Origin of the sequence: Diaphorobacter caeni (assembly GCF_015354245.1) — a bacterium.
GTDB classification, from domain to species: Bacteria; Pseudomonadota; Gammaproteobacteria; order Burkholderiales; family Burkholderiaceae_C; genus Diaphorobacter_A; species Diaphorobacter_A caeni.
Window position 1 is genome coordinate 1 of sequence record NZ_JADKYZ010000002.1, and the last position, 114,787, is coordinate 114,787.

Here is a 114,787-nt window from a genome sequence, read left to right on the forward strand (position 1 = left end):
TGGTTTGCAGGCTTTGGCAAGCTGCGCATCCGGTTCGAGCGACGCCTTCAGACTCATGAAGCGCTACTGAAACTAGCTGCAGCGATTATCTGCGCGAGGTTTGTTGATCGGTTGTGTTAGCCGCTCTAAACACATGTGAAGTTAAACGCAACTCCGATTTCCAACTCCCGCAATAAGCGCAAAGAATCGGATTTCACCGACAGAAACGGATACGGACTTTCAGAAAAGCACCCCAGAACGACGTGAGCACTTGTAGATTGCGAGATGATTTCGCGAAAATACTCTTTGTGCGGAGCGATGGCATTCCAAAGCCAATCGAGATGCACATCGATATCAGCCTCGCCGTCCAATGGCGACGCCAATATCCATATGTCCTCTAACCAAGTGTTTTTGCCGAATCGTCGTTCGCCCTTACGATGGGCCTGCGTGGGACTCAGCCCAGTGATTCGCGCAATGCTGTCGTGATGCTGACCACACCCCACAATCCGCAAGGCAGCATCAAAGCGATAGAGTCTAGGTGTCCCAGCAAAAGCAGGATTGCGAACCACCTTCTCTCTGCGGCGGACGTAACGCTTGATACGACGTCGAACGGTAGAGGAGATACTGGCCATCAGCTTTCCCAGTTTTGTTTAAGTTCGTGAATCAACAATTCTGACAGCCATGCGTTTTTCGCAACATGTCTTTCCCAAGGAAAAAGGAAACTTGCTGCCAACCTTGTGGACACCAAGCATGGAGTTTGACAGATTTATCAAGTACTGCATCACGCACCCAGCCGCCGGGTTGCAGCTTCTTTCGGATATCAACCAGAAGCGGTCTTCAACTATTTCAGCGTATGCACCATTCCGCATTGTTTGGATCCGAAAAATGGATCATTTGCTGAATTTGCCAATCTGTTCATCAACTGACGTGTGATGCATCTTCTAGAGTGGGTTAGTCTGCTGTCGATTGACACCCACCATCAACTCTTCCCCCCAAACACCCGCCCCACCAACCCCACCGCATACCCCACATCCGGTGTCAGCCCAAACAGCACCCGATAAACAATCGGCGTGACCAGCATGTCGAGCAGCACCTCCACATCCGGCGCTGCTTCGCCACGGGCCTCGGCGCGCGCGGTGATCACGCCCAGCTGTTCGCGCACGATGTTCACGCAGGCGCATGGGATCTGCTCGTTGTGCGAGACGGCGGCCATGTCGTTGAGCATGGTGCGGCCCAGAGGAGAAGCGGACTCTTCCAGAAACTGCTCCGCCCAGGCCTCCAGATCACCGCGCAGGGTGCCGGTGTCGGCGGGTTGGACCGAGGGGCGGATGATTTCAATCGCGACGTCGGCGAGCAACTGCTGCACATCGCCCCACCGGCGGTAGAGCGTGGACGGTGTCACGCCCGCATGGGTGGCGATGAGGGGGAAGCTCAGGTCCTCGCGCGGCATGGTTTCGAGCAGGTCCTTCACGGTCTGGTAGACCGTGGCCTGGATGCGGGCGCTGCGGCCGCCGGGGCGGCTTTGGGATGGGACTTTTGCGGTCATGGTTATTAAAGCTAAAAAATTGCGTTAACGCGACTTCACCTCACAATTCGCTAACGCAAATTTTTCGCATTAATCCTACTCCAAGGCTGTTGACCATGTCATTGTCGCAACATTCCCCCAAGCCCCTCGCCCCCTGGCAAAGTCTCGCGATCCTGTCGTTCGCGCTGGGGACTTTTCTGGCCGCATCGAGCGCGCCGACGCCGCTGTACCGGCTCTATCAGCAGCTGTGGCATTTCTCGCCGGGCATGCTGACCTTCATCTTTGCGATCTATGCGTTCAGTCTGTTGCTGGCGCTGCTGACCACGGGCGCGCTGTCCGATCATCTCGGGCGCAAGCCGGTGATTTTTGCGGCGCTGGCGCTGGAGATTCTCTCGCTCGTCGTGTTCGCACGGGCCGCTGATGTGCAAGCGCTGGTGCTGGCGCGTGTGCTGCAGGGTTTTGCGACCGGCATGGCGAGTGCGGCCATCGGTGCGGCGCTGCTTGATCTGCACCGCGAGCGCGGCACGCTGATTGGAACGATGGCGCCGATGATCGGCATGGCCGCTGGCGCACTGGTGGCCGGGGAGCTTTCGCGCTGGTGGCCGCACGATCTGGGACGGGTGTTCTGGCTGCTGTCGGTGCTGCTGCTGGCCGTGGTGGCTGCGTTGATGGTGATGCCCGAGACGGGCACGCGCCGCGCCGGTGCATTGGCCGCGATGCGCCCCAAGGTGCGCGTGCCGCAGCATCTGCGCGAGGCGTTCTTGCGCGTGCTGCCGATGAGCGTGACGGTGTGGGCGCTGGGTGGTTTCTATCTGTCGCTCGGGCCAACGCTGATCCGCGCGGTCACAGGCTCTGACGTGGCCGCAAGCTTGGCGGTCTGCATCAACACGCTGAGCGCCGCCGCCGCGATCTGGACACTGCGCAGCCGCAGCCCGCGCGCCCTGCTGCAGATCGGCGGCGTGGCGCTGGTGCTGGGTGTCGCGTGCATGCTGGCGGGCACGCACTGGCACAGCCTGCTGCTGATCCTGCTGGCCTCGGTGATCGCGGGCTCGGGCTTTGGCGTGGGGTTTCAGGGCGTGCTGCGCAGCGTGATTCCCAAGGCCGAACCGCACGAACGCGGTGGGTTGATCTCCGCGATCTACATCACGAGCTATCTGGCATTCAGCGTGCCGGCCATTGCGGCGGGCATCGCTGCGGGTCAGTTCGGACTGCTGCCCACGACCTATGCGTATGGTGTTGGATTGATCTTGCTCGGAGCCATCGCGCTGATGGGCACGCGCGAGCGCGTGGCATCGAAGTCGGTATCCGCGCACATCGCTCAGGTCACGCGCCGCGGACGCTGAGCAACACCTGCGCCGACATGATCAGGCCGCCGCAGCCGCCTCCTCAAATGCCTCATCCAACCGCCTCACCCAACGCCCCTTATCCCCCACCGACGCGAAACTGGCGTAAATGCTGTTGAACGCCAGCTGGTAAGCATGCTGCGCCGTAAGCCCCGGCACTTCGGCAAAGAGGCGTGTGAAGTTGGTGTTCATGTAGCCGCCAAAATACGCCGGATCGTCCGAGTTCACCGTGGCGACGAGGCCTGCTTCGAGCAGTTGTTTGATGTTGTGATCGGCCAGCGTGGGGAACACGCAGAGCTTTTCGTTGGACAGCGGGCAGACAGTGAGCGCGATGCGGTCCTTGGCGAGGCGTTGCATGAGTTGCGGGTCGCGCACGGATTGCACGCCGTGGTCTATGCGTTCCACATGCAGCACGTCGAGCGCGCTCCAGATGTATTCCGGCGGGCCTTCCTCACCTGCGTGGGCGACGAGGTGCAGACCCTCTTCCCTTGCCATGGCGAAGACGCGGGCGAACTTTTCGGGCGGGTGGCCGACCTCGCTGCTGTCGAGGCCGACGCCGATGAACTTGTCCTTGTGCGGCAGCGCGGCCTTGAAAGTGGCGATGGCTGCGTCTTCGGACAGGTGCCGCAGAAAGCACAGGATCAGCGCGGCGGAGATGCCCTGCTCGCGCTCGGCGTCCACGCAGGCGCGGTGCAGGCCGTTGATCACCACGTCGATGGGCACGCCCCGGTCGGTGTGGGTCTGCGGGTCGAAGAACATCTCGGTGCGCACGACGTTGTCGGCCACGGCGCGGTCGAGATAGGCGCGCGCCATGTCGTAGAAATCCTGTTCCTTGAGCAGCACGCTCGCACCGGCGTAGTAGATGTCTAGAAAGCTCTGCAGATCGGTGAAGGCATAGGCTCGGCGCAGCGCTTCGACGCTGTCATAGGCGAGCTTGACGCCGTTGCGCTCGGCCAGCGCGAAGATCATTTCAGGCTCCAGCGAACCTTCGATGTGCATGTGCAGTTCGGCCTTGGGCATGGCCTGGAGCAGCGCGGGCAGGCGTGCGGGATCGATCGCGGGAACCTGGAACGACATGATCAGCAAACTCCAAAGGTGATGCCGCTGGCCTTGAGGTAACGGCGGTAGGCGGAGGACATGCGGTCCGCCGCCGAGTGCATTTCCGCACGCGGATCGAGCGGCAGCGCCTTGGGCAATTGTGACTCCAGAACCGGCTGGTCCTGCACAAAAATCGTGTGCTGGAAATCACGCAGTTGCGCGTCGGTCGATTCAAAGTCAGCCACGGCCAGGCGGAACCACACGCGCGACGTATCGGCCGTGAGCGGGCAGATGAACAGGCCAATGGCCTCGCGCCAGCCCTGCTTGGAGCTGCCCTCTTCCGGGATCTTGGTGAGCACCGCCGTGTAGGGAGCGGTTACCTCGTAGGTGTACTCGACCTCGGCGGCCTGCGTGGAATGCAGATTAGACTGCGGCTGCACGGCCTTGCAGCCCGTGGCGAGCACGCCGGTGGCGGTGTTCTCAACCTTGTAGGCCGCCATGGCCGTCGCGTCGCGGCTGCCGAGCCAGCCTTCGTGCACGAATCCAAAGTGCGACATGTCGAGGAAATTCTCGATGATGCGCGGCGCGCTCGCGGCCACGTCGTAAGGGCCGCAGTTCACCTTGCGCAGGTGTTCGTCTTCCTCGCCGACGAAGCGCGGCAGTTCGGTGGCCGACTCACCCTGTTCGAGCCGCACCCAGACGAGACCGTAGGCCTCCTGCACATCGAAGGCCTTCACGCGCTGCGTCGCGGGCGGAACGAAATCGGGCACGGCAGGCACCTTGATGCACTGACCGCCCGACGCGAACTGCCAGCCGTGATACGGACATTCGAGGTGGCCGTTCTCGACACGCCCCATCGACAGGCGCGCGCCGCGATGCGGGCAGCGGTCGACAAAGGCCTGCACGGCTCCTTCGTTGCTGCGCCAGAGAACAACGGGCTGGTCCAGCAGTTGCGCGGACAGCGGTGCGTCTTGCAGCACCTCATGTGATTGCGCGACGGGATGCCAGAGGGTGGTTTCGATCATGGGGAGGGCTACCTGAAATTCTTGTGTGCCAACAAAAAAGCCGCCCTGGGGCGGCTTTGGAGCGTGCTGGCGATCTTACGCCAAGTGGGCGCCCGCTCGCTCGATTCGTACCTTTTGGCCGAGTGCGGCGCTTGGCTGATCGAGAACCGGAAGGGCTCCACTCACAGCCGCCTCACACCATCACATACAGCTTGCGGACCTTCTCGCGAATGTCCCACACGCCGCGGGTGAACGGAGGGAAAAAAAGCGTGTCACCGGCCTTGAACTCGATGGTCGGTTCGTCGTCGGAATCGGGCATGAAGCTGCCCGAGCCTTCGAAGATGTACATCACCTCGCCCGTGTCCACCGCGCGGCGGAACTGGCCTTCCGAGCACTCCCAGAAACCGGTGTCGACGGCAGGACGATCGGTGATCGCCACGTCGAGGGTGCGCAACTGGCAGGCGGGCTCGCTCAGTGGGATCGCCACGGTGCCGCTGCTCACGAGGGACGCGAGGGCTCTGTCGTTGGAAATGACTTGAATGCTCAAAACAGGAACTCCTTTTTTTTCAAAATGTACTCAAGGCATGTTTGCGATTTCATCGCGAGGATTTGCAACGCAGGCAGACCGCCTCTGGCCGCGTCTGCAAGACCGTGTGGAGATCGCCAACATGCTCTTGTGCCTAGTCTAGCGCCCGCACCGAGTTGTTCAGCGAACGCGCACACGCCACCAGCGAGGGACCGAGGCGCTGCTCCGCTTCGGCCAGCGTCCAGCGGCTGGTGGGCGCGACGATATGCACCGCGGCCACCGGGCGGCCGTGGCTCCCGAGCACCGGCGCGCCGAGCGTCATGTCACCAAGGAAAAGCTCCTCGCGGTTGATCGCATAGCCGCGCTCGCGGGCTTCGCGCAGTTCGCGCATCAGCGCCTCTTCATCGGTGATGGTGAAGCGCGTGTGCGCCACGCGCTCGCTCTCACGGATGAGCGCGAGCGCTTCCTCGTCAGGCAAGGCGCTGAGCCACGCGCGCCCCGATGCGGTGCAGTACATGGGGATGCGGGAGCCGATCGGCATATGCACCGGCACGAACTGCGCGCTCACGAAGCGGGCAACGTAGACCATCTCGAGCCCATCGGCCTCGGTGAGACAGGCGGTTTCGGTGGTCGCATTGGTCAGCTCAGAGAGATAGGGGTTGGCCAGATCGATGATGGGATTGGCCGCCAGGTAGTTGAAGCCGATGCGCATGACGCGCGGCGTGAGCTGGTAGCGCCGCGTCTTGGGGTGCTTGCGCACGAAGCCCAGACTCTCGAGAGTGAACACCATCCGCTGCGCGGAGCTCTTGCTGATGCCGGCAGCCTCGGCCAGATCGGCCAGCGTCATGCTGCGCCGCTGCGCGCTGAAGGCGCACAGCACTGCCAGCCCCTTCTCCAGAGACTGGTTGAACAGCGGATTCACGTCTTCCTCGGACGCGGTCAGGGTCGCATTGGTCATGGGATGCGAGTGTATATCCACATCGAAAATATCGAATATCGATACATGAGAATCTAATAGTGGTTATTACCTATTCATAAATGAGTTCCAAAAATCGATGATTGCACGGTTCTTGCTCAGTTGTCCGAGCGGCAACTCCAAAGGCAAGTTCGCCCGGAAGTCCGCACCCGACTGGTGAATCGCCAATGGTTCATCACCTTCCCTTTCAGCTTGTCCAAGGAGTCTTCACATGCCATCCTTCATCCGTTCCACTCTGCGTCTCGCACTCGGGCTCTGCCTTGCCTCCACGTTCAGCTTCGCCAGCGCACAAGGCGCCGCACCCGCGAGCTACAACGTCGGCGCGACCGCCACCGGCATTCCATTCACCTTTCTGGACATCAAGAGCAACAGCATTCAGGGCATGATGGTCGATACCGCGCAGGCGGTGGCCAAGGCCGGTGGCTTTCAGGTCACGGTGCAGCAGACGGTTTTCTCCGCGCTGATTCCGTCGCTCACCTCGAACAAGATCGACATCATCTCGGCCGCGATGCTCAAGACCGCCGCACGCCAGCAGGTGGTGGAGTTCAGCGAGCCGGTCTATTCATATGGCGAAGGCCTGATGGTCAAGGCCGACGACAACCGCAACTACCCCACGCTCGATGAGCTCAAGGGCGAAGTCGTTGGTGCGCAGGTCGGCACCGTCTTCGTGGACATGCTCCAGAAGAAAGGCATCTTCAAGGAAGTGCGCACGTATGACTCCGTGGCCGACATGTCGCGCGATCTGGCGCTCGGCCGCATCAAGGCCGCCGTCGGCGACCAGCCCATCATGGTCTACCAGATCAGCCAGAAGGCCTTCCAGGGCGTGAAGATGGCCAACGGCTACCAGTCCACCAACGTGAGCGACGTCTGCCTCATCGTGCGCAAGGGCGACACCGAAACGCTGAACCGACTGAACAAGGCCATCGCCACCATCAAGTCCGATGGCACGCTGGCCCAGATCGTGAAGAAATGGGGCATCTGACGTCCGCTGACGACTGCGCCATTCCATGCAAGATTTCATACAACACGCACGCGACTTCCTGCCGATCCTGCTGCAGGGAGCGGTCGTCACGGTGCAGGTCACCGTGCTGTCGTTCCTGCTGTCCAGCGTGATCGGTCTGGTGCTCGCACTGGGCAAGCTCTCGCCGATCAAGGCGGTGTCGATGGTGTCCTCGGCCATCATCAACATCATCCGCGGGCTGCCCATCATCGTGCAGCTGTTCTACATCTACTTCGTGCTGCCGGACTTCGGCATCCAGCTCAGCGCCTTCCAGGCCGGCGTGATCGGTCTGGGCATCGCGTACTCGGCCTATCAGGCCGAGAACTTCCGCGCGGGCATCGAAGCCGTCGATCCCGGCCAGCGCGAAGCCGCGCTCGCCATGGGCATGCGCCCGGCCATGCTGATGCGCCGCGTGATCCTGCCGCAGGCGTTTCGCATCGCGCTGCCGCCCTACGGCAACACGCTGGTCATGATGCTCAAGGACTCGTCCCTGGTCTCCACCATCACCGTGGCCGAGATGACGCGCGCCGGTCAGCTGATCGCCTCCTCGACGTTCCAGAACATGACCGTCTACACGCTCGTGGCCCTGCTCTATCTGGCGATGAGCCTGCCGCTGGTGGGCATGCTGCGCCGTCTTGAAAAGCGATTTGGCGCGGGGAAGAGAAAGCCATGATCGAGATAAAACATCTGGAAAAATCCTACGGCGATCACCGCGTTCTGCATGACGTGAGTCTGAACGTGCAACGCGGCGAAGTGGTCTGCCTGATCGGGCCTTCGGGCTCGGGCAAGTCGACGGTGCTGCGCTGCATCAACGGCCTCGAGACCTATCAGGGCGGCGAGGTGCGCGCGTTCGGCGAATTGGTCAACAGCGCTGCCAGCAACATCCACCTGCTGCGCCGCCGCATGGGCATGGTGTTCCAGCGGTTCAATCTGTTCCCGCACCGCACGGTGCTCGAGAACGTGATGGAGGGGCCCTTGCAGGTTCTGCGCGAGCCCAAGGACAAGGTGCGCGAGGAGGCCATGGAACTGCTGCGCAAGGTGGGGCTCGGCGAGAAGTCGCACGCCATGCCGCCGCAGCTCTCGGGCGGTCAACAGCAGCGCGTGGCGATCGCCCGTGCGCTCGCGATGAAGCCGGAGGCCATGCTGTTCGACGAACCCACGTCCGCGCTCGACCCCGAACTGGTCGGCGATGTGCTCGAGGTGATGCGCCAGCTCGCCAACGAAGGCATGACGATGATCGTCGTGACCCACGAAATGGGCTTCGCCCGCGAAGTGGCCGACCGCGTGTGCTTTCTGCACAGCGGCAACATCGTCGAAGAAGGCCCGGCATCGCAGGTGCTCGGCGCGCCCACGCATGCACGCACGCAGGACTTTCTGCGCCGCGTGCTGCACGCCCCCATCGGGAAGGTGGCGACATGACAGCGGCGCCGATGACAGCGCACATTGCGCCGGACCGCTCCGTGCGGTCCGTGTCCTCGCATCCCACGGCCGATTCGCTTTGGGCCGCCACTGCGCCCGCAGCGCCCGACACGCCCGCACTGGCCGAGTCCATCAGCACCGACGTGCTGGTGATCGGCGCGGGCTACACCGGCCTGTCGACCGCGCTGCATCTGGCCGGCACGGGCGCGAGTGTCTGCGTGGTCGATGCGCACGCGCCGGGCTGGGGCGCCTCGGGCCGCAACGGCGGACAGGTCAACCCCACACTCAAATACGACCCCGACGAACTGGTCCGCATGTTCGGCGCAGAACAGGGCGAGACGCTGATCGAGACCGTCTCGGCATCGGGCGATCTGGTGTTCGACCTGATCGCCAGACACCGGATCGACTGCGCTCCGGTGCGTGCCGGGTGGCTCCAGGTGGGCTACACCGAAGAGGCCGTCGCAGGCATGCATGCGCGTGCGCGGCAATGGGAAAAGCGCGGCGTGGCGGTCGAAATGCTGGGCCGCGCCGAACTCGCCCAACGCATGGGCACCAACACCTTCGCCGGTGGCTGGCTTGATGGACGCGCCGGAGGCATCCAGCCTCTGGCCTACGCACGCGGCCTCGCACGCGCGGCACTGGCACAGGGCGTGCGCGTGCACGGGCAGACGCCGATCTCCGCTCTCGAGCGCCACGGAAGCCACTGGATCGCCACCACCGCCAATGGTCTGCAGATCAAGGCTCAGCAGGTCGTCATCGGCACCAACGGCTACACCGACGGCCTCTGGCCCGGTCTGGCGCGCACGGTGCTCGCGGCCAACAGCTTCATCGTGGCGACCAAGCCGCTGGGCTCCAAGGGCGCGGGCATTCTCGACAAAGGCGAGACCGGCTCCACCTCGCAGCGCCTGCTGCTGTACTTCCGCAAGGATGCCCAGGGCAGACTGCTGATGGGCGGACGCGGGCACTTCGCCGACCCGCAAGGCGCGCCTGATTTTGCGCATCTTGAGCGCTCGCTCGAACTGATGTTCCCGCAACTGGGCAAGGTGGAATATGAATACCGCTGGGCCGGCCGCATCGCCGTCACCCGCGACTTCATGCCGCACATCCACCAGCCCGCCCCCGGCATCACCATGGCCGTGGGCTACAACGGCCGCGGCATCGCGCTCGCGACCTGCATGGGCAAGCACGTGGCAGCGCTGCTCGATGGCAAGAGCGCGCAGTCCTGCCCGTTCCCAATCTCGACCATCCAGCCCATTCCGATGCATGGACTGCAGCGTTTCTACATCGCGGCGGGCGTGGCCTGGTACAGCCTGCTGGATCGCATGGGGAAGTGATCGATCTCGCACTCCTGAAAAACAAAAAGGCCGCTTGTGAAAGCGGCCTTTTTCATGGAGGGCAGTAAGAATTACTTGCCGCCTGGCACCTTGCCTTCCACGCCCTTGACGTAGAAGTTCACGCCCTTGAGGAACGCGTCATCGGCCACGGTGCCTGCAGCGACCAGGTCCTTGCCGTCCTGACCGGCGATCGGGCCCTTCCAGATGCTGAACGAGCCGTCGGCCAGACCCTTCTTCACTTCTTCGACCTTGGCCTTCACGTCGGCTGGAATGTCTTCAGCCATCGAGACCATGTCGATCGCGCCTTCCTTCACGCCCCACCACGATTGCTGGGTGGCCCACTTGCCCTCCAGTGCTTCCTTGGTGGTCTTGATGTAGTAGCCGGCGGGATTGAAGATGGCCGAGCCGAGGTGGGCCTTGGGGCCGTAGGCGGTCATGTCGGAATCCCAGCCGAAGGCGCGCTTGCCCTTTTCCTCGGCGGTCTTGAGCACGGCGGCGGAGTCGGTGTTCTGGAACAGGATGTCGGCACCGCCGTTGATCAGCGAGGTCGCGGCTTCGGTTTCCTTGGGTGGCGCGAACCACTCGTTCACCCACACGACCTTGGTCTTGATCTTGGGGTTCATCGACTGCGCGCCCAGCGTGAAGCTGTTGATGTTGCGCAGCACTTCAGGGATCGGCACCGAGCCCACCACGCCCAGCGTGTTCGACTTGGTCATCGCGCCCGCGATGATGCCCGCGAGGTAGGCGCCTTCGTACGTGCGGAAGTCATAGGTGGCGGAGTTCGGTCCGCTCTTGTAGCCGGTAGCGTGCTCCCACTTCACGTCGGGGAACTCGGGCGCCAGCTTCTGGATGACGTCCATGTAGCCAAACGTCGTGCCGAAGATCAGCTTGTTGCCCTGCGAGGCCATGTCGCGCAGCACGCGCTCGGCATCCGCGCCTTCGGGCACGCTCTCCACGAACGTGGTCTTGATCTTGTCGCCGAATTCCTTCTCCAGCGCCTTGCGGGCACCGTCGTGCGCGAAGGTGTAGCCACCGTCACCCACAGGGCCCACATAGGCGAACGCGATCTTCAGTGGCTCAGGTGCCGCAGGGGCCGGTGCGGCCGCAGCAGGCGCCGGAGCCGGTGCGGGCGCGGGAGCTTCTTCCTTCTTGCCACAGCCAACCATCGCGGCGGCCGCCACTGCGGACAGCGCAGCAACCTTGATCAAAGAGCGTTTTTGGAGATCCGTCATGTGAGATTCCTCTGTTGAATGAATAGTGGGAAAGCGCAAAAACCGACGAGCCAATCGATCAGGCAACCAACACCTGCGTCAGGCCAGCGTTCGAGGCGTGTTGCAAATATATGCACAAATCGGGCCAAGCTCACGAAATATGAAGGAATTTTGACCGCCTGTTGTTTACAAGCGAGCAAAAAGCCCTGCACCTTCCCCGCCCCCGCCAGCCGGAGCGAGCTCAGGAAGCGCAAAGAGCGAACACCCCACAACCCCAACGCCAAGACAGCCCCTCAGGCTAGGCGTCTCACGCGCAGACAGTACTCTCGTACGGCAAGCGTGAGCAACGACGCATGAGGGGCTGTATTGGCGCCCCCAAACGACCTGCCATCGAAGCCAGACAGGCTTCACAAACCACAAAAACAAAAACGAAAAAGGCCTTCATCCACCCTCCCCCGCAAGCAAGCCAACGGGAGAGGAAAAGAGAAAGGCCTTTCCAGGCAGAAAATTACTTCGCGCCTGGAACGGTCCCTTCAATACCGTTCACGTAGAAGTTGATGCCGCGAAGGAACGCATCATCACCCACGGTGCCGGAGGTGAGCACTTCCTTGCCCGTGTTGTCCTTGATCGGACCGGTCCACACGGCAAACGACCCATCCTTCAAGCCCGCGCGCGCCTTCTCGACCTTGTCCTTGATTTCCTGCGGCACGTCGTCGGCGATCTTCTTCAGGTCGATCGCGCCTTCCTTCACGCCCCACCAGAAATTGCCGGTCTGCCACTTGCCGGCCAGCTTGTCTTCCACAACCTTGGTGTAGTACGGAGCCCAGTCGATCACTGCAGAGCCCAGATGCGCCTTCGGTGCGAACGCGCTCATGTCGCCGTCCTTGCCGAATGCGCGCGCGCCGCGCTCTTCCGCGGTCTTGAGCACTGCGGGCGAGTTGGTGTTCTGGTACATCACGTCGACGCCGCCGTTGATCAGGCTGGTCGCGGCTTCGGATTCCTTGGGTGGCGCGAACCATTCGTTCACCCACACGACCTTGGCCTTGATGCTCGGGTCCACGCTCTGCGCGCCGAGCACGAAGCTGTTGATGTTGCGCACCACTTCCGGGATCGGCACCGAGGCGACCACACCCACGGTCTTGGTCTTGGTCATCGCGCCGGCGACGATGCCGGCGAGGTATGCGCCTTCAAACGTCTTGGTGTCGTACACCGCGACGTTGTCGGCCGTCTTGTAGCCGGTGGCGTGTTCGAAATTCACGTCCTTCAGATCGCCCGCAACCTTCTGCACGAACTCCTGGTAGCCGAAGCTGGTCGCGAAAACCAGCTTGTTGCCCTGACCCACCATGTCGCGCATCACGCGCTCGGCGTCGGCCGATTCGGGCACGCTCTCGACCATCGACGTCTCGATCTTGTCGCCGAACTTCTCCTGAATCGCCTTGCGGCCCAGCTCGTGCTGGAAGGTCCAGCCGCCGTCGCCGATGGGGCTCACGTACATGAAGCCGATCTTCAGCTTGTCGGCTGCAGGCGCTGGCGCCGCGGCCGGAGCCGGAGCTGGCGCGGGGGCCTCTTCCTTCTTGCCGCAGGCGGTCAGGGCGGCGACGGACACGGCCGACAGGCCGATCATCTTGATCAGAGCACGCTTGCTCACATTGCGCATGGGTGAATCCTTCATTTCAAAAATGGCTGACAACAAAAAACGGAACCGCGAGATGGGTTTGTAGTACTTGATTGTTCACTCACGACCCGGGATAGAAAGGCTTGCCGAGTGACGCGGGCATGTTCGCGCGGATCCAGGTGGGGTTTCGCGAGATCAGCACCAGCACCACGATGGTGGCCAGATACGGCAGCATCGACAGCACCTGGCTGGGCACCTGCACGCCCGTGGCCTGCAGATGGAACTGCAGCATGGTCACGCCGCCGAACAGATAGGCGCCCAGCAGCACGCGCGCGGGCCGCCATGTGGCGAACGTGGTGAGCGCCAAGGCGATCCAGCCGCGACCGGAGACCATGCCCTCGACCCACAGCGGCGTGTAGACCGTCGAAATGTAGGCACCCGCCAGACCGCACATCGCGCCGCCAAACATCACCGCCATCAGGCGGATGCGGCGCACCGGGTAACCCAGCGCGTGCGCCGAGCTCGGCGACTCGCCCACCGCGCGCAGCACCAGCCCGGCGCGGGTACGGTAGAGAAACCAGATCATCGCGAACACCAGCACGACGGTGATGTACACGAGCGGATGCAGCGTGAACAGCGCCTGGCCGACGACGGGCAGATCGGCAAGGCCGGGAATTGCGTACTTGGGCAGCTCGGGGAGGCGGGCCTGCACGTAGTTCAGGCCGATGAAGGCCGAGAAGCCCGTGCCGAACAGCGACAGCGCAAGCCCCGTCGCATACTGGTTGGTGTTCAGCCAGATCACCAGCAGGCCGAACACGCCCGCGAGCAAGGCGCCCACCAGCATGCCCGCACCAAAACCGACCCAGGTACTGCCGGTGTGCACCACCGTGGCGAAGCCCGCGATGGCGGCGCACAGCATCATGCCCTCGGCACCGAGATTGACGATGCCCGACTTCTCGTTGATCAGCAGGCCCAGCGCGGCAAGCGCCAGCACGGTGCCCGCGCTGAGCGTGGAGCCCAGCAGCAATGCATACGATTCCATCACTGGCCTCCCTTCACTGCGGCAGCAGGCGCTGCCTTGGAGCCGGACGAAACCCAGCGCACGCGATAGGCCACCAGCGTGTCGCACGCCAGCAGCGTGAACAGCAGCAGGCCCTGGAACACGCCGGTCAGCGACTTGGGCAGACCCAGTCGCGACTGGGCGAGTTCACCGCCGATATAGAACATGCTCATGAGAATCGCGGAAAAAATCATGCCGACCGGATGCAGTCGGCCCACAAAGGCCACGATGATCGCGGCAAAACCGTAGCCCGCAGGCACATAGGGCGTGAGCTGGCCGAGCGGCCCGGCCACCTCGAGCGCACCGGCCAGACCGGCCGTCGCACCCGAAATCAGCAGCGCCGTCCACAGCGCGCGGCGCGAGGAAAAGCCCGCATAGCGTGCTGCCGCCGGAGCGATGCCGCCGACCTGCAGCGCAAAGCCCGCACGCGTGCGGAACAGAAACACCCACAGCAGCGCCGCGCCCACCAGCGCGATGACCACGCCGATGTTCATGCGCAGTCCCTGCACGAGCTTGGGGATCTGCGTGACGCGCTCGAAGGCCTTGGTCTGCGGGAAGTTGTAGCCCATCGGGTCCTTCCACGGACCGTAGACCAGATAGCCGAGGAACAACGTGGCGACGTACACCAGCATCAGGCTGACCAGAATCTCGTTGGCGTTGAACCTGTCACGCAGCAGCGCGACGATGCCCGCCCACACCATGCCGCCAAGCATGCCGGCGATCAGGATCGCGGGCACGATCCACGGGCCGGTGGTCTTGTCGGCCAGCAGCGCGATGCCGCCTGCGGCCACCGCGCCAACGACGAACTGCCCTTCCGCGCCGATGTTCCATACATTGGAGCGAAAGCACACGGCCAGCCCCAGCGCGATCAGCAGCAGCGGCGTGGCCTTCATCGTGAGCTCGGCGAGCGCATAGCCCGACTTGATCGGCTCCCAGAAGAAGGCCTGCAGGCCGCGCACCGGGTCCTTGCCCAGCAGCGCGAACAGGCACACGCCGATCACCACGGTGATGGCAAGCGCCAGAATCGGCGAGCCGTAGGTCCAGTGTTTGGATGGCTGCGGACGTTGCTCAAGCTTGAACATGTTCGCCTCCCGCCTTGACGGCATTCGCGTCCCAGAGGCCGCTCATCCACTCGCCAATCAGTTGCACGGTCGCATCCTGACGGGCGATCGAGGGCGACAGCTGCCCCTTGGCCACCACATGCAGGCGGTCACAGATCTCAAACAATTCGTCCAACTCCTCGCTGAGCACCAGCACGGCGCAACCAGCGTCTCTCAATGCCAGGATCTCGCCGTGGATCTGCGCCGCAGCGCCCACGTCCACACCCCAGGTGGGCTGCGAGATGATCAGCAGACTGGGCTGCGCGTCGATCTCGCGGCCCACGATGAATTTCTGCAGGTTGCCGCCCGACAGCGACTGCGCCGCCGCCTGCGGCCCGCCCGCCTTCACGTTGAAGCGCGAGATGATGTCGCGCGCCTGCTGCTGCAGCACGCCCATGCGGATCCAGCCACCCTTGCCGAGCGCCGTCTTGCGGGTGAGCAGCAGGTTGTGCGCGAGGCTCATGCTCGGCACCGCGCCGCGTCCCAGGCGCTCTTCCGGCACAAAGTGCAGGCCCAGCGCGCGGCGCTTGCCCGGGCCCATGCGGCCCGCGTCCTTGCCCGAGACCTGCACCATGGCGGGCTCGGCGCGCGTGTCTTCGCCCGACAGTGCGTAGAGCAGCTCGCGCTGCCCGTTGCCGGACACGCCCGCGATGCCGACCACCTCGCCTTCGCGCACCTGAAAGTCAATGCCCTGCAGGTCGATGCCGAACTGGTCGAGCCGCGGCAGGCTGAGCCGCTGCACCTTGAGCACGACGGGGCCGACGTTGGGCTGGCGATGTTCGAGCTTGGGCGGCTCCGAGCCGATCATCATGCGCGAGAGCGAGGCATTGGTTTCCTGGGACGGATTGCACACGCCCGTCACCACCCCGCCGCGCAGCACCGTGCAGGCCGTGCACAGCGAGCGGATTTCATGCAGCTTGTGGCTGATGTAGAGAATCGAGCAGCCCTCGCTGGCCAGACGCCTGAGCACGATGAACAGCTTTTCGACGGCCTGCGGCGTGAGCACCGACGTGGGCTCGTCCAGGATCAGCACGCGTGGCTTGGTCAGCAGCGCGCGGATGATTTCGACGCGCTGCATCTCGCCCACGGAGAGCGTATGCACGGGACGGTGGGGGTCGACCTCGAGGCCGTACTCGCGCGCGGTAGCGTCCACCTGCTGGATGACCTCGGAAAGCGGAATGCTCTTGTCAAGGCCCAGCCAGACGTTCTCGGCCACGGTCAGCGTGTCGAACAGGCTGAAATGCTGGAACACCATGGCGATGCCGAGCGCCCGCGCCTCCTGCGGATTGCGGATCTGCACCGGCTTGCCGTCGACGACGATGCGGCCCTCGTCGGGCTTGACCGCGCCGTAGATGATCTTCATGAGCGTGGACTTGCCAGCGCCGTTCTCGCCCAAAATGGCGTGGACTTCTCCCGGAAGCACCGTCAGCGATACCCCATTATTCGCAACGACCGCAGGGTATCGCTTGGTAATACCCACCAGTTCCAGTCTTGGCACTGATGTGGGTGAAAAATTCTGTTCGGACAAAGTCATACAGCGAGATTGTCTCAAAGTTGTGAATGGTTATGCATCGAAACAGGCATTCCATGCACTGCCGACATGCACTGACTGCTACGAGTTTTTCCGCCGTTGCGCCTCATGACCTGCGCAGCGACAGCACCACCTCGCGAACGGTGTTGCGCAGCCAGATGGCCGCCGCCGAATGATGAGATCGGGAGTGCCATAGCTGGTAATAGTGAAGGGGTTGGAACGCGACCGGGCACGGCAGGATGGTGACCGGCAGCCGGCTCTCGAAGCGCTGACAGAACTGCCGGCCCGTGGTCAGCACCAGCAGACTGGTGGCGACGATGTCGGGAATCAGGCTGAAATGCGCGCAGCGCGCGGCGACGTTGCGGGTGAGACCGAGCTCGTCGAGCTGCAGATCGATCACGCCCTTGGCGCCGGGATAGGTGGGCGTGGGCGCGATGTGCTCGGCGCTCAGCCAGCCGTCGCGGTCCCAGCCCCGGCGCACCACCGGGTGGTCGTTCGAGACCATGCAGACCACCTCGTCAGAAAACAGGCGCCCCAGATGCAGCTCATCGGGGGGCTTGGGCCAATTGGCGATGACCAGATCGACGTCGCCCTGCGCGAGATGCGCCTGGTAATGCACATCCGCCGACAGCGGCAGCACCTCGATGGGGCACAGCGGCGCCTGGGCCTTGATGCGGGCGACGAGGCGCGGCAGGAACAGCGGGTCCAGATAATCATTGGCCATCACGCGGAAGGTGCGCGTGGCGGTGCGGGGATCGAAGCCGCGCGCATCGGAGAACAGCGCCTCGGCCGAGCGCAGGATGTTCGCGGCGGGGTCCACCATGCGCAGCGCCGTGTCGGTGGGCAGCATGCTCACGCCCGAGCGCACCAGCAGCGGATCGCCCGACAGATCGCGCAATCGCTTGAGTGCAGCCGAGACCGCTGGCTGGTGCATGCCCAGACGGATCGCTGCTTTGGAGACGCTTCGTTCAATCAGCACGGTATGAAGGACCCTGATGAGATGGAGGTCTATCTTGTCGAAAAGGTTTTGTTCTCTCATACGTGGAGCCGCATTCACGCCATACGCAATGGCTTATATTGAGGGTGTCGGAGCGGCGCGGGTGCGATGGCTCCGACACCCTGCAAGCAAGATGCGAGCCGCATGCACCCTGCGTTGTGCGCCAATGTGGGGACACGTTCCACTGGCATTCATAGTGTTGCAGACATTGGCGGTATATCGCCACTCATATATATACCGAGCCGTTCCGCAATTACCCTTATGGCATTGCCTACTCAAGCACGACAGATTCGCCCTTATGAGCTCTACCCGTCCCTTGCGTTTTGTCCGTCGCGGCCAGGTCGTGACATTGAATGGCGTAGCGCCCGATCGCACGCTGCTGGAAGTGCTGCGTGAAGACCTGGGCTGCTTGGGCACCAAGGAAGGCTGCGGCGAAGGCGACTGCGGTGCCTGCACCGTGGTGCTCGGCCGCGAACGCGAGGGTGCGGTGCACTACCAGTCGGTCAACAGCTGCATTCGCCTTGCGCACTCGGTTGACGGCATGGCGCTGTGGACGGTCGAGGACCTCGCCGCCGACCCGCTGATCCAGCCCTCTGAAAAATCCTCGAGCGACCTGCACCCGGCGCAGCAGGCCATGGTGAACTGCCACGGCTCGCAATGCGGCTTCTGCACGCCCGGCTTCGTGATGAGCATGTTCGGCATGTACCAGAACCACGTCTGCAAGGGCGAGACCATCACGCGCGAACTCGCGGCCGAAGAGCTGTCCGGCAACCTCTGCCGCTGCACCGGCTACCGCCCGATCTTCGATGCCGCCCAGAACATGGCCGAGCTGCCGCGCATGCAGGTCAACGAGCCGGAGCTGCTCAAGCAGCTTCACGCGCTGAACACGACCCACGCGACGAGCGACGCGGCCTATCTTGCGCCGGTCACGCTCAATGAACTGCTGCAGGCGCGCGCAGCGCACCCCGATGCGCTGGTGGCCGCCGGCACGACCGACGTGGGCCTGTGGATCACCAAGATGCACAAGCAGTACGCGCAGATTCTGGATGTGACCCGCGCCGAAGAGCTGCGCCGCATCACCTCCGACGCCAAGCAGATCCACATCGGCGCGGCCGTCTCGCTGACCGATGCGTTCGACGCGCTGGTGCAGCACTGGCCGCAGCTCAAGCGCTTCGCCACGCGCTTTGCGGGCATGCCGGTGCGCAACTCCGGCACGCTGGGCGGCAACGTCGCCAACGGCTCGCCGATCGGCGATTCCATGCCGCTGCTGATCGCTCTGGGCGCAAGCATCACTCTGGCCAGCGTGCGCGGGGAACGCAGTGTCGCGCTGGAAGATTTCTACACAGGCTACCGCAAGAATCTGCTCGCGCCCGACGAGCTGCTCACCGCCATCCACGTGCCGCTGCCGGTACCCAACCAACGGCTCGCGGCCTATAAGATTTCCAAGCGCTTTGATGACGACATCTCGGCGGTCTGCCTCGTCATTCAAATGCAGATCGACAACGGCGTGATCCGCCAGGCACGCATCGGCGCGGGCGGCGTGGCCGCCACCCCGGCGCGCGCGGTGCAGACCGAGACGCGGCTGAACGGACAGGTCTGGAGCGAGGCGTTGGCCACGCAGGCCGGCCAGTCGCTGCAGGCGGAGTTCAACCCCATCAGCGACATGCGCGCGAGCAGGGCCTACCGCCGCGAAATGCTCGGAGCCCTGTTCCAGCGCTTCTGGCTGGAGACATCGGGAGCCGCGACGCAGGGCTCCATTCACTCGCTTGCCACACTGCAACCGCTGGAGGTGCAGCCATGAACACACGCGCCAACGCATCCGAGCTCGACACCGCGCAACCCGCCGTCGGCTCGTCGCACTTTCATGAAAGCGCGCGCGCGCAAGTCGCGGGCGCGGTCAGCTACATCGACGACATCCCCGAGATCAAGGGCACGCTGTACGCCGCGCCGATTCTCTCGAACGTCGCGCATGGCACGCTCGACAGCGTGGACGCGAGCGCCGCACTGGCCATGCCGGGCGTGCGCGATGTCGTGCTGTCCAAGGACATCCCCGGCGACAAGATCCTCGCCGCGTTCGCGCACGACGAGCCGGTCTTCGCCATCGACACCGTGCAGTTCGTCGGTCAGGTGATCGGCCTCGTCATCGCCGAAACCGTGATGCAGGCACGCCGCGCCGCGCGCGCCGTCAAGCTGGAGATCACGCCGTTGCCAGCCATTCTGACCGTGGCCGATGCGCTCAACGCGCAGAACTACGTGCTGCCGCCAGTCCACGTGCGACGCGGCGATGCGGCTGCGGCGCTGGGCTCGGCCAAGCACCGGCTGCAAGGCAGTTTCGAGGTCGGCGGCCAGGAGCACTTCTATCTGGAAGGTCAGATCGCCTATGCGCTGCCGCTCGAACAAAAGCAGTGGTGGATCTACTCGAGCACCCAGCATCCGGGCGAAGTGCAGCACTGGGTGTCGCACGCGCTGGGGCTGGAGAACAATGCGGTGCGCGTCGAATGCCGCCGCATGGGCGGTGGCTTCGGCGGCAAGGAAACGCAGGCCGGCCACCTCGCCGTCTGGGCCGCCGTCGCCGCCAACAAGACCGGCAAGCCAGTGAAGCTGCGCCTCGACCGCGACGAGGATTTCATGGTCACCGGCAAACGCCACCCCTTCGCGTATGAGTACGACGTGAGCTTTGACGACACCGGCCGCATCACCGGACTCCAACTCCAGCTCGCGGCCAACTGCGGCTTCAGCGCCGACCTCTCCGGCCCCGTGGCCGACCGCGCGGTCTTCCACAGCGACAACGCCTACTTCCTCGAAGACGTGGACATCGCCTCGTTCCGCTGCAAGACGAACACGCAGAGCCACACCGCCTTCCGGGGCTTCGGCGGGCCGCAGGGCGTGATCGTGATCGAGTCCATCATGGGCGACATCGCACGCGCGCTGAACAAGGATGCGCTCGACGTGCGCATGCGCAACCTCTACGGCATCGACGAACGCAACGTCACCCACTACCAGATGAAGGTGGAAGACAACATCCTGCACGCGCTCCTGCCGCAGTTGGAAGCGACGTCCAACTACCGCAAGCGCCAGCAGGCCGTGGCCGACTGGAACGCGGGCAATGCGGTGATCAAGCGCGGACTGGCGATCACGCCGGTCAAGTTCGGCATCAGTTTCACCGCCACGCTGTTCAATCAGGCCGGTGCGCTCGTGCATGTCTACACCGACGGCAGCGTGCAGGTGAACCATGGCGGCACCGAAATGGGCCAGGGCCTGCACACCAAGGTCGCGCAGATCGTGGCCGACGAACTGGGCGTGCCGTTCGAGCGCGTGATCGTCACCGCAAGCGACACCAGCAAGATCCCCAATGCCAGCGCCACCGCGGCCTCGGCGGGCACCGACCTCAACGGCCGCGCCGCCCAGTTCGCCGCCCGCAACATCCGCGACAACCTGGCCTCCTACGTCTGCGGCCTCGACGCCGTCGGCGCGGGCGCGGTGCAATTCGCCGACGGCAAGATCATCACGCCCAAGCGCACGCGCGACTGGAACGATGTCGTCAAGGAAGCCTACGCCAACCGCATCCAACTGTGGAGCGACGGCTTCTACCGCACGCCCAAGATCCACTACGACAAGACCACCCTCACCGGCCGCCCGTTCTACTATTTCGCCTACGGCGCCGCCTGCACCGAGGTCGCCATCGACACCCTCACCGGCGAATCACGCGTACTCGCCGTGGACATCCTCCACGACGTGGGCCGCAGCATCAACCCCGCCATCGACAAGGGCCAGATCGAAGGCGGCTTCGTCCAGGGCATGGGCTGGCTCACCACCGAACAGCTCGTATGGAACGACAACGGCCTGCTCACGACGCACGCCCCCAGCACCTACAAGATCCCCGCGACGGGCGACATCCCGCAGCATCTCAAGGTCGATTTCTGGCACGAAGCCAACCGCGAAGACAACGTGGGCGGCAGCAAGGCCGTGGGCGAGCCGCCGTTCATGCTGGCGATCAGCGTGTATGAGGCGATGCGCGACGCCATTGCGGCGGCGCGCAAGGGTGTGGGTGTGGATGAGCAGGAGCCGGTGACGCTCTCAGCCCCCGCCACGGCGGAGAATGTGTTGCGGGCTCTCGGCAAGCTGAGCTGAGGGAGACGCTCAGGCCATCGACCAAGATTCGCACCTTCGTCGAAGGCACAGATCACCAACGGACAGTCGCCTATGGCAACAGCTTCAATCCCAGTTCTCTCAAGAAGGCGTTGTGCTTGTCCTTCGCCGCCGCAATCGCCTGTTCAATCTCCACCAACTCGCGATGAGTCGCATCAAGATCAATCTCCGCCTCGCTCACCACCGTGCTGATATAGCGCGAGATGTTCAGGTTGAAATCGTTCTTCTCGATCTCGGCCATCTCCACCTTGCGTGAGTAACGCGCCTCTTCCTCTCGGAACTGGTAGGTTTTGATGATCTTGGCGATGTGCTCGGGCTTGAGCTGGTTTTGGCGCTTGCCTTTTTCGAAGTGCTCGGCAGCGTTGATGAACAGCACATCATCCGGCTTCTTGCACTTCTTCAGCACCAGAATGCACACGGGAATACCGGTGGAATAGAACAGATTGGCGGGCAGCCCGATCACCGTGTCGATGTGCCCGTCCTTCAGCAGCTTGGTGCGGATGCGTTCTTCCGCCCCGCCGCGAAACAGCACGCCGTGCGGCAAGATGATCGCCATCACGCCCTGATCTTTCAGGTAGTGAAAACCGTGCAGCAGAAAAGCAAAGTCGGCTGCCGACTTGGGCGCGAGACCGTGGCTTTTGAAGCGCACGTCATCGGCCAGCGCATCCGTCGGCTCCCAGCGGTAGCTGAAAGGCGGGTTGGCGACGATGGCGTCAAAACTCGGCCTCTTGGCCGGGTTTTGCTCGCGCAGCATGTCCCACTCGTTGAGCAGCGTATCGCCATGGAAGATTTCGAACTCCGTGTCCTTCACCCCATGCAGCAGCATGTTCATGCGCGCGAGGTTGTAGGTGGTGATGTTCTTTTCCTGACCGAAGATCTTGCCAATCGCTCCACCCGCACCGGCCACCTTCTTGCGCACATTGAGCAGCAGCGAGCCGGAGCCGCAGGCAAAGTCCAGCACGCTATCAAGCCGCTTCTTGGTGCCGGTTTCCGGCTCGTGACTGTCCAGCGTAACGATGGCTGAAAGAACGTCCGAAATCTGCTGCGGCGTGTAGAACTCGCCGGCCTTCTTGCCAGAGCCAGCGGCAAACTGGCCGATCAGGTATTCGTAGGCATCGCCCAGCGCGTCCACATCGGTGGAAAACTCCAGCAGTCCTTCGGCAATTTTCTGGATGACGACGCAGAGTTTTGCATTCCGGTCGGTATACGTTTTACCAAGCTTTGGGGAGCTCAGGTCGATTTCGGAGAACAGGCCTTGAAAGGTGCTTTCAAACGACTCCGTCTCGATGTATTTGAAGCCTGCTTGCAGCGTGTTCAGCAGCTCATCGTTCTGAGTGCGCGCCAGATTGGCGATGCTGTTCCACAGGTGCGCGGGCTGGATGACGTAGTGCACCTTGCGACGCATCTGCTTTTCAAACGCGGGAATGTCATCCACATTGTTCGCATACCAGAGCGCCAGTGGCACCTTGCGGGCGTCGCCGTCTACATCGGGATAGTCCTTGCCCAACTCCTTCTTCGCCGCCGTCTCGTAATTGTCCGAGAGATAACGCAGAAAGAGGAAGGACAGCATGTAGTCGCGGAAGTCGTCCGCGTCCATGGCGCCGCGCAGTTGGTCGGCAATGCTCCAGAGCGTGTTGCCCAGTTGTTTTTGATTGGCTTCGGTCATTTCTTGGGGCGACGTTTGATTTTGGTTTCCAGCGCTTGAAGTTCGGCCTCGTCCTGCTGGTCAGCCGCGATAGCTTCCGCACGTTTACGGTCGCGGTCGAACTGGAGATACAACTCACCCGTGCGTGCTTCCATCTGTCCATTGCTGATGGAGCCTGTGTGCGTCAGCAGCGGAAAGCCGTTGGACGTGATGATCTGATCCACGTTCTGCTTCCAGAAGGCCATTTGCGTCTCTTGCTTGCGCTTGGCCCGCAGCTCGGCGGTTTCCAGGAAGATGACGACCAGCCGGTTCAGCGTGTCTATCTCGTCTTCGCTCAGGTAGTTCTTGGCCACAATGGCGTCCTCCTTGCGCACCTTGTTGCCCTTCCAAGCAAGCAGGCCAAAATGCGGATCGGCAGGATTTGCCCGCGCGGTGACGAGTTCAGCGGCGGTCTTTTCTGTCACGGCATAGATCAGCAAGTTCTGCACCGTGGCAAAAAAAAGTTGCGTTGCCTTTTCAGTTTTGTCGTAGTCGCTGGCGAGGGCAAAAAGGTCGCGCACCTTTTGATAAAAACGCTTCTCGGAAGCCCGGATGTCGCGGATGCGCTCCAGCATCTCGTCGAAGTAATCCGGGCGGCCATCCGGGTTCTTCAGACGCTCGTCGTCCATCACAAAGCCCTTGGTCAGGTACTCCTTCAGGACCGTGGAAGCCCAGCGGCGGAACTGCACGCCGCGCGGTGAACGCACGCGGTAGCCCACGGCCAGAATGGCATCCAAGTTGTAGAGCTGTGTCTGATATCGCTTGCCGTCAGCAGCAGTTGTCAAGGAATCCTTGACAACTGAATCCTCGCTCAACTCACCGTCTTCGAAGATGTTTTTCAGGTGCAGCGAAATGTTTTGCTTTGTGGCATCGAAGAGCTCCGCCATCTCCAATTGTGTCAGCCAGACAGTTTCTTCCAGCGCCCGCAGTTTGATCTGGCTGCGACCATCTTCGGTGGTGTAGAGAATCAGGTCGCTCATGCTTCGACCTCCTCCGTGGATGGGAAGAGCTGCTGCATCAAGCTTTTTTTGTGGGTCTTGAGGACTTCGAGTTTTTGGGCTTCGGCGGTGATTTGGGTGTCGAGGGTGCTTAGGCAGGAGGTGACCTTCCTCTGTTCTGCATCCTCTGACGGAAACGCGAACTGTATTTCTCGTACCAACCCTTGGCTGAGATTTTCTTGCCCGCCGCTATTGCTCATTTCCCGGATTTCTTCATATCGCCCCGCCATGTTTGCAAAGAGAAAATATGGATCTATGCCTTTTCGAGGAAGAATTGCGGCACATGCTTGGTTTGTTGCAGCCTCGATTCCTAGCAAAGCGACTTGACCGCGTGTTTTACCCTGGCCGTACATAGCCATCAATACTGTGCCTTTAGGAAAGAGCTTTGCTGAAGAGTTGGCTACCCCCTCCGAAGTAATAAACTCCTCTGCACTGGAAATCACTTGGAAATCCACCTGTGACGTTGTGATCCAGGGAATGTTTCCATTCCAGTAAGCCTTTTCGGTGCGGCTTGGAGTACCGTCAGAAGCCGTTTTAAATATATTGCCGATGGAGTCACTCACCCACTCCCCTGCGTTTTGGAATTCGGGAAAGCGGAGGCGCGGTTGCGTTTCACCTTCGCGCGGAAAAAGCTGCTGCATCAGCCCTTTTTTATGGGCCTTGAGCGCGTCCACTTTCCGCGCTTGCGCGGCGATCAGTTCGTCCGCCGAACTCAGGCACTCGGCGATTTTTTGCTGTTCAGCTTGTTCGGGAAGTCTGACCGATAGAGCTTTAATTATTTCAGCGTTGAGATTCTGAACCCCACTTCCCGCAGCGTTGTCCGCGAAGTATCGTTGGCTACTGGGAGCCGAGATCGAATAATAGAGAAAGTCTCTATTCACGTGCTTGGCAATGTCCGTGATGGCAATCCAGCCGTCATGAATACAAGTTTCAATCTGAAGAATATACGGCCGCCCGAAGCTCATCGAGTTTGAGAGAATCAAGTCTCCGGGTCTTACGAATCTAGTTTTGCTTAGTGCTTCACGGCGAACCTTTTCAGCGGTTCGAGTGACGTATTTGGCGTCTTTATCTACATCGCCAATCTTGAGCCAATTGAGTCCGCTCGCATCGGTGGTGAGAAACCCATCAATTGGGCGTGGAGAACCGCCACGAACAATTTCCGACAACTCGCTCATGCTAGATTTTTCCCAGCCATCTGCCCCCCGAAACTCCGGAAACCGCAGCTTCGGCACCATCACAGTCTTTGCCCCGCCCCTCGTCACGGCGGCTTTGTCCTTACGACTCATACGCACTCAATCCAGAAATTTCACGGCCACCTGCGCGCCTATCGAGAACGGGCCGTAGATCAGCCATCAACGCCAGTTCCGCTTCACCACGCGCTTTCCATCCAAGATCAAGCGGCTCCATCAGCTCACTTAGCAACTCGCCATCCAAAATCATGCGGTCAAGAATGCCGTCCACAAAGTTCTGAACAGCGTCTGCGGCCAAGCCATGCTTGGTGGCGATGGCGGCAAGCTCTTTGACGTTCTTCTCGGCCTTGAAGTGTGTGTAGCCGTCTCGGATGTCGGTCTCGGAGAGACCTTCGCCCGCCTTGAGCGTGTTGATGTACTCCGCAATATCGTCGCGCTCGCTCATGAACTTGGCATCGGCGCTGATCAGGCCGATCAGTTCCGCGCGCGTCATCTTGGCCTTGCCCGGCTCCTTGGCGGAGAACTTGGCGATGAGGCCCATGATGTAGTCGTAGTCGATCACGGAAGACGCGAAGAGCACGAACTCGAAGTCGAGCTGTTCCACTGGGTTTTCTGCGCCCGGGCCATCGCCATGCTTGCCACTGTCTTTGCCCTGTTGCTCCCGGAGCTTCTTGGCGGTTTCAAGATACTGGCCCTTGAAGCCGCGCAGGTTTTCATCGGGCAGTACCGTTTCGATGGCGGCTTTGTCTTCGCCGGTGAGATCGGTGTATTGATCGAGCTGAGTTTTGAGCCGTTGCACTTCCTTGAAATGGGTGACGAAAGCCGCGCGGGCCGCGTCGCCCTTCAGGTTGGCCACTTCTGAGGGCGAACAGGCCAGGCCCTGGGACTTCATGAACTCGTCCAGCTTTTGCACGGCGGCATCCAGCTTTTCGATGACCACCGGCGCTTTGTCCACAAGCCAGATTTTCCGCGCCTGCTCGCCAGTCTTCTCGCCGGAGAAAAGGGCGATGGCGGCATCAACCGAGTCTTGCTGCTGACGGAAGTCGAGGATGTTGCCGTAGGGTTTGGTGCCGTTGAGCACGCGGTTGGTGCGCGAGAAGGCCTGAATCAAGCCGTGGTACTTGAGGTTCTTGTCCACGTAAAGCGTGTTCAGGAACTTGGAGTCAAAGCCAGTGAGCAGCATGTCCACCACGATGGTGATGTCGATTTTCTGCGCAGCCGGGTAGTCGGCATTGGGCCACTGGTGGTCTTTGATGCGCTTTTGCACGTCCTGGTAGTACAGGTCGAACTCGCTCAAACGGTGGTTGGTGCCGTAGCGGGCGTTGTAGTCCGCGAGGATGGCCTTGAGCGCAGCTTTTTTGCCCTCGGGGTCTTCTTCGTTGTCTGCTTGCTCTTGTGGCAAATCCTCCTGGATCTGCCTCACATCCGGGTCGCCCTCGGCAGGCGGAGAAAAGACGCAGGCGATGTTCAACGGCTTGAAGTCGGGATCAGCAGCGTGCTTTTCCGCTTGCATCGTTTTGAACAGTGCGTGGTATTCGATGGCGTCGTTGATGGACGCTGTGGCGAGCACGGCGTTGAAGCGGCGTGCGCCAGTGGCGGCGTCGTGCTTATTGAGGATGGCTTCAATGACCGCCTTTTTGGCAATGGCCTCGCCGGGCTTGGGCGGGTTCTTGCCTTCGGGCTTGAAGTAGTCAACGTGAAAGCGCAGAACGTTCCCATCCTCGATGGCGTGGGTGATGGTGTAGGCGTGAAGCTGCTTTTCGAACAGGTCCGCCGTGGTGCGCATTGACGCTTGGGTGTCTTCGATTTTCTGCGAGCTGGCATTGGCGTCGAAGATGGGCGTGCCAGTGAATCCAAAGAGTTGAGCCTTCGGGAAGAACGCTTTGATGGCCTTGTGGTTATCACCAAACTGAGACCGGTGGCATTCATCAAAGATGAAGACGATGCGTTGGTCTTGCAGCGCTTCAAGCTGTTCTTTATACGTGGCCTGGCCGCTCTTGCTGCGCTGCTTGTTGCGCTTGCTGTTTTCATCGAGCGCGAGGCCGAGTTTCTGGATGGTGGTGACGATCACCTTGTCGGCGTAGTCCTCGGAAAGCAGCCGGCGCACTAGGGCGCCCGTGTTGGTGTTCTCTTCAACACAGCCTTCTTGAAACTTGTTGAACTCTTCGCGCGTCTGACGGTCAAGGTCTTTGCGGTCCACGACGAACACGCATTTGTGGATATGTTCGTTTTCCTTGAGCAGCGTGGAGGCTTTGAACGAGGTGAGCGTCTTGCCGCTGCCCGTGGTGTGCCAGATAAAGCCGTTGCCGTTGTTTTCGTCGATGCACGTGATGATGTGCTTCACGGCGTAGACCTGATAGGGCCGCATGATCATGAGCTTTTGCTCGCCCGCGAGCAGCACCATGTAGCGGCTGATGGTGCGCCCAAGGTCGCACTTTTTCAGGAAGTGCTCGGCGAACTCGTCGAGCTGAGTGATCTTGCGGTTGTCTTCGCCTGCAAACTCATAAATGGGCAGAAAGCGCTCGTCGGCATTGAAGGCAAAGTGGCGCGCGTTGTTGTTGGCGAAGTAGTAGGTGCGGTCGCGGTTGCTGACGATGAACAGCTGCATGAAGCACAACAGCGTCTTGGCGTAGCCGTTGCCTGCGTCCTGCTTGTATTCAACGATCTGCTCCATGGCTCGGCGCGGATTCACGCCGAGCGTTTTGAGCTCGATCTGCACGCAGGGCACGCCGTTGATGAGGATGAGAACGTCGTAGCGGTGGTGGCTGTTGTCGGTGTTGATGCGCAACTGGCGCACAACCTCGAAGTGGTTCTTGCACCAGTCCTTGATGTTCACCAGCGTGTAGTTCAGCGGTGTGCCGTCGTCGCGGGTGAAGGCATTGATGCCGCGCAGGGTCCTGGCAGCAGTGAACACATCAGGTGTGACGATTTCATCCAGAAGCCGGGCGAACTCAGAATCCGTCAACTTGACCCGGTTGAGAGCCTCGAACTTCTCGCGAAAATTCTGCTCCAGCGCGGCGCGATCACGGATGTCGTCGCGGAATTGGTACTTCAGGTTCTGAAGCTTGCCAATGAAGCCGTATTCGATGTGCTCTTCTTTGACGACGTGGCTCGGCGGAGCGGACTGCAGATCGCAGGTGTACTTGGATGAAGGCATGGGGACGTACGTTGGCGTGGAGCAGGAAGGCAATGTGGGCGGCGCGGGTAAGTATAGATTGTTACAGTTAACCCACGCCGAGCAGCGTCTGGAATGCATCAAATGTGTGCTAGCGCATACTTCAATACTGAACTTTGGGTTTATGGGCAACGGTGGGACTGGCGCTACAAGAGTGACAGCAATCACTGCCTATTTGGGCATAGACTGAAAAACCAAGTTGCCCGCGACGGTTTGCTTTCACCCCTCAAAATTCCGCACTCCAAGCCTACGCTCACGACAGCGCACCCCGCGCCCCTTCCCCGCAATCCGCGACAATCGCGGGCCTATGTCTTCAACGTCCTCTTCGTCTTCCGTTTCCCTTCGCATGGTGGTGATCCTTGGCCTGCTCTCGGCCATTGGTCCCTTTGCCATCGACATGTATCTCCCCGCGCTGCCTCAGATCGGCGCGAGTCTGAATGCGCCCGTGGGGGCGGTGCAGGCCAGCCTCACGGCTTTCTTCATCGCGCTGGGTGTGGGGCAACCGGTGTTCGGCTCGCTCTCTGACATGTGGGGGCGCAAGAAGCCGCTGTATCTGGGGCTGGTGATCTTCATCGTGGCAAGCGTCGGTTGCGCGCTGGCGCAGGACATCCACACGCTGGTCACGCTGCGCTTCGTGCAGGGGCTGGGCGCGGCGGCGGGCATGGTGGTGCCGCGTGCGGTGGTGCGCGATCTGCACACCGGGCACGAGGCGGCGCGCATGATGTCGCTGCTGATGCTGGTGTTCAGCGTCTCGCCGATCCTCGCGCCGCTTGCGGGCAGCGGCGTGATTGCGCTCGGCGGATGGCGGCTGGTGTTCTGGGCGGTCACGCTCGCGGCCGTGCTCGGGCTGGCCGCGATGGTGCACGGTCTGCCCGAAACCCGCAGCGAGGCCGCACGCCACGAGAGCAACATGGCCGACGTGTTCAAGGCCTATGCGTTTTTGCTGCGCGACTGGCATTACCTCGGCCTCGTGTTCATCGGTGCCACGGCGATGGCCGGCTTCTTTGTCTATCTTGCGGGCTCGCCGTTCGTGCTGATCAACCACTACGGACTTTCGGCCACGCAATACAGCCTCGCGTTCGCGTTCAATGCGATCGCCTTCATCGGCGCGGCGCAATTCACCGGCGCACTGGGCAAGCGCTACGGGCTGGTGGCCATCGTCAAGCTGGCGGCGTCCGCCTGCGGCGTGGTGATGAGCTGTCTGCTTGCCTACTACCTGCTGGGCGGCGACAACCTGTATGTGCTGATCGGTTTGTATTTCGTCTCGAGCGGGTTGATGGGGCTGGTGATTCCCACCACCTCGGTGCTGGCGCTGGACGACCATGGCGACATCGCCGGAACCGCATCGGCCTTGCTCGGCACGCTGCAGATGCTGACCGGCGCCATCGCTATGCAGATCGTGGGCCTGTTCTCCAACGGCAAGCCGCTGCCCATGGTGATCGGCATGGCGGCGGGCGCGCTCACCGGTGTGCTGCTCACATGGATCACTTTGAGCGGCAACCGCCACCGCACCGCTCACTGAAACTCGTCATGCGGCCGCCTTGTCCGCCACCTCCCGCACCATGATGCGGTTGCGGCCCGCGCGCTTGGCGTAGTAGCAGGCCATGTCGGCCGCGCGCAGCCAGGGCGTGACGTCGTCAAGATCAGGCGGAGCCACGACGATGCCGATGCTCACCGTTGTCATCGAGGTCTGGCCGTCGTAGGTGAACTGCCACTCCTCGATCGATGCGCGCACATGCTCGGCAATCAGCTCGGCCCGCTCGGCCGTGCAGTTGGGCAGCACCACGGCGAACTCGTCGCCGCCAAGACGCGCCACCCAGCCGACATGGCGCGCGAGCTCGTCGAGCAGGCTCGCGAACTGGCGCAGCAGCATGTCGCCCGCCTCATGGCCGAGCCGGTCGTTGACCAGCGTGAAGTGGTCGAGATCGAGATGCAGCAGCACCACGCCGCTGTCGGAATCCGCGCCACCGCCCTGCTCCGCCTTGCGGGCCAGCAACGCGCGGATGCGCTCGAGAAACGCGTTGCGGTTGGGCAGATTCGTCAGCAGATCATGGGAATGTGCCCACATGGGCTTGCGGCGTTCGTCGCGGGCGGAGGTGATGTCCTCCAGCACCCAGACCGCCGCCATCGCCGACTTGCGATCCATCGACATGCGCCCCACCACGCGCGCCCAGAGCTGACTTCCGTCCTTGCGGCGCAGCTCGAATTCACCTTCATAGCCGCCACGCGCCGCCGCACCTTCACGCATCTGCCGGGCCAGCTCGTCGAACTGCAGATCGTTGGCGAACAGTTGCCGCACGGATTGCCCCTCCAGCTCGACACGCGAATAGCCCAGCATCAGGCTCGCCTGCTGACTGAGCAGCTCGAGCACATCGTTGCGCGTGATGACGATGCCGATGGGTGCCTGCTCCAGAATGCCTTGCAGCTGCAAACGCGAGAACTCGGCCTGGTGGCCGTGGTGCTGCTGCTGGGCTTCGAGATGATCGAGCGCGTCGGTCAAAAGCCTGGATTCGGCAAAGCCCGACGGCGCATCGTCGCCGGTGTTCTCAGCCTGGAGAATGCCCTGTGCGCGCCGATGCAGTCGCGTCAGCGGCAGTGCCACCCAGGCCATGCCGAACAAGGCGATCAGCCCCACGAGCAACACACTGGCGGCGGCCAGCCACCAGGCGCGGCGCTGTGCGCCGTGCAGCGGAGCCATCAGCGCGCGCGAGTCGGTCACGCGCGCCACCCACCACTCCGGCATCGGCACGCCGGCCATGCTGACCAGATGATCGTTGACCGTCGTGGTCTCTCCGCGCCCCGTCGAAATCGGTTTGAGTTCCGCGCGCCACTGCGAGTAGACCTGCCCCACGCCGGGCTCCGTCTTGATGTTGCCCATCACGCGTTCAAGCTGTGGATGCGAGAGGATCACGCCATCCGAAGTGAACACGATCAGCCGCGAATCATCGCGTCCCGGCAGCGCCAGCGAATGCGGCAGCAGCCCTTGGGACTGCAGCCTCAGCACACCGCCGACGACGCCCAGTATCTTGCCCTCGTCGTTGACCAGCGGCAGCGTGAGCATGATGCGCGCAGCGCTCGGCCGGTCGCCGATCACGCCCGACACCAGCGGCTTGCCCTGCACCATGGTGCGCAGAAGAATGTCGCGCTCGTCCGTATCCACGCTGGAGGCGGCCTCCTGCTTGCCGTTCTGCAGGTTCAGAATCAGCCGCCCGTCGCTGCGCGCGATCTCCATCGCATCAAAAAAGCGCAGCGCCGGAAGCCCTTGCTGCAGCACCCATTCAAGCAGAGACGGCGACTGCAGCATCTGCGGCGTGATGCCATCGGCCAGCGTGCTCAGCACCTTCTGGCTCTGCTCGATCTTGCTGGCGAGCAGGCGCGCGACCAGTTCGACCTCATCAGTCTGCTGACGCACCAGGCGACCCGCGACCTCTTCGCCCGCCGCACGCGAAACCACCCAGGCCGTCACCGTGCCCGCAAGCGCCACGGCCAGCAACAGAATCAGCATCAGGCGTCGCACCAGCGGACCGGGCACCTGCCACGAAGACCACGGACCCGCGCCACGCTCGGCATGACCCACGGCATCGTGTCCGGTGATCGCGCTGCTGGTCATGACGAATCCCTTCGCGCTGACGCGCACGCTCGGGATGCAATAGCTGTGCTGAACATGTCGATTCGAAAGCCGCCCGGTAACCTGGCTTGCGCCAAAACGAAATCAATATACGGGGCACTCCGCAAGCATCCGTTGGGAAAACTACCTGATTCAGAGAAATCCCCTATGCACCATGGAGAGCCCGTCACAGGGCTTGCTCGTCGTGCTGAACGAGGGGGAATCACGCAAGAAAAATGCTTGGAAATCACCGAAGCGACGCATCGCATGCGCCGCCCACACGCGGCACCCGGCCTGCGCACAACAGGTCGCGATGCACGCCTACAGAACACGAGCGGTGCAAATGCCATTCCGGCCTGGTGCATGCGGGAAAGTACGCAGCGTTCAGGGTCTGCGCTTCAAGAACCAATCAGCTCTTGAAGCCCCATAGCAAAACACCGCCCATTCTTTCAAATGGTCGGTGGTTGGGGTGAACAGCGGAGGCGCGCCGTCTCAGCAGCGCGCCACGTTCTGCAGCGCCGTTGGCTGCGGCAGGCTCAGCACGTTGCCGGTTCCGGCGATGAGTCCGTGCTCACGCAGATGGCGCAGCACGCGCGAGAAGGTTTCGGGAGCGATGCCGAGTTGCGCGGCGATCAGGCGTTTTCTCTGCTGCAGCGTGACCTGCAGACTGCCGTCCTCGGCGGGCGAGGCGTTGCGCAGCAGCCATTGGGCGCAGCGCGCCTCGGCGTCCTGAGCCAGACGACTCACGGCCAGTTCGGTCTGCTGGACGTAGCCGGAGGCCATATCGCGAACCAGCGTCTGCGTCTCGCGCGAGAGTTCGGAGTAGGCCTTGTGGAATTCGGGAAGAGGAATGCGGCGCAGGCTGACCTGCGTGTCGGCGATGATGTCGACCGGATAGGTCTGATTCATAAGCACCGGTGCGGCATCAAGCCAGATCGGGCCCTCCACCATGCCGAGCTGGTGGCGCAGTTGGCCGGACTCCAGAAGTCCGAAAAGCACCCGTCCGCTGTCCAGATAGATCACGCTGTCTGGGCGCTGCGAGCGTTCACGCAGCACACGGCCAGCCTGGACGATTTCGGGCGAGGCAACAGAATGGGAAGATGACAGTGGAAGCATGGGTGCAACTGTGCAGTCCTCACTCACATCCCACATTGAGACAAGTCAAAAATAGCAAGGAACATCCCCGGATCACGCCCGCATTTTGGGGCTCGATGCGACCGGGGATCTGACCTCACCACGAGGAGGCCCTTGCTTGGGTGCTCTCGTCCGAGCGCTTTGATCGTGAGCCCCGCGCCCGGCCCACGCCCCAATAAGAAAGCACTTACTGTGCATTCTGAACAGGATTGGTGCGCTACAGCAACACTTTCTGCGAAAAATCAAGAAAAAGCTGGCGGCACGATGTTTGCTTTTCGACAATTTACCCGTCGACACAATTTCGTCATTTTTGGGGGAGTTCCGATGACGGGTTCCTCGACAACCGCCACGCCCACTTGGCGGCCCACTATTTCCAGCAGGAGAATTCATGAAAAAAAACATCCTGGCCTTTGCGGCCGCCGTCCTCTGCACCACGGGTGCATACGCGCAAAGCTCTGTCAAGCTGTCCGGTATCAGCGACATCTACGTCGGCTCCATGAAGATGGCCGGCGATGCTGACCGCACCAATGTCGTGAACAGCGGCGGCCTGACCACATCGTGGTTCGGTTTCACCGGCAGCGAAGATCTGGGTGGCGGACTCAAGGCCAACTTCCAGCTGACCTCGTTCCTGCAGACCGACACCGGCACCCAGGGCCGCTTCACGGGCGACACGTTCTTCTCGCGCGACGCCAACGTCAGCCTGTCCGGCGGCTTCGGCTCCGTGCTGCTGGGTCGCTGGATGGCCCCCAACTTCCTGCCGTCCGTGGTCGCCAACCCGCTGGGCGACTCGTTCGTTTTCGCTCCGCTGATCGTGCACATGAACGTGCCGCTGTTCAACGCCACCGGCTGGCAGTCCACGACTCCCGCCGACACCGGCTGGAGCAACCAGCTGGTCTACAGCACGCCCGACATCGGCGGCTTCAAGGCCAATCTGCAGTACCAGTTCGGCGAGCAGACCGGCGACAACAAGAGCAAGCGCAACGTCGGCGCGAACTTCTTCTACTTCGGTGGTCCTCTGACGCTGACCGGCTTCTACGAGCGCGCGCAGATCAGCAACCCCGGCTCCGGCACCTATCTGGGTACGACCAAGACCGCATGGATGCTCGGTGGCGCCTATGACCTGAAGATGGTCAAGCCTTACCTGTCGTACGGTCAGTCCGAAGCCGACAACACCGACATCACCGCCAAGACCCTGCAAGTGGGCGCATCCGTGCCGCTGGGCGCCGGCGCGCTGGTGGGCTCGTGGGCCAAGACCAAGCTGTCGGGCGCGGACATGAACCGCAAGACCCTGACCGTGGGCTACGACTACAACCTGTCCAAGCGCACCGATGTGTACGCCATGGTCATGAACGACAAGATCACGAACTACAACTCGGGCACGAGCTACGGCGTCGGCATTCGCCACCGCTTCTGATCGGGCTTGAGTCCTGACACGGTTGGTCGGCTATTGCGAGTGGCCGGCTGATCGAAAAGTTCTCCAAGACCTGCGCGCGCAAATCCTCCGGGGTTTGCGCGCGTTGTGCTTTTCAGAGCGTGTCTGCGATCTCAACCATCCGCGCTCACAACACCAGCAAGGCGCGGAAATCGTTGACGTTGGTGTTCGTCGGCCCGGTCACCAGCAGATCACCGATGGCGTCGAAATAGCCATAGGCATCGTTGCGGTCGAGCGCATCGGCCACCTTGCGGCCTGCGGCCTCGGCGCGCGCCAGCGTATCGGGGGTGACGAACGCGCCCGCGTTGTCCTCCACGCCGTCGATGCCGTCAGTGTCGGCCGCGAGTGCCCAGACATCGGCCTGCGCCTGCAGCGCCTGCGCGAGGCCAAGACAGAATTCACCCGCGCGTCCCCCCCGTCCTCTGGGCGTGCCGGCCGGTTGCGGGCGGATCGTCACCGTCGTCTCGCCACCGCTGAGAATCACGCAGGGCCGTGCGAACGGTTCGCCATGCTTGGCCGTAGCCCGCGCGAGCGCCGCGTGCACCCTCCCCACATCGCGCGATTCGCCCTCGATCTCGTCGCTCAGCACATGCACGGCCAGTCCCGCCGACCGCGCCGCGGCGGCGGCCACATCGAGTGACTGCTGCGGCGTGGCGATCAGGTGCACGGTGTGGCCCGCGAACACCGCGTCGCCGGGCTTGGGCGTTTCCAGTTCGCCGCGCTCCAACTGAGCGAGCACCGCTGGCGGCACCTCGATCCGGTAGCGCCCGAGAATCGCGAGCGCATCCGCGCAGGTCGTCGCGTCGGGCACCGTGGGGCCGCTCGCGATGATCGCCGGATCATCGCCGGGGACGTCGCTGATCGTGAGCGTCACCACCTGCGCAGGCGCGCAGGCCGCGGCGAGCCTCCCGCCCTTGATGCGCGAGAGATGCTTGCGCACGCAGTTCATCTCGGCAATGTTCGCGCCGCTCTCGAGCAGGGCCTTGTTGATGGACTGCTTGTCGGCCAGCGTGAGGCCGTCGGCCGGCAGGCTCAGCAGGGCCGAACCGCCCCCGGAAATCAGGCACAGGACAAGATCGTCGGCGCTCAGGCCCTTCACCAAATCCAGTATCCGGCCAGCCGCCGCCATGCCCGCCGCATCGGGCACCGGGTGCGCAGCTTCTACGATCTCGATGCGCTGCGCGAGACCTTCGGGGCGCTCGGGAATATGTCCATAGCGCGTGACCACCAGCCCCGACAGCGGCGCATCACTCGGCCACAGCGCCTCGACCGCCTGCGCCATGGCCGCGCCCGCCTTGCCCGCGCCGATCACCACCGTGCGGCCTTTCGGCGGCTTCGGCAGGTGCTCCTTCAGCGTGTGCAGCGGCTGTGCGCGCCGCACCGCAACGGCATAGAGCGACAGCAGAAAGCCGCGCGGATCGCGGCGAAAATCCGGCGCGCCCGCATCGGCGGTGGCGGCGACGGCATCAAGGGAGTGGGAGTCGGCGTGTGAGGGCATGCACAAATTGTACGGAGCGACGGCTCACCCACACGCCGGACCAGCCATGTCGCGCATCGCTTTCCGCAGCGCGCAACATGCCGGGTCAGTCTATGGCCACGATCAGGCCATCTTCTTCGACAGGTCCCACATCGCATCGACGAGCAGATCCACATCGGTCGCGTCGTGCCACAGATGGGTGGACACGCGCACGCCATAGTGCTCGGCCGCAGCGCCGATCACCGGGAAGTTGGAGTTGCGGATCACGAAGCCCTGCGGATACTCCGCCAACAGCCGCGCCACATAGCTCGACGACTTCTGGCTGTTCATCACATCCGCCTTGTTCTGGAACGGATTGAACGAGGTCAGCGCCGACAGCAGCTTGGGATCGTCCTTGGGCGAGTACAGCGCGTCCACGCCCCAGCGCTCGGCCACCTTCTCCTTCAGATAGGAGGCGAGCGTGATGTCGTAGGTCTCGATCTTCTTGCGCCCGATCTCGTCCCACATCTTGCAGGCCTGCACCAGAGACGCGAACATCGGCGTGTGCACGCTGCCGCAGCTGGTGATGGTCGCGGCGATGTCGAAGGTCGCCGTGCCGTTGGTCGTGCGCTCCAGCGACGAATACGAGCTCGTGTGGATCGGATACCACTTGGGCAGCGGCAGCGGGTTCGACGCGCGGATCTTGTTGCGCACGATGAGAATGCCGGTCGATCCCGGTCCGCACTGCCACTTGTGGCCCGCGCCGGACATGAAATCCATGCCCAGCTCGGCGTAGTTGTAGTCCATCATGCCCGGCAGATGCGCACCATCCACGATGCTGATGAGTCCGTGTGCCTTCACCACCGTCATGAGTTCTGCGATCGGCAGCATCGTGCCGGTCTTGTAGGTCGGAGAAGACCACATCATCGCCCGCACACGCTTGCCCTGGGCCTTGAGCGCGCGGATGCGCTCATCGAACAGACTCACGTAGGTGGCGGCGGTCTGGTTGTTGCCCACCGGCATGGCGATGCGCGAGACCTCGATGCCGTAGCGGTCGGTCGCGATCTTGAGCGGCGTGTCGCCGCCGCCATGCTCGTGGTTGGTCGTCACCACCACGTCCCCCGGCTCCCAGTCGATGCCCAGAATCGCGTGGCACATGCCCGACGAGGTGTTGGCCGAGAACGCCAGCTCGTCGGGATCGACGCCAAAGCCCGGCGCGGCTGCCTTGCGCAGATCCAGCAGGTTGGAGTAGCCGTTGAGGCAGTCCACGGCCTTGGCGCGGTTCTGCGAGGAAAAGGTGTCGAGCACCGTCGTCGGCATCGATCCCGCCGTGCCGATGTTCATGAAGGTCTTGCTCGGATTGAGCACGAACATGCCCTGCACGCCGCTCCAGAAACCTGCATCCTGCACGAGCTGCGCACGCAGCGCCTCGGAGGTCGATTGCGCGTTGCTGCTGCCGCAGGCGGCAAGCATGGGGCCGAGCGCCGTGGCACCTGCACCGTAGCTGAGCATGCGCAGAAAGTCGCGGCGCTTGGACGTCCAGCGACTGGTGTCGAGCGCCTGCGGCGCGCACTGCTCTTGGGCGTCGGGTTGAGTGATGGTCTGGTTCATGGGAGCCTCCGTGGATGGGTTCGATGACTGGACTGATGAACGCGGGAATCAGCGACGCCCGACGACCGCCGCGATCTCGATCTTCACGTCGCGCGGCAAGCGTGCGACCTCGACCGTGGCGCGCGCAGGTGCGGCGGCCTTGAAGTACTCGCCATAGACCTTGTTCATGGCGCCGAACTCGTTGAGGTCCTTCATGTAGACCGTGGTCGCGAGCACGTCCTCATACCCCAGTCCCTGGCTCTTGAGCTTGGCGCCGATGAAGTCGAGCACCGCCCGTGTCTGCTCCTCGATCGTCGTGCCCGCCACCGCGTTGCCCGCGGCATTGAGCGGCAACACGCCCGAGAAATAGATCGTGCTGCCGTGCGAGACCATCTGCGAATACGGCCCGATGGCCGGATAGATCTGGTTGGTGGACAGCACCTCGCGCTTGCCTCCCGGCGCCGCACATCCGGCCAGAACCAGGCCGAGGGCAAGGCCACCCAGAACGGTGGTGAAACGACGCATGTTTCTCTTCATCGTGCAACTCCTTCAAATCACCATCAAGGTCAAGAAAACATTTAAGAAAATCACTTTCACCAGCCGAATTCATTTCCGAATGTGTCTGATCGGCAGGCATCTTGCGTGAATGAATTCTAGAAACCCCGGGCACGATGCATATCGTCTTTTCTCCTTACGCAGTACTACGCAAACCAAAATACGCGTTACTGCGCAAAACAAATAAACACAGAATACATAATCCGCTTCATATTGCACCATCCACATGAAATCTCAGCATATTCACCATATTTGATAGCACCCACTCATTGCAGAACATAGACAATTCGAGATCCTCTCGTTTTCGAGACAGCCACATGCGCTGCGTTTCACAAGTGCCAAATCAACAACCGCATTGCTTTTCCATCAAATGGAATATCAAAACAGCTCATTTACACCTCGGGATATTCCACTTGACGGAGAGGCCGAAAATGCAATGATCCGTGCACTGACCCGATATACCGAATATCCATGCAGCTGCGTCTCAAAATGATATTGATGGCGACCGTTCCCTTGGGCGTGGCGCTGATCTGCATGGGAATCACCGCACGCCATCAAACCATGGCGCTGGCAAACGAGGAGCGCAAGCTCGTCGAAGCCGCCTATCTGCACAGCAAGGAAACCGAGCTGCGCCACTATGTCGAGCTCGCGCGCAGCACCATCGAACGGATTGCCGAATCCGGCGATCTGGGCGAGGCCGATCTGCAGGCCAAGGCCGTGCAGGTCGTGTCGCGCATGAAGTTCGGAGACAACGGCTATTTCTTTCTCTACGACCAGCAGGGCAAGCTGCTCGTGAACCCCGAACAGATGGCGGTCGCGAACGTCGATCTCTGCGACCCCGACACGCCCGCCGGTCAGACGCAGGCCACTCTTATCCTCGACCAGGCCAAGGCCGGCGGCGGTCTCGTGCGCTACGAGTGGCACAAGCCCTCGTCGCAGATTCTGGCGCCCAAGCTCGGCTATGTGCTGCAGGTGCCGGGCTGGAACTGGGTGATCGGCACGGGCCTGTATCTGGACGATGTGCAGGAGGCGCTCGCCCGCCTCGATGAGCACGCCAAGAACAACATCGCCGCCACCCAGAGGCGCATCTACCTGATCGCTGCGCTGTGCATGGTGCTGATCGCCGCGGCCGGTGTGCTGCTCAATCTGAAGGACCATCGCATTTCGAGCGACAAACTGCGGCGGCTCGCCCAGCGCGTGGTGCATTCGCAGGAAGAGGAACGCGCCCGCGTCGCGCGAGATCTGCACGACGGCGTGGTGCAGGTGCTGGTGTCGTCGAAATTTCTGCTCGAAACCGCACAGCTGCAACACCAATACAGTGCATCGCTCGATGGCAGCGCACCGGGAGGCAAGGCGCTGGACCAGGGCCTTGCGCGGCTCAACGACGCGCTCACCGAGATCCGCCGCGTCTCGCACGGTCTGCGCCCGGCGCTGCTCGATGATCTGGGCCTGCCTGCCGCGCTTGCCCTGCTCAGCGAGCAGATGACTCAGGGCGGCGCAAGCCGGGTGCATCTCGAGCCCTGCGGAGAAGTCCAGCCGATCCCCAACTCCCACGCGACGGCGCTGTATCGCGTTGCGCAGGAGGCCGTGAAGAACGCCTGCACCCATGCCGAAGCGCGCGACGTGCTGCTGAGCCTGCTCACCGGTCCACGCTCCATCACGCTCATCGTGCAGGACAACGGCAAGGGCTTCGACATCCAGCGCGTGCTCGCGGACGGCACCAGCGGCATTGGACTGCGCAACATGCGCGAGCGCATTGAGGCGCTCGACGGCCAGTTCTCGATAGCCGCCAGCCGCCTGGGCACGCGCATCGTCGCCACGCTCCCGCTGCGCGCCGATGCGGGCAGCGACGCGGCTCTGCCCCATTCCCGTTTCGACTCGAGCTACGCACCCGCATGAACACTTCTTCGCCCCATCATCCGAGCATCCGCGTGCTGCTGGTCGACGACCATCCGCTCGTGCGCGACGGCGTGCGCATGCGGCTTGAAGCCACGCCGCACATCCGCGTCGTCGCCGAAGCCGGCTGCGCCAACGAGGCACTGGCGCTCGCGGGCGAAGCGGCGCCCGACATCGTGATCACCGACATCCGCATGCCGGGCGCAAGCGGCATTCAGCTCACCGCAGCGTTCCGCGAACGCCATCCGCTGATCCGCGTGCTCGTGCTGTCCATGCATCAGGAAGAAGAATATGTGCGCCGCGCGATGATGCTGGGCGCAAGCGGCTATGTGCTCAAGGACGCACCCGCGCAGCAGCTTGTGCAGGCCATCGAACTCGTGCACGCGGGCCGCTCGTTCCTGAGCCCGGGCCTCGAGCAGTGGCTGCAGCCACCCGCCGACAACGCCAGCGCCCAGCGCACGAACCGCACGCTCACCCCGCGCGAAACCACGGTGCTGCAGCTGCTTGCCCAGGGCCGCTCCAACAAGGAAATCGCCGAGCTCATGGGTTCGTCCATCCGCACCGTGGAGACCCACCGCCTGCACCTGCGCCGCAAGCTGCGCATCGATGGCCGGGCCGCGCTCGTCAAGTACGCGGTCGACTACGCGGACCTGCAGCCGCAGGCGTGAGCGAAGGAGCGTTCGGGATTGCGTAGACTCGGGCAGAACAACCACGGATTCCACCGAACCACAGGAGACGGTTTTGCCCCATTTCGTAGACAACTCCCCGCCCGGCCATTGCATCTTCTGTCGCCTCATCGCGCGCGAGATACCCGCCGCCGTGGTGCATGAGGACGATCTCACCATCGCCTTCATGGACCTTGGACAGGTCAACCCCGGCCATGTGCTGGTCGCCACCAGGCGCCATGCCGACACGCTCTACGATCTGACCGATGACGAGGCCGCCGCCGTCATGCAGACCAGCCGCCGCATCGCGATGGCCGCGCAGAAAGCCTTTCCGTCCGCCGGACTCACGCTGCTGCAAGCCAACGGCGCCGAGGGCGGGCAGACCGTCAAGCACTTTCACATGCATGTCGTGCCGCGCCATGCGGACGACGGCATCGCGCTGAGCTGGCCGCGCAAGGAGCCCGGCGGTGCGGTGCTGGGCGAATATGCCGAGCGGCTGAAGTCGGCGCTCGCCGAAACCGCCGGCTGAACTTTTTCGGTCCGAAAAGAGTCTCACCCAGCGACCATGAAAAAGCGCTGGCTCCTTGCCTCCTCCGCCGTTGCCTCCTTGGCGCTCGCCACGGGGGCCGTCGCGCTCGACGCCAAGCAGCGCGAATGGATCTTTCAACCCAGCGACCGCGCCTGGGGTGGCGAGCGCGACATGAGCGGTCTCGAGGACATCTGGATTCCGCTCGACGCCTCCCTGCCCGGCAAGGAGAAGAAGCTGCATGCGCTGTGGATGCCAGCCGCTTCGCCGAAGGCCCCGGTGATGCTCTATCTGCACGGTGCGCGCTGGAACGTTTCGGGCTCGGTGCCTCGCATCCGGCGCATGCACAGCCTTGGCTTTTCGGTGCTTGCGGTGGACTACCGCGGCTTCGGGCAAAGCACCCGGGAGCTGCCTTCGGAAGCCTCCGCGCTCGAAGACGCCCGGGCCGCATGGCAGTGGCTGGCGGACAAAGCGCCGAAGAACGACCGCTACATCTTCGGCCACTCGCTCGGGGGCGCAATCGCCATCGACCTCGCCGCCACGGTACGCGATGAACGCGGCACGCTGGTCGAGGGCACGTTCACCAGCATTCCCGACGTGGTCAGCTCGTTCAAATGGGGATGGCTGCCGGTCTCGCCGCTGATCACCCAGCGCTTTGACAGCGTGCGCAAGGTCGCCAGCATCCAGTCGCCGCTGCTGGTGGTGCACGGCAGTGCCGACAAGCTGATTCCCGCCGACCTTGGCCGCAGGCTCTACGAGGCCGCGCCCGGCCCCAAGCGCTTTGTGCTGGTCGACGGAGGCACGCACCACAACACCAACGCTCTTGGGATGGAGCAGTACCGCGAAAGCCTGCGCGAGCTTTTCAACCTCAAGCTCTGAGATCGCAGACACGCGCTGAATCCCCCTTCGCCACCTCGCGCGGTCCGGTGTGAAGTCAGGATAATTGTCAATTCTTAAAGATTGACTATCGGTAAACAAATACAATTAGCCATTGCTTATAGTGGCATCGCGAATTCCCCATCTGAATTTCCGGGGGGCGCCGCGTCAGTGCGCTCCATTCGCCCATCCACCACAACAGACTTCGCGCCCACGTATTCAAGTCAACAGGCCATGCGTATACCAAGAGATCCGCTCTCAGAGCTGCCGCGCCAGTCCGGACCGGACTCCGTGGTCGACTCCGAACTCGGTACGCCGCCCGAGCGCTCCCGCTTCTACCTGTCGGTCACCGCCAAATTCTGGATCGCCGTGCTGCTGTCCATTCTCTGGGCATGGATGACGTGGGTCCTCGGGCGCAAATGGGTGCTCGAGATGGCGGATGTCTTCGGTGTCTCGACGGCCTATTTCCTGTTCATCGGCATCGCCGTCGTGCCAGGCTTCATGAACGCCTTTCTCGTCGCCAGCCTGCTGCTGGACAACCGCCCGCGCTTTCGCCGCGCCACCCGCTCCTGGCCCGGGGTGAGCATTCTGGTGGCGGCCTACAACGAGGAAACCAACATCGTGCAGACGGTGCTCAGCATCGCCAACCAGCACTACGCAGGGGCGCTGCAGGTCATCGTCGTCAACGACGGATCGACCGACGGCACCGTGGCCGCGGTGAGTCAGCTGCACTTTCCATGGCTCGAGGTGATGGACCTCAAGCAGAACGTCGGCAAAGCCAACGCCCTGACCAAGGCGCTCGAGCGCGTGCAGCATTCCATCACCATCACCATCGACGGCGACTCCTACCTGCACCGGCGCGCGCTGCAGAACCTGGTGCTGCGCTACATGAGCGATCCCCCCAACACCCGCGCCGTGGCCGGTGCCGTGCTGGTGCGCAACTCGCGCACCAACCTCGTCACCAAGGTGCAGGAATGGGACTACTTCCACGGCATCGCGGCCGTCAAGCGACTGCAGAGCATGTACCAGGGCACGCTGGTCGCGCAGGGTGCCTTCTCGGCCTACGACACCCAGACCCTGCGCGACGTCGGCGGCTGGCCGCACACCGTGGGCGAGGACATCGTGCTCACCTGGGCGATTCTCAAGGCCGGCTACCGCGTGGGGTTTGCGGAAAACGCCGTGCTGTTCACCAACGCGCCCACCACCTGGAAGCAGTTCATCCGCCAGCGTCAGCGCTGGTCGCGCGGACTCATGGAGGCCTTCAAGCTGCACTGGCAGATGCTGTTCAAGATGCGCCTGACCACGCTCTTCATCTGGTGGAATCTGCTGTTTCCCTATCTCGACGTGGTGTTCACGCTGGCGTTCGTTCCGGGCGTCATCCTCGCGCTGTTCGGCATCTTCTGGATCGCGGGACCGATGACGCTGGCCGTGCTGCCGCTTGCGTTTCTGGTGAACTGGCTGATGTATTCCATCCAGAAGAAAATGTTCGAGAAGCAAGGCCTGAAGGTGCGCAGCAACCGGCTCGGTCTTGTGATCTACGTGCTGTTCTACGGCCTGATCCTGCAGCCCGCCTGCGTTGTCGGCTACATCCAGGAATTCGTCACGCGCGGTAAAAGATGGGGGACCAAATGAGAGACGGACGACCGCCCGCACTCGCTGCAGGCCGACATATCAATCACGTGAACCACACGGCCCACGCCAACCGGCAAGGAACCTCCATGCGCATTCAACTCCACGTCAGCCTGTCGATGATCGCCGCCTGCTGCGCCCTGCTCACCGGCACCGCCACGCATGCAGCCGGCACGGACGCCGACGCCGCCACTGGCCAGCTGACGTCGAACCTGCTCGTGAGTCGCGACTCCGATCATTTCGACACGGACAAGCTGAACGTGGGCTATGTGTTTTCGAGCGGCTGGGGTCTCGGCTTCAACGTCTCGCATTTTTCGGCACCGGGCTGGTCGGCCAACGGCAAGGGGCTGTTCGCGCAATACCTGGAGCGCGGAAAGGACCGCACCATCGAGGCGCGCCTTGGAGCCACACAGACGGCCGGCCACACGCTCGCCACCGGCATGCTCGACTACATGCACCGCGTGAGCGACAAGACCTGGCTGGGCGTGAGCGCCGAGCGCGATGTCGTGGAGTCGATCCACGGCATCGAGCACGGCATGCACTACGACGCGCTCATGCTGGTGCTCGACCAGCAGTTCACCGACCGCTTCAACGTCGGTGCGGTGCTCGGCGCAACGCGCTTCTCCGACAACAACACGCGCCCCATCTTCCGCACCCGGTGGAACTACGAGCTCGTGGAAGGCAGCGGTCTCAATGTCTATCTGAAGACACGCAACTACCACAACAACCGCCCATACCAAGGCCATTATTTCGCGCCGGAGAATCTGGGCGAATACTCCGCCGGTCTGTCCTGGCGCACCGCATTTCCCGGCCCTATGGTGTTCTTCGCCAGCGCCGACGTCGGCCGCCAACGCATCGACAGCGACCACAACGGCATCTGGAGCGCGCGCATCGGCCTGCAGAACCACCACACCAGCAAGGCGATCTGGCAGGTCGCGCTGGAGACCAGCAACAACCGCGCGTCCTCGCTCGCCGGCGGCGTCGACCATTACCGCTACACCAGCCTGATCGTACGCCTCGTCTACCCCTTCTGATTTTCCGGAGAGCGCCTGCGCTGATGGACAATCGGCGCATGACCGATTTCTCTTCCCTGCCCTGCGTCGCCATCGCCGGGCCCACCGCATCCGGCAAAACCGCCGCCGCCCTGCAGCTGGCGGCCCGGCTCGCGCCGAAGTTGCCGGTGGAAATCATCAGCGTGGATTCGGCGCTGGTCTATCGCGGCATGGACATCGGCACCGCCAAGCCCACGCGCGATGAGCTCGCCCAGGTGCCGCACCATCTGATCGACATCCTCGATCCGCTCGAGGCCTACAGCGCCGCCGAATTCGTGAACGACACGAATCGCCTGATCGCGGAGATCCACGCGCGCGGCGCGCTGCCCGTGCTGGTCGGCGGCACCATGCTCTATTTCAAGGCGTTGATCGATGGCATCGACGACATGCCCGCGGCCGACCCGCTGGTGCGCGCCAGGCTCGATGCGCAGGCCGCGGAGATCGGCTGGCCCGCCATGCACGCCGAACTCGCCAAGGTAGACCCCGCGACCGCCGCGCGCCTCGCGCCCGGCGACAGCCAGCGCATCCAGCGCGCGCTCGAGGTCTGGCATGTCTCGGGCCAGCCGCTGTCGAGCTTTCACTCACGCCAATCCACCGAACCTGCGAAATCCGCCGGAAGTCCGTTGGCCGCCAATGCCCTGTACTCGCTCGAGCCGACCGATCGCAAATGGCTGCACGAGCGCATCGCCCAGCGCTTTCACGCCATGCTGCGCAGCGGCTTTCTCGACGAGATGCAACAGCTGCGCGCACGCGGCGACCTGAACCCGGATCTGCCATCGATGCGCTGCGTCGGCTACCGCCAGGCGTGGGAATCGATGGACGGAACGCAGCCCATGTCCACGCTGGCCGAACGCGGCATCGCGGCCACGCGCCAGCTCGCCAAACGCCAGATCACCTGGCTGCGCAGCATGCCGCAGCGCCATGTCGTCGCCTGCGATCAGGCCGATGCCGGCACCTTGCTGGTCGACGCCCTCGTCGCGCGCGTGCACGCCAGCGGAATCACGGCATGACGACCGGCGCAGCGGACAGCGACACCCTGATGCGCCTGCGCGGGCTGACCAAGCGCTACGGCGATGCGGTCGTCTTCGGCGACGTCGACATGGACGTGCGCGCTGGCGAATTCATCGCCGTGATCGGTGAGTCGGGCGTGGGCAAATCCACGCTGCTCAACTGCATGGCCGGGCTCGACACCTGGGATGCGGGCACCGTCACGCACCGCGCGGCCGATCTGGGCCGCATGGACGATCGGGCCCGAGCGATCTGGCGCCGCAGCCACGTCGGCTTCGTGTTCCAGGCCTTTCACGTGCTGCCGCATCTGGACGTCGCGCAGAACCTCTCCCTGCCGCTGATGCTGCTGAACCAGAACGATCCCGCGCGCGTGCAGGCCATGCTGCAGGCTGTCGGACTGGAGGGCAAAGGCGCGCGCCTGCCGCAGGAACTCTCGGGCGGGCAACTGCAGCGCGTCGCGATCGCACGCGCGCTGGTCCACAGGCCGCCGCTGCTGCTCGCCGACGAACCCACCGGCAACCTTGACCCCGAAACCGCCGCGCGCATCATGGACCTGCTGGTCGCCCAGACGCGCGAAAACGGCGCGGCGCTCGTGCTCGTCACGCACTCCGAACAGGCCGCCGCACGCGCCGACCGAGTGCTGCGCCTCACCGCCCACGGCATGCGAAGCGACAGCCCATGATGCTGGCCTTGCTCCGCACGGTGGTCTGGCAGAACGCACGCCACCATCCGTGGCGCACGCTGGCCGCCGTCGTGGCGGTGATGCTCGGCGTGGCGCTCGGCCTGTCGGTGCAGTTGATCAACGCCTCGGCTCTCAGCGAGTTCTCGCGCGCCGTGCGCACAGTGCAGGGCCAGCCCGATCTCGAACTGAGCGCGTCCCACGGCGGCCTGCCCGAGTCGCTCTACGGAATGGTCGCGGCACAGCCCGCGGTCGCGCTCGCGAACCCATGGCTCGAAATCACCACCGTCGCTGTATCCGATCCACCCTCCTCGCGAACCGTGACCCTGCGCGTGCTCGCCACAGACACCCTTGCCGTGGCCCCTATGGCCCCCGCGCTGATGCCACGCGCCGCCAAGGGCACCGAGCGGTTGGCCATGCTCGCGCCGGACACGCTGTTCCTCAACGCCGCCGCGCTCAAGGCGCTGCAGATCGCCGAGTCCGATCTGCCACTGGCCACGCTGCGCCTGCAGACCGGCGCGACCCGCCGCATCATGAAAATCGCGGGCACCATCGCCGCACCCGGCGCGCCCACGGCGGTGATGGACATCGCTGCGGCGCAGGACCTGTTCTCGCGCGCGGGCGAGCTGAGCCGCATCGACCTGCAGCTGCGCGAAGGCGAAGACCTCGCGCGCGTCCAGCGCGAACTGCAGGCGCTGCCCGACTGGCCGCGCAACATTCTGCTGAGCGTGCCCGGGGACACCACGCAGCGCGTGGACAACCTCTCGCGCGCCTATCGCGTGAATCTCACCGTGCTCGCCCTGGTGGCGCTCTTCACTGGTGCCTTTCTCGTCTACTCGGTGCTCGCGCTCGGCGTGGCCCAGCGCGCTCCGCAACTGGCGCTGATCGCCGTGCTCGGCGTCACGCCGCAGCAACGCCGCACGCTGGTGCTGGCCGAGGCGGGAGCCATCGGTCTGCTGGGCAGCGTGCTCGGCATCGCGCTCGGCAGCGCTCTTGCCGCACTCGCGCTGCGCGTGCTCGGCGGTGATCTCGGCGGTGGCTATTTCGCGGGAGTGCAGCCGCAGCTGCACTGGCGCGGTGCCACGGCCGCTGCCTACGGCGCGCTCGGTGTGGTCGCCGCGCTCGTCGGAGGCTGGTGGCCCGCAAGACAGGCGCTCGATCTGCCGCCCGCACAGACACTCAAAGGCCTCGGCGCGATGACGCGCGCCCCGCACAAGCCTTGGCCCGGTCTGGCGCTGCTGGCCGCCAGCGCCTGCCTCGCCATGGTGCCCCCCATACAGGGCATTCCCGTCGCCGCCTATGTCGCGGTGGGTCTGCTGCTGACAGGCGGCATCGCGCTGCTGCCATGGATGGTCCAGCTGCTGCTGCAGATCGCCCTGCCGTTCGCCCACATGCATGTTCTCGGTCTGCTGACGGTGGAGCGAGCGCACCGCATGCGCGGCGTCGCGGCCGTCACCGTGGGCGGCGTGGTCGCCAGCCTGAGCCTTGCCGTCGCGCTCACCGTGATGGTCACCAGCTTTCGCGCCTCCGTCAGCCAATGGCTCGAAACCGTCGTGCCCGCGCCCATGTACGTGCGCGCGGCGAGCGTGCCGGCAGGCGATGACGCGGCCGTCTTCTCGCGCGATCAGGTGGGGGCGATCTCCGAGATGGACGACATCGAGCGCATGCAGCCGCAGCGCGTCAGCAGCCTGCGACTCGACGCCACACAGGCGCCGCTCACCGTGCTCGCCAAGCCGCTCGGAACGCAAGTCGAGCAGGTGCTGGTGCTCGTCGACACGCCGCTGCAAGTGCCCGCAGGAAGCATTCCGGTCTACGTCAGCGAAGCCGTGCCAGCGCTCTACGGCGTGCGCCCCGGCGATGACTGGCCCGCCCTCGCCAACGCCATGCTGCCCCGCAGCGGCGGTGCATCCCCTCATGCACCCACGCGCTTTTATGTGGCCGGCGTGTGGCGCGACTACGTCCGCCAGTTCGGCGCCATCGTGATCGATGCGTCGGCCTACGAGCGGCTCACGGGTGATGCCCGCGCAAGCGATCTCGCGATCTGGCCCGCGCCCGGCGCGGATCTTTCGGCGCTGCAGCAACGCATCACCCAAGCCGTACCCGACGCCGCGCTCGAGTTCACGACCTCAGGCGCGATCCGGGCACGCTCCCTCGCGATCTTCGACCGCACCTTCGCCGTCACCTACTGGCTGCAGATCGTCGCCATCGGCATCGGCCTGTTCGGCGTCGCAGCCAGCTTCAGCGCACAGGTGCTCGCGCGACGCAAGGAGTTCGGCCTGCTCGCCCACCTCGGACTCACCCGCGCGCAGATCCTCGCCGTCGTCGCGGCGGAAGGCTCCGCATGGACCTGCATCGGCGCCGTCACCGGCACGCTGCTCGGCATCGCGGTATCGGCCGTGCTGATCTTCGTCGTCAACCCGCAGAGCTTCCATTGGACCATGGACCTGCACCTGCCCTGGCTGCGCCTCGCACTGCTCGCCCTCTCACTCATCGCGGCAGGCACGCTCACCGCCTGGATCGCCGGCCGCGCAGCCGCCGGGAAGTCGGCCGTATTGGCCGTGAAGGAAGACTGGTAATCCCGCCGAGCACGACAAGCACTGCCACAATCGCAAACCATGGAACACATCGCCAACGCATCTCCCGCATCGTCTGCCTCGCCTTCGAGCTGGCTGCACACCGCCATCGCCCGCATCGAGGCGGACTACCAGCGCAGTGCCGATACGCATTTGATTCCGTTGCCCATGCCGGGTTTTGCGGAGCATGGGATCGACCTTTATCTCAAGGACGAATCGACCCATCCGAGCGGCAGTCTCAAGCATCGGCTGGCGCGCTCGCTCTTTCTCTATGCACTGTGCAATGGCTGGCTGCATGCGCAGTCGACGGTGGTCGAAGCGTCGAGCGGTTCGACTGCGGTGAGCGAGGCGTATTTCGCGCGGCTTCTCGGGTTGCCGTTCGTAGCGGTGATGCCGCGCAGCACGTCGGCCGAGAAGATCGCGCTGATCGAGTTCTATGGCGGACGCTGTCATTTCGTGGAGTCGGCCGGCGAGGTCTATGAAGCCGCGCGCATGGTGGCAAGCGAGACGGGCGGCCACTACATGGACCAGTTCACCTACGCCGAGCGCGCGACCGACTGGAGAGGCAACAACAACATCGCGGAGAGCATGTTTTCCCAGATGCAGCGCGAACGCCATCCGGTGCCGAGCTGGATCGTGGTCGGCGCGGGCACGGGCGGCACGAGCGCGACCATCGGGCGCTACGTGCGCTTCCAGCGGCACGCGACGCAGTTGTGCGTGGCCGATCCTGCGGGCTCGGTGTTCGCTGCGTATCACCGCACGGGCGTCACCACGCTGACCGCGCCGGGTTCGCGCATCGAGGGCATCGGGCGTCCACGCGTGGAGCCCAGCTTCGTGCGCACGCTGGTCGACCGCATGGAGGAAGTTGCCGACGTGGATTCGATTGCCGCCATGCGCGCGCTGTCCGCGATGCTCGGTCGCCGTGTGGGTCCATCGACCGGCACCAACTTCATCGCCATGCTGCGCCTTGCCTGCGAGATGCGCGAGGCGGGGCAGCAAGGCTCGATCCTGTCGCTGCTCTGCGACTCCGGCGAGCGCTATCTGCCCACCTATTTCAACGAGCAGTGGGTGTCGAGCTGCATGGGCTCGTGCGACGTGGCGAGCAAACGCATTCAGACGCTCGTCGCCTGACGAGGCCATGAAGCACCGCGGGCTGACCCGGCGCGACTGGATGGCGTTCGCCGCGCGCGTGGCGTTGGCCTCGTCACTTCCGGGCATGACGACATCGGCCCTCGCGCTACCCCCGCGCACGCTGGTGTTTCCACGCGATCACGGCAGCCATCCCGAGCTGCAGACCGAGTGGTGGTACATCACCGGGCATGTGCGCTCCAAAGGCAAGCCGTTTGGCTTTCAAGTCACGTTTTTCCGATCGCGCGTCGCCAGCACTCAAGGCATGCAGTCGGCTTTTGCAGCAAAGCAGCTGATCTTTGCGCACGCGGCGGTGACCGACATCGAGGGCCGTGTGCAGCACCACGACCAGCGCATCGCGCGCGCTGGGTTCGGGATCGCGGAAGCATCGGAGACGGACTGTGACGTGCGGCTGCGGGACTGGAACCTGAAGCGCGAAGGCCCAGTGGATCAATACCGCTTTGCCACCCGCATCCGGTCCACACGATTCGAGATGGACCTCACGCTGCAAGGCACCCAGCCACTGCTGCTGCAGGGCCGCGCCGGACTCTCGCGCAAAGGACCCGATGCCGATCAGGCGAGCTACTACTACAGTGCGCCGCAGCTTGCCGTGCGCGGCATCCTCACCCTCAACGGCGTGCACCATGTGATCGATGATGTGGTGGATGACGTGGTCCAGCCACAGGTCAACCGCGCGTGGATGGACCACGAATGGAGCGAGGCGCTGATGCATCCCGAGGCCGTTGGCTGGGACTGGATCGGCATGAATCTTTTCGACGGGTCGGCGCTCACCGCTTTCCGGCTGCGGCGCGCGGACGGCAGCACGCTGTGGGCGGGGGGCTCGATGCGGGCGCCCGGTGGAGCGACCCAGCCCCGCGTCTTCGCGCAGGACGAGGTGACATTCACGCCCACGCGCCACTGGAGCAGCCCGCACAGCCAGGCCCGCTATCCCGTGCAATGGCGGATCGACACGCCCGTCGGCAGCTTTCAGGTACTGGCGCTGCTCGACGACCAGGAGCTCGACAGCAGCGGCTCCACCGGGACGGTCTACTGGGAAGGCCTGAGCGATCTGAAGAGCCCATCGGGAGAGACGCTCGGCCGTGGTTATCTGGAGATGACCGGCTATGTCGCCGGAATCAAGTTGAGCTGACCTTTGCGGCGCCAGCGACGCCCCGCTCCGCATCCGGAAAGCCTCGCGGTGAGATCGTCAACACGCTCTTACAGGGAAGCCCCCGAGATAAAATTTATTGACATTCGACGCATCATTGCCAATACTAAAATCAATGAAATAGCAAGCAGCAATTAATAAAACAAAAAAATAGTCATTCACACCAAAAGTTACTTCGGTGTCATCGGCATTGTGGGCGTTTCCTACAGGATCGCAAGCAACCGGACTGACGCTGCCAGAGGCGACAGCGGTTGACTTCCAATTTTCGAAAGTGACCTCGTCATCATGCTGGATCAAGTCGTCTGCATCATCGCCGAGTCCATGCGACTTTCCCGGATCGCGCATGCCGTCTTCAACAAGGACGATGGCGCGCAGATCGCCGTCAACGATGCGCTCGAGCAGATCGTCAAGGAACATCACGTCCTCAGCAGCAAGCATCTGTTGAGGGACTATCCAGAGATTCTGGCGTTCGTGGACCAATGCCGCAACGCCACGAAGCCGCTGACGCTCGAACATTCCGCATCCGGACTCAGCCTTGAGTTTTCCCCGGTGATCGACGCGCAGAGCACGCTGCATGCGATCCAGCTCATCGCCACGCCGCTGCCCGATGCGGCAACGAAGCCAAGCGCGCAGCAGTCGCTGCTGGAGCGGCGTTTCCAGAAGTCGCTCGAACACTTTCCGCTCAATGTGTGGATGTGCAGCCAGGAAGGCGAGATCTTCTGGATCAACCATACAGCCAACCGTTTCTCGCACAGTCAGGAAGTGGTGCACGACGCGTCCAACACCTACTGGATCTCGAAGATCCATCCCGACGACCTGCCGGAGGCCAACAAGACCTTCGCCAAGGCGATGATGGATGGCGTCGTGCGGCCATTCCGCTACCGCGTGCGCGACAACGACGGCACGTACCACTGGCACCTCTCGACCTACGCGCCGATCCGCGACGACGATGGCGCGATCCAGCACTGGATCGGCACGGGCATCAACATTCAGCAGTTCGTCGACACCGAAAAGCGGCTCAGGACGGATATCGACGCGCTCAAAGGCAGTCACAGCAACGACAAGCGCTTGCTCAAGGAGTCGAACGACCTGCTCGCCCAGTCGCAGAAGATGGAGCTGGTCTCCAACCTCGCGGGCGGCGTGGCGCACGACCTCAACAACCTGCTGTTCATCATGAGCCTGAACGCCGACCTGCTCTACAAGCGGTTGCCGGACCAGGACCTCAAGGACTGCGCCAACACCGTGCGCACCAACATCAAGAAGGCCGCGCGCCTGGCGTCGCAGCTCATGGGCTTCAGCGGCCGCAAGCCGCAGAACCAGCTGGCCGTCGACCCGAGGCAGCTGCTGCAGGACATCCGCGAGCTGCTTGACAACGCGGTGGGCGCGGAAACGAGCTTCTCGGTCCAGCTCGACGACGAGATCGACAACGTCCTCGTCGACAGGATGTATCTGGAGAACTCTCTGATCAATCTCGCGATCAACGCGCGCGATGCCGTCGCGGGGCGGGGAACGGTGACGCTGGGTGTGAGCAACGCAAAGCGACACGGACACGAGAGCGACGTCGAATACGTGGTCTTCAAGATGCATGATGACGGCGAAGGCATGCCGCCCGAGGTGATCGCGCGCATCTTCGAGCCCTTCTTCACCACCAAGGCTCCCGGCAAGGGCACGGGCCTGGGCCTGCCGATGGTGAAAAACTTCGCTGAAAGCTCGGGCGGTTTTCTCGACGTCGAATCACGGCCCGGCGTCGGCACGACCATGTCGCTGTATCTGCCCAAGTCGAATCAGTCGACGCTGACGATCCTCGAGCCGCACCCGGAGGAAGAGCCCGAAATCCATTCCGGAGAAGAGTCGCTGCTGATCATCGACGACGATGCGGGCGTGCGCAACGCGCTCGCACAGGCGCTCTACAGCGTGGGCTATCACACCGTCACCACGGCCTGCAATTCGGAATATGCGGTGGAATTCCTGAGCCGCGGCGTCAAGGCCGATCTCATCATCTCGGACATCAGAATGCCGGGCAAGATGAACACCACAGGCTTCCTCCACAAGCTCGAGGAGATGCATCTGGACGTGCCCGTGATCTTTGCGACCGGGTATTCAGAAGACACCGTGATTCAACAGGGGCTGATCGCGGGCAAGCACCCCGTGCTCTTCAAACCCTTCACCCTGGAGGAGCTTTTCACGAAGATCCAGGAAACCGTTTCCGCCCGCAAGCTGAAGGTTTGAGGGCCGGTCACGAATCCGACGAAATAGGCTTGGTCAAAAGCAAAAAAACCGCAGGGGTCTGAGTCCTGCGGTTTTTTTCATGGAAGCGATCAGCGGGGATCAGTGGGCCTTGCTGTCGCTTCGGCGGCGCTCCAGCCAGGCGATGAGCTCGCCCATGAGGCCGCGTCGGAAAGCCAGCACGCACACCACGAAGATCAGACCGGTCACGATGGTCACCGATTCACCCAGCGTGTTGAACCACTCGACGCCCGTGAGGTGCGCGAGGAAGTTGCCGAAATCGCCGATCTTGTTCTCGAGCAGCACGACCACGGCGGAGCCGAGAATCGGGCCGGACAGCGTGCCGAGGCCGCCGACCAGCGTCATCAGCACGACGTGGCCCGATGCGCTCCAGTGCACGTCGGAGAGCGTTGCGAAGCCGAGCACCAGCGTCTTGAGCGACCCGGCGAGGCCCGCCAGCGCTGCGGAGATCACGAAGGCCAGCAGCTTGAAGCGGTTGGTGTCATAGCCCAGCGAGATGGCGCGCGGCTCGTTTTCCTTGATGCCCTTGAGCACCTGGCCGAACGGCGAATGGATGGTGCGCACGATCACCAGAAAGGCCAGCACCACGATCACGAGACAGACGTAGTACATGGTCATGTCGTTCTGCAGATCGAGCACGCCGAACAGCTTGCCGCGCGGCACGCCCTGCAGGCCGTCTTCGCCGCCGGTGAAGGGCAGCTGCAGGCAGGCGAAGTACAGCATCTGGGCGAGCGCCAGCGTGATCATCGTGGCGTAGATGCCCTGACGACGGATCGCAAAGAACCCCATCACGAGGCCCAGCAGCGCGCCGGTCACGAGGCCCAGCAGCAGCCCGATTTCGGGCGTCACGCCCCAGACCTTGATCGACTGGCCGGTGATGTAGGCCGCACCGCCGAGGAACGCGGCATGGCCGAAGGACAGCAGTCCGGTGTAGCCGAGCAGCAGGTTGAATGCCGAAGCGAACAACGCGAACGTCATCAGCTTCATCACGAACACCGGGTAGGCACCGGCAAACGGCGCGACGATCAAACCCAGCAGCAGCAGGCCATATCCGATGGGGGCAAATTTCTTCGTATTCATGTGACTGTGCCCCTTTTATTTCTCTTTGCCGAACAGGCCGGCGGGGCGGATGAGCAGAACGATGGCCATGATGACGAACACCACGGTGGACGAGGCTTCCGGATAGAACACCTTGGTGAGACCTTCGATCACGCCAAGGCCCAGACCCGTGAGGATGGAGCCCATGATCGAGCCCATGCCGCCGATCACCACCACCGCGAACACGACGATGATGAGGTTCTGGCCCATGAGCGGAGTCACCTGATAGACGGGAGCGGCCAGCACGCCGGCGAACGCGGCGAGCGCGGCGCCGAAAGCGTAGGTCAGCGTGATCATCACCGGCACGTTGACGCCGAAGGCCTCGACGAGACGCGGGTTCTCGGTGCCGGCACGCAGGTAGGAGCCGAGCTTGGTCTTCTCGATCACGTACCAGGTGGCCAGACACACGACGATCGAGGCCACGACCACCCATGCACGGTAGTTGGGCAGCATCATGAAGCCGAGATTGGTCGCGCCCTCCAGCAGCTCGGGCGTGTCATAGCCCAGGCCCGAGACGCCGTAGATCGAGCGGAACACGCCCTCGATCATCAGCGTGAGACCCAGCGTGAGCAGCAGACCGTAGAGATGGTCGAGCTTGTAGATCCAGCGCAGCATCGTGCGCTCGATGATCACGCCGAGCAGCCCCACGATCAGCGGCGCAAGAATCAGCATCACCCAGTAGTTGATGCCGAAGTAGTTCATGGCCATCCAGGTGAGCAGCGCCCCAAGCATGAACAGCGCGCCGTGCGCGAAGTTGATCACGTTGAGCAGGCCGAAGATCACGGCCAGACCCAGACTGAGGATCGCATAGAACGAGCCATTGACCAGCCCCAGAAGGAGCTGGCTCAGCATGGCCGGTAGGGAGACACCAAAGATTTCCATGGGTAGCAAAAGTTAGAGGTTCAGCCGATTCGCCGTGTCACTTCCAAAGAGCGCATTTGCTCTCGGCCTTGGTGGCGAACACCTGTTCACCAGGCAGTTTCTTGATCAGCTTGTAGTAGTCCCAAGTGCCCTTCGATTCCGATGGCGACTTGACCTGCATGAGATACATGTCATGCACATAGCGACCGTCCGGACGGATCTGGCCCGCGCCGAAGAAGTCGTTCATCTTCATGCCGCGCCAGACTTCCATCACCTTGTCGGCATCGGTCGTCTTGGCGGCTTCCACGGCCTTCAGATAGTTCATGGTGGCCGAGTAGTCGGCTGCCTGAATTTCGGTGGGGCGGCGCTGGGTCTTGGCCATGAACTTGTCGGCGAACTTGCGCGTCTCGTCGTTCAGGTCCCAGTACCAGCTCGTGGTGAACTGCATGCCTTCGGTGGTCTTGAGACCGAGGCTGTGCACGTCGCTGTAGAAGATCAGCAGACCGGCGAGCTTCATCGACTTGCCGATGCCGAACTCCTTGGCGGCCTTGATCGAATTGATCGTGTCGCCGCCCGCGTTGGCGAGGCCGAGCACCTGGGCCTTGGAGTTCTGCGCCTGCAGCAGGAAGGACGAGAAGTCCGACGCGTTCAGCGGATGGCGCACCGCGCCCACCACCGAGCCGCCCTTGGCCTTGACGATGGCCGAGGTGTCGGCTTCCAGCGAGTGGCCGAAGGCGTAGTCCGCCGTCAGGAAGAACCAGCTCTTGCCGCCCGCATCCACCACCGCGGCGCCCGTGCCCTTGGCCAGCGCCACGGTGTCGTAGGCGTAGTGCACGGTGTAGGGCGTGCACTGCTCGTTGGTCAGCGCGGAGGACGCAGCGCCGTTGTTGATCATCACGCGCTTCTTCTCCTGCGCGACCTTGGCCAGAGCCAGTGCGGTGCCGGAGTTCGTGCCGCTGAAGATCATCGTCAGGCCCTGCGTGTCGATCCATTCGCGTGCCTTGGAGGCCGCGATGTCGGCCTTGTTCTGGTGATCCACGGTCAGCAGTTCGATGGGCATGCCCAGCACCTTGCCGCCGAAGTCGTCAATCGCCATCTGGATGGCGACGCCGCCGTTCTTGCCTTCCACGTCCGCATAGAGACTCGACATGTCGGTGATGAGACCGATCTTGACCTTCTGTTCCTGCGCGATGGCCGCGTGGGAGAAAAGGCCAACCGCCGCGAGAACGGCCGTCAGGGCTGTGAACTTGCTCTTCGTCTGCATGTTGTATGTCTCCAGATGGTTTATTGACGTGAGGGCGAAAACGGGGATCAGCGAAGAAGGGACGAAGGCTTGCGCGCGTGTGGCGCGACGATGGCCTTCATCCTGTCCGCTGGTTGGACCTTACTTCCAGAGCGTGCACTTGGACTCGGCCTTGGTCGTCCAGACCGTGTCGGCAGGCAGTGTCTGCAGCACGTTCAGGTAATCCCATGGCTTCTTGGAGTCGGCGGCTTTCTTCACTTCGACCAGGAACATGTCGTGCGCGAAGCGGCCATCGGGACGGATCGTGCCCTTGGCGTAGAAGTCGTTGATCGGCGTGGCCTTCAGATGGGCCATGACCTTGTCGGCATCCGTGGTCTTCACCGCTGCGACGGCCTTCAGGTAGTTCATCGTGGCGGAGTAGTCGGCCGCGTGGATGTCGGTGGGCATGCGCTTGGTCTTGTCGAAGAACTTCTTGGCGAAGGCGCGCGATGCGTCATCCTTGTCCCAGTACCAGCTGGTGGTGTGCAGCAGGCCTTCCGTGTTCTTCAGGCCCAGCGAGTGGATGTCGGACAGGAACACCAGCAGACCGGCGGTCTTCATGGTCTTGTTGATGCCGAATTCCTTGGCCGCCTTCACCGAGTTGATGAAGTCGCCGCCCGCGTTGGCCAGTCCCAGCACCTGGGCCTTGGAGTTCTGCGCCTGCAGTAGGAAGGACGAGAAGTCGGAGGCGTTCAGCGGGTGCTTGACCGTACCCGCGATCGTGCCGCCCTTGGCCTTGATCACGGCGGACGTGTCGGCTTCCAGCGAGTGACCAAAAGCGTAGTCGGCCGTCAGGAAGAACCAGCTCTTGCCGCCGCGCTCGACCACCGCGCCGCCCGTGCCCTTGGCGAGCGCCACGGTGTCATAGGCATAGTGCACGGTGTAGGGGCTGCACTGCTCGTTGGTCAGCGCTGCGGAGCCCGCACCGCTGTTGAAGTACACGCGCTTCTTTTCCTGCGCGACCTTGGCTGCAGCCAGTGCCGTGCCGGAGTTGGTGCCGCCGAACAGCATGGTCAGGCCGGCGGTGTCGATCCACTCGCGGGCCTTGGATGCAGCGATGTCGGCCTTGTTCTGGTGGTCCGCGGAGACCAGTTCGATGGGCTGGCCCAGCACCTTGCCGCCGAAGTCATCGATCGCCATCTGGATGGCGACCGCGCCGTTCTTGCCTTCCACGTCGGCGTAGAGGCTGGACATGTCGGTAATGAATCCGATCTTCACCTTTTCCTGGGCATGCACCGACGCGGCCGATGCCAGACCCACCACACCCATCGCGCACACGAGTGCCTTGAGAGTTGCCTTCATTACGTATCTCCTTTGAAATTCAAGCTGTTTTTTGAAATGACTCTGACTCACACACCGAGCAACTCGTTGAGCACCGGCATCTTGGCTTCCAGCTCGCTTGCGCCGAAGCGCTCGACGATCTGGCCATGCTCCATCACATAGAAGCGGTCGGCCAACGGCGCGGCAAAACGGAAGTTCTGCTCGACCATGACGACCGTGTATCCCTTCTCGCGCAGCATGATGATCATGCGTGCGAGCGCCTGCACGATCACCGGTGCGAGACCTTCGGAGATTTCATCGAGCAGCAGCAGATTCGCTCCGGTGCGCAGAATGCGCGCCACCGCCAGCATCTGCTGCTCGCCGCCGGACAGGCGTGTTCCCTGGCTTTGGCGACGCTCCGCCAGGTTGGGGAACATGGCATAGATCTCGTCGAGCGACATGCCCTGCCTGCCGGTCTTGAGCACCGGGGGCAGCAGCAGGTTTTCTTCGGTCGAGAGGCTCGAGAAGATGCCGCGCTCTTCGGGGCAGTAGCCCACGCCGAGGTGCGCGATGCGATACGTGGGCATGTCGATGGTCTCGACGCCGTTGATCTTCACCGATCCCTTGCGCGCGCCGGTCAGGCCCATGATGGCGCGCATCGTGGAGGTGCGGCCCGCGCCGTTGCGGCCCAGCAGTGTCACCACTTCGCCGGGTTGCACCACCATGTCCACGCCATGCAGCACATGCGATTCGCCGTACCACGCGTTCAGGCCCTTGATTTCCAATGCAGGCGTTCCGCTCATCTCAATGCGCTCCCTGCAGCTCTACGTCTGTTGTGCCCATGTAGGCTTCCATCACTTGCGGATTCCTCGAAACTTCTTCATAGGGACCTTCGGCCAGCACCGCGCCGCGCTGCAGCACGGTGATGCGATCGGCGATGGTGGAGACCACCTTCATGTTGTGCTCCACCATGAGAATCGTGCGACCGGCCGACACCTTCTTGATGAGCTGCGTGACGCGGTCCACGTCCTCATGGCCCATGCCCTGCGTGGGCTCGTCGAGCAGCATCAGCTCGGGCTCCATCGCGAGCGTGGTGGCGATCTCGAGCGCGCGCTTGCGCCCGTAGGGCAAGTTCACGGTGACCTCGTCGGCCATGTCGGCCAGGCCCACTTCGCCAAGCAGCTCCACCGCCCGACCGTTGAGCTGATCGAGGCTCTTTTCGCTTTGCCAGAAATGGTATGAATTGCCGAGCTTGCGCTGCAGGCCAAGGCGCACGTTCTCCATCAGCGTCAGATGCGGGAACACCGCCGAGATCTGAAACGAACGGATCACGCCACGCCGCGCGATCTGCGCGGGCGCCTCGCGGGTGATGTCCTGACCGTTGAACTTGATCGTGCCCGAGGTGGGCTCCAAAAACTTGGTCAGCAGGTTGAAGCAGGTGGTCTTCCCGGCACCGTTGGGCCCGATCAATGCATGGATCGAGCCGCGACGCACGGACAGGTTCACATCGCTGACAGCGGTGAAACCCTTGAATTCCTTGGTGAGGTGAGATGTTTCCAGAATGAAGTCGCTCATGGCAACCGGTGTACGCGGCGCCGCCATCCGGCACCGCACACCCTTGTCTCCTTCAGTAATGTTGCACCGCATCGTAGGTGCGCATTCCATTTGGAGGAACTGGTAGAAATGCCTATGTATTTGCGCCTATGTAAAAACAGGTGCGATCAGCGACTTTTTTGCATCTGGATTGCGCCAAAGCCCTTCAACTCAACGCAAGAACGACCGCTGACTCGTCCACGCGCAAGACCACGCGCATGCGTGATTTCAGGCCCGCGCCCGGCGCCGAGAAACCGACGATCTGCAAGCCCCCGCCTAGCGTGGCGGAGATTTCATCGCCCAGCGCTCCGCGAGAAATCCGCGTGACGGAGCCGCTCCAGCAGTTCTCTCCTTCACGCTTTTCCGAACCCGCCGCAGCGGCAAATACGGCGGTTGCCTTACACAGCGCTTGCACGGAAATACCCTTGTCGAGCCCCAGCAATTCCGCACTCTCGCGGGTGATGCGGGCGCGCACGCGAAAGTCCTCGCTGGCCGCTGCCTGCAGACTGACCAGCACGATCTGGCCCTGCACGTCCATGCCGGTGACCACGCAAGGCCACTGGTTGCGCATGCTGGTGCGCACCGCCAATCGCGCGGCGGTCTGCGCATGCACGTCGGTGTGCGCTTGCACCTGCTCGACGGCCTGCGTGCGTGCGCTCTTGAGCGTCTGCGCGGCCACCAACAGCTGTCTGCCGGCATCGGTCAGTTGGGCACCGCCGCCGCCGCGGCCGCCCACCACGCGCTCAACGAGCGCCACGCCAGAGAGATTGGTGAGCGTGTCCACGGCCTGCCACGCGGCCTTGTAGCTCACGCCCACGGCGCGCGCGGCCTTGGAGATGGAGCCCAGCTCGCCGATCTGGCGCAGGATGTCGAGACGCCGGTCCGACTGCACATGACCCAGGGCCTGCACAAAAGAAGGTTCGCTTTGTTTTCGTTGCATGGCCCGAATGATGCCGCGTGTTTGCGGATTGCATATACTCAGCGTTATTCAATCACGGAATAACGAATCAAGGACCACTCGCATGAACGCACAGCGCAGCCGCATCGGCTTCTCCCTCAAGATGATCTCGCAGGCCGCGCTGGCGTTCGCGCTGCTGCCCGCCGCACATGCGGGCGAAGTGGCGGTGGCCGTCGCCGCGAACTTCACCGCGCCGATGCAGAAGCTCGCCGCGATGTTCGAAAAGGCAACCGGCGACAAGGTCGTGATCTCCTCCGGCGCGACCGGCAAGTTCTACGCGCAGATCGTCAACGGCGCGCCATTCGACGTACTGCTCGCAGCCGATGACACCACGCCCGAAAAGCTCGAGAAGGAAGGCAAGGCCGTCAAGGACACGCGCTACACCTACGCCGTCGGCAAGCTGGTGCTCTGGAGCCCGCAGGCCAACTATGTGGACAACGAAGGCAAGGTGCTCACCAGCGACTTCGCCCACATCTCGATAGCCAACCCCAAGCTCGCGCCCTACGGTGCCGCGGCCATGGAGACGCTGGACAAGCTCAAGCTCACCGACAGCGTCAAGCCACGCATCGTGACGGGCGAGAACATCGGCCAGACCTTCCAGTTTGTCGCCACCGGCAACGCGCCGCTGGGCTTCGTCGCGCTGTCGCAGGTGATGCAGGACGGCAAGGTCGGCAAGGGCTCGTACTGGATCGTCCCTGAAACCATGCACGAGGCCATCCGTCAGGATGCGATCCTGCTGAACAAGGGCGCGGACAACGACAGCGCCAAGGCGCTGCTCAAGTACCTCAAGAGCGACGAGGCGCGTGCCGTGATCAAAACCTTCGGCTACGGCTTCTGAAACTTCGTCTTTCACGATGACGGGATGATGGATACTGCGCTGCAAATCCGGCGCACCTCGACCCCGTCAGAATTCCATGCACTTCACCGCCGAAAACTGGCAAGCCGTTCTGCTCACGCTGCGGCTGGCCGGACTCACCACCCTGCTGCTGCTCGTCCTGTGCACACCGCTTGCGTGGTGGCTTGCGCACACCCGGTCACGCTGGCGCGCGCCGATCTCGGCGGTGGTCGCGCTGCCGCTGGTGCTGCCGCCCACGGTGATCGGCTTCTACCTGCTGGTGCTCATGGGCCCGCAGGGTCCCGTCGGCCAGCTCATGCAGTCGATGGGACTCAAGCTGCTTCCGTTCACGTTCAACGGTCTGCTGATCGGCTCGCTGGTGTACTCGCTGCCATTCGCGGTCCAGCCGCTGCAGCGCGCGTTCGAGGCGCTCGGCAGGCGGCCGATGGAGGTGGCGGCGACACTTGGCGCGGCGCCTCTGGACCGCTTCTTCAGCGTCGCGTTTCCCATGGCGCGCAATGGCTTTCTGACCGCCGCCGTGATGACCTTCGCGCACACCGTGGGTGAGTTCGGCGTGGTGCTCATGCTCGGCGGCAACATCCCCGGCCAGACGCGCGTGGTCTCCGTGCAGATCTACGACCATGTGGAAGCGCTGGAGTACACCCAGGCGCACTGGCTCGCGGCCGGCATGCTGGTGTTCTCGTTCCTCGTGCTGCTGTCCATCCATCTGCTGCAGCGTCCGCAGTCCCGCACATGAACTACGGAATGAACCTCGGCAACATGGAATCCACCGCGCAAGGCCTGCAGGCCCGCTTTCGACTCGCACGCGCCAGCTTTGAACTGCAGGTCGATCTGCAACTGCCCGGCCATGGCGTGAGCGCGCTGTTCGGGCCATCGGGCTGCGGCAAGACCAGTTGCCTGCGCGCGATGGCGGGGCTTGAGCGCGCGCAGGGCCAGATGCTCGTCAACGGCGAGGTCTGGCAGGACGATGACCGGCGCATCTGGCGGCCCACGCACCAGCGCCGGCTTGGCTATGTGTTCCAGGAGGCGAGTCTGTTCCCGCATCTCGACGTGCGTGGAAACATCGCATACGGAATGCGCCGCACGCCCGCATCGGAGCAGCGCGTGGCGCTCGAACAGGCGGTCGAACTGCTCGGCATCGCACGGCTCATGGAGCGACGCCCAGATACGCTTTCCGGGGGCGAGCGCCAACGCGTGGCGATCGCACGCGCGCTTGCGGCCAGCCCGCAGGTGCTGCTGATGGACGAGCCGCTCGCCGCGCTCGACGCGCAGCGCAAGAGCGAGGTCCTGCCCTACCTGGACCGATTGCATCAGAGCCTCGACATCCCCGTCGTCTACGTGAGCCACTCCCCCGACGAGGTCGCGCGGCTCGCCACGCATCTCGTGCTGATGGAGGGCGGACGGGTGCTCGCCAGCGGCCCCACCGATGAAATCATGTCGCGCCTCGACCTGCCGCTCGCCCACGGCGACACGGCCAGCGCGCTGGTGCAGGCAAGCGTCATCGGCTACGACGCAGACGACCAACTGCTCACGCTGCACAGCCCCGCCGGACCGCTCCATCTGCCCACCGCGCGCGTGCATGCGATCGGTGACCACCTTCGCATCCGCATCATGGCGCGCGAGGTCAGCCTCTCGCGCTCGCCTCTACAGGACAGCAGCCTGCTCAACTCGCTGCCCGCGCGCATCACCTCCATCACCGACGAAAGCGCCGGGCAGGTCCTGGTGAGCATGGATGCCTCGGGAGTCGTGCTGCTCGCACGGATCACTCGTCGCTCGTGCGCTCAACTCGGGCTTTCCGTGGGCGATCCGGTACATGCCAACATCAAGGCGGTGCTGCTGCTCGACTGAATTTCCGGACATCGCAGGCACGCGGTGTAAGCCCTGTGTCAGGTGTTGTCCCGGCGGTGGTTTTTCTAGGGAATGCACTGTCTTGTTTCGGTACTCCAACGCATAGACTGTTCTCTACAATTGCGCGTTCTGTGCCATGCGGGTCCCTGACTTCTGATCGAAGAGGGTTGGCCGTGTCTGGCGCCTAGGCCTTTCCCGGAGACCAAATGCAGGCTTTATTAGCACTCTCAAGAGCCATCGATCGGCTCAACGCCTTTATCGGCAAATACTCAATCTGGTTGATTTTTCTAGCCACTTTCGTGAGCGCCGCCAACGCCATCGTGCGAAAGGTATTCGACTTCAGCTCGAATGGCTTTCTTGAAGTGCAGTGGTATCTCTTCGCCTGGTCATTCCTGATCGCCGCCGGCTTCACTTTGCTGCATCGCGAGCACGTGCGCATCGACGTGGTCAACAGCCGCCTGTCCAAGAAGACTCAGGTCTGGATCGACATCATCGGCTTCGCCTTCTTTCTCACGCCGCTGTGCGTGACCATTCTGTGGCTCTCGATGCCCGTGGTCATGCAGATGTACCACTCCGGTGAAATGTCGGGCAACCCCGGCGGCCTGATCCGCTGGCCGGTATGGGCCGCCATTCCCGTGGGCATCACGCTGCTGCTGCTCCAGGGCATCTCCGAACTCATCAAGCGCATCGCCTTCCTTACCGGCGATGGCCCCGACCCGATGGGCAAGCTCAGCGACAAGAGCGCCGAAGAAGAACTGGCCGAGGCACTGCGTGCCGAAGCTGAACGCAAAGAAGCTGAAGCCGCCGCTGCCATGGCCGCTCCTGCCAAGCACTGATCGCGCAGGAGCCACACACAATGGAATTCATCACCACCAACTACGCCCCGATCATGTTCGCGGGGCTGATCGTGTTTCTGCTGCTGGGCTTCCCCGTGGCATTCAGCCTCGGCGCCGCCGGTCTCGCCTTTGGTTTTCTCGGCATCGAACTCGGCGTCTTCCCATCCTCCGTGATGGCCTGGCTGCCCCAGCGCCTCATCGGCATCATGGCCAACGACACGCTGCTCGCGGTGCCGTTCTTCACGCTCATGGGCCTGATCATGGAGCGAAGCGGCATGGCCGAGGATCTGCTTGACACCATCGGTCAGGTGTTCGGCCCGATGCGCGGCGGTCTCGCGCTCGCCGTGATCTTCGTGGGCGCACTGCTGGCGGCAACGACCGGCGTGGTCGCCGCCTCGGTGATCTCGATGGGCCTGATCTCGCTGCCCATCATGCTGCGCTACGGCTATGACCGGCCACTGGCCAGCGGCGTCATTGCCGCATCCGGCACGCTCGCACAGATCATCCCGCCGTCGCTGGTGCTGATCCTGATGGCCGACCAGCTCGGCAAGAGCGTCGGCGAAATGTACAAGGGCGCGTTCATCCCCGGCTTCATGCTGATGGGCCTGTACGTCGTGTGGGTGGCGCTGCTCGCCATCTTCAAGCCGCATACCGTGCCTGCACTGCCGCCCGAGGCGCGCATCTATCGCGAGGACAACGGCAGCTCCGGCTACACCTCGCTGGCCGTCGTGATGGGCGTGTCCACCGCCGTGGCTATTTTCCTGGCCAGCCACATGGCCGACGTGCACACGTGGTGGCAGGGCGTGGAAGTGCTGGATGTGCCCACGGATGAAAAGGTCGTCACCGCGATGTGCGGCGGTACCTTCATCGCCTTCGTGATCGCGAGCCTGAACAAGCTCTTCAAGCTCGGTCTGCTGTCCCGCCTCGCCGAGCGCGTGACCTTCGTGCTGATTCCGCCGCTGCTGCTGATCTTCCTGGTGCTGGGCACGATTTTCCTCGGCATCGCCACACCGACCGAAGGCGGCGCGATGGGCGCCATGGCCGCGCTGGTCATGGGCTTTGCTCGCAAGCGCCTGAACATGGCACTGCTCAAGCAGGCGCTCGCATCGACCACCAAGCTCGCCAGCTTCGTCATGTTCATCATGATCGGCGCGACCACCTTCAGTCTGGTGTTCCAGGCAGCCGATGGTCCCAAGTGGGTCGAGCATCTGCTCACCGGCCTGCCCGGCGGACAGGTCGGTTTCCTGATCGTGGTGAACATCATGATCTTCTTCCTGGCCTTCTTCCTGGACTACTTCGAACTCTCGTTCATCGTCGTGCCGCTGCTCGGCCCGGTCGCGGAAAAGATGGGCATCGACCTGATCTGGTTCGGCGTGCTGCTGGCCGTGAACATGCAGACCTCGTTCATGCACCCGCCGTTCGGTTTCGCGCTGTTCTTCCTGCGCTCGGTCGCACCGGACAAGCCTTACGTTGACCGCATCACCCACAAGGTGATCCAGCCCGTGACGACGATGCAGATCTACAAGGGCGCCGTGCCGTTCGTGCTGATCCAGCTGATCATGGTCGGCGTGCTGATCGCGTTCCCCGGCATCGTGACGGGCGCGCTCGACAAGAAGGTTGAGGTCAACATGGATGCGGTGGGCACCGAGATGCTCAACCAGCTCAACCAGGACAGCGGCTATGGTGCGGACGAACCTCGAAGCCCGTCGTCCTCTGACGAGACAGGCTATGGCGGTTCGGGCTACGGCGAAGGCGCCGCCCCATCCGTCAGCCCCGATGCACCCGCATCCGAACCTGCTGCCACCGATGCAGCTCCCGACGCAGCTCCCGCCGCCGATGGCGGCTACGGATCCGATGATCCGATGAAGGCGTTGCAGGACGCCGCAGGGGCCAGCGCCGCCAAATAAGCCGCGTACATCTCCCTTCATCTACAACCAAGCCAGTCGGTTTATACCGACTGGCTTTTTTTCATCCATGGTGAGTGCTGGCCTCCTGCCGGATGTGGCCATTCCCTATGCTTCCTGCACGCAGGTTCGATTTGTGGAGCCATCGCTCGATGGCGAGGTGCATCGCAAGGAGGCGACATCTCCATCCATCGCACGGCCAAATCCGCTCACCCATCGTCATATCCGTCGTCATCACCGCCACCCACAAAGAAAAAACGCGACGCGTCCGAAGACACGTCGCGTTTTTGTGGGTGAAACCGGGAGGCTTAGATCTTCACCGAGTTCATGTACTGGTTGAACGGGAACTCCGAGAAGCGGTTCCACAGGATCTGGTCGCGCTGGTAGGCACGCATATCCTGGTGGATCTTCTTGAACTCGGGCGACTTGGCTTCGTGCTCGGCGAACACTTCCATCGACGCCTTGAAGCCCGCATCCATGACGGCCTTGGGGAACGGCTTGAGCTGGGTCTTGTTGGCCACCAGACGCTTGATGGCGATGGGGTTCACGGTCTGGTACTTGGACGTCATGTCGGCGGCAGCCCAACGGGTTGCGGCTTCCAGGATCGCCTTGTTCTCGGGCGACAGCGTGTTGAACTTCTTCAGGTTGACGAAGAACTCCAGATCGGCCGAACCTTCCCACCAGCCGGGGTAGTAGTAGAACGGAGCCACCTTGTTGAAGCCCAGCTTTTCATCGTCGTAAGGACCGACGAATTCCACGGCGTCCAGCGTGCCCTTTTCGAGCGCCTGGTACACGTCACCGGCAGGCATGTTCTGGCCGACCACGCCCAGCTTGGCCATGGCCTCGCCGAACACGCCGCCGCCCAGACGCATCTTCAGCCCCTTCAGGTCGGCCACACCCTTGATTTCCTTGCGGTACCAGCCGCCCATCTGGGTCGTGGTGTTGCCGGCGCTGAACGTGCGGAAGTTGTACTTTTCAAAGAACGCGTCCAGCAGCTTGCGGCCATTGCCATGGTCCTTCCAGCCGGCCATCTGCAGCGTGGTCAGGCCAAACGGCACGGCGCAGCTGAACGCGAAGATCGGATCCTTGCCGGTGAAGTAGTAGGCAGCCGACTGTGCCATGTCGATGGTGTCGGCCTGCAGCGCATCCACCACGCCGAAGGCGGGCATCAGCTCGCCGGCAGGGTGCACCGAGATCTCGAACTTGCCGCCCGACATCGCCTTGACGGCTGCGGAAAGCTTCTCGGCGCTGCCGAAGATCGTGTCCAAAGACTTGGGAAAGCTCGATGCCAGACGCCAGCGCACGGCGGCCTGTGCGTGAACTGCGGGGACAACGCCTGCTGCGAGCACGCCGGCGATACCGGCCTGCTTGATGACGGAACGACGATCCATGAATTTCTCTCCGAACGATGTAGTTGAATGAAGATGATCAACAACCTGCTGACACTTGCATGCGTCACATCGCGCTCGAACAACAATGAAAAACGGCTTGGCAGCCGCATGAATTCCGCCTCATTCGCGCGCGATATGGGTGAGGGAATTCTATGGAATTGCATTGCCCGTCCGCAGCGGGTTTTCCCCTGCGTGTGGTACTCGGTTGCTACAAATTCTGAGTTTTGGCGTTTTTCAAACAGCAAAAGCCCGCAACCGGATCGCCGGATGCGGGCTCTGGAAGGCGAGGGGTCGAAAGCGCCCCGAGCCTCAAGCTACCTTGGGGGTGTTCACCGCTTCACGTGCGCCAAAACGCTGCTCGATGGACGCCTGAATGCCCTTGGCATCAAGCCCCTGCAGCGACAGCAGCTTGACCGGATCGCCATGCTCGATGAACACGTCGGGCAAGCCCAGCTGCAGCACCGGGCGCAGCACGCCGGCGGCGTTGAGCGCCTCCATCACGGCGCTACCCGCACCGCCCATGATGCAGCCCTCCTCCACCGTGACCAGCGCATCGTGCGTGGCGGCGATGTCGAGCAGCAGTTCGGTGTCCAGCGGCTTGGCCCAGCGCATGTTGACGACCGTGGCGTCGAGCGCCTCCGCCGCTTCAAGCGCGGGATACAGCAAGGTGCCGAACGCGAGGATCGCGATGCGTTGGCGTCCCTTGGACGCATCAGCCACGACGCTCGCCTTGCGGCGCACCTCGCCCTTGCCGAACGGCAGACCGTCGAGCTCCGCGAGCGGCGCAACGCCCACGCCCGCGCCACGTGGATAGCGCACGGCGACGGGATGGTTCTGCTCGTAGGCCGTGGTCAGCAGCTGACGGCATTCGCGCTCGTCCGCCGGGCAGGCCATGCTCATGTTGGGAATGCAGCGCACGAACGAGATGTCGTAGGCACCCGCGTGCGTCGCTCCGTCCGCGCCGACAAGGCCCGCGCGGTCCAGCGCAAACACCACGGGCAGGTTCTGCAGCGCCACGTCGTGAATCAGCTGGTCGTAGGCGCGCTGCAGGAAGGTCGAGTAGATCGCGACGACCGGCTTCACGCCTTCGCAGGCCATGCCCGCTGCAAAGGTCACCGCGTGCTGCTCGGCAATGCCGACGTCGTAATAGCGCTTGGGAAACTTGCGCTCGAACTCCACCATGCCCGAGCCCTCGCGCATCGCGGGCGTGATGCCGACGAGTCGCTCATCCTTGGCTGCCATGTCGCACAGCCACTGGCCAAAGACCTGGGTGAAGGTCTGCTTGGGCGGCGTGGCGGGCTTGACGAGACCGACCGCCGGGTCGAACTTGCCGGGGCCGTGATAGGCGACGGGGTCGGCCTCGGCGAGCTTGTAGCCCTGTCCCTTCTTGGTGACCACGTGCAGGAACTGCGGACCCTTGAGGCTCTTGATGTTCTCAAGCGTGGGGATCAGCGAATCGAGATCGTGGCCGTCGATGGGCCCGATGTAATTGAAGCCGAACTTCTCGAACAGCGTGGCCGGAACCACCATGCCCTTGGCCTGCTGCTCAAGGCGCTTGGCAAGTTCAAGCAGTGGCGGCACGGGCTTCAGGACTTGCTTGCCGACGTCGCGCGCCTTGGTGTAGAACTGGCCGCTCATGAGCTGCGCGAGATAACGGTTGAGCGCGCCCACCGGCGGGCTGATGCTCATGTCGTTGTCGTTGAGAATCACGAGCAGATTCGCATCCGCCACGCCCGCATTGTTGAGCGCTTCGAACGCCATGCCGGCCGTCATCGCACCGTCGCCGATCACCGCGATGCCGAAGCGGTTCTCGCCCTTCTGCTTGGCGGCCAGCGCCATGCCAAGCGCAGCCGAAATGCTGGTGCTCGAATGCGCGGTGCCGAAGGTGTCGTATTCGCTTTCGGCACGGTTCGGAAAACCGGCCAGCCCACCAAGCTGACGCAGCGTCGTCATGCGGTCCCGGCGGCCCGTGAGGATCTTGTGCGGATAGGACTGATGGCCCACGTCCCAGATGATGCGGTCCTGCGGCGTGTTGAACACCTTGTGCAGCGCCACGGTCAGCTCCACCGTGCCGAGGTTGGAAGACAGATGGCCGCCCGTCTTCGATACGCTCTCCAGCACGAAGGCCCGCAGTTCATGGGCCAGCGTCTTGAGTTCCGCGCGCGAGAACCGGCGCAGATCGGCCGGGTCGTTCACAGTCTTCAGCAGGGAGTAGGAGTTCGTGGACATAGTGGGGGTCTTCTCGCCTTCCTCAGCTTCGCGTTGCGCACGGGCTGAGTCGGCCTGTTATCTGCTCGTTGTTCGGTTCATTCCGTTGAATGATCAATGCGTGCGGCGCACCACCGCATCGGCCAGCGCGGCCAGCGCACGCGTATCGGTCAGCCCCGATTGCGCGAGCGCCGCGTGCGCCTTCTCGCGCAGTTCCTCGGCATACTGCTGCGCGCGCTCAAGGCCCAGCAGCGACACGTAGGTCGGCTTGTCGCTCGCGGCATCCTTGCCGGCGGTCTTGCCAAGGGTCTGCGAATCGGCGATCACGTCAAGCACATCGTCGACCACCTGGAAAGCGAGGCCTACCGCAGCGCCGTACTCGCCAAGCGCGACGCGCGCCTCGCGCGTGGTTTCCGCACAGGCCGCACCCATGGTGACGCAGGCCTGCAGCAGCGCGCCGGTCTTGAGGCGGTGCATCCTGCGCAGTTGATCTTCCGTCAGCGACTTGCCGACGCTGGCAAGGTCGATGGCCTGACCGCCCGCCATGCCTTCGGCTCCCGCGGCGCGCGCCAACAGACGGCACAGCGTCGCCTGCATCGCAGGGGGCACGCCCTCGTCCGGCGTCAAAAACTCAAATGCGAGTGCCTGCAGCGCGTCGCCCGCGAGCAGCGCCTCGGCCTCGCCGAACTGCACATGCACGGTGGGCTTGCCACGACGCAGCACGTCGTTGTCCATGCAGGGCATGTCGTCGTGCACCAGCGAATAAGCGTGAATCAGCTCGACCGCGCAGGCCGCGCGCAGGGCCGCGTCGCGCAGACCGCCCACGGCCTCGCTCGCCGCCAGAACCAGAAGCGGACGCAGGCGCTTGCCGCCGTCCAGCACCGCGTAACGCATCGACTCGCCCAGCCCGGCAGGCGCATCCGCCCTCACCCAGCGCGAGAGGCAATCCTCCACCGCCGCGAGTTGCGCGTGTTGCCAGGTCTTGAAATCAAAGTTTGCTGCTTGTGCTTGCACTGCGGAATCCATGGTTCGTTCGTTCTTCGTTCTTTTATTTATTTGCAGGTTGTCCGGGGGCCTTCGGCTCGCGCGCTCACTCCTGCGTCCACGACTGCAGCTTGCCGTCGTCGAGCACCTTGATCTGCTCCTGCACCGCATCAAGGCGCGAGCGGCAGAACGTCAGCAGGCTGGCACCGCGCTGGTAGCCGGAGAGCATCTGCTCGAGCGGCATCTGGCCGGACTCGATCTGCTCGATGAGCTGCTCGAGCTCCTGCAGCGCGGCTTCGTAGCTGACAGGTTCTTTGGCGGCCGTGGCCGCTGTTGCCTTGGGCATGGGTAGGGAGGGCGCTGAACGCGAGGGTGAAAAACAGGCCATTTTAGGCGCTGCGTCCTCTGGCGGTGAGTGGAATGGATGTTTAGGGTGAATTACCTTTTCGGTTATGGTCAGGCGCTCCATCCGCGAGACCGAGGAATCCCGGGAGCCCGCCACAGGCGCGGCAATCGCACCAAATTGGGGCAATTCACTTACTTGGCCTCCGGAAATAACCCCACCGCCTATAATCCCATTTCCGCATCGAACCGGCTTATGGGTTTTTCCTTGGGCCGGTTTCGTTTTTCCAGACTGCGCGTATGCGCATCCTCCCTGTGGGGAGTCTTTAGGTCAGGTCATCCATGTCTGATTTAAGTCTTCAACTGCAGCAGGCCGCAAGCCAACTTCCAGTTTCCACTTATTTTGACGAGGCGCTTTTCAAGCGCGAGCTGGAGACCATCTTCCAGCAAGGTCCCCGCTATGTGGGGCACCAACTCGCCGTACCCAACCCGGGTGACTACTACGCCCTTCCGCAGGAAGGCGAAGGGCGCGCGCTCGTGCGCAATGCCCAGGGACAGGTCGAACTGATTTCAAACGTCTGCCGTCACCGGCAGGCCGTCATGCTCAAGGGGCGTGGCTCGCTGCAGGGCCACGGCAAGGGGCATGCGGGCGGCAACATCGTCTGCCCGCTGCACCGCTGGACCTACAACCCCAGCGGCGAGCTGCTGGGCGCGCCCCACTTCTCGCACGACCCGTGCCTGAACCTCAACAACTACCAGCTCCAGGAATGGAACGGCCTGCTGTTTGAAGCCAACGGCCGCGACATCCGCGCCGATCTGGCCGGCATGGGTCCGCTGTCGGAGCTGTCCTTTGACGGCTTCGTGCTCAGCCATGTCGAGATGCACGAGTGCAACTACAACTGGAAGACCTTCATCGAGGTCTATCTGGAGGACTACCACGTCGGTCCATTCCACCCCGGTCTCGGCAATTTCGTGACCTGTGACGACCTGAAGTGGGAGTTCGCCAAGGAGTATTCGGTGCAGACGGTGGGCGTAGCCCCCACCTTCGGCAAACCGGGCTCCGAGGTCTACAAGACTTGGCACGACGTGCTGCTTTCCTACCGCGACGGCAAGCTGCCTGAACGCGGCGCGATCTGGCTGACCTACTACCCCCACATCATGGTGGAGTGGTATCCGCACGTGCTGACGGTCTCGACGCTGCACCCCGTGAGCGTGAACAAGACGATGAACGTGGTGGAGTTCTACTACCCCGAAGAAATCGTCGCGTTCGAGCCCGAGTTCGTGGCCGCGCAGAAGGCCGCCTACATGGAGACCGCCATCGAAGACGACGAGATCGGCGAGCGCATGGATGCGGGGCGCCGTGCGTTGTTCGAGCGCGGCGACAACGAGGTCGGCCCCTATCAAAGCCCCATGGAAGACGGCATGCAGCACTTCCACGAGTGGTACCGCTCGAAGATGGGTGATTCTCTTGCTGGGTGACTTCGTCCACGAAGCCTGTTCGGCTTCAATTGGTGAGTCGGTTTGAGGCGCCAATACCGCCCTTCATACTTTGTTGCGAAGCCTTGCCGTATGAACATACTGTCTGCGGCTTCGCGTCGCGTCTGAAGGGCTGTCTTGGCGTTGGGGTGGGTGATCAAGAATTCGCTTTCGCTGCTTGCGCCCGCTGGCTGAATACCTGAAGCCGTGGGCCTATCCCTCTTTTCATTCCAATCCTGCGAACGCGGCATTTTGGGTCGCTGTACGATTCGTCTCCATATGCTTCGCTCGCTTCTGCTGGTTTGCGCCACCCTTCTTCCTCTGGCGGCTGCCGCACAACGGGATCCTTCTGCCGAGAGCAATTGCTACTCGCGGCTCAGCCATGACAGCATGCGTGCGTGCATCAAGGAGCAGTCAGCAGCCGCCACCAAGGAATTGGAATCTGCGGAGAAGCAGTTGGCCTCCGCCATCCAGAGCGAGCTGCACCATTCAAAATCGTCCGCCCGCCAGCATCTGTCGGAGGCCAATGCACGATATCGACAGTATCGCAAGGCACAGTGCGCATTTCAGGCTCAGGCGGCCAATGGCAAGAAGTCCGCGCCGGACCGCGAAATGCTGTGCACTACGGCGCTCGATCTGCAGCGTGCCAAGGATTTGAAGGCAACGGCCGAGATGCTGCGCTGATCCACCGGGACTGCCGACGTTCTTTCTGATGCTCACGGGGCGGTGCAGTGCCTGCATCACGCTGCAGAATGCAATGGGCCTTGGCTGGAGCCATTCGCCGACGTCCGCCACCGAATGCGCCGCACCTTTCCCACAGCGAGACCCCACACGCGGCGACTGGCCGCGTATCCCCTTAAACTTCGAACGTACGCACCCGCGTCCACATCCATTCGCCCGGGCGGATGCACTCTCCACCACGTCGACGTCTTTCGGAATCGGTCAATCAATCATGCATGCGCTCTGGATGGTCCTGGCAGCCTTTTTCTTTGCCAGCATGGGTGTGTGCATCAAGGCCGCTTCGCCTTACTTCAGCCCGGCCGAGATGGTGTTCTATCGCGGGCTGATCGGCATGATCATGATGTACTTTCTCGCGCGTCATCAGTGCATGTCGCTCAAGACGCGCTACCCCGGCATGCACGCCTGGCGCAGCCTGATCGGCGTGACCTCGCTCGGTGCCTGGTTCTATGCCATCGCCCATCTGCCGCTCGCCACCGCGATGACGCTCAACTACATGAGCAGCGTCTGGGTGGCGGTGTTCCTCGTGGGCGCGGCTCTCTGGACCTGGCGCCCCTCGGCGGCCACGCCCAAGCCGCCGCTGCAGGGGTCATTGGTGGCGACCATCATCGTCGGCTTCGCAGGCGTGATCCTCATGCTGCGTCCCAATTTCAATCAGGACCAGGCGTTCGCCGGCATGCTCGGCCTCATGTCGGGCATGGCCGCCGCCTTTGCCTACATGCAGGTGGTCGCGCTCTCGCGCATCGGCGAGCCGGAAACCCGCACCGTGTTCTACTTCGCAGCCGGCTCCGCGCTCGCGGGCGGCGCCGCCATGCTGGCCACCGGCATCTCGCCCTGGGCCGGCTGGAACACGCTCTGGCTCATTCCCATCGGCGTGCTCGCCTCCATCGCGCAGCTCTGCCTGACCAAGGCCTACGCCCAGGCCCGCACCTCGCGCGAGACGCTGGTGGTGGCCAATCTGCAGTATTCGGGCATCATCTTCGGCGCCATCTCGGGCATGGTGTTCTTCGGCGACAAGATCCCGATGCTTGGCTGGCTCGGCATGTTCCTCATCATCGCGAGCGGCATCGCGGCCACCATCCTGCGCTCACGCTCCGCGCCGGACGCACCCAGCGAGGAACGGTAACCCCTCCCCAACCTTCCAAGGAGGCTTGGCGGCCGCCTCCGCGTGGAATGCGCGAACACATGCCCGAGCAGCATGCCAGTGGCCTCCGGGCTGTGGACGCAACGCATCCACCAACGCCCTCTTCTCCTTGTTCTGCTTTCCGATTCGGCCACCGCATCTGACCGACAGAGCCCACGCGCGAGCGCCGCGCCTCGACACCATCATTCGGGAATCACGCTCCCGGCATGAATGCCATTCCTGAAGATTTCAGGTAAAAATGCCATCAGAGCGTGTTGACGATCTCATCGCGAGGCGTGCAGGATGCGGATCGGGATGGGCTGCAAGGCGCAAACCGCAGCAATGGGTCGTGCCATTCCGAGAATTTGCAACGCAGCAGAGCGCCCAAGGCCGCGCTTGCGAGACCGTGTGGAGATCGTCAACATGCACTCAGAAGATCTCGCTGTTGCACAACCGGTGCACGGAGGGAACCCTGCCGCAAACGATTTCATCGAATCCAAAATGACAACATACACCACCCTCATTCAAGTTTCCGAGTTGCAAAGTCTCATTGACAGCGGCGCGCCGTTCATGGTGTTTGATTGCAGCTTTGATCTCGCCAACCCCGCTCAGGGAGACTCCCAATATCTCGAGTCGCATATTCCGGGTGCCGTCCGCGCCGATCTGGACAGAAACCTGAGCGCCAAACACGGCAGCCCTGGCGCAGACGGGAAAATCATCGTCGCGGATGATGCGGACAAACCCGCATCCGGCGGACGCCATCCGCTGCCCAATCGCGAGCGATTTGCCATGTGGTTATGCGAAATCGGGTTTACCAATGACATGCAGGCGGTTGTATACGATCGCAACAACGCCAATTATTGCGGCCGACTGTGGTGGATGCTCAAATGGGCGGGGCACGACGCGGTCGCCGTGCTGGACGGTGGACTGCCAGCGTGGCAGACTGAGGGAAAACCCGTCGAATCAGGAGAAGCGATTGCACACTTTCAATCCAATTTCGAGCTCAAGCCCGCTCTCGCCCGTTTGGTGAATGCCGACGACGTATTCGCAAATATCGACAATCCCGACCAAACGGTGATCGATGCCCGCGCTCCAGCCCGTTTTCGCGGCGAAGTGGAGCCGCTGGATCCTGTGGCAGGACATATTCCCGGTGCGCTGAATCGACCATTTACAACCAATATCGGAACTGACGGCAAATTCAAACCGGCCGCGCAGCTGCGTCAGGAATTCGATGCACTGTTGCTTGGGCATGACACGGCGGGAGTGGTGCATCAGTGCGGCAGCGGAGTCAGCGCTTTGCCCAATTTGATCGCGATGGAGATTGCCGGATTGGGCAGAACAGCCCTATATGCTGGCAGCTGGAGTGATTGGTGCAGCAATCCAAACCGTCCAGTCGAGAAAAATTAACGATTGGAAATTCACAATTACACGTTGTTTTAGGTGTATCTTTACGTAACGCAAAATAATTGCGGTTTTGTTGTGTGACCTGGTTGAATATCCATGCAAGTAGTCTGCTATTTCGGTAAGGCCGCACGCCAAGGCAAGGTAGCCTTGCCCACGGACAGCCTGTTGGCTGCCTGCGAAGATTTCGCGCGACGCCATGAGCTCACCGGTCTGCTGGCGATCTCGGACGGCTACTTCCTTCATGTGCTGGAGGGAGAGGACGCCGCAGTGCAGAATCTGGTGGGGCGCATTGCCGCGTTCTGGGATCAGGAGTCCCCCACGATCCTGTTCGAGAGACCGATCTCCCAGCGCAGCTACCAGCAGTGGAATGTGGTGATCTCCCACGGCTCCAAGCACCGTGCGGATGCGGCGCAGCGGCTCAACGAGACCAAGCGCTTTCTGGACGACGATCCGGGTGACGCGTCGGACCCGTTCCGCTATTTCCTCACGCCCAACCGCTCCAGCAAACCGGTGCAACACACCCAACCGGTGCGTCAGGTGGCGATCTTCAGCAACTCGGTGCTGTGGTTCAACCCGATCTTCAGCCATCTCTCGGAACGCTTCGGCACCCAGGCCTGTGCGCTCAAGGTCTCCAACACCGGCAAGGACGCGGACAGCTATCCGCTCGACTATGCGGACGTGGTCGGCGATTCGGCAGGCCCCGTGCGCATCGTCGGCATCAGCGAAGGCCTTCTGTCGTCCACGCTGTCGCAGCCGCTGCTCGAGAAGATCGAACTGATGGTGTTCCTCATGCGCCGCAGCGGTCAGGGAACAGATACCGAGTTCGTCGCCCGCGCGCTGTCCCACCCGGTGGTGCAGCGCTGCAAGCCGCGCGTGCTTTTCGTCACGCCGGGAGGCAACACGTCGCTGTCGGACATGCTCCACCAGATGGTGCAGGACGCGGGCTTGCAGTCCACAGAAACGAGAGGGTCGGTACTCATGGGTGGTCCCACGTGGAAAGCGATTCACGAGCAGCTTCTGTCCATGGTGCGTCCATTGCGCAGGGGGGCCAAGGCTGAAGAAGCGCCGGAGCCGGCCGCCATCACCGAAGTGGATCTGATGATCGACGTGGAAGCCGGTGATTCACTGCCGCCCACGGAAATCGCCCCGCTGACCTCCGATCCCGTGCCAGAGCCGATCCCAGCACCCGCCCCCGCGCCGCAGCCCGAGCCGTCATCGGCAACCAAGGCCGGCGGCAAGAAGGTGGCCAGCAAGTCCCCTGCTGCGCCAGCGGCGGCTGCGATTCCCGAGCGCTCGGTCGATCTATCGGGGCCCGCGCTCAAGGACATGCTCGACCGCCTGATGTACGGAATCGGCGCCGCCACCTGGGCCGGTTGGCTCGACATGCGGGTTCACGATTTCGCGGCACGCACAGACAATGCGCCCGACCCCAAGGTGCTCAAGCAGGTGGCGGAGGCAGTCACCCATGATCTGGAAATTCTCGGCAAGCGGGGACAGATGCGGGAGATGATTTCGACCTTCACCGAACACCATGAAATCATGGTGCCGCATCCGCTGGACTCCACCCTCGTCCTCTATCTTTTCGCCCGACTGGACGACCTTCCCCTCGCCACCCTGCGCCGCCTCATCCTCGATGACTTGATGGATTGACTTTCTGTCTCCTGTGTGGGAAGCGATCAAGGGCACTGCTTGCGTCCCTGATCTGCAGCCCTGAAGCGGGAGAATTCCTTCTCTCCAACGAAAAAGGACTTGGTGTGAGCCAAGTCCTTTTGTTTTTGTGTCGCACCGGATTCGGTGCGACGAAATCGGCGCAAGCCGCTCTTTCAAACGTTCGTGATCGAAATCGCGCGCGTGTTCAGGCAGGCCTCGAGCGCTTCCGGACCGCCTTCAGATCCGTAGCCGGAATCCTTGATGCCGCCGAAAGGCAGCTCGGCCGAAGGCGTGGCGGGCTGGTTCACCCAGAGCATGCCGACCTCCACGCGCTGCGAGAGCAGATGGGCGTTCTTCAGAGACTTGGTGAACGCGTAGCCCGCGAGGCCAAAGGCCAGGCGGTTGGCCTCGGCGATGGCGGCGTTGAGGTCGGTGAAGCCTTGCACCGCAGCGACCGGGCCGAAGGGCTCGTCGTTGAAGATGCGTGCGCTGGTGGGCACGTTGTTCAGGATCGTGGGGGCATAGAAGTTGCCCGCGCTGCCGATGCGCTCGCCGCCGGTGAGGACTTCGGCGCCGCTTTGCACGGCATCGCTCATGAACTCGGCCATGGCCGTGAGGCGACGGGGATTGGCGAGCGGGCCCATCTGCGTGCCTTCGGCCAGACCATCGCCGACCTTCAGGCCCTGTGCGTACTTGGTGAGCGCCGCCACGAAATCGGAGCGCACGTCTTCATGCACCAGAAAGCGGGTGGGCGAGATGCAGACCTGTCCGGCGTTGCGGAACTTGGCTCCGGCCGTGCACTTCACGGCGAGCGCGATGTCGGCGTCGTCACAGACGATCACCGGAGCGTGGCCGCCAAGTTCCATGGTCACGCGCTTCATGTGCTGACCGGCGATGCCCGCGAGCTGCTTGCCCACCGGAGTCGAGCCGGTGAAGGTGACCTTGCGCACGATGGGGTGCGGGATCAGGTAGCTCGAGATCTCGGCCGGGTTGCCGTACAGCAGGTTGATCACACCAGCAGGCACGCCCGCGTCAGCAAAGGCCTTGATGAGCTCGGCGGGGCTCGCCGGGGTTTCTTCCGGCGCCTTCACGATGACGGCGCAACCAGCGGCCAGCGCGGCGCCCAGTTTGCGCACGACCTGATTGATCGGGAAATTCCACGGCGTGAACGCGGCGACCACGCCGACCGGGTCCTTCACCACCAACTGGCGCACGGCCAGATTGCGCGACGGAACGATGCGGCCATAGACGCGCATGCCTTCGTCGGCGAACCATTCGATGATGTCGGCGGCCGCCATGGCCTCGCCGCGTGCCTCGACGTAAGGCTTGCCCTGCTCCTGCGTGAGGATGTGGCCGATGGCGTCGGCGCGCTCACGCATCAGCGCGGCGGCGCGGCGCATGGTTTTGGCGCGCTCGACGGCAGGAATGTCGCGCCACACTTCGAAGCCCTTCTGAGCGGACGCCAGCGCGGCGTCCATGTCGGCGCGGTTCGCATGGGCCACGCGGCCGATCTCGCTTCCGGTGGCGGGGTTGAACACGCCGAGCGTCTTGCCGTCGGCGGAATCGCGCCACTGGCCGTCAATGAAAAGTTGGGTATTGGGATAACTCATGCACTTGGCTCCTGAATGGATTTGACGGAAGGAAGGCGCGAAAAGCGCGCGTGCGCCGCGCGTGACTCACAGCCTCTCAATATAGGGCAGAAGCCATGACCATGCCGGGACAACGTTTCACAAGCTGGAACCGATGTTCGAAAAACATTGTTCGAAGGCAAACCTGCAGCATATGAAACCGGGGCGGGACATGCGAGTGCCGCTCCGCCGCGCTGCCTGCGCCCTCCCGACCCAAACGCGAAGTGCTTCGAGAGCGAGGAGAAGGCATGCAGCGACTCAGGAGTCGTGTTCTCATCAATGATGCACTGGAACCAGAAAATCGCGGCTGATGCGCGAGCCCAGCTCGTTCACGCGGTCGAGGAACTGCGTGAGATACGCGTGCAGCCCGGTCGCGAGAATCTCCTCGATGCGGCCGTAGCGCAGATCGGCCAGCAGGCGCCCCGCTTTGCGCTGCGTCTCGCCCGAGTGCTCGTTGGCCACGGCGGCGAGGTTCTCCACCACCTGCTTCATGTTGGAGTGCAGCGAACGCGGCATGTCGGCGCGCAGCATGAGCAGCTCGGCCACGCGCTCGGGCGTGATCACGTCGCGGTAGACCTTGCGGTAGATCTCGAAGGCCGAGACGCTGCGCAGAATCGCGCTCCAGTGATAGAAGTCGAACTCCGGCGTGGCGCGTTTGGGATCGCGCACGCTGCCGTGGAAGTCCGTGTCCACCGCATGGAACTTCACGTCGAGCAGCCGCGCGGTGTTGTCCGAACGCTCCAGCGAAGTGCCAAGGCGCATGAAGCGATACGCCTCGTCATGCAGCATGGTGCCCAGCGTCACGCCGCGCGAGAGATGCGAGCGGTACTTCACCCATTCGAAGAACTGCCCCGGATCGCGCTCGAACGCTCCATCGCGCAAGTGCTGGTTGAGTGCGAGCCAGGTCTGGTTCTGGGTTTCCCAGACTTCCGTGGTCAACGCGCCGCGCACGGCACGGGCGTTCTCGCGGGCGGCGCGCAGGCAAGAGAAGATCGACGAGGAATTGGTCTCGTCGTGCACCATGAAGGTGAGCACCTTGTCCTGCGTGATCTCGCCATAGCGCGCGGTGTAGGCGGGAATCAGCTCGCTGATGGAAAGCAGGCCGCGCAGGCCTTCCTGCGCCTTGTCTTCGGACTGCGGCAGCAGCGAGGTTTCGTAGCTCACGTTCAGCATGCGCGCGGTGCTCTCCGCACGCTCGGTGTAGCGCGACATCCAGAACAAATGGTCAGCGGTTCGGCTCAGCATGATGTCAGGCTCCGTCGAAGTTGTTTTGGGATTGCATTTGCGACTGGCCCTGCGGCATGGACGACTGGCGCCCCGGCATGTCCTCCGGATTGAGCACCCAGGTGTCCTTGGTGCCGCCGCCCTGCGACGAATTGACGACGAGCGAGCCCTCCTTCAACGCCACGCGCGTGAGCCCGCCCGCGACCATCTGCACCTTCTTGCCCGAGAGCACGAAGGGCCGCAGATCGATGTGGCGCGGTGCGATGCCCGAGTTCACGAAGGTCGGGCAACTCGACAGCGAAAGCGTCGGCTGCGCGATGTAGCCCGCCGGGTTGGCGAGCAGCGCCGCGCGGAATTCCTCGATCTCGGCCTTGGTCGCCGCAGGGCCGATCAGCATGCCGTAGCCGCCCGCGCCATGCACCTCCTTGACGACGAGCTCGTGCAGATGGTCGAGCACGTACTTGAGATCGTCCGGTTTGCGGCACAGCCAGGTCGGCACGTTGGCGAGGATCGGCTCCTCGCCGAGGTAGAAGCGGATCATCTCGGGCACGTACGGATAGACCGACTTGTCGTCCGCAATGCCGGTGCCGACCGCATTGCAGATCGCCACGTTGCCCGCGCGATACGCCTCCATAAGCCCCGCGCATCCCAGCGTCGACGTGGGGCGGAACACCTTGGGGTCGAGAAAATCGTCGTCGACGCGCCGGTAGATCACATCGACGCGCTGCAGCCCGCGCGTGGTGCGCAGATAGACGAACTTGTCCTTGACGATGAGGTCCTGCCCCTCGACCAGCTCCACGCCCATCTGCTGCGCAAGAAAGGCATGCTCGAAGTAGGCGCTGTTGTACATGCCGGGCGTGAGCACCACGACCGTGGGCTCGGAGCTCGTCGACGGCGCACTCGCACGCAGGGTATCGAGCAGCATGTCGGGATAATGCGCGACCGGCGCGACCTTGTGCATAGCGAACAGCTCAGGAAACAGCCGCATCATCATCTTGCGGTTTTCCAGCATGTACGACACACCGGAGGGCACGCGCAGATTGTCCTCGAGCACGTAGTAGACGCCGTTGCCGCTCGAATCCGGCGCACGCACGATGTCGATGCCCGCAATGTTGGCGTAGACGTTGTTGGGCACATCAACCTGCACCATCTCGGGGCGGAACTGCGCGTTCTGATTGATCAGCTCGCTGGGCACGATGCCCGCACGGATGATGTCCTGACCATGGTAGACGTCGTGGATGAAGCGGTTGAGCGCCGTGACCCGCTGCTCCAGCCCCTAGCGCATGCGCAGCCATTCATGCGAGGGAATGACGCGGGGAATCAGATCGAAGGGAATGAGGCGTTCGGTGCCCGAGCCATCCTCGTCCTTCGCGCCATACACCGCGAAGGTGATGCCGACACGGCGAAAGATCATTTCCGCTTCCGTGCGACGCGCCTGCATGACGCTGTCGGGCTGCCGGGCCAGCCATTGGGCGTAGCGCTTGTAATGCGCCCGCTCGGCACCGGCGGCGATAGGAAGCGATTCGTACATTTCGTCAAACTTGTGCATAAAGAAGGCCTCCTGAGAACACAGAATAGCAAGTTGCGGGCCTGTTTTGGGCCCTTGCGAGGCGTGCTGCATCAAGGCTATCCCTAGTTTGTAATCACTCTTCATTTTTTGTGTTCGAATGCTTCCAATACTGAAGCGTTCGCTCTCGCTCGCAAACCCAATCCGCTGGCCGCTCCGAGTGCCAGACCATGGCACCGCACTCCGGGGTCGTCACGAGGGGAATCTTTCGTGCGCGATAGCGCTCGGCCACCTCTTCGGCGGGGTGGCCAAAACGGTTGCGATAGCCCGACTGCACGACCGCCACTCCGGGCCGCAGCGCGTCAAGCCACGCCGGGCTCGACGACGTCCTGCTGCCATGGTGCGGCACGAGCAGCCAGTCCACGGGATCCAGCGCATCGCGTGCGAGCTCACGCGCAAGCAATTCACGCTCCTGTGCCTGCTCGATGTCTCCGGCCAGCACCGCCGTGACGCCGTGCGCGTCGGTGATTTCAAGCACGCAGCTCATGGCGTTCGACTTGAGGCCGGCGGGGTTGCCGTGCGCCAGTTGCGTCGCCACGTCGAGCGAAGGATGCAGCACCTCGAAGCGCACGCCATCCCATTGCCAGGCGTGGCCCGCGATGCAAGGCTGGAACGGCCTCCCCAGCCAAAGCCGGTGCTCGCGCTCGACCGATGCCATGAGCCGCGTCTGGGCCTGCTCAGTCAACACGGCGGTCGCGCCGCCCGTGTGATCCGCATCGCGATGGCTGAGCACCAGCATATCGAGCCGCTCGCCCATGGCACGCAGCAGCGGCAGCACCACACGCTCACCCGCATCCGAGTCGGCGGAATACATCGGTCCCGCGTCATAAAGCACACTGTGCCGCGCAGTGCGAACCAGCACCGACTGCCCCTGCCCCACATCGATGGTGAGCAGATCGAAGCGGCCAGGCGAGGGCCGCACGGGCGTCCACCACAGCGCGGGCAGCAGGCATGGCAAGGCCATCACCCGCACCCGCCACGGCAGCCGCAGCGCCAGCCAGATGCCTCCGCCTACCGCAAACGCACCCGCCCAAAGTGGCGCCACGGGCAACGTCAACTGCGCCAGCGGCAGGCCCGCGCACCATTGCAGCACAGCGACAATGCACTGCACCGTCCACAAAGCCACCGTCCACAGGGCAGGCCACGCGATGCCCAGAAACGCAACCGGCAGCACCACCAACGTCACCCACGGAATCGCGAACAGATTGGCGAGCAGCCCCACGACCGACATCTGCCCGAACAGCAGCAGGGTCAGCGGCGCGACCGCAAGCGTCACCACGCCCTGCTGCTTGATGAGCGCCAGCAGATGCCGCTTGCCGAACAGCAGCAGCCGCGCACGCCAACCCATCACCTCGTCAACGGGCGCCTGCGCGGGCAGCGCCGAATGACTCGCGAACAGAATGCCCACGGCCACGAAGCTGAGCCAGAACCCCGCCTGCAGCATTGCCCACGGATCCCACGACAGCACCAGCGCGCAGGCCAGCAACCACACATGCGGCCACGGCCAGCGACGCCCGCCCAGCCGCAGCAATGCCACCGTCGCCAGCATGAAGATCGTGCGCTGCGCGGGCACGCCCCAGCCGCTGAAAAGCGCATAGGCCGCCGCGAGCGACACGCCGCCGAACATGCTTGCAAGTTGCGCAGGAACCCGCTGACACAGCCATGATGAGCGTCGCCACACCGCCCCGATGACGGCGCCCGCAAGCCAGGCGAACATGGTGATGTGAAGACCCGAAATGCTCACCAGATGCGCCACTCCCGTGGTGCGGAACACCTCCCAGTCCTTGCGGTCAATGGCGCGCTGATCACCAGTCACCAGCGCCGCCACCACACCGGCGGCACGGGCGCGCGATGCGTCCTGCGCCGCCGGGTTGAACACCAGCCGATCGACGATGGCGTCGCGCACCCGCTGACGCAGACGCTCCACCGGATGCGACCAGCCGTCCTCGATCCAACGCGGCCCGACGCGCATGCCCACATAGCCCGTGGCCTGCACGCCCTGCTCCCACATCCAGAGTTCGTAGTCGAAGCCAAACGGATTGGCCGCTCCATGCGGCGCCTTCAGCCGTACCGGCATGGCCCAGCGCTGGCCCGCGACCAGCCGAGGGATTGGCGCGTCGGACGACGCATCTCCATCGTCCGCGTAGAGTCCATGTGCATACCAGCTCAGATCAACCAGATCAGGTGCCCGCACCGCGCGCCCGTCGAGCGTCGCGGATTCGACCTCCATGCGAAACCGCACGCCGTTCTCGCGCACCTGCGGCATCGCGGAAATCGAGCCCACGATCAGCAGATCACGCCCCTCCAGCTCGCCAGCCAGCGCCCCCTGCGCAAAGGCCACGCTGCGCCATCCGATCTGCGCGAACGTCACCAGCGCCACGCCGACGAGCATCAGACACGCCCGCGTCCATGGCCAGCGCCATTGCCGACGCCCCGGCCCGATCCGATGCAGGCACAGCAGACAGCCACACAGCCCGAGAGCAGCCAGTCCGAGGTAGGTGTATCCACTCCACAAGCTGCGCTGCTGCAACTGCAGCGCCGTCCCGAGCAACATGCCGAGCAGCATGGCCGTGCCCAGCCAAGGGCGACTAAACGCTGCAGTGCGATGGGTGACGACAGACATCCGCCGATGCTAGGGATGAGCCCGCAGGAACTCCTTGACCGAACCGGGCGAGCCGCGATGTTCACCCCAATTCCACCAATGGGGCTCCCGACTGGGTACCATTGACGTTTGCACACAGATCGACAGCGCATCCCGTGCTGCCTTTCGCCGTGGCCCTCCACTCTTTTCCCTTTCCCTTTCCGTTTCACACAGGACTGCCGACATGAGCGTTTACGACAAACTCAAGGAACTCAACATCACACTGCCCCCGGTCGCCACGCCCGCAGCCGCCTACGTGCCCTTCGTGCAGACCGGCAAGCTCGTGTTCCTCTCGGGCCACATCGCGCGCAAGGACGGCGCCGTCTGGACCGGCCAGCTCGGCAAGAACGTCTCCACCGATGAAGGCAAGCAGGCCGCCCGCGCCGTCGCCATCGACCTGCTCGGCACCCTGCACGCCGCCACCGGCGACCTCAACCGCATCAAGCGCATCGTCAAGCTCATGAGCCTCGTGAACTCCACCGGCGACTTCACCGAGCAGCACCTCGTCACCAACGGCGCCAGCGAACTCATTGCCCAGGTCTTCGGCAACGAAAAAGGCGCGCACGCCCGCAGCGCCTTCGGCGTAGCGCAGATTCCTCTGGGTGCCTGCGTGGAAATCGAACTGATCGCCGAACTGGCGGACTGAAAAGCAAAAACAAGCAGCTGCGAAGCCCACGGGCCACGCAGCGCAGCGGGCAACAAAGCCCCCACCCCAACGCCAAGACAGCCCCTCGGGCGAGGCGTCGAAGCCGCAGACAGTACTTCGGGTACGGCAAGGCTTCGCAACGCTGCATGAGGGGCTGTATCGGCGCCTCCAAACGACCAACGAACAAAGCCAATCAAAAAATGACGACCCCACTGGTGCTGACGATTCAATCGCATGTGGCGTATGGACATGTGGGGAACGATGCGGCGATGCTGCCCCTGCAGCTCCTCGGCATCCAGCCCGTCGCCATTCACACCGTCCAGTTTTCCAACCACACCGGCTACGGTGAATTCAAGGGCCAGGTCTTCCAGCCCGCCCACATCGCGGACGTGCTCGACGGCCTGCGCGCGCGCGGCGTGCTCTCGCGCTGCATGGCCGTGCTGTCGGGCTATCTGGGCGATGCCGGCGTCGGCGAAGAAATCCTCTCGGCCGTGCAGGAAGTGCGCGCCGCACACCCCAAGGCGCATTACCTCTGCGACCCGGTGATGGGTGACGTGGGACGCGGCATCTTCGTGCGCCCCGGCATTCCCGAATTCCTGCGCAAGCGCGCCCTGTCCATGGCCAGCGTGATCACGCCGAACCACTACGAGTTCGAACTGCTGTGCGGCGGCACACCGCTCACCACGGTGCCCGCCGCCATCAAGGCCGCGCGCTCCATGCTCTCGCACATGCATGACGCGACATCGGCGCTCATCGTCATCACCAGCCTGCGCACAGACGACCTGCCGCAGGACAGCCTCGCGACGCTCGCCATCACCGCCGACCACGCCTGGCTGGTGCAGACGCCCTACATCGATCTGCAGCCGCTGCCCAACGGCATGGGCGACGTGTTCTCGGCGGTGCTGCTGGGCCACCTGCTCCAGGGCAACACCGCCCCCGTCGCGGTCGCGAGCGCTGTGAGCACGCTCTATGCACTGGTCCAGCGCACGCAATCGGGCGAGCGCGATCTGCCGCTCGTCGCCTGCCGCGATCAGATCATCAACCCGAGCGAGCAGTTTTCCGCCACGCCCGTCTCGGCCTGACGGACAGCACGCCCTGAGAGCGTCCATTCCATTGTTGACGCTCTCGGTCCAGATCGGCGGACACCTCATTCTCACGGCGGTTGTACTTGAGCGCGATCCTGTTGACTTCGCGCAGGCGGATGTCCTCCCATCCGATTGGGGTGCCATCGTCGGTGCATATCTCCTTGATGCTGATCCTGCTAACGAGATCGCCCACCGCTCACTCCCATGGTCCATCGCGCAGAAACCAAGAAGGTTCCAACCATTTGAAGCTGGCGAAAAAGCCAAATGAAGCCATCCGCGGTGGTGTTTTGAAATGAACCACCTCGCCCGACATGCCCCTTTCCTGTGACTGAATACCCACTGCGCTGAGTGACGGCAAGTTCATTGGAGGGTGAAGATGAAATGTAAGCAATTGTGCTACTCTTGTTCGCCCCCTTGATCCGGGTGTTTGGTGAGGAATGCGAGCTTTGCGATCGCAGGCGGGCAACGCGATGCCCGCCCCAGCCAAATTACCTGAATCAAGGGATACCCATGGCGCGCGATTCAGGCGATGCTTGCAGTCCACCAAGCCACGACGACAGAACAGAGATGCCCGAAGATCCAGCCGCAGCCCACCCTTCCCAGCCCCCTTCCGGTTTCGCTGCGCCGCGCATCGACCCTGGCTCGACGCTGCCGACGCCCGTCCTCGTGGTCGAGGACGAGCCGGAGTTCCAGCAGCGTCTGCGCGAGGTGCTGCTGCAGTTGGGCTATGCGCCGGATGCGCTCATCTTCGCCGCCACGCTGGGTGAGGCACGCGCCATGCTGGCCAGCCAGCCTGTGGCGATGGCGCTGGTCGATCTGGCGCTGCCCGACGGCAATGGCCGCGAGCTCATCACCGAGCTGCGCACGCAGGATCCCTGGCTCGGGATTCTGGTGGTGACGGCATGGAGCTCGGAAGACGACATCCTCGGCGCGCTGCGTGCCGGCGCGACGGGCTATGTGCTCAAGGAGCGTGACGACTTCGAGGTCATGCTCTCCATCCGCAGCGCGCTGCGCGGCGGCGCCCCCATCGACCCGTTCATCGCGCGGCGCATTCTCGAACTGCTGCCCGACGCTCCCGCCGTACCGCCTCCACCGGGTGCATCCACCCTCGTTGAGGTCGCCTTCGCGCCGCAAGCCGATCCCAAACCCGAGGAGACGCCCTCCGGTGAATACCTGAGCAAGCGCGAACGCGAGATTCTCAAGATGGTCGCCAACGGCCTGTCCAACCGCGAGATTTCCGAGCACCTGCACCTCTCGTACTACACGGTCGAGACGCATGTGAAGCGCATCTACCGCAAGCTCTGCGTGAACTCGCGCGCGATGGCCGTGCGCGCCGCGCTCGAGCGCGGCGACCTGCTCGGTTGATGGAGCACGTCCGCTGGGTCCGGAGGCTTTGTGCGCTTGTCGCGCTGCTTGTGCTTTGCTGCCTTCCGCTTTCCCCAGCCCATGCCGCGCAGGACGATGCCTGCAGTTTCCACGTGCTTTCCGTTCAGGCCACCAAGGCCGGTGCGGATGCGCGGGTGCGACCATCCGACGGCTGGGTGCCCGTCACGCTGCCCGATGTCTGGAGCCGACGCTGGCCCGATCACTCGGGCTCGGTCTGGTATCGCATCGACTGGGAACGCCAATGCCCAAGCGGCACCGATGCAGGAAAGGAGCCCGTCGGTTTCGGCTTTCAGCGGATCTTCATGGCGGCGGAGGTCTTCGTGCAGGACGATCGGATCTGGAGCGACGCCGCGCTGACCGACCCGATCACCCACGGCTGGAACACCCCTCGCTGGTGGGCGCTGCCCGCGTCCGCCGTGCGGTCAGGCGTCAATACGGTGTGGGTGCGCGTCGTCGGCCCTGCCGAACTGACGCCGGGCATCGAACCCATTCAATTGGGCACGGTCGAGTCCATGCGCCATCAGTTCGAGGGACTCGACTGGCGCCGCCGCACCGCCTTCGTGCTGACCAACGGGATATCGGCCGCATTCGGCTGCATCTTCCTGGTGATATGGCTGATGCGTCGCTCGGAACGCACCTACGGCTGGTTCGCGCTGATGTCGTTTGCCTGGTCGCTCTACCTCAGCACGCTGCTCAGCAGTGCCCCATGGTCCATCTGGCCCATCGTGTCCGAAGGCGGCGGTCCGTTCGAGAGCTCGCTGCGCATGGCACGTCTGAACATCATGGCCATGGTGGCGTACATCGTGTGCTTCAGCATCTTCAGCCTGCGCTTCGGCGAGCAGCGCCTGCCCCGCACGGAGCGCGTTCTGTGGATCGCCGGGGGACTGGCATGCCTCACCATCCTGCTCGTGCCGCGATCACTTCTGGAGGCCTCCTCCCAAATGATCTCGCTGTGCTGCGCGCTGGTTTTCTTCATGGTGTGCCTTCAGGTCCAATGGCGTGCCTGGCAACGGCGAAGCCTGCAAAACATCGCCATGGCCCTGTGCTGGGCCTCTTTCCTGATCGTCAGCGCCCACGACCTGCTGTTGATGTTCCGAATCTGGGACGACCACGAATCCTGGGTGCCGCTCACCGTCATCCTCACCACCGCCTTGATCGCGCTGCTGCTCGGCTGGCGCCTTGCGGCCAACACGCGCCGCATCGAGCACTTCAACATCCAACTCGAGCAGCATGTGAACGACGCCCGCATCGAGCTCGCCAACGCACTGGAGCGCGAACACGCGCAGAAGCTCGAGCACATCCGCCTGCAGGAACGCGTGCACCTCGCCCACGACCTGCACGACAGTCTGGGCGGCAGTCTGGTGCGCAGCATCGCGGTGGTCGAGCGCGCCCAGCGCAGCCAGCAGACACTGCCCAACGAGCGCATGCTTTCGCTGCTCAAACTGCTGCGCGACGACCTGCGCCAGATGATCGACCATGGCTCCAGCGTCGGTGCCACCGTGCCCGAAACGCCCGAGCTGTGGATGGCCCCGCTGCGCTACCGCTTCACCCGCATTTTTGATGAGCTCAACATCGCCTGGGAGTGGCACAGCGACCCCGTGTGGCGCAGCGAAGATGAACGCCCCAGCGCACTGCAATGCCTCGGCCTCTCACGCATCCTCGAAGAAGCCCTGACCAACGCCATCAAGCACAGCCAAGCGAAAACCATCCGCGTCTGGTGCCACCAGACAGCTCCGTTCCTGCTGCTCCTGCATGTCGAAGACGACGGCAAAGGCTTTGACGTCCCCGCCGCACACGATACCAGTGGCCTCGGCGTCGGCATGCGCAGCATGGCCGAGCGGGCAAGACGCATCGGCGGTCAACTGACGGTGACCTCCACCATCGGCAAAGGCTCCGTGGTGCGCGTGGACGTGGCGCTTCAATGCCAGAATCCGGTGTTCAACATCGACATCGATGTCGACAACACGATCAACAACACCCTCAGGAAAGACAGCTCATCATGATTCTGGAAGTCGTGGACATCCGCATCCAACCCGGCCAACAAAGCGCCTTTGAAGAAGCCGTCGTGCGCGGCGTCACGACCGTGATCTCCAAGGCCGTGGGTTTCAAGGGCTACACCGTTCGTCATTCCATCGAAACGCCTGAGCGCTATCTGCTGCAGATCCAATGGGAGACTCTTGAAAATCACACGGTGGATTTTCGGGGGTCGCCTGCGTTTGCGGAGTGGCGGGCGGTGGTGGGGCCGTTTTTTGCTTCGGCGCCGGTGGTGGAGCACTTCACTTCTGTTGTTTGAATTTTTGCTTTTTTGCTCGCTTGGTTGAGGGCGGAGGCCGGGACTGCCCCCGGCGGGGCAGTAACTTTTTGCTTGCGCGCAAAAAGTCACCAAAAACGCGCTTTCAATACCCGCGGCAGAACTCGCTTTGCGCTGCGCGCGCCGCTCGGACAACCGCCGCGAGCTAGATGTTCACTCGGAGGTGTGTTCGGCACTTTGCTTCGCTCGTGCAGTACATCTCGCGACTTCGCGAGATGCGGGCGCGCCAGCGCTGCGCGATTTTGATTTGCTCGCGGGATCACGTCACTCAAAAGAACAGTGGGCGTTTGCGCCCAACCCAACTTCATCGACACCCCGGCACGAGCGAAGCAAAGTGCCGCAAATTCCTCTTATTGAACATCTGACTCGCGGCGGTTGCCCGAACGAAGCGACGCAGTCGCGCAGTGAGTTCTGCCGCGTGACCCAGTATTCAAAAGCGCGCTTTTGGTGACTTTTCGCGCGCAAGCGAAAAGTTACTCCGCCGCCGGGCGGAACTCCCGGCCTCCGCCCTCAACCAAAGAGCAAAAACAAAAAAAGAAAAGGTGCAAAGTCGAAACCCGACCCCACACCTTTCCTCTCAGCGAAAAAGAAGAAAACCCGACTACTCGACCCGGATCACATCCGCGATCTTGAAACCGAAATCTCCTGCCTTCCCCTTGCGTCCCCGCGCAGCGCGCGCATTGTTCAAAGACCGGATCTCAAGAGTCTCTTCCCGCTCCTTGCCCCCACGCCCAATGCCCGTGAACCGCACACTGCGCGTGTACGCCGCGGCACCCGCGAGCTGGTCCTTGTCGTCCAGGTCGATCAGCATCAAGCCGCGTCCACCCTTCTCCATGAGCTTGAGCTCGGCGATCTCGAACGTGAGAATGCGGCCGGCGATCGAGGCGCAGCACACGTGCGTCGCGGGTACCAGATCCGCACCACCGCTCGTGAATGCGGCGTGCGAGGGGCGGCACAGGGTTTCCTTGTCGCCCAGGCTCACGAACGACTTGCCGCCGCGGTTGCGCGCCGTCATGTGTTCGACCGTAGTGATGAAGCCGTAGCCACCCGATCCCGCGAGCAGCAGGGCCGCGTTGTTCGGGCCGGCGAAGTAATGCACCGGCTGCGTGCCGCTTTCCAGATCGATGAGCGTGGTGATGGGCTGGCCGTCACCGCGTCCGCCGGGCAGTTGCGACACTGCGACGGAGTACACGCGGCCGTTGTTGCCGAAGACGATCAGCGTGTCCACCGTGCGGCATTCAAACGTGCCGTACAGCGTGTCGCCCGATTTGAAGCTGAAGCTGCCCGCTTCGTGGCCGTGGCCCGTGCGTGCGCGCACCCAGCCCTTGTCGGAGACGACCACCGTGACCGGCTCGTCCAGCACCTTCACTTCGGCGACGGCCTTCTTCTCTTCCTGGATCAGGGTGCGGCGCGCATCGGCGAACTGCTTGGCGTCGGCTTCGATTTCCTTGACCATCAAGCGGCGCAGCGCGTTCGGGTTGGCCAGAATTTCTTCGAGCTTGCCCTGCTCTTCGCGCAGTTCCTTCAGGTCCTGTTCGATCTTGATGGCTTCCAGTCGCGCCAGTTGACGCAACCTGATCTCGAGGATGTCCTCAGCCTGACGGTCGCTGAGCTTGAAGCGAGCAATCAGCGCTTCCTTGGGCTCGTCGGACTGGCGGATGATGGCGATCACCTCGTCGATGTTCAGCAGCACGAGCTGACGACCTTCGAGGATGTGGATGCGGTCAAGCACCTTGTTCAGGCGATGCTGCGAGCGGCGGGCGATCGTCATCTGACGGAAGCTGATCCACTCTTCGAGCATCTGGCGCATCGATTTCTGCACCGGCTTGCCGTCGAGGCCGATCATCGTCAGGTTGATCGACGACGAGGTCTCGAGACTGGTGTGCGCGAGCAGTGTGGTGATGAGCTCCTGCTGCGGCACCTTGCCGGTCTTGGGCTCGATGACGATGCGCACCGGCGCGTCCTTGCTGGACTCATCGCGCACGCCGTCGAGCAGCGCGAGCATGCTGGCCTTGAGCTGGTTCTGCTCCTGCGAGAGCGCCTTCTTGCCGGTCTTGACCTTGGGGTTGGTGAGCTCTTCAATCTCTTCGAGCACCTTCTGAGTGCTGGTGCCCGGCGGCAGTTCGGTGACGATGAGCTGCCACTGGCCGCGCGCGAGTTCCTCGATCTTCCAGCGCGCGCGCACCTTCATGCTGCCGCGGCCCGTGCGGTAGGCGTCCTGGATGTCCGAGGTGCTGCTGATGATCTGACCGCCGCCCGGATAGTCGGGGCCGGGCAGGAGCGCGAACAGTTCCTCGTCCGTGAGCTTGGGCGACTTCACCAGCGCGATGCAGGCGTCCGCCACTTCGCGCAGGTTGTGGCTCGGGATTTCCGTCGCCATGCCGACCGCGATGCCGCTCGAGCCATTGAGCAGCGAGAACGGCAGACGCGCGGGCAACTGCCTGGGTTCGTCAAAGGAGCCGTCGTAGTTGGGCATGAAGTCCACCGTGCCCATGTCGATCTCGTCGAGCAGCAGCGTGGTGATCTTGGCAAGCCGCGCTTCGGTGTAGCGCATCGCGGCGGCACCGTCGCCGTCGCGGCTGCCGAAGTTGCCCTGACCGTCGATCAGCGGGTAACGCTGGCTGAAATCCTGCGACAGGCGCACCAGCGCGTCGTAGGCCGACTGGTCGCCGTGCGGATGGTATTTGCCGAGCACGTCGCCGACGACGCGCGCGCTCTTCACCGGCTTGGCGGGCACGTTGCGCGTGGGGCCGCTGAAGCCGAGGCCCATGCGGTCCATCGCGAACAGGATGCGTCGCTGCACCGGCTTCAGGCCGTCGGACACGTCGGGCAGCGCCCGGCCCTTCACCACGGAGAGGGCATATTCCAGATAGGCCTGCTGCGCGTACTGCGCCAGTTCGAGGCCGTCGCTGTCCGGTTGGTCAGCGGAAAATTCAAGTGTGGATTGATCGCTCATTCGTTCGCAGACAAGTCTTGCAATGGCGCGCGCGCGGCCATGTGCACAGCGGAGCTGCGCGCCGCGGCGCCGAGAGGTGATGTGTGGTTGGTGTTGATGGAAGAGGACGAGCCGCCCTGCGCCGGCGAGGAGTCCTCGCCCGCAGGACCCGCGTTGCCCGCATTGCCCGCAGGTATTTCCATGCGGATGCGTCCAGGCACCGCTTGCTGCGCCTGATGCGCACGGTGCGCGCGGATCGGCTCGGGCGGCTTGAGCATGGCATACAGGCCCAGCACGCTCTTCACGTAATTCTGCGTTTCACGGTAGGCGGGAATCTGGTTGCCGGCACGCTGCACGGCACCTTCGCCCGCGTTGTAGGCGGCCAGCGCCAGATCCTTGCGGCCGTGGAACATCTTGAGCAGATAGCGCAGATAACTCGCGCCCGCGCCGAGATTGGTCACCGGGTCTTCGAGCTTCTGCGCCACGCTGCGCTTTTTGTCGCTGGCCACGCCGAAGCGCGATGCGGTCGCCGGCATCAGCTGCATGAGTCCGACCGCGCCCTTGGGCGAAATGGCCTGCGAGTCGAAACCGGATTCGGTCGCGATCACCGCCTTGAGCAGTTCGTACTCGAGCCCGTAGGTTTCGGCCGCGCCGCGGATCTGCGTGCGCACGCGCTTGTAGCCCGGCGAGATGTCGATGAACGCGAGCTTGCGTGCACCCGCATTGCGCGCCGCGGATTCGAGCGAATAGTCGGGCGGATCCAGGCGTTCCGTGGCCCCGTCGCGGGTCGAGTCGAACTGGTCGCCGCGAAAGAACAGCGAGTAGTTGGCATCGATCTGCTCGGCCGCGAAATGCGTCACGCCGCGTGAATCGACATAGGCCCAGAGGTCGGCATGGGCGGACTGCTGCGCAGCGAAGAAGCACAGCAACGCCGCCACCACCGGCATGCGCCAGCGGCCGGAGGGTCGTGCTGAAGTCTGCGGCGCGAACATGGCTTAGATGTCCACCTCGACCTCGTCGCCGTGCACTTCCATGAGCTCACGGCGCGCGGCGGCTTCGCCCTTGCCCATGAGCTTGGACATCAGACCTTCGGTCGCGCTCACGTCAACGCTGCCCACGCGCACCGGCAGCAGGCGGCGGGTGTCGGGGTTGAGCGTGGTTTCCCAGAGCTGCTCGGCGTTCATTTCACCGAGGCCCTTGAAGCGGCTGATCTGGCACTTCTCGCGCGGCACGCCGTCCTTGACGGCCTTGTCGAGAATCGAGTCGAGTTCGCCCTGATCGAGCGCATAGACCTTGGCCGCAGGCTTCTTGCCACGCGCGGGAATGTCCACGCGGAACAGCGGCGGCCGCGCGACGTAGATGTTTCCGGCGTCGATGAGCTTGGGGAAGTGACGGAAGAACAGCGTCAGCAGCAGCACCTGGATGTGCGAGCCGTCCACGTCCGCATCCGAGAGAATGCAGATCTTGCCGTAGCGCAGACCGGAGAGGTCGGGCGTGTCGTTCGGGCCATGCGGATCGACGCCGATGGCCACCGAGATGTCGTGCACTTCGGTGTTGGCGAACAGGCGGTCGCGCTCGACCTCCCAGGTGTTCAACACCTTGCCGCGCAGCGGCAGCACGGCCTGGTTTTCCTTGTCGCGGCCCATCTTGGCGCTGCCACCGGCGGAGTCGCCCTCGACCAGGAACACTTCGTTGTATGCCAGATCGCGGCTTTCGCAATCGGTGAGCTTGCCGGGCAGCACGGCCACGCCGGAGCCCTTCCTCTTCTCGACCTTCTGGCCCGCGCGCTGTCGCGTCTGCGCGGCCTTGATGGCGAGCTCGGCGAGCTTCTTGCCGAAGTCGACGTTCTCGTTGAGCCAGAGTTCGAGCGACGGGCGCACGAAGCTCGAGACCAGACGCACGGCGTCGCGCGAGTTCAGGCGCTCCTTGATCTGGCCCTGGAACTGCGGATCGAGCACCTTGGCCGAGAGCACGTAGCTGGCGCGCGCGAACACGTCTTCGGGCATGAGCTTCACGCCCTTGGGCAGCAGCGAGTGGAACTCGATGAAGCTCTTGACGGCCTGGAACAGACCATCGCGCAGGCCGCTCTCGTGCGTGCCGCCTGCGGTGGTGGGGATCAGGTTGACGTAGCTCTCGCGCACCGGCGAGCCATCTTCGGTGAACGCCACGCACCATGCGGCGCCCTCGCCCTCCGCAAAGCTCTCGTTGTGGCGATCGGCATAGCCCTCGCCCTCGAACAGAGGGATCACCGGATCGGCGGAAAGCGTCTGCGCCAGATAGTCGCGCAGGCCGCCCTTGTATTGCCACGACTGCGTGTCCTTGGTCTTTTCGTTGACCAGCGTGACGGTCACGCCGGGCATCAGCACGGCCTTGCTGCGCAGCAGATTGGTGAGCTCGCCCATCGGCAGGGCTGCCGACTCGAAATACGATGCATCGGGCCAGACCTGCACGGTCGTGCCCTGCTTGCGCTCGCCGGACTGCAGCGCGCGGGCGACGAGCGGCTCGATCACGTCGCCGCCGGAGAACGTCAGCTTCGCGATCTGGCCTTCGCGGTGCGTGGTCACTTCAAGGCGCTTGGACAGCGCGTTGGTCACCGACACGCCCACGCCGTGCAGACCACCGGAGAAGCTGTACGCGCCGCCCTTGCCCTTGTCGAACTTGCCGCCCGCGTGCAGACGCGTGAACACGATCTCCACGACGGGTGCGCCTTCATCGGGGTGCAGGCCGAACGGAATGCCGCGGCCGTCATCCTCCACGCTCACCGAGCCGTCGATGTGCAGGGTGACCTTGATCTTCTTGCCGTAACCGGCAAGCGCCTCGTCGGCGGCGTTGTCCAACACCTCCTGAAGGATGTGCAACGGGTTGTCCGTGCGGGTGTACATGCCCGGACGCTGCTTGACGGGCTCCAGTCCCTTGAGGACGCGAATGGAGCCTTCAGAGTATTCACTTGCCGGATTGGATGCGGGTTTGGTTGCCATGGCGGCGCATTGTAATACTGGATATAAAAACAGGCTGATGGAATTCTTCAGCCGCTGACGGGGAGTCCGTCGCTGAGCAGACGCGCGAGGTTTTGGCTACAGTGACGCAAATGCAAAGCGAATTAAAAAAATTGTCAATGACGCAGGTGTTGGCTTGCGGCGCTGCCGTGGTCACGCTGTCGATGGGGATCCGCCATGGTTTCGGCATGTGGCTGCAGCCCATCACGCAGGACATGGGCTGGACTCGGGAGACATTCGCTTTCGCGCTCGCCGTGCAGAATCTGGCCTGGGGTGTCTTCGGCATTGTAGGAGGCATTGCCGCCGACCGCTTCGGCGCGTTCAAGGTGCTGATCTGCGGCGCGGTGCTCTACGCTCTCGGCCTCGCTGGAATGGCCACATCGCCGACGCCGGGATGGTTCGCGCTGACCACGGGCGTGCTGATCGGCGCGGCGCAGGCGGGCACGACCTACGCGGTGATCTACGGCGTGCTGGGTCGCCAGATCTCGCCGGACAAGCGCTCCTGGGCCATGGGCGTGGCGGCGGCTGCGGGCTCGTTCGGCCAGTTCCTCATGGTGCCGGTCGAGGGCCAGTTGATCCTGCAGCTGGGCTGGAAGACCGCGCTGCTGGTGCTGTCGATTGCTGTGCTGCTGATCATTCCGCTCGCATTCGGCCTGCGTGAGCCGGGCTTCCAGAGCGGCGCCGCACGCGCACCGCGCACGCAGAGCGCCGGTGCCGCGTTCAAGGAAGCCATCCGCTACCCGAGCTTTCTGCTGCTGACCGCCGGTTACTTCGTCTGCGGATTCCAGGTGGTGTTCATCGGCGTGCACATGCCCAGCTACCTCAAGGACCACGGCCTGTCGCCGCAGGTGGCGAGCTATGCGCTCGCGCTGATCGGGCTGTTCAACGTGTTCGGCACCTACATCGCGGGCTCGCTCGGCCAGCACATGCCCAAGCGCCACATTCTCGCGTTCATCTACTTTGCACGGGCGGTGGCGATCACCGTGTTCCTGCTGGTGCCGCTGTCGCCCGCATCGGTCTATGTGTTCTCGGCGGTGATCGGCGCACTGTGGCTGTCCACCGTGCCGCCGACGAATGCCACGGTGGTGCAGATCTTTGGCGTGCAGCACATGTCGATGCTCAGCGGCTTCATCTTCTTCAGCCACCAGATCGGCAGCTTTCTCGGCGTCTGGCTCGGGGGCTATCTCTACGACAAGACCGGCAGCTACGATGTGGTCTGGTATCTGTCGATTGCCCTTGGCATCTTCGCGGGATTGGTGAATCTGCCGGTGCGCGAGAATGCCATCCATCGCGCCACTCCCAAACTGGCCTGAGCCATCCTCCATGCAGAGCACCCACGATCCATCCGCTGAACAAGCCCCTGCGCCCCGCGCCGGGCTCAGGCTTGCCGTGGCCCTGGGCGTGGTCGTGGCTCTGCTCGCGGTCTTCATGCTGTATACCGACCCGGAATTCATGATCACGGTCGCCGACCAGCTCTGGTCCTGCTTTTGATGCACCGCTCAACCCCTTGCATTGCCGGCGAGTTGGTCAATAATCGCCCACCTTCCCGCTCTCGCCCTGCCGCTTCGGCAAACATGGCCCATTGATGTCCTCCTGCACACCCGTCAGCGCATCCTCCGGCGAATCCGCCTTGCAGCATGCCCCGTTGCATCCGCCTTCGGACTGGATCCAGCGTTGGTCGCATCTGGTGCCAACGGGCGCCCGCGTGCTTGACGTGGCCTGCGGCCCCGGTCGGCACATGCGGTGGTTTGCCGAACTCGGCTTCGCCGTCACCGGCGTGGACCGCTCCGGCGAAGCGCTGGCCTCCGCCGCTCGCTTCGGCGAGGTGATCGAGGCCGACATAGAAGGCGACATCTGGCCACTCGCCGGACGGCAATTTGGCGGTGTGGTGGTCACCAATTACCTCTGGCGACCAAATTTCTCGGACATTCTCGCCAGCGTCGCCCCCGGCGGCGTGCTGATCTACGAAACTTTTGCCATCGGCAACGAGTCCGTAGGAAGACCGGCGCGTGCGGAATTTCTGCTGCAACCCGGTGAATTGCTGGGGCTTTGCAAAGGTTTACGCATCATCGCCTACGAGGACGGATTCCTTGAGGAGCCCGCCCGATTCGTGCAGCGCATCGTCGCCAGACGTGAAACCGCACCCGCGACAGAGTTGTTCAGGGCCCGACTGGGTCGCTCTGTCTAGTTAGAATGCTTCTTTCCCCGTTTAACGATACGGACATGACTTCTCCCAGCGCTCCTCTGACCGGCAGCATCGTCGCTCTGGTCACCCCCATGCATCAAGACGGCAGTGTGGACTACCCCACCCTGCGCAAACTGATCGACTGGCATATCGCCGAAGGCACCGCCTGTCTGGGCGTGGTTGGAACGACCGGTGAGTCGCCCACGGTCAACGTGGAAGAACACTGCGAGATCATCCGCGTGTCCGTCGAGCAGGCCGCCAAGCGCGTGCCCGTGATGGCCGGCTGCGGCGCCAACTCGACGGCCGAAGCCATCGAACTGGCCAAGTTCGCCAAGAGCGTCGGCGCCGACAGCCAGCTCCAGGTCGTGCCCTACTACAACAAGCCGACGCAAGAAGGCCAGTACCAGCACTTCAAGACGATCGCCGAGGCCGTCGGCGATCTGCCCATGTACCTGTACAACGTGCCCGGTCGCTCGGTCGCGGACATGCAGCACGACACCGTGCTGCGCCTCGCGCAGGTGCCCGGCATCGTCGGCATCAAGGAAGCCACCGGCAACATCGAACGTGCGCAGTGGCTGATCCGCGACGTGCCCAAGGGCTTCGGCGTCTACTCCGGTGACGATCCGACCGCCGTGGCACTGATGCTCTGCGGCGGCCAGGGCAACATCAGCGTGACGGCCAACGTGGCCCCGCGCATGATGGCCGAGCTGTGCAAGGCGGCCATCGCCGGCGACGCCCGCAAGGCCATGGAAATCCAGCTCAAGCTGATGCCCGTGCACAAGAACCTGTTTGTGGAAGCCAACCCCATCCCCGTGAAGTGGGCCATGCAGCGCATGGGCCTTTGCGGCGGCACCCTGCGACTGCCCATGACCACGATGAGCCAAGGCAATGAAGCCGTCGTGGAAGCTGCGCTACGCTCGGCGGGTTTGCTCAACTGAAGTGATACCGGTCTGCCCGCGCGGCTCAGCTGGCCAGCGGCACTTCCAAATCAATGAGGAATTTCGCGTGAACGCTACGACTCGACTTGGCCTGCTGGGCCTGGCACTGGCCTTGTCGGCCTGCTCCGTGCTGGAGAGCGACAAGATTGACTACAAGAGCGCCAAGAAGGGCGCGACACTGGAAGTGCCGCCCGATCTGTCGCAGCTCTCGACCGACACGCGCTACACCGTGCCTGGCGGCGCGGCATCGGCCGTGGCCTTCGAGGCAGGCCAGAAAGCCAAGCCCGTCGGCCCGAACACCGCGCCGTCCACCATCGGCGACGTGCGCATCGAGCGCGACGGCAACCAGCGCTGGCTGGTGATTGACCGCCCTGCCGAGAAGCTCTGGGATCCGGTTCGCGACTTCTGGCTCGAAAGCGGCTTCGTGTTCACCACCGACAACTCGGAGCTGGGCATTCTCGAAACCGACTGGGCCGAAAACCGCGCCAAGATCCCGCAGGACATCATCCGCTCGAGCATCGGCAAGCTGTTTGACGGCCTGTACTCGACCGGCGAGCGCGATCGTTTCCGCACGCGCCTCGAGCGCAACGCCAAGGGCGGCACCAACGTCTTCATCAGCCACCGCGGCATGATCGAGGTCTACAGCTCCCAGCAGAAGGACGCGACGATGTGGCAGCCCCGCGCCGTCGATCCCGAACTGGAAGCCGAATTCCTGCGTCGCATGATGGTCAAGCTCGGCGTGAGCGAAGAGCAGTCCAAGGCTGCGGCAGCTTCCGCGCAGGCCGCACCTCTGGCCGCCACCGCCAAGGTCACGAGCGTCGGCGGCGTACCCGCCATCCAGATGGATGAAGGCTTTGACCGCGCATGGCGCCGTGTCGGCCTGTCGCTGGACCGCACCGGCTTCACCGTCGAGGACCGCAACCGCACCGAAGGCGTGTACTACGTGCGCTATGTGGCACCGGACGCCAACAAGAAGGAACAAGGCTTCTTCAGCAAGCTGTTCCAGGGCGCGCCGGACGCCGTGCCACCGCTCAAGTACCGCGTGACCGTGCGCAGCGAAGGCGAGCGCAGCACCGTCTCGGTTCTGAACGCTTCAGGAGCACCGGAGTCCTCCGCCAACGCCGAGCGCATCCTGCGCGTGCTGGCCGACGACATGAAGTAATCCGCTCCCGGCATCCACGTGGCCATGTGCAATGCATGGCCACGCGCCGGGGCGCTTTCGGTCCGACGACCCCTTTTCTCTTCCCCCCTCTTTTCATTCCCTTTTCCGCTCATGCTTCGCTTCAAAAGCCTTGGCAGCGGCAGCTCCGGGAACAGCACCCTCATCGAAGGACGCAGCGGAACGACGACACGTCGCCTGCTCGTTGACTGTGGCCTTGGAATTCGCACCATCGCCGAGCGTCTGGGCGAAGCGGGCAACGCCATCGCGCAGATCGACGCCATCTTCATCACCCACGAGCACTCCGACCACATCGGTTGCATGGAGAAACTCGCGCTGCGCCACGGCATTCCCGTCTGGATGAGCCACGGCACCTACACCGCCATCGGTGAGCCGGAACTGCACGGACTGCTGCGGATCGCCCACCACGGCGACGCCATCGACATGGGCGGCGCGTTCGAGGCCCTGCCGTTCGCCGTGCCGCACGACGCGCGCGAGCCCCTGCACCTGCGCTGCAGCGACGGCAGCCACCACATCGCCGTACTGACCGATCTGGGGCACGCCAGCCCCTGCGTGGTTCCGTACATTGCAGACTGCCAGGCCCTGCTGATCGAAGCCAACCACGACGTGGAGATGCTGCAAAGCGGCCGCTACCCCGCGTTCCTCAAGCGCCGCATCGCTGGAGCCAATGGTCATCTGGCCAATGAGCAGGCAGGTGAACTGCTGCACACCATCAATCACCCACAGCTGCAGCGCGTCGTCGCGGCTCATCTGAGCGCAGAAAACAATCGTCCCGAACTGGCTCGGGCGGCGCTTGCCCACGCGCTCGGATGGAGCCCCGACGACATTGACATCGCGTATCAGCGAGGCGGCTCGCCCTGGATTCAGGTCGGCTGAACCATGCCGGGAGCCCGCTCGCGCGCCCCGTTGAAAATCCCCTGTTACTAATTTGGTTTTTCAATTCGCACTATGCATTGCGATTTTGAAGTAACCCTGCACCACGCCAGCGGGTGAAGCACACGCCTCAAACCCAATCCCCCGAACATCGCATTGATAATTGCCGGTTATATGACGGTGTTTTGCATTTTCATAAATGGAATAACATAAAGTCACATTCAATAATCATCGTCGACGGCTCCCGCAATCAAGCATCCCAGAACGACGAAAGCCCCGAACCTTGCGGTGCGGGGCTTTGAGATACCTGAATTGAACGGCCGGAATGCGTCCGGCTGATCAGTATCCGTCGATTCGCTGATTACTTGGTAGCGGAAGCGGCAGCGGCAGCAGCAGCGTCGGCAGCGGCCTTGGCAGCGTCAGCGGCAGCGTTGGCGCCAGCAGCGGCGGCGTCCACAGTGGCCGAAGCGGCGGCGGAAGCTGCGTCCACAGCTGCGGATGCGGCTTCAGTAGCGGCCGTAGCGGCTTCGCTGGCAGCAGCAGCGGCCTGTTCAGCAGCAGGCGCTGCGGCAGGTGCTTCCACAGGAGCTGGTGCTGGTGCAGGAGCCGCAGCTTCTTCCTTCTTGCCGCAAGCGGACAGAGCAACAGCAGCAACCAGAGCGGCCAGAACGATGGAATTCTTCATTTCAGTTTCCTATTTGGACAGACAATTCAAAAAAATAAAAAGCCATTACGTCCATCTTTGGGCAAGCGGTACGCTAGGCCGTTTGGAGCGCTCGATTGAACTCACACCCCAAATTTTCAATACAGCTTTGCATTATAGGATTTATTTGCGTCAATAGTGGGTTTCACCAAGATGAAACAGCAGATTTACATTGGTGTGACTTTTTTGTCACAACCCCAATATCGTCGCGGGAAACCCCGGCCGGCTGCGCGAGGTAATCCATTCACCGAGTTTTTCGCGCCATTCGACGCAGAACTGAACATCATCGCTCGCGATGCCGCGACTGCGCTCCACATCCACCCGCTGCATGGTCCAGCGCGGTGACCAGATCACGCTGGGCACATCGCCCGCGTTGCGCACGGCGATCTGGCGGCAATCCATCAAATGCTCCCAGCGCGTGCGCCACTGGACAAATCGCGGAAACCGAACCCGCACCTGCTCGAAATTGGCCGACAGCAAAGTGCATCGCCGCGCACCGCCGCCACGCGATCCGCCCGCCCAGCTGTTGAGCGTCTCCAGCATCTCGCGATCCCCCAGCGGCCAGTCGCGGAAATCGGCATCGCAGAGCACAAGCTCCCGCCACCCCTCCTCCGCCGCCGCACGCAGCGCCTCGCGCACCCATGCGTCGAACTGCAGGCGCCCGTCAAAGCGCCCGAGCGGCGCGGTCGATGGAATGGGAGGAGTTTGCTCAGCGGTCATGGTGCAGTGAGTATGCCGATGGTTTCACGCACCCTATCAAATCACCGATGCTTCGCGCACCCAGCCATCATCGAACCAGGATTCGAGCAGCGAAATCGCCGCCTCGCTCGCACCGGCCAGTTCCTTGGCGCTCAAGGCGCGCTGATCCGCAAACTTGCGCATCAGCTTCGCGTCACGGCCCGAGGCGCGGTAGCTTTCGCCGTTGATATAGACGTGGGCGTCGTCATACATCATGCGCGTGCGCCTGTCGAGCTCGACGCCCGTGACCTGCAGGTCAAGCTCTTCCTGCGGTGGGTCGAACCAGACGTTGCCCTTGGGTTCGGTCAGCGCCTCGCCCAGCGCGCGCTCGACAATGCCCGACTGCGCCAGTGCACGCAGCACGCCTTCGCGGGCGAATTCCTGCAGCTCGGCGGGTACGAGGCCCGGTGCGTCCACCGCCTCCTGCTTGGGATCGCGGTAGATGGGAGATCCGTCGGAGTCGCCCAGCGCGTCGGCGATGCGCAGCAGGGTCTCGCGGGCCAGCTCGTCGCGCTGGGGCGAGCGGAAACCGATCGAGTACGTCATGCACTCCCCCTCGGCGATGCCGTCATGCGCCCAGCGCGGAGGCAGGTACAGCATGTCGCCGGGTTCGAGCACGTATTCCTCTTCGGGCTCGAAGTTCGCGAGGATCTTGACCGGCATGCCTTCGACCAGCGTCGTGTCGCGCTGGCGGCCGATGCGCCAGCGGCGCTTGCCGTGCGCCTGCAACAGGAACACGTCGTAGCTGTCGAAGTGCGGACCGACGCCGCCGCCGTTGGTGGCGTAGCTGATCATCAGATCATCGAGACGCGCCTCGGGCACGAAGCGGAACTGGTCGAGCAGCGCGCGCGCGGCGGCGTTGTGCAGGTCAACGCCCTGCACCAGCAACGTCCAGTCGCGGGTCTTGCTCGAGGGCAGATCATCGGGATCGAACGGCCCGTGGGCCAGCGACCAGCCGCTCTTCTTCTGCTGGATCAGGCGTGACTCGACGCCCTCTCCGGCGGCAAGCTCGAACAGCTCCTCGCGCGGAATCGGGGCCTGAAAGCCGGGGATGGCCTGGCGCACCAGCAGCGGCTTCTTGTGCCAGTGCTTGCGCATGAATTGGGATGGCGACATGCCACCGAGCAGTGGGGTTATTTTCTGAACATCCATGGCGTGAAAAAGGCCGCGTTGGCGGCCGTCGAATGAACTGCGACAATTCTCCTATGGAAATCACTCAACAATGTGTTGTCGCACTGACCTGGGTCTTGAAGGATACGCTGGGCGACGAACTGGACGTGCTGGAAGAGCCCGTCGAGTTCCTCGTGGGCGGCGATGATCTGCTCAAGCGCATCGAAGAAGCTCTGCAGGGCCACAAGGCCGGCGACGAAATCTCGCTGCACCTCGAACCCGAAGAAGCCTTTGGCGACTATATCGACAAGCTCATCTTCCTGGAGCCGCGTCAGGCATTCCCGGAAGACATCGAGGAAGGCATGACCTTCGACGGCCACGCCCTGCCCAAGGGGCTCACGCCCGACATGCCCAAGGATGCGCTCTACACCGTCGCCCAGCTGTACCCCGAACACGTGGTGCTGGACGGCAACCACCCGCTGGCCGGCATCGCGCTGCGCCTGAAGATCCGCGTGGAAAGCGTGCGCGAAGCGAACGAGGAAGAAATCGGCCGCGGCTCCGCCGGCACCGGCTTTTTCCGCATTCAGCCACCCATCGCACCCGGCAACGACACGGTGCACTGACAGAGCCCGCACTCTCCAGAAATAAAAAAGCCCGAAGCGCTTCAAGCGCCTCGGGCTTTTTTAATGACTGAATACCGCATCGCCTCTCCCACCGCCTGAAACCGGCGCGGCCCAAGCGAGAGCAGCCGCGCAAGGGCCGCCCCGCCGCGCTGGCTGCGTCCCCCTCCCGCGAAGCGAGAGAGGGGGGAAGGCGCAAAGCGCCTCAGGGGGTGCTTCCTCTAGTACCGCGAAATCTGCCCATTGACCATCTGCACACGGTCGCCCGGGCGCAGATCGCCCGGCTCGGGCACGTCGTAGACGCGCTGACCGCCATTGCGGTCGAGCTGAATGAACAGTCGGTAGCCGCCGCCCACCTCGCCACGTGGCGCGTTGTGCCCCTCGATAGCGTTGCCGGCCGCCGCTCCGCCGAGCGCGCCAGCGGCCGTCATCGCCGCACGTCCCATGCCGCCGCCGATCTGGTTGCCCAGAACGCCGCCCACCACCGCACCAAGAATGGCGCCCACACCCGAGGTGGAGCCACGTTGGACGGTACGCGGAATCGCCTCGATCTGGCTCACGACGCCATATTCCATGACACCCTGAGGAGCGGGCTGACCATAGCCGCCGCCGTAGGTCGGCTGCTGCTGGGGATACGGCTGAGGCTGGCTTGGTGGCTGCTCGTAGCCATAGCCAGGCCCGTAAGGGCGCTGTACGACACAGGCCGACAGCAGACTGGCCATGGTCAGGGCACCGACCCAGGTGCCGATTCGCGAAAACTTGCTGCGCATCTTGTTGTTCCTTTCCGTTGGAGCCAGGCGCTCCTCGACATCACGCGTTGAAGTCCATACAACGCTCGACGACGAGATTCCGTTGGCTTGAAGAATGACGGCAAGCATAGCCCGGCAAAGGGGCCGCTTCTGTAGGTGCGGCCTGACTTTACCGAGCCGAAACACGCGGTGGGCGGTTCGAGTCATTTACCCATAGCGCTTTGCGCCTCCCGCAGCGCATGCAACTGGCGCAGCCCAAGCGGGAGCAGCCGCGCAAGGGCCGCCCCGCCGCGCTGGCTGCGTCCCCCTCCCGCGAAGCGAGAGAGGGGGAAGGCGCGAAGCGACTCAGGGGGTGTTGCTTCTCAGTGCTTGCCGGTGGAGCCGTAGCCGCCCTCGCCGCGCTCGCTGGCGGAATCGAATTCGGTGACGACATTGAACTGCGCCTGCATGACCGGCACGATCACGAGCTGCGCGAGGCGCTCCATGGGCTGCAGCGTGAAGGCCACGTCGCTGCGGTTCCAGGCGCTCACCATGAGCTGGCCCTGGTAGTCGCTGTCGATCAGCCCGACGAGGTTGCCGAGCACGATGCCGTGCTTGTGGCCGAGGCCCGAGCGCGGCAGGATCAGCGCGGCGTAGCCGGGATCCTTGAGGTGGATGGCGATGCCCGTGGGCACCAGTTGCCAGGCATTGGGCGCGAGCGTGAGCGGCTCGTCGAGACAGGCCCGCAGATCGAGCCCCGCGCTTCCGGCGGTGGCGTAGGCAGGCAATTGATCCGCCATGCGCGGATCGAGAACTTTCACATCAATCTTCACTTGAATTGCTTTCTTTGCGGCGATCCACCGGGCTTGCGGCCAAGGAGACTGCCAAATGTCTTGCGCGCCAAGCGCGCCATGGCGTACAGCCAGAGAAGTATAAGGAACGGCCACGCGGTGCTGACGCCAAACACGGACGAGATACCGAACAGCACGATCACCGCCATGAAGAGGAAGAACGGCGGAATCTTGAGACCGGAGCCCGGCATGGGCGGCGATGCGCTCTTGTCCTCGGTCGGCCGCATGTCTTCCCAAGCGTCGAGCGCCACGGTGTGCGCCGTGGTGGGCGTCATGGTGGGCGCCGTGGTGGGCGTCATGGTGGGCGCCGTGGTGTGGGTCATGGTGGGCGCCGTGGTGTGGGTCGTGGTCTTCGCCCCCACGCCGGCAGCCGTTTTGACGGCTGTCTGGGCTGCTGGCGTTCTGTCTGACGATTTCGGTGCCTGCACGCCCGGCGGTGGCGGCCGCAGCTCCGCGGCCCGCGTCTGGGCGCGTGTCGGCACCGCCTGCCTGGGCACCGGCGTCATCTGCTGACCGCCGGCCAGCGCCCTCGCCTGACGCTCGACCATGTCCTCCACGTACCGAGCGAAATCCCCATTGGGCGGCGTATCCGCGAGATGCCCATTGCCTGAACCAAGGAGATTGCGCATGGTGATGGCTCCTGTCAGTTTCTGATGGGCACGCGTCTGGCGATTTCGGCGACCAGCTCATCGGCCAGCGTCTGCTTGGAGGCCCGCGGAATCTCGCGATGCCCTTCGGCGTCGATCAGGATCAGCGCATTGTCGTCCTGCCCGAAGGTCGCGGGGCCGATGTTGCCCACGAGCAGGGGCACCCCCTTGCGCGCGCGCTTGGCGCTCGCATGCGCCAGCAGGTTCTCGCTTTCGGCCGCAAAGCCCACGCAGTACAGCTCGCCCGACTCGGCGCGCTTCGAATGGGCGATGGCGGCCAGAATGTCCGGATTCTCGACAAAGGCCAGCGCCGGAACGTCGCCCGAGCCGTCCTTCTTGATCTTCTGCTCGCTCGCATGGGCCGGACGCCAGTCGGCCACGGCCGCCGTGGCGATGAAGATCGAGGCCTCGTTCGCGAACACCGTGGCGGCATCGAACATCTGCTGCGCCGATTTCACGTCCACCCGCTGCACGCCGCGCGGCGTGGGCAGGTGCACGGGTCCGGCGATCAGCGTGACCGCAGCGCCCGCATCGCGCGCCGCCCGGGCAATCGCAAAGCCCATCTTGCCGCTGGAGAGATTGGTGATGCCGCGCACCGGATCGATGGCCTCGAACGTGGGACCGGCGGTCACCAGCACGTGGTGACCCGTCAAGCGCTTGATCGACAGATGGGCCGCCAGATCCTCAAAGATCTGCGCGGGCTCGAGCATGCGGCCATCGCCGGTCTCGCCGCAGGCCTGCTCGCCATTGCCCACGCCCAGAATGACCGCACCGTCCTGCGTCACCTGCGCCATGTTGCGCTGGGTGGCGGGGTGCAGCCACATTTCGCGGTTCATCGCGGGGGCCAGCAGCAGCGGCACGCGCTCGATGGGGCGGGCCAGACACAGCAGGCTCAGCAGCTCGTCCGAGCGCCCCTGCGCCAGCCGCGCGATGAAATCCGCGCTGCAAGGCGCGATCAGCACCGCATCGGCCTCGCGGCTCAGGTTGATGTGCGGCATGTTGTTGGGCTCGCGCGCGTCCCACTGCGAGCCGTAGACCGTGCGCCCGCTCAGGGCCTGCATGGTGACCGGGGTGATGAACTGTGCCGCGGCCTCGGTCATGACGACCTGCACCGTTGCCCCCGCTTTGATGAGCAGGCGGCAAAGCTCGGCCGACTTGTAACAAGCCACGCCCCCACTGAGGCCCAGAACGATGTGTTTTCCTGCAAGCTGTGTCATGGCGGGGAATTTAGCAGACAAGTTGGCAGGTATAGCCGCACTGATCAGCAAGCCATCCGGGCCGACCCGTATAATCGGAATTTCCCACCACCTTAAAAGACATGACCAAGTTTGTCTTCGTTACCGGCGGTGTGGTGTCTTCCCTGGGCAAGGGAATCGCCTCAGCCTCCCTTGCTGCGATCCTGGAATCGCGCGGCCTCAAAGTCACTCTCATCAAGCTGGACCCCTACATCAACGTGGACCCCGGCACGATGTCGCCGTTTCAGCATGGCGAAGTTTTCGTCACCGACGACGGTGCCGAGACTGACCTCGACCTCGGACACTACGAGCGCTTCATCGAAACCCGCATGAAGCAGTCCAACAACTTCACGACGGGCCGCATCTACCAGTCCGTTCTGGAGAAGGAACGCCGCGGCGACTATCTGGGCAAGACCGTGCAGGTCATTCCCCACATCACCAACGAGATTCAGGAATACGTCAAGCGCGGCGCCGGCATCGGCACCGACGACGCAGTGGATGTCGCGATCTGCGAGATCGGCGGCACCGTGGGCGACATCGAATCGCTGCCGTTCCTCGAAGCCGTGCGCCAACTCTCGCTCAAGCTCGGCCCCAACAATTCGGCCTTCGTGCACCTCACCTATCTGCCCTACATCGAGGCGGCGGGCGAGCTCAAGACCAAGCCGACCCAGCACACGGTGCAGAAGCTGCGCGAGATCGGCATTCAGCCCGATGCGCTGCTGTGCCGCGCCAAGCACGCCGTGCCCGACGAGGAACGCGAGAAAATTTCGCTGTTCACCAACGTGCAGGCCTGGGGCGTGATCTCGATGTGGGATGTGGACACCATCTACAAGGTGCCCCGCATGCTGCACGAGCAGGGTCTGGACGGCCTCATCTGCGACAAGCTGCGTCTGAACACCCCTCCCGCCAGCTTGAAGCGCTGGGACGATCTGGTCTACGAGACCGAGCATCCGCAAGGCGAGGTCAAGGTCGCGATGGTCGGCAAGTACGTCGAGCTGTCGGACGCCTACAAGTCGGTCAACGAAGCGCTGCGTGCCGCTGGCATGCAGAACCACGTGCGCGTGAAGATCACCCACGTCGATTCGGAAACCATCGACGACAAGAACGCCAAGGAAAAGCTCGCCCAGTACGACGCGATCCTGGTGCCTGGCGGCTTCGGCTCGCGCGGCGTCGAAGGCAAGATCTCGACGGCCCGCTACGCCCGCGAGAACAAGGTGCCGTATCTGGGCATCTGCCTCGGCATGCAGGTCGCGACCATCGAATATGCGCGCCATGTGGCGGGCCTCGAAGGCGCGAACTCCACCGAGTTCGATCCCCACGCCAAGCACCCCGTGATCGCGCTGATCACCGAATGGAAGGACGAGGACGGCACCATCAAGACGCGTGACGAGAACTCCGACCTCGGCGGCACGATGCGCCTCGGCGCCCAGTCGTCCGACGTGCAACCCGGCACGCTCGCGCACAGCATCTATGGCGACGTGGTGACCGAGCGTCACCGCCATCGCTACGAAGCCAACACGCAATATCTGGACCAACTGCGCGACGCGGGTCTGGTGATTTCCGCGCTCACGCAGCGCGAGCACCTGACCGAGATCGTCGAGCTGCCAGCCAAGGTTCACCCTTGGTTCATCGGCGTGCAGTTCCACCCGGAATTCAAGTCGACTCCATGGAACGGCCACCCCCTGTTCAACGCGTTCGTGAAAGCGGCCGTGGTTCAGCACAAGGGCGAGAAAAAGTAAGCACTGAAGGACTAGTCACATCATGAAACTCTGCGGATTCGATGTCGGTCTCGACAAACGTTTTTTCCTGATTGCAGGCCCCTGCGTGGTCGAGTCTGAACAGCTGCAGATGGATGTGGCCGGTCAGCTCAAGGAGATCACTTCGGCGCTTGGCATTCACTTCATCTTCAAGAGCAGCTACGACAAGGCCAACCGCTCCTCGGGCACGAGCTTTCGCGGCCCGGGCATGGAAAAGGGCCTTGAGATTCTCGCCAAGGTGAAGAAGGAGCTCAACGTGCCCATCCTCACCGATGTGCACACCGAAGCCGAAATCCCGACCGTCTGCAAGGTGGTCGACGTGCTGCAGACGCCCGCGTTCCTGTGCCGCCAGACCGATTTCATCCGTGCCGTCGCCCAAAGCGGCAAGCCGGTGAACATCAAGAAGGGCCAGTTCCTCGCGCCGCATGACATGAAGAACGTCATCGACAAGGCACGTGCCGCCGCCAAGGAAGTTGGTCTTCCCGAAGACAGCTTCATGGCCTGCGAACGCGGCGCGAGCTTCGGCTACAACAATCTGGTGAGCGACATGCGCTCGCTGTCCATCATGCGCGAGACCGGTGCACCGGTCGTCTACGACGCCACGCACAGCGTGCAGCTGCCCGGTGGCAACGGCACATCCAGCGGCGGCATGCGCGAGATGGTCCCCGTGCTCTCGCGTGCGGCGATCGCCGTGGGCGTGGCCGGCGTGTTCATGGAGACCCACCCGGACCCGTGCAACGCCCTCTCGGACGGCCCCAACGCCGTGCCGCTCAAGCACATGAAGGCGCTGCTCGAAACGCTGGTGGCGCTGGACGACATCACCAAGCGCAACGGCTTCCTCGAAAACCATTTCGAAGCCTGACACACACGATTTGAATGCCCGCCGGAACCCGTTTGCCCCCGCAGACTATTCCGGCAATTTTCTGGTTTTAAAACTCCTCTTAGGAACATCATGAGTGCCATCGTTGACATCGTAGGCCGCGAAGTGCTGGACAGCCGCGGCAACCCCACTGTTGAATGTGACGTGTTGCTGGAATCTGGCGTGATGGGCCGTGCGGCCGTTCCGTCGGGTGCTTCCACCGGCTCGCGCGAAGCCATCGAACTGCGTGACGGCGACAAGAGCCGCTACCTCGGCAAGGGCGTGCTCAAGGCCGTCGAGCACATCAACACCGAAATCTCCGAAGCCGTGCTGGGCCTGGATGCTTCCGAGCAAGCCTTCCTCGACAAGACACTGATCGACCTCGACGGCACCGACAACAAGGGTCGCCTTGGTGCGAACGCGATGCTGGCCGTGTCGATGGCTGTGGCACGCGCTGCGGCTGAAGAATCCGGCCTGCCGCTGTACCGCTATCTGGGCGGCATGGGCGCAACCCAATTGCCAGTGCCGATGATGAACGTGATCAACGGCGGCGCACACGCCAACAACTCGCTTGATCTGCAAGAGTTCATGATCATCCCCGTGGGCGCACCTTCGTTCCGCGAAGCCGTGCGCTGGGGCGCTGAAGTGTTCCACGCGCTCAAGAAGATCATCCACGACAAGGGCATGTCCACCGCCGTGGGCGACGAAGGCGGTTTCGCGCCTTCCGTGGAAAACCACGAAGCCGCCATCCAGCTGATCTTACAAGCCATCGAAAACGCTGGCTACACCGCTGGTGAGCAAATCGTTCTGGGCCTCGATTGCGCAGCCAGCGAGTTCTACAAGGACGGCAAGTACGTTCTCGAAGGCGAAGGCGGCCTGCAACTGACAGCCGAGCAGTGGACCGACATGCTGGCCACCTGGGTCGACAAGTACCCGATCATCTCGATCGAAGACGGCATGGCCGAAGGCGACTGGGACGGCTGGAAGCACCTGACCGAGCGTCTGGGCAGCAAGGTTCAACTGGTGGGCGACGACCTGTTCGTCACCAACACCAAGATCCTGAAGGAAGGCATCGACAAGAAGATCGCCAACTCCATCCTCATCAAGATCAATCAGATCGGCACACTGACCGAAACGTTTGAAGCCATCGAAATGGCCAAGCGCGCAGGCTACACCGCCGTGATCTCGCACCGCTCGGGCGAAACCGAAGACTCGACCATCGCCGATATCGCCGTGGGCACGAACGCTGGTCAGATCAAGACCGGTTCGCTGTCGCGCTCGGACCGCATGGCCAAGTACAACCAGCTGCTGCGCATCGAAGAAGATCTGGGCGACATCGCCGTGTATCCAGGCCGCACCGCCTTCTACAACCTGCGTTGATTCCAGGTCAGGCCATCAACACGTTGTAACAACGCGTTGACCGCATGAGCGCGCGGCGCCGCTCAAGCCAGTTATCCTTCGGGGTTACGGCTTGATGATGGGCGCCGCGGCTCTGCAGCAACGGACTGCGTGTACCATCCGCCTCCAACGCTTTCCCGCCGCACCACCCCAGTCCATGAGCACACGCATTGTTCCGCTGATTCTTCTGCTGCTGCTCTTGCTGGTGCTCACCCAATTGCTGAGCGGCCGCGGCAGCGTTGAACATGTCGCCAACATGCGCCAGCAGATCGCGGAACAGAAAGCGGCCAACGACAAGGCCCGCACCGAGAACGAGCGCCTCTCCGCCGAAGTCTCCGATCTCAAGGACGGGATGGACATGGTCGAGGAAAAGGCGCGCAGCGAACTCGGCATGGTCAAGCCCAACGAAATCTATGTCCACGTCGCCCCCAAGCGCTGAGCCCTCGCGCCCGGCCGTGCAACGCATCCTGCACATCGCTTTCTGGGGAGTGGACGCGCACACCACGGCCGCCGCCTTCGAGACCCACGCGCGGGCCCAGCCAGGCTGGACCGAGCGCCTGCAGATCACGGCCCATGTCCTGCCCAAGACGGTTGACGCTGGCACAGACGCCATCACCGACTGGCTCGCTGCGGAGCTGGGCACCGCTCCCCACCCCCATCTGAGCCTGCTGGTTCCATCCGACCCCGCACGGCATACCGTCCCCATTGAACTGCAGCTGCGCAGCGCGCTGATCCAGGCTGGAGTGAGTTTTCAGGTCCTCTACGGCGCGGCGATGACCGAACAGGTGCGCAACACCGCCAACGCCTTGGCGCTGACGGCCAAGGCCATCCTCCCAAGCAGCGAGCGCGCCTGCTTTGCGGTGAACGACACGACAAAACCCATCCACCCGCGCATGCGAAGCTGGAACTGCGAGAAGTGCAGCGATCCAGAGTGCGAACACAAACTGTTCACCGGCCTGCTCCCAGCATAGAAAATCGGGCTCAAAGCAGCGGGCAAACGAAGCGCGCAGGGCTCTCGATCCCCCACCCCAACGGCAAGACAGCCCCTCAGGCTAGGCGTCGAAGCCGCAGACAGTAGTTCTCTACGGCAAGGCTTCGCAACAACGCATGAGGGGCTGTATTGCCGTCTCCAAACGATCAACCAAACCAACGAAGCCAACGGCTTCGTGAAAACGGCAGATCAAATCACTGGATATTCCGCGAGCCCGGAGGCTGCATTTGGGGCTCGGTGAAAAGCTGTGCGGTATCCACCGCATCGTACCGATACTGCTGTCCGCAGAACTCGCAGCCCACTTCGACGGAGCCGCGCTCGTCGAGCACGCTCTGCACCTCTTCCTCGCCCAGGCCCTTGAGCATCGCGCTGACGCGCTCACGGCTGCACGAGCACGCAAAGCGCGGTCCATCGACGCCCTGCTGCGGCACGAAGCGCAGCAGTTTCTCTTCCCAGAAGAGGCGACGCAGAATGGTGTCGACATCCAGCGTCAGCAACTCGTCGCGCGTGAGGCTGGACGCCAGCGTCGAGATGCGGTTGTAGTCCTCGTTCACGTCCATCTGGTCGGCTTCCGCCTCCAGATTCTGCGCCGCATCCAGATTGCCCTCGCCCTTCACCGGCATGCGCTGGATCAGCAGGCCAGCCGCCACCTCGTCATTCGCCGCCAGCACCAGCGTGGTGTCGAGCTGCTCGGAGTGGCGCATGTATTGCTGGATCACATCGCTGAGCTTTTCCAGCTTCTGGCCGTGTTCGCCGTTGAGCGGAACGATGCCCTGATACGGCTGCTGACCCGGCATGCGGTTCTTGGGATCGAGCGTGATCGCGCAGCGACCATTGCCATTCACGTTGACCAGCGAAGACAGACTCGCCGAATCTTCCGGCGCGGTCGTCGGAATCGTCGCGGTGGCGCGCAGGCTCAGATCGGGCTGCACCTCGACCACGGAGAGCTTCACCGGCCCATCGCCGTGGATCTGGAACACCAGTGCTCCGTTGAACTTGATGTTGGACTGCATGAGCACGCCTGCCGCAGCCATTTCGCCGAGCAGCTCGCGCACGGCGGGCGCATAGTTGCCCGTCTCGGTGTTCGCCGCACGACGGCGCAGGATCTCCGTCCACGCATCGGTCAACCGCACGATCATGCCGCGCACCGGCAGCCCATCAAAAAGAAACTTGTGAAGCTCTGACACTGAAACCTTTCAAATACCCTGAGGGACTGACTCCTCCACCTCAGGGGATCAACCATCAACCAATCTTGCGCAACCCCTTCTTGAAGCGGTGCGCGTTTTCCACGTAATGCTGCGCGCTGCGGCGCAGCCCCTCGATCTGCTCGGGCGAGAGCTGCTTGACCACCTTGGCCGGGCTGCCGAGGATCATCGAACCATCGGGAAATTCCTTTCCTTCGGTGACCAGCGACCCCGCGCCGACCAGGCAGTTCTTGCCGATCTTCGCCCCGTTGAGCACCACCGCGCCGATGCCGATCAGCGACTCGTCGCCGATCGTGCAGCCATGCAGCATGACCTGGTGACCCACCGTCACGTTGGCGCCGATCACCAGCGGCACGCCGCGATCCGCATGCAGCACGCTCAAGTCCTGAATGTTGGTGCCTGCACCAATGGTGATCTTGTCCGTGTCGCCACGCACCACGGTGCCGAACCAGACGCTTGCGTC

96 protein-coding genes and 2 pseudogenes (1 of these 98 cut by a window edge) are annotated in these 114,787 nt (G+C 63.3%); 49 read left to right on the forward strand and 49 right to left on the reverse strand.

The window, feature by feature from the left end; genetic code table 11:
• Window positions 1-120 (forward strand): annotated as a pseudogene (locus tag ISG32_RS03875) (IS5/IS1182 family transposase); the annotation flags it as partial.
• A gap of 5 nt (window positions 121-125) precedes the next feature.
• On the opposite strand, the gene ISG32_RS03880 reads toward ISG32_RS03875, so the two are convergent.
• Both ISG32_RS03880 and ISG32_RS03885 read right to left on the reverse strand, forming a co-directional pair.
• The gene (locus ISG32_RS03880; protein WP_194769740.1) at window positions 126-611 is read right to left on the reverse strand and encodes a DUF4279 domain-containing protein; all 486 of its coding nucleotides are present in this window, start codon (window positions 609-611) and stop codon (window positions 126-128) included.
• 347 nt (window positions 612-958) lie between these two features.
• Window positions 959-1,525: a TetR/AcrR family transcriptional regulator gene (locus tag ISG32_RS03885; protein ID WP_194769741.1), complete on the reverse strand. Its 567-nt coding sequence runs from the start codon at window positions 1,523-1,525 to the stop codon at window positions 959-961.
• A gap of 95 nt (window positions 1,526-1,620) precedes the next feature.
• Between ISG32_RS03885 and ISG32_RS03890 the strand changes: the two genes are divergently transcribed.
• Window positions 1,621-2,847, forward strand: a complete 1,227-nt coding sequence (locus ISG32_RS03890; protein WP_194769742.1) for an MFS transporter — start codon at window positions 1,621-1,623, stop codon at window positions 2,845-2,847.
• A gap of 21 nt (window positions 2,848-2,868) precedes the next feature.
• On the opposite strand, the gene ISG32_RS03895 is transcribed toward ISG32_RS03890, so the two are convergent.
• The 4 genes from ISG32_RS03895 to ISG32_RS03910 all read right to left on the reverse strand — a co-directional run bounded on the left by ISG32_RS03895 (window position 2,869) and on the right by ISG32_RS03910 (window position 6,373).
• Entirely contained in the window at window positions 2,869-3,924 is a 1,056-nt protein-coding gene (locus tag ISG32_RS03895) for an adenosine deaminase (protein WP_194769743.1), read from the reverse strand.
• Between the two features lie 2 nt (window positions 3,925-3,926).
• Window positions 3,927-4,910, reverse strand: coding sequence for an aromatic ring-hydroxylating dioxygenase subunit alpha (locus tag ISG32_RS03900; RefSeq protein WP_194769744.1), 984 nt, complete (start codon window positions 4,908-4,910; stop codon window positions 3,927-3,929).
• A gap of 172 nt (window positions 4,911-5,082) precedes the next feature.
• Entirely contained in the window at window positions 5,083-5,436 is a 354-nt protein-coding gene (locus ISG32_RS03905) for a cupin domain-containing protein (protein ID WP_194769745.1), read from the reverse strand.
• Window positions 5,437-5,569: 133 nt separating this feature from the next.
• Window positions 5,570-6,373, reverse strand: coding sequence for an IclR family transcriptional regulator (locus ISG32_RS03910; RefSeq protein ID WP_194769746.1), 804 nt, complete (start codon window positions 6,371-6,373; stop codon window positions 5,570-5,572).
• Window positions 6,374-6,602: 229 nt separating this feature from the next.
• Here ISG32_RS03910 and ISG32_RS03915 point away from each other — a divergent pair, with 229 nt between their 5' ends.
• From ISG32_RS03915 to ISG32_RS03930, 4 genes are read left to right on the forward strand one after another with little or no spacing between them, the layout of a single operon-like run.
• Window positions 6,603-7,373, forward strand: a complete 771-nt coding sequence (locus ISG32_RS03915) for an ABC transporter substrate-binding protein (protein ID WP_194769747.1) — start codon at window positions 6,603-6,605, stop codon at window positions 7,371-7,373.
• Between the two features lie 25 nt (window positions 7,374-7,398).
• Complete coding sequence (gene ehuD, locus ISG32_RS03920; protein ID WP_194769748.1) at window positions 7,399-8,064, forward strand: ectoine/hydroxyectoine ABC transporter permease subunit EhuD; 666 nt, start codon at window positions 7,399-7,401, stop codon at window positions 8,062-8,064.
• On the forward strand, window positions 8,061-8,810 hold the full coding sequence (locus ISG32_RS03925; protein ID WP_194769749.1) for an amino acid ABC transporter ATP-binding protein: 750 nt from the start codon (window positions 8,061-8,063) through the stop codon (window positions 8,808-8,810). Before ehuD ends, ISG32_RS03925 begins: the two co-directional genes overlap by 4 nt.
• A gap of 11 nt (window positions 8,811-8,821) precedes the next feature.
• Complete coding sequence (locus tag ISG32_RS03930; RefSeq protein ID WP_407645025.1) at window positions 8,822-10,144, forward strand: NAD(P)/FAD-dependent oxidoreductase; 1,323 nt, start codon at window positions 8,822-8,824, stop codon at window positions 10,142-10,144.
• A 71-nt stretch (window positions 10,145-10,215) separates the two neighbouring features.
• Here the strand turns inward: ISG32_RS03930 and ISG32_RS03935 are convergent, their stop codons facing one another.
• The 6 genes from ISG32_RS03935 to ISG32_RS03960 form a co-directional block, all read right to left on the reverse strand.
• A complete protein-coding gene (locus tag ISG32_RS03935) occupies window positions 10,216-11,376 on the reverse strand; it encodes a BMP family ABC transporter substrate-binding protein (RefSeq protein WP_194769751.1) in 1,161 nt (386 codons plus the stop codon).
• Between the two features lie 487 nt (window positions 11,377-11,863).
• Complete coding sequence (locus ISG32_RS03940) at window positions 11,864-13,012, reverse strand: BMP family ABC transporter substrate-binding protein (protein ID WP_194769752.1); 1,149 nt, start codon at window positions 13,010-13,012, stop codon at window positions 11,864-11,866.
• Window positions 13,013-13,091: 79 nt separating this feature from the next.
• Window positions 13,092-14,012 carry an ABC transporter permease gene (locus ISG32_RS03945; RefSeq protein WP_194769753.1) on the reverse strand — a complete coding sequence of 307 codons (921 nt, stop codon included), beginning with the start codon at window positions 14,010-14,012 and terminating at the stop codon, window positions 13,092-13,094.
• On the reverse strand, window positions 14,012-15,112 hold the full coding sequence (locus tag ISG32_RS03950; protein WP_194769754.1) for an ABC transporter permease: 1,101 nt from the start codon (window positions 15,110-15,112) through the stop codon (window positions 14,012-14,014). Before ISG32_RS03950 ends, ISG32_RS03945 begins: the two co-directional genes overlap by 1 nt.
• Entirely contained in the window at window positions 15,099-16,664 is a 1,566-nt protein-coding gene (locus tag ISG32_RS03955; protein WP_194769755.1) for an ABC transporter ATP-binding protein, read from the reverse strand. Before ISG32_RS03955 ends, ISG32_RS03950 begins: the two co-directional genes overlap by 14 nt.
• 103 nt (window positions 16,665-16,767) lie before the next feature.
• Window positions 16,768-17,700: a LysR family transcriptional regulator gene (locus ISG32_RS03960; protein ID WP_194769756.1), complete on the reverse strand. Its 933-nt coding sequence runs from the start codon at window positions 17,698-17,700 to the stop codon at window positions 16,768-16,770.
• A 256-nt stretch (window positions 17,701-17,956) separates the two neighbouring features.
• Here ISG32_RS03960 and xdhA point away from each other — a divergent pair, with 256 nt between their 5' ends.
• On the forward strand, window positions 17,957-19,459 hold the full coding sequence (gene xdhA / locus ISG32_RS03965; RefSeq protein WP_194769757.1) for a xanthine dehydrogenase small subunit: 1,503 nt from the start codon (window positions 17,957-17,959) through the stop codon (window positions 19,457-19,459).
• A complete protein-coding gene (gene xdhB, locus ISG32_RS03970; RefSeq protein ID WP_194769758.1) occupies window positions 19,456-21,789 on the forward strand; it encodes a xanthine dehydrogenase molybdopterin binding subunit in 2,334 nt (777 codons plus the stop codon). The genes xdhA and xdhB overlap by 4 nt, the downstream gene beginning before the upstream one ends.
• A 70-nt stretch (window positions 21,790-21,859) precedes the next feature.
• On the opposite strand, the gene ISG32_RS03975 is transcribed toward xdhB, so the two are convergent.
• The 4 genes from ISG32_RS03975 to ISG32_RS03990 are packed head-to-tail and all read right to left on the reverse strand — an operon-like array spanning window position 21,860 to window position 28,836.
• Window positions 21,860-23,473 (reverse strand): type I restriction-modification system subunit M, encoded by a 1,614-nt coding sequence (locus ISG32_RS03975; RefSeq protein ID WP_194769759.1) that lies wholly within the window; start codon window positions 23,471-23,473, stop codon window positions 21,860-21,862.
• Window positions 23,470-24,471 carry a virulence RhuM family protein gene (locus ISG32_RS03980; RefSeq protein ID WP_194769760.1) on the reverse strand — a complete coding sequence of 334 codons (1,002 nt, stop codon included), beginning with the start codon at window positions 24,469-24,471 and terminating at the stop codon, window positions 23,470-23,472. Before ISG32_RS03980 ends, ISG32_RS03975 begins: the two co-directional genes overlap by 4 nt.
• On the reverse strand, window positions 24,468-25,775 hold the full coding sequence (locus tag ISG32_RS03985) for a restriction endonuclease subunit S (RefSeq protein WP_194769761.1): 1,308 nt from the start codon (window positions 25,773-25,775) through the stop codon (window positions 24,468-24,470). Before ISG32_RS03985 ends, ISG32_RS03980 begins: the two co-directional genes overlap by 4 nt.
• Window positions 25,765-28,836, reverse strand: coding sequence for a type I restriction endonuclease subunit R (locus ISG32_RS03990; RefSeq protein ID WP_194769762.1), 3,072 nt, complete (start codon window positions 28,834-28,836; stop codon window positions 25,765-25,767). Before ISG32_RS03990 ends, ISG32_RS03985 begins: the two co-directional genes overlap by 11 nt.
• Before the next feature lie 325 nt (window positions 28,837-29,161).
• Here ISG32_RS03990 and ISG32_RS03995 point away from each other — a divergent pair, with 325 nt between their 5' ends.
• Entirely contained in the window at window positions 29,162-30,376 is a 1,215-nt protein-coding gene (locus ISG32_RS03995; protein ID WP_194769763.1) for a multidrug effflux MFS transporter, read from the forward strand.
• A gap of 6 nt (window positions 30,377-30,382) precedes the next feature.
• Here the strand turns inward: ISG32_RS03995 and ISG32_RS04000 are convergent, their stop codons facing one another.
• Window positions 30,383-32,464: a sensor domain-containing diguanylate cyclase gene (locus ISG32_RS04000; protein ID WP_228529599.1), complete on the reverse strand. Its 2,082-nt coding sequence runs from the start codon at window positions 32,462-32,464 to the stop codon at window positions 30,383-30,385.
• A gap of 489 nt (window positions 32,465-32,953) precedes the next feature.
• Entirely contained in the window at window positions 32,954-33,577 is a 624-nt protein-coding gene (locus ISG32_RS04005) for a Crp/Fnr family transcriptional regulator (protein ID WP_194769764.1), read from the reverse strand.
• Between the two features lie 406 nt (window positions 33,578-33,983).
• Here ISG32_RS04005 and ISG32_RS04010 point away from each other — a divergent pair, with 406 nt between their 5' ends.
• The gene (locus ISG32_RS04010) at window positions 33,984-35,009 is read left to right on the forward strand and encodes a porin (RefSeq protein ID WP_194769765.1); all 1,026 of its coding nucleotides are present in this window, start codon (window positions 33,984-33,986) and stop codon (window positions 35,007-35,009) included.
• A 145-nt stretch (window positions 35,010-35,154) separates the two neighbouring features.
• Here the strand turns inward: ISG32_RS04010 and ISG32_RS04015 are convergent, their stop codons facing one another.
• The 3 genes from ISG32_RS04015 to ISG32_RS04025 all read right to left on the reverse strand — a co-directional run bounded on the left by ISG32_RS04015 (window position 35,155) and on the right by ISG32_RS04025 (window position 38,610).
• A complete protein-coding gene (locus tag ISG32_RS04015) occupies window positions 35,155-36,525 on the reverse strand; it encodes a glycerate kinase type-2 family protein (protein WP_194769766.1) in 1,371 nt (456 codons plus the stop codon).
• Between the two features lie 102 nt (window positions 36,526-36,627).
• Window positions 36,628-38,094: an aminotransferase class V-fold PLP-dependent enzyme gene (locus ISG32_RS04020; RefSeq protein ID WP_194769767.1), complete on the reverse strand. Its 1,467-nt coding sequence runs from the start codon at window positions 38,092-38,094 to the stop codon at window positions 36,628-36,630.
• Between the two features lie 48 nt (window positions 38,095-38,142).
• Entirely contained in the window at window positions 38,143-38,610 is a 468-nt protein-coding gene (locus ISG32_RS04025) for a Rid family detoxifying hydrolase (RefSeq protein WP_194769768.1), read from the reverse strand.
• Window positions 38,611-39,126: 516 nt separating this feature from the next.
• On the opposite strand from ISG32_RS04025, the gene ISG32_RS04030 reads away from it, so the two are divergent.
• From ISG32_RS04030 to ISG32_RS04080, 11 genes are all read left to right on the forward strand, one after another.
• Window positions 39,127-40,527 carry a cache domain-containing protein gene (locus tag ISG32_RS04030; protein WP_228529600.1) on the forward strand — a complete coding sequence of 467 codons (1,401 nt, stop codon included), beginning with the start codon at window positions 39,127-39,129 and terminating at the stop codon, window positions 40,525-40,527.
• Window positions 40,524-41,192 carry a response regulator gene (locus tag ISG32_RS04035; protein ID WP_194769770.1) on the forward strand — a complete coding sequence of 223 codons (669 nt, stop codon included), beginning with the start codon at window positions 40,524-40,526 and terminating at the stop codon, window positions 41,190-41,192. The genes ISG32_RS04030 and ISG32_RS04035 overlap by 4 nt, the downstream gene beginning before the upstream one ends.
• A gap of 73 nt (window positions 41,193-41,265) precedes the next feature.
• The gene (locus tag ISG32_RS04040) at window positions 41,266-41,718 is read left to right on the forward strand and encodes an HIT family protein (protein WP_194769771.1); all 453 of its coding nucleotides are present in this window, start codon (window positions 41,266-41,268) and stop codon (window positions 41,716-41,718) included.
• 36 nt (window positions 41,719-41,754) lie between these two features.
• On the forward strand, window positions 41,755-42,594 hold the full coding sequence (locus tag ISG32_RS04045) for an alpha/beta hydrolase (protein ID WP_194769772.1): 840 nt from the start codon (window positions 41,755-41,757) through the stop codon (window positions 42,592-42,594).
• Window positions 42,595-42,825: 231 nt separating this feature from the next.
• Entirely contained in the window at window positions 42,826-44,223 is a 1,398-nt protein-coding gene (locus tag ISG32_RS04050) for a glycosyltransferase (RefSeq protein ID WP_228529601.1), read from the forward strand.
• A gap of 86 nt (window positions 44,224-44,309) precedes the next feature.
• On the forward strand, window positions 44,310-45,254 hold the full coding sequence (locus ISG32_RS04055; RefSeq protein WP_194769773.1) for a hypothetical protein: 945 nt from the start codon (window positions 44,310-44,312) through the stop codon (window positions 45,252-45,254).
• Between the two features lie 38 nt (window positions 45,255-45,292).
• Window positions 45,293-46,282, forward strand: a complete 990-nt coding sequence (gene miaA, locus ISG32_RS04060; RefSeq protein WP_194769774.1) for a tRNA (adenosine(37)-N6)-dimethylallyltransferase MiaA — start codon at window positions 45,293-45,295, stop codon at window positions 46,280-46,282.
• Window positions 46,279-46,962: an ABC transporter ATP-binding protein gene (locus tag ISG32_RS04065; RefSeq protein ID WP_194769775.1), complete on the forward strand. Its 684-nt coding sequence runs from the start codon at window positions 46,279-46,281 to the stop codon at window positions 46,960-46,962. Before miaA ends, ISG32_RS04065 begins: the two co-directional genes overlap by 4 nt.
• Window positions 46,962-49,535, forward strand: coding sequence for an FtsX-like permease family protein (locus ISG32_RS04070; protein WP_194770412.1), 2,574 nt, complete (start codon window positions 46,962-46,964; stop codon window positions 49,533-49,535). The genes ISG32_RS04065 and ISG32_RS04070 overlap by 1 nt, the downstream gene beginning before the upstream one ends.
• 39 nt (window positions 49,536-49,574) lie before the next feature.
• Complete coding sequence (locus ISG32_RS04075) at window positions 49,575-50,663, forward strand: PLP-dependent cysteine synthase family protein (protein WP_194769776.1); 1,089 nt, start codon at window positions 49,575-49,577, stop codon at window positions 50,661-50,663.
• A 7-nt stretch (window positions 50,664-50,670) separates the two neighbouring features.
• Complete coding sequence (locus ISG32_RS04080) at window positions 50,671-51,810, forward strand: lipocalin-like domain-containing protein (protein WP_194769777.1); 1,140 nt, start codon at window positions 50,671-50,673, stop codon at window positions 51,808-51,810.
• 57 nt (window positions 51,811-51,867) lie between these two features.
• Here the strand turns inward: ISG32_RS04080 and ISG32_RS04085 are convergent, their stop codons facing one another.
• Window positions 51,868-52,125: a hypothetical protein gene (locus ISG32_RS04085; protein ID WP_194769778.1), complete on the reverse strand. Its 258-nt coding sequence runs from the start codon at window positions 52,123-52,125 to the stop codon at window positions 51,868-51,870.
• Here ISG32_RS04085 and ISG32_RS04090 point away from each other — a divergent pair.
• Window positions 52,114-54,057 (forward strand): ATP-binding protein, encoded by a 1,944-nt coding sequence (locus tag ISG32_RS04090; protein WP_194769779.1) that lies wholly within the window; start codon window positions 52,114-52,116, stop codon window positions 54,055-54,057. The genes ISG32_RS04085 and ISG32_RS04090 overlap by 12 nt on opposite strands.
• Before the next feature lie 99 nt (window positions 54,058-54,156).
• Here the strand turns inward: ISG32_RS04090 and ISG32_RS04095 are convergent, their stop codons facing one another.
• From ISG32_RS04095 to ISG32_RS04125, 7 genes are all read right to left on the reverse strand, one after another.
• The gene (locus ISG32_RS04095) at window positions 54,157-55,155 is read right to left on the reverse strand and encodes a branched-chain amino acid ABC transporter permease (protein ID WP_194769780.1); all 999 of its coding nucleotides are present in this window, start codon (window positions 55,153-55,155) and stop codon (window positions 54,157-54,159) included.
• A gap of 15 nt (window positions 55,156-55,170) precedes the next feature.
• Window positions 55,171-56,055 carry a branched-chain amino acid ABC transporter permease gene (locus ISG32_RS04100; protein WP_194769781.1) on the reverse strand — a complete coding sequence of 295 codons (885 nt, stop codon included), beginning with the start codon at window positions 56,053-56,055 and terminating at the stop codon, window positions 55,171-55,173.
• 37 nt (window positions 56,056-56,092) lie between these two features.
• Window positions 56,093-57,298 carry an ABC transporter substrate-binding protein gene (locus ISG32_RS04105; protein WP_194769782.1) on the reverse strand — a complete coding sequence of 402 codons (1,206 nt, stop codon included), beginning with the start codon at window positions 57,296-57,298 and terminating at the stop codon, window positions 56,093-56,095.
• Window positions 57,299-57,418: 120 nt separating this feature from the next.
• Entirely contained in the window at window positions 57,419-58,618 is a 1,200-nt protein-coding gene (locus ISG32_RS04110) for an ABC transporter substrate-binding protein (protein WP_194769783.1), read from the reverse strand.
• 47 nt (window positions 58,619-58,665) lie between these two features.
• A complete protein-coding gene (locus ISG32_RS04115) occupies window positions 58,666-59,379 on the reverse strand; it encodes an ABC transporter ATP-binding protein (RefSeq protein ID WP_194769784.1) in 714 nt (237 codons plus the stop codon).
• A 1-nt stretch (window position 59,380) separates the two neighbouring features.
• Complete coding sequence (locus tag ISG32_RS04120; protein ID WP_194769785.1) at window positions 59,381-60,151, reverse strand: ABC transporter ATP-binding protein; 771 nt, start codon at window positions 60,149-60,151, stop codon at window positions 59,381-59,383.
• Window positions 60,152-60,335: 184 nt separating this feature from the next.
• Window positions 60,336-61,109, reverse strand: a complete 774-nt coding sequence (locus ISG32_RS04125) for a LysR family transcriptional regulator (RefSeq protein ID WP_194769786.1) — start codon at window positions 61,107-61,109, stop codon at window positions 60,336-60,338.
• 82 nt (window positions 61,110-61,191) lie between these two features.
• Between ISG32_RS04125 and modA the strand changes: the two genes are divergently transcribed.
• The 5 genes from modA (at window position 61,192) to ISG32_RS04150 (ending at window position 66,574) form a co-directional block, all read left to right on the forward strand.
• Entirely contained in the window at window positions 61,192-61,965 is a 774-nt protein-coding gene (gene modA, locus ISG32_RS04130; RefSeq protein WP_407645026.1) for a molybdate ABC transporter substrate-binding protein, read from the forward strand.
• 76 nt (window positions 61,966-62,041) lie between these two features.
• Window positions 62,042-62,719, forward strand: a complete 678-nt coding sequence (gene modB, locus ISG32_RS04135; RefSeq protein WP_194769787.1) for a molybdate ABC transporter permease subunit — start codon at window positions 62,042-62,044, stop codon at window positions 62,717-62,719.
• A complete protein-coding gene (modC, locus tag ISG32_RS04140) occupies window positions 62,716-63,831 on the forward strand; it encodes a molybdenum ABC transporter ATP-binding protein (RefSeq protein ID WP_407645027.1) in 1,116 nt (371 codons plus the stop codon). Before modB ends, modC begins: the two co-directional genes overlap by 4 nt.
• A gap of 206 nt (window positions 63,832-64,037) precedes the next feature.
• The gene (locus tag ISG32_RS04145) at window positions 64,038-64,667 is read left to right on the forward strand and encodes a TRAP transporter small permease subunit (protein ID WP_194769788.1); all 630 of its coding nucleotides are present in this window, start codon (window positions 64,038-64,040) and stop codon (window positions 64,665-64,667) included.
• A 20-nt stretch (window positions 64,668-64,687) separates the two neighbouring features.
• Window positions 64,688-66,574, forward strand: coding sequence for a TRAP transporter large permease (locus tag ISG32_RS04150; protein WP_194769789.1), 1,887 nt, complete (start codon window positions 64,688-64,690; stop codon window positions 66,572-66,574).
• Window positions 66,575-66,879: 305 nt separating this feature from the next.
• Here the strand turns inward: ISG32_RS04150 and ISG32_RS04155 are convergent, their stop codons facing one another.
• The 4 genes from ISG32_RS04155 to xseB form a co-directional block, all read right to left on the reverse strand.
• Window positions 66,880-67,962, reverse strand: a complete 1,083-nt coding sequence (locus tag ISG32_RS04155; RefSeq protein ID WP_194769790.1) for a TRAP transporter substrate-binding protein — start codon at window positions 67,960-67,962, stop codon at window positions 66,880-66,882.
• A 309-nt stretch (window positions 67,963-68,271) separates the two neighbouring features.
• Window positions 68,272-70,191 (reverse strand): 1-deoxy-D-xylulose-5-phosphate synthase, encoded by a 1,920-nt coding sequence (gene dxs / locus ISG32_RS04160; protein WP_194769791.1) that lies wholly within the window; start codon window positions 70,189-70,191, stop codon window positions 68,272-68,274.
• Between the two features lie 93 nt (window positions 70,192-70,284).
• Window positions 70,285-71,196: a polyprenyl synthetase family protein gene (locus ISG32_RS04165; RefSeq protein WP_194769792.1), complete on the reverse strand. Its 912-nt coding sequence runs from the start codon at window positions 71,194-71,196 to the stop codon at window positions 70,285-70,287.
• A gap of 64 nt (window positions 71,197-71,260) precedes the next feature.
• Entirely contained in the window at window positions 71,261-71,500 is a 240-nt protein-coding gene (gene xseB, locus ISG32_RS04170; RefSeq protein WP_194769793.1) for an exodeoxyribonuclease VII small subunit, read from the reverse strand.
• A 338-nt stretch (window positions 71,501-71,838) separates the two neighbouring features.
• On the opposite strand from xseB, the gene ISG32_RS04175 reads away from it, so the two are divergent.
• The 5 genes from ISG32_RS04175 to ISG32_RS04195 all read left to right on the forward strand — a co-directional run bounded on the left by ISG32_RS04175 (window position 71,839) and on the right by ISG32_RS04195 (window position 77,887).
• A complete protein-coding gene (locus ISG32_RS04175) occupies window positions 71,839-72,975 on the forward strand; it encodes an aromatic ring-hydroxylating oxygenase subunit alpha (RefSeq protein ID WP_194769794.1) in 1,137 nt (378 codons plus the stop codon).
• A gap of 276 nt (window positions 72,976-73,251) precedes the next feature.
• Window positions 73,252-73,656 carry a lysozyme inhibitor LprI family protein gene (locus ISG32_RS04180; protein ID WP_194769795.1) on the forward strand — a complete coding sequence of 135 codons (405 nt, stop codon included), beginning with the start codon at window positions 73,252-73,254 and terminating at the stop codon, window positions 73,654-73,656.
• Between the two features lie 268 nt (window positions 73,657-73,924).
• A complete protein-coding gene (locus ISG32_RS04185; RefSeq protein WP_194769796.1) occupies window positions 73,925-74,836 on the forward strand; it encodes a DMT family transporter in 912 nt (303 codons plus the stop codon).
• Window positions 74,837-75,334: 498 nt separating this feature from the next.
• Window positions 75,335-76,240, forward strand: a complete 906-nt coding sequence (locus tag ISG32_RS04190; RefSeq protein ID WP_194770415.1) for a sulfurtransferase — start codon at window positions 75,335-75,337, stop codon at window positions 76,238-76,240.
• Window positions 76,241-76,333: 93 nt separating this feature from the next.
• Window positions 76,334-77,887 carry a BLUF domain-containing protein gene (locus ISG32_RS04195; RefSeq protein ID WP_194769797.1) on the forward strand — a complete coding sequence of 518 codons (1,554 nt, stop codon included), beginning with the start codon at window positions 76,334-76,336 and terminating at the stop codon, window positions 77,885-77,887.
• 173 nt (window positions 77,888-78,060) lie between these two features.
• On the opposite strand, the gene ISG32_RS04200 is transcribed toward ISG32_RS04195, so the two are convergent.
• The 4 genes and pseudogenes from ISG32_RS04200 to ISG32_RS04215 all read right to left on the reverse strand — a co-directional run bounded on the left by ISG32_RS04200 (window position 78,061) and on the right by ISG32_RS04215 (window position 84,929).
• Window positions 78,061-79,497 (reverse strand): NAD-dependent succinate-semialdehyde dehydrogenase, encoded by a 1,437-nt coding sequence (locus ISG32_RS04200; protein WP_194769798.1) that lies wholly within the window; start codon window positions 79,495-79,497, stop codon window positions 78,061-78,063.
• Between the two features lie 294 nt (window positions 79,498-79,791).
• On the reverse strand, window positions 79,792-80,760 hold the full coding sequence (locus ISG32_RS04205; protein WP_194769799.1) for an alpha-E domain-containing protein: 969 nt from the start codon (window positions 80,758-80,760) through the stop codon (window positions 79,792-79,794).
• A 4-nt stretch (window positions 80,761-80,764) separates the two neighbouring features.
• Window positions 80,765-82,288: pseudogene (locus ISG32_RS04210) on the reverse strand (circularly permuted type 2 ATP-grasp protein).
• Between the two features lie 94 nt (window positions 82,289-82,382).
• Window positions 82,383-84,929, reverse strand: a complete 2,547-nt coding sequence (locus ISG32_RS04215) for a DNA internalization-related competence protein ComEC/Rec2 (RefSeq protein WP_194769800.1) — start codon at window positions 84,927-84,929, stop codon at window positions 82,383-82,385.
• A 202-nt stretch (window positions 84,930-85,131) separates the two neighbouring features.
• Here ISG32_RS04215 and ISG32_RS04220 point away from each other — a divergent pair, with 202 nt between their 5' ends.
• From ISG32_RS04220 to ISG32_RS04240, 5 genes are all read left to right on the forward strand, one after another.
• Window positions 85,132-85,593 carry a RidA family protein gene (locus tag ISG32_RS04220; protein ID WP_194769801.1) on the forward strand — a complete coding sequence of 154 codons (462 nt, stop codon included), beginning with the start codon at window positions 85,132-85,134 and terminating at the stop codon, window positions 85,591-85,593.
• A 200-nt stretch (window positions 85,594-85,793) separates the two neighbouring features.
• Window positions 85,794-86,675, forward strand: a complete 882-nt coding sequence (gene pdxY, locus ISG32_RS04225; protein ID WP_194769802.1) for a pyridoxal kinase PdxY — start codon at window positions 85,794-85,796, stop codon at window positions 86,673-86,675.
• 570 nt (window positions 86,676-87,245) lie between these two features.
• Window positions 87,246-88,043: a LuxR C-terminal-related transcriptional regulator gene (locus ISG32_RS04230; protein WP_194769803.1), complete on the forward strand. Its 798-nt coding sequence runs from the start codon at window positions 87,246-87,248 to the stop codon at window positions 88,041-88,043.
• Window positions 88,044-88,156: 113 nt separating this feature from the next.
• The gene (locus ISG32_RS04235; RefSeq protein WP_194769804.1) at window positions 88,157-90,067 is read left to right on the forward strand and encodes a sensor histidine kinase; all 1,911 of its coding nucleotides are present in this window, start codon (window positions 88,157-88,159) and stop codon (window positions 90,065-90,067) included.
• Complete coding sequence (locus tag ISG32_RS04240) at window positions 90,064-90,357, forward strand: antibiotic biosynthesis monooxygenase family protein (RefSeq protein ID WP_194769805.1); 294 nt, start codon at window positions 90,064-90,066, stop codon at window positions 90,355-90,357. Before ISG32_RS04235 ends, ISG32_RS04240 begins: the two co-directional genes overlap by 4 nt.
• Before the next feature lie 619 nt (window positions 90,358-90,976).
• On the opposite strand, the gene parC is transcribed toward ISG32_RS04240, so the two are convergent.
• The 3 genes from parC to ISG32_RS04255 are packed head-to-tail and all read right to left on the reverse strand — an operon-like array spanning window position 90,977 to window position 96,288.
• Window positions 90,977-93,331: a DNA topoisomerase IV subunit A gene (parC, locus tag ISG32_RS04245; protein ID WP_194769806.1), complete on the reverse strand. Its 2,355-nt coding sequence runs from the start codon at window positions 93,329-93,331 to the stop codon at window positions 90,977-90,979.
• Window positions 93,328-94,302 carry a lytic transglycosylase domain-containing protein gene (locus tag ISG32_RS04250; protein WP_194769807.1) on the reverse strand — a complete coding sequence of 325 codons (975 nt, stop codon included), beginning with the start codon at window positions 94,300-94,302 and terminating at the stop codon, window positions 93,328-93,330. Before ISG32_RS04250 ends, parC begins: the two co-directional genes overlap by 4 nt.
• 3 nt (window positions 94,303-94,305) lie before the next feature.
• A complete protein-coding gene (locus ISG32_RS04255) occupies window positions 94,306-96,288 on the reverse strand; it encodes a DNA topoisomerase IV subunit B (RefSeq protein ID WP_194769808.1) in 1,983 nt (660 codons plus the stop codon).
• 110 nt (window positions 96,289-96,398) lie between these two features.
• Between ISG32_RS04255 and ISG32_RS04260 the strand changes: the two genes are divergently transcribed.
• The 6 genes from ISG32_RS04260 to ISG32_RS04285 all read left to right on the forward strand — a co-directional run bounded on the left by ISG32_RS04260 (window position 96,399) and on the right by ISG32_RS04285 (window position 101,485).
• Window positions 96,399-97,619, forward strand: a complete 1,221-nt coding sequence (locus ISG32_RS04260) for an MFS transporter (protein ID WP_194769809.1) — start codon at window positions 96,399-96,401, stop codon at window positions 97,617-97,619.
• A gap of 10 nt (window positions 97,620-97,629) precedes the next feature.
• Window positions 97,630-97,797, forward strand: coding sequence for a hypothetical protein (locus ISG32_RS04265; protein ID WP_194769810.1), 168 nt, complete (start codon window positions 97,630-97,632; stop codon window positions 97,795-97,797).
• A gap of 94 nt (window positions 97,798-97,891) precedes the next feature.
• Entirely contained in the window at window positions 97,892-98,494 is a 603-nt protein-coding gene (locus tag ISG32_RS04270) for a class I SAM-dependent methyltransferase (protein ID WP_194769811.1), read from the forward strand.
• A 35-nt stretch (window positions 98,495-98,529) separates the two neighbouring features.
• Entirely contained in the window at window positions 98,530-99,429 is a 900-nt protein-coding gene (gene dapA, locus ISG32_RS04275; protein WP_194769812.1) for a 4-hydroxy-tetrahydrodipicolinate synthase, read from the forward strand.
• Window positions 99,430-99,496: 67 nt separating this feature from the next.
• Window positions 99,497-100,591: an outer membrane protein assembly factor BamC gene (gene bamC, locus ISG32_RS04280; RefSeq protein ID WP_194769813.1), complete on the forward strand. Its 1,095-nt coding sequence runs from the start codon at window positions 99,497-99,499 to the stop codon at window positions 100,589-100,591.
• A gap of 111 nt (window positions 100,592-100,702) precedes the next feature.
• The gene (locus ISG32_RS04285; protein ID WP_194769814.1) at window positions 100,703-101,485 is read left to right on the forward strand and encodes an MBL fold metallo-hydrolase; all 783 of its coding nucleotides are present in this window, start codon (window positions 100,703-100,705) and stop codon (window positions 101,483-101,485) included.
• A 358-nt stretch (window positions 101,486-101,843) separates the two neighbouring features.
• On the opposite strand, the gene ISG32_RS04290 is transcribed toward ISG32_RS04285, so the two are convergent.
• The 3 genes from ISG32_RS04290 to ISG32_RS04300 all read right to left on the reverse strand — a co-directional run bounded on the left by ISG32_RS04290 (window position 101,844) and on the right by ISG32_RS04300 (window position 104,075).
• A complete protein-coding gene (locus ISG32_RS04290; RefSeq protein ID WP_194769815.1) occupies window positions 101,844-102,167 on the reverse strand; it encodes a hypothetical protein in 324 nt (107 codons plus the stop codon).
• A gap of 207 nt (window positions 102,168-102,374) precedes the next feature.
• On the reverse strand, window positions 102,375-102,905 hold the full coding sequence (locus ISG32_RS04295) for a hypothetical protein (protein ID WP_194769816.1): 531 nt from the start codon (window positions 102,903-102,905) through the stop codon (window positions 102,375-102,377).
• Between the two features lie 36 nt (window positions 102,906-102,941).
• A complete protein-coding gene (locus ISG32_RS04300; RefSeq protein ID WP_194769817.1) occupies window positions 102,942-104,075 on the reverse strand; it encodes a cupin domain-containing protein in 1,134 nt (377 codons plus the stop codon).
• A gap of 53 nt (window positions 104,076-104,128) precedes the next feature.
• Between ISG32_RS04300 and ISG32_RS04305 the strand changes: the two genes are divergently transcribed.
• Window positions 104,129-104,656 carry an FKBP-type peptidyl-prolyl cis-trans isomerase gene (locus ISG32_RS04305; protein ID WP_194769818.1) on the forward strand — a complete coding sequence of 176 codons (528 nt, stop codon included), beginning with the start codon at window positions 104,129-104,131 and terminating at the stop codon, window positions 104,654-104,656.
• Between the two features lie 218 nt (window positions 104,657-104,874).
• Here ISG32_RS04305 and ISG32_RS04310 read toward each other — a convergent pair whose 3' ends face one another.
• The 4 genes from ISG32_RS04310 to coaBC form a co-directional block, all read right to left on the reverse strand.
• Window positions 104,875-105,423: a glycine zipper 2TM domain-containing protein gene (locus tag ISG32_RS04310; protein WP_194769819.1), complete on the reverse strand. Its 549-nt coding sequence runs from the start codon at window positions 105,421-105,423 to the stop codon at window positions 104,875-104,877.
• A gap of 341 nt (window positions 105,424-105,764) precedes the next feature.
• Window positions 105,765-106,214: a dUTP diphosphatase gene (gene dut / locus ISG32_RS04315; RefSeq protein ID WP_194769820.1), complete on the reverse strand. Its 450-nt coding sequence runs from the start codon at window positions 106,212-106,214 to the stop codon at window positions 105,765-105,767.
• Window positions 106,211-106,861 (reverse strand): hypothetical protein, encoded by a 651-nt coding sequence (locus ISG32_RS04320; protein ID WP_194769821.1) that lies wholly within the window; start codon window positions 106,859-106,861, stop codon window positions 106,211-106,213. Before ISG32_RS04320 ends, dut begins: the two co-directional genes overlap by 4 nt.
• A gap of 14 nt (window positions 106,862-106,875) precedes the next feature.
• Complete coding sequence (gene coaBC, locus ISG32_RS04325; protein ID WP_194769822.1) at window positions 106,876-108,096, reverse strand: bifunctional phosphopantothenoylcysteine decarboxylase/phosphopantothenate--cysteine ligase CoaBC; 1,221 nt, start codon at window positions 108,094-108,096, stop codon at window positions 106,876-106,878.
• Between the two features lie 101 nt (window positions 108,097-108,197).
• Here coaBC and ISG32_RS04330 point away from each other — a divergent pair, with 101 nt between their 5' ends.
• From ISG32_RS04330 to ISG32_RS04350, 5 genes are all read left to right on the forward strand, one after another.
• A complete protein-coding gene (locus tag ISG32_RS04330) occupies window positions 108,198-109,853 on the forward strand; it encodes a CTP synthase (RefSeq protein WP_194769823.1) in 1,656 nt (551 codons plus the stop codon).
• A gap of 22 nt (window positions 109,854-109,875) precedes the next feature.
• The gene (gene kdsA, locus ISG32_RS04335) at window positions 109,876-110,733 is read left to right on the forward strand and encodes a 3-deoxy-8-phosphooctulonate synthase (RefSeq protein WP_194769824.1); all 858 of its coding nucleotides are present in this window, start codon (window positions 109,876-109,878) and stop codon (window positions 110,731-110,733) included.
• A 90-nt stretch (window positions 110,734-110,823) separates the two neighbouring features.
• On the forward strand, window positions 110,824-112,110 hold the full coding sequence (gene eno / locus ISG32_RS04340) for a phosphopyruvate hydratase (protein ID WP_194769825.1): 1,287 nt from the start codon (window positions 110,824-110,826) through the stop codon (window positions 112,108-112,110).
• Window positions 112,111-112,285: 175 nt separating this feature from the next.
• Window positions 112,286-112,567 carry an FtsB family cell division protein gene (locus ISG32_RS04345; RefSeq protein WP_194769826.1) on the forward strand — a complete coding sequence of 94 codons (282 nt, stop codon included), beginning with the start codon at window positions 112,286-112,288 and terminating at the stop codon, window positions 112,565-112,567.
• Window positions 112,542-113,099, forward strand: coding sequence for a hypothetical protein (locus ISG32_RS04350; RefSeq protein WP_194769827.1), 558 nt, complete (start codon window positions 112,542-112,544; stop codon window positions 113,097-113,099). The genes ISG32_RS04345 and ISG32_RS04350 overlap by 26 nt, the downstream gene beginning before the upstream one ends.
• Before the next feature lie 214 nt (window positions 113,100-113,313).
• Here the strand turns inward: ISG32_RS04350 and hslO are convergent, their stop codons facing one another.
• Window positions 113,314-114,306 (reverse strand): Hsp33 family molecular chaperone HslO, encoded by a 993-nt coding sequence (hslO, locus tag ISG32_RS04355; protein WP_194769828.1) that lies wholly within the window; start codon window positions 114,304-114,306, stop codon window positions 113,314-113,316.
• 55 nt (window positions 114,307-114,361) lie between these two features.
• On the reverse strand, window positions 114,362-114,787 hold the 3' portion of the coding sequence (locus ISG32_RS04360) for a gamma carbonic anhydrase family protein (RefSeq protein ID WP_194769829.1). It continues 99 nt past the right edge of the window; only the last 426 of its 525 coding nucleotides appear in the window; its start codon lies beyond the right edge, outside the window; its stop codon occupies window positions 114,362-114,364.

Excerpts from the sequence above, each read along its gene's own strand:
- ISG32_RS03880 (WP_194769740.1), bottom strand. The coding sequence starts at position 611 with ATGGCCAGTATCTCCTCTACCGTTCGACGTCGTATCAAGCGTTACGTC.
- ISG32_RS03885 (WP_194769741.1), bottom strand. The coding sequence starts at position 1,525 with ATGACCGCAAAAGTCCCATCCCAAAGCCGCCCCGGCGGCCGCAGCGCC.
- ISG32_RS03890 (WP_194769742.1), top strand. The coding sequence starts at position 1,621 with ATGTCATTGTCGCAACATTCCCCCAAGCCCCTCGCCCCCTGGCAAAGT.
- ISG32_RS03895 (WP_194769743.1), bottom strand. The coding sequence starts at position 3,924 with ATGTCGTTCCAGGTTCCCGCGATCGATCCCGCACGCCTGCCCGCGCTG.
- ISG32_RS03900 (WP_194769744.1), bottom strand. The coding sequence starts at position 4,910 with ATGATCGAAACCACCCTCTGGCATCCCGTCGCGCAATCACATGAGGTG.
- ISG32_RS03910 (WP_194769746.1), bottom strand. The coding sequence starts at position 6,373 with ATGACCAATGCGACCCTGACCGCGTCCGAGGAAGACGTGAATCCGCTG.
- ISG32_RS03915 (WP_194769747.1), top strand. The coding sequence starts at position 6,603 with ATGCCATCCTTCATCCGTTCCACTCTGCGTCTCGCACTCGGGCTCTGC.
- ehuD (WP_194769748.1), top strand. The coding sequence starts at position 7,399 with ATGCAAGATTTCATACAACACGCACGCGACTTCCTGCCGATCCTGCTG.
- ISG32_RS03925 (WP_194769749.1), top strand. The coding sequence starts at position 8,061 with ATGATCGAGATAAAACATCTGGAAAAATCCTACGGCGATCACCGCGTT.
- ISG32_RS03930 (WP_407645025.1), top strand. The coding sequence starts at position 8,822 with ATGACAGCGCACATTGCGCCGGACCGCTCCGTGCGGTCCGTGTCCTCG.
- ISG32_RS03935 (WP_194769751.1), bottom strand. The coding sequence starts at position 11,376 with ATGACGGATCTCCAAAAACGCTCTTTGATCAAGGTTGCTGCGCTGTCC.
- ISG32_RS03940 (WP_194769752.1), bottom strand. The coding sequence starts at position 13,012 with ATGCGCAATGTGAGCAAGCGTGCTCTGATCAAGATGATCGGCCTGTCG.
- ISG32_RS03945 (WP_194769753.1), bottom strand. The coding sequence starts at position 14,012 with ATGGAATCGTATGCATTGCTGCTGGGCTCCACGCTCAGCGCGGGCACC.
- ISG32_RS03950 (WP_194769754.1), bottom strand. The coding sequence starts at position 15,112 with ATGTTCAAGCTTGAGCAACGTCCGCAGCCATCCAAACACTGGACCTAC.
- ISG32_RS03955 (WP_194769755.1), bottom strand. The coding sequence starts at position 16,664 with ATGACTTTGTCCGAACAGAATTTTTCACCCACATCAGTGCCAAGACTG.
- ISG32_RS03960 (WP_194769756.1), bottom strand. The coding sequence starts at position 17,700 with ATGAGAGAACAAAACCTTTTCGACAAGATAGACCTCCATCTCATCAGG.
- xdhA (WP_194769757.1), top strand. The coding sequence starts at position 17,957 with ATGAGCTCTACCCGTCCCTTGCGTTTTGTCCGTCGCGGCCAGGTCGTG.
- xdhB (WP_194769758.1), top strand. The coding sequence starts at position 19,456 with ATGAACACACGCGCCAACGCATCCGAGCTCGACACCGCGCAACCCGCC.
- ISG32_RS03975 (WP_194769759.1), bottom strand. The coding sequence starts at position 23,473 with ATGACCGAAGCCAATCAAAAACAACTGGGCAACACGCTCTGGAGCATT.
- ISG32_RS03980 (WP_194769760.1), bottom strand. The coding sequence starts at position 24,471 with ATGAGCGACCTGATTCTCTACACCACCGAAGATGGTCGCAGCCAGATC.
- ISG32_RS03985 (WP_194769761.1), bottom strand. The coding sequence starts at position 25,775 with ATGAGTCGTAAGGACAAAGCCGCCGTGACGAGGGGCGGGGCAAAGACT.
- ISG32_RS03990 (WP_194769762.1), bottom strand. The coding sequence starts at position 28,836 with ATGCCTTCATCCAAGTACACCTGCGATCTGCAGTCCGCTCCGCCGAGC.
- ISG32_RS03995 (WP_194769763.1), top strand. The coding sequence starts at position 29,162 with ATGTCTTCAACGTCCTCTTCGTCTTCCGTTTCCCTTCGCATGGTGGTG.
- ISG32_RS04000 (WP_228529599.1), bottom strand. The coding sequence starts at position 32,464 with ATGACCAGCAGCGCGATCACCGGACACGATGCCGTGGGTCATGCCGAG.
- ISG32_RS04005 (WP_194769764.1), bottom strand. The coding sequence starts at position 33,577 with ATGCTTCCACTGTCATCTTCCCATTCTGTTGCCTCGCCCGAAATCGTC.
- ISG32_RS04010 (WP_194769765.1), top strand. The coding sequence starts at position 33,984 with ATGAAAAAAAACATCCTGGCCTTTGCGGCCGCCGTCCTCTGCACCACG.
- ISG32_RS04015 (WP_194769766.1), bottom strand. The coding sequence starts at position 36,525 with ATGCCCTCACACGCCGACTCCCACTCCCTTGATGCCGTCGCCGCCACC.
- ISG32_RS04020 (WP_194769767.1), bottom strand. The coding sequence starts at position 38,094 with ATGAACCAGACCATCACTCAACCCGACGCCCAAGAGCAGTGCGCGCCG.
- ISG32_RS04025 (WP_194769768.1), bottom strand. The coding sequence starts at position 38,610 with ATGAAGAGAAACATGCGTCGTTTCACCACCGTTCTGGGTGGCCTTGCC.
- ISG32_RS04030 (WP_228529600.1), top strand. The coding sequence starts at position 39,127 with ATGGCGACCGTTCCCTTGGGCGTGGCGCTGATCTGCATGGGAATCACC.
- ISG32_RS04035 (WP_194769770.1), top strand. The coding sequence starts at position 40,524 with ATGAACACTTCTTCGCCCCATCATCCGAGCATCCGCGTGCTGCTGGTC.
- ISG32_RS04045 (WP_194769772.1), top strand. The coding sequence starts at position 41,755 with ATGAAAAAGCGCTGGCTCCTTGCCTCCTCCGCCGTTGCCTCCTTGGCG.
- ISG32_RS04050 (WP_228529601.1), top strand. The coding sequence starts at position 42,826 with ATGCGTATACCAAGAGATCCGCTCTCAGAGCTGCCGCGCCAGTCCGGA.
- ISG32_RS04055 (WP_194769773.1), top strand. The coding sequence starts at position 44,310 with ATGCGCATTCAACTCCACGTCAGCCTGTCGATGATCGCCGCCTGCTGC.
- miaA (WP_194769774.1), top strand. The coding sequence starts at position 45,293 with ATGACCGATTTCTCTTCCCTGCCCTGCGTCGCCATCGCCGGGCCCACC.
- ISG32_RS04065 (WP_194769775.1), top strand. The coding sequence starts at position 46,279 with ATGACGACCGGCGCAGCGGACAGCGACACCCTGATGCGCCTGCGCGGG.
- ISG32_RS04070 (WP_194770412.1), top strand. The coding sequence starts at position 46,962 with ATGCTGGCCTTGCTCCGCACGGTGGTCTGGCAGAACGCACGCCACCAT.
- ISG32_RS04075 (WP_194769776.1), top strand. The coding sequence starts at position 49,575 with ATGGAACACATCGCCAACGCATCTCCCGCATCGTCTGCCTCGCCTTCG.
- ISG32_RS04080 (WP_194769777.1), top strand. The coding sequence starts at position 50,671 with ATGAAGCACCGCGGGCTGACCCGGCGCGACTGGATGGCGTTCGCCGCG.
- ISG32_RS04090 (WP_194769779.1), top strand. The coding sequence starts at position 52,114 with ATGCTGGATCAAGTCGTCTGCATCATCGCCGAGTCCATGCGACTTTCC.
- ISG32_RS04095 (WP_194769780.1), bottom strand. The coding sequence starts at position 55,155 with ATGAATACGAAGAAATTTGCCCCCATCGGATATGGCCTGCTGCTGCTG.
- ISG32_RS04100 (WP_194769781.1), bottom strand. The coding sequence starts at position 56,055 with ATGGAAATCTTTGGTGTCTCCCTACCGGCCATGCTGAGCCAGCTCCTT.
- ISG32_RS04105 (WP_194769782.1), bottom strand. The coding sequence starts at position 57,298 with ATGCAGACGAAGAGCAAGTTCACAGCCCTGACGGCCGTTCTCGCGGCG.
- ISG32_RS04110 (WP_194769783.1), bottom strand. The coding sequence starts at position 58,618 with ATGAAGGCAACTCTCAAGGCACTCGTGTGCGCGATGGGTGTGGTGGGT.
- ISG32_RS04115 (WP_194769784.1), bottom strand. The coding sequence starts at position 59,379 with ATGAGCGGAACGCCTGCATTGGAAATCAAGGGCCTGAACGCGTGGTAC.
- ISG32_RS04120 (WP_194769785.1), bottom strand. The coding sequence starts at position 60,151 with ATGAGCGACTTCATTCTGGAAACATCTCACCTCACCAAGGAATTCAAG.
- ISG32_RS04125 (WP_194769786.1), bottom strand. The coding sequence starts at position 61,109 with ATGCAACGAAAACAAAGCGAACCTTCTTTTGTGCAGGCCCTGGGTCAT.
- modA (WP_407645026.1), top strand. The coding sequence starts at position 61,192 with ATGAACGCACAGCGCAGCCGCATCGGCTTCTCCCTCAAGATGATCTCG.
- modB (WP_194769787.1), top strand. The coding sequence starts at position 62,042 with ATGCACTTCACCGCCGAAAACTGGCAAGCCGTTCTGCTCACGCTGCGG.
- modC (WP_407645027.1), top strand. The coding sequence starts at position 62,716 with ATGAACTACGGAATGAACCTCGGCAACATGGAATCCACCGCGCAAGGC.
- ISG32_RS04145 (WP_194769788.1), top strand. The coding sequence starts at position 64,038 with ATGCAGGCTTTATTAGCACTCTCAAGAGCCATCGATCGGCTCAACGCC.
- ISG32_RS04150 (WP_194769789.1), top strand. The coding sequence starts at position 64,688 with ATGGAATTCATCACCACCAACTACGCCCCGATCATGTTCGCGGGGCTG.
- ISG32_RS04155 (WP_194769790.1), bottom strand. The coding sequence starts at position 67,962 with ATGGATCGTCGTTCCGTCATCAAGCAGGCCGGTATCGCCGGCGTGCTC.
- dxs (WP_194769791.1), bottom strand. The coding sequence starts at position 70,191 with ATGTCCACGAACTCCTACTCCCTGCTGAAGACTGTGAACGACCCGGCC.
- ISG32_RS04165 (WP_194769792.1), bottom strand. The coding sequence starts at position 71,196 with ATGGATTCCGCAGTGCAAGCACAAGCAGCAAACTTTGATTTCAAGACC.
- xseB (WP_194769793.1), bottom strand. The coding sequence starts at position 71,500 with ATGCCCAAGGCAACAGCGGCCACGGCCGCCAAAGAACCTGTCAGCTAC.
- ISG32_RS04175 (WP_194769794.1), top strand. The coding sequence starts at position 71,839 with ATGTCTGATTTAAGTCTTCAACTGCAGCAGGCCGCAAGCCAACTTCCA.
- ISG32_RS04180 (WP_194769795.1), top strand. The coding sequence starts at position 73,252 with ATGCTTCGCTCGCTTCTGCTGGTTTGCGCCACCCTTCTTCCTCTGGCG.
- ISG32_RS04185 (WP_194769796.1), top strand. The coding sequence starts at position 73,925 with ATGCATGCGCTCTGGATGGTCCTGGCAGCCTTTTTCTTTGCCAGCATG.
- ISG32_RS04190 (WP_194770415.1), top strand. The coding sequence starts at position 75,335 with ATGACAACATACACCACCCTCATTCAAGTTTCCGAGTTGCAAAGTCTC.
- ISG32_RS04195 (WP_194769797.1), top strand. The coding sequence starts at position 76,334 with ATGCAAGTAGTCTGCTATTTCGGTAAGGCCGCACGCCAAGGCAAGGTA.
- ISG32_RS04200 (WP_194769798.1), bottom strand. The coding sequence starts at position 79,497 with ATGAGTTATCCCAATACCCAACTTTTCATTGACGGCCAGTGGCGCGAT.
- ISG32_RS04205 (WP_194769799.1), bottom strand. The coding sequence starts at position 80,760 with ATGCTGAGCCGAACCGCTGACCATTTGTTCTGGATGTCGCGCTACACC.
- ISG32_RS04215 (WP_194769800.1), bottom strand. The coding sequence starts at position 84,929 with ATGTCTGTCGTCACCCATCGCACTGCAGCGTTTAGTCGCCCTTGGCTG.
- ISG32_RS04220 (WP_194769801.1), top strand. The coding sequence starts at position 85,132 with ATGAGCGTTTACGACAAACTCAAGGAACTCAACATCACACTGCCCCCG.
- pdxY (WP_194769802.1), top strand. The coding sequence starts at position 85,794 with ATGACGACCCCACTGGTGCTGACGATTCAATCGCATGTGGCGTATGGA.
- ISG32_RS04230 (WP_194769803.1), top strand. The coding sequence starts at position 87,246 with ATGCCCGAAGATCCAGCCGCAGCCCACCCTTCCCAGCCCCCTTCCGGT.
- ISG32_RS04240 (WP_194769805.1), top strand. The coding sequence starts at position 90,064 with ATGATTCTGGAAGTCGTGGACATCCGCATCCAACCCGGCCAACAAAGC.
- parC (WP_194769806.1), bottom strand. The coding sequence starts at position 93,331 with ATGAGCGATCAATCCACACTTGAATTTTCCGCTGACCAACCGGACAGC.
- ISG32_RS04250 (WP_194769807.1), bottom strand. The coding sequence starts at position 94,302 with ATGTTCGCGCCGCAGACTTCAGCACGACCCTCCGGCCGCTGGCGCATG.
- ISG32_RS04255 (WP_194769808.1), bottom strand. The coding sequence starts at position 96,288 with ATGGCAACCAAACCCGCATCCAATCCGGCAAGTGAATACTCTGAAGGC.
- ISG32_RS04260 (WP_194769809.1), top strand. The coding sequence starts at position 96,399 with ATGCAAAGCGAATTAAAAAAATTGTCAATGACGCAGGTGTTGGCTTGC.
- ISG32_RS04265 (WP_194769810.1), top strand. The coding sequence starts at position 97,630 with ATGCAGAGCACCCACGATCCATCCGCTGAACAAGCCCCTGCGCCCCGC.
- ISG32_RS04270 (WP_194769811.1), top strand. The coding sequence starts at position 97,892 with ATGTCCTCCTGCACACCCGTCAGCGCATCCTCCGGCGAATCCGCCTTG.
- dapA (WP_194769812.1), top strand. The coding sequence starts at position 98,530 with ATGACTTCTCCCAGCGCTCCTCTGACCGGCAGCATCGTCGCTCTGGTC.
- ISG32_RS04285 (WP_194769814.1), top strand. The coding sequence starts at position 100,703 with ATGCTTCGCTTCAAAAGCCTTGGCAGCGGCAGCTCCGGGAACAGCACC.
- ISG32_RS04290 (WP_194769815.1), bottom strand. The coding sequence starts at position 102,167 with ATGAAGAATTCCATCGTTCTGGCCGCTCTGGTTGCTGCTGTTGCTCTG.
- ISG32_RS04295 (WP_194769816.1), bottom strand. The coding sequence starts at position 102,905 with ATGACCGCTGAGCAAACTCCTCCCATTCCATCGACCGCGCCGCTCGGG.
- ISG32_RS04300 (WP_194769817.1), bottom strand. The coding sequence starts at position 104,075 with ATGGATGTTCAGAAAATAACCCCACTGCTCGGTGGCATGTCGCCATCC.
- ISG32_RS04305 (WP_194769818.1), top strand. The coding sequence starts at position 104,129 with ATGGAAATCACTCAACAATGTGTTGTCGCACTGACCTGGGTCTTGAAG.
- ISG32_RS04310 (WP_194769819.1), bottom strand. The coding sequence starts at position 105,423 with ATGCGCAGCAAGTTTTCGCGAATCGGCACCTGGGTCGGTGCCCTGACC.
- ISG32_RS04320 (WP_194769821.1), bottom strand. The coding sequence starts at position 106,861 with ATGCGCAATCTCCTTGGTTCAGGCAATGGGCATCTCGCGGATACGCCG.
- coaBC (WP_194769822.1), bottom strand. The coding sequence starts at position 108,096 with ATGACACAGCTTGCAGGAAAACACATCGTTCTGGGCCTCAGTGGGGGC.
- ISG32_RS04330 (WP_194769823.1), top strand. The coding sequence starts at position 108,198 with ATGACCAAGTTTGTCTTCGTTACCGGCGGTGTGGTGTCTTCCCTGGGC.
- kdsA (WP_194769824.1), top strand. The coding sequence starts at position 109,876 with ATGAAACTCTGCGGATTCGATGTCGGTCTCGACAAACGTTTTTTCCTG.
- eno (WP_194769825.1), top strand. The coding sequence starts at position 110,824 with ATGAGTGCCATCGTTGACATCGTAGGCCGCGAAGTGCTGGACAGCCGC.
- ISG32_RS04345 (WP_194769826.1), top strand. The coding sequence starts at position 112,286 with ATGAGCACACGCATTGTTCCGCTGATTCTTCTGCTGCTGCTCTTGCTG.
- ISG32_RS04350 (WP_194769827.1), top strand. The coding sequence starts at position 112,542 with ATGTCCACGTCGCCCCCAAGCGCTGAGCCCTCGCGCCCGGCCGTGCAA.